Origin of the sequence: Paenibacillus sp. FSL P4-0081, from assembly GCF_000758565.1 — a bacterium.
GTDB classification, from domain to species: Bacteria; Bacillota; Bacilli; order Paenibacillales; family Paenibacillaceae; genus Paenibacillus_AQ; species Paenibacillus_AQ phytohabitans.
Map to the genome: position 1 here is coordinate 8325434 of NZ_CP009280.1, position 97621 is coordinate 8423054.

General features: G+C 48.2%; 90 protein-coding genes, 1 tRNA gene and 1 pseudogene (1 of these 92 only partly in view). 13 read left to right on the plus strand and 79 right to left on the minus strand.

The features are described 5' to 3' along the window. Both mqo and P40081_RS35610 read right to left on the minus strand, forming a co-directional pair. A protein-coding gene (gene mqo / locus P40081_RS35605) for a malate dehydrogenase (quinone) (protein WP_042140543.1) crosses the window boundary here: on the minus strand, positions 1–979 show its 5' portion. It extends 545 nt beyond the left edge of the window; the window shows 979 of its 1524 coding nt (coding positions 1–979); its start codon is at positions 977–979; its stop codon lies off the left edge, out of view. Between the two features lie 187 nt (positions 980–1166). After that, positions 1167–2312, minus strand: coding sequence for a hypothetical protein (locus tag P40081_RS35610; RefSeq protein ID WP_179093501.1), 1146 nt, complete (start codon positions 2310–2312; stop codon positions 1167–1169). A 211-nt stretch (positions 2313–2523) separates the two neighbouring features. On the opposite strand from P40081_RS35610, the gene P40081_RS35615 reads away from it, so the two are divergent. Together P40081_RS35615 and P40081_RS35620 are read left to right on the plus strand one after the other, a co-directional pair. After that, on the plus strand, positions 2524–3594 hold the full coding sequence (locus P40081_RS35615; RefSeq protein ID WP_197074313.1) for a bifunctional transcriptional activator/DNA repair enzyme AdaA: 1071 nt from the start codon (positions 2524–2526) through the stop codon (positions 3592–3594). Next, positions 3578–4354, plus strand: coding sequence for an isocitrate lyase/PEP mutase family protein (locus tag P40081_RS35620; RefSeq protein ID WP_042140545.1), 777 nt, complete (start codon positions 3578–3580; stop codon positions 4352–4354). The genes P40081_RS35615 and P40081_RS35620 overlap by 17 nt, the downstream gene beginning before the upstream one ends. Before the next feature lie 147 nt (positions 4355–4501). Here the strand turns inward: P40081_RS35620 and P40081_RS35625 are convergent, their stop codons facing one another. Next, positions 4502–5677, minus strand: coding sequence for a discoidin domain-containing protein (locus tag P40081_RS35625; protein WP_197074314.1), 1176 nt, complete (start codon positions 5675–5677; stop codon positions 4502–4504). A 292-nt stretch (positions 5678–5969) separates the two neighbouring features. Here P40081_RS35625 and P40081_RS35630 point away from each other — a divergent pair, with 292 nt between their 5' ends. Further along, positions 5970–6320, plus strand: coding sequence for an AbrB/MazE/SpoVT family DNA-binding domain-containing protein (locus P40081_RS35630; RefSeq protein ID WP_042140547.1), 351 nt, complete (start codon positions 5970–5972; stop codon positions 6318–6320). Then, positions 6317–8026 (plus strand): ABC1 kinase family protein, encoded by a 1710-nt coding sequence (locus tag P40081_RS35635; protein WP_042140548.1) that lies wholly within the window; start codon positions 6317–6319, stop codon positions 8024–8026. The genes P40081_RS35630 and P40081_RS35635 overlap by 4 nt, the downstream gene beginning before the upstream one ends. 108 nt (positions 8027–8134) lie before the next feature. Here P40081_RS35635 and P40081_RS35640 read toward each other — a convergent pair whose 3' ends face one another. The 5 genes from P40081_RS35640 to P40081_RS35660 all read right to left on the minus strand — a co-directional run bounded on the left by P40081_RS35640 (position 8135) and on the right by P40081_RS35660 (position 13040). Continuing rightward, the gene (locus P40081_RS35640; RefSeq protein WP_042140549.1) at positions 8135–8587 is read right to left on the minus strand and encodes a VOC family protein; all 453 of its coding nucleotides are present in this window, start codon (positions 8585–8587) and stop codon (positions 8135–8137) included. A gap of 113 nt (positions 8588–8700) precedes the next feature. Continuing rightward, positions 8701–9378 (minus strand): ABC transporter ATP-binding protein, encoded by a 678-nt coding sequence (locus tag P40081_RS35645; RefSeq protein ID WP_042140550.1) that lies wholly within the window; start codon positions 9376–9378, stop codon positions 8701–8703. Further along, complete coding sequence (locus P40081_RS35650; RefSeq protein WP_042140551.1) at positions 9378–10499, minus strand: ABC transporter permease; 1122 nt, start codon at positions 10497–10499, stop codon at positions 9378–9380. Before P40081_RS35650 ends, P40081_RS35645 begins: the two co-directional genes overlap by 1 nt. A 120-nt stretch (positions 10500–10619) precedes the next feature. Then, positions 10620–11186, minus strand: coding sequence for a TetR/AcrR family transcriptional regulator (locus P40081_RS35655; RefSeq protein WP_042140552.1), 567 nt, complete (start codon positions 11184–11186; stop codon positions 10620–10622). 573 nt (positions 11187–11759) lie between these two features. After that, on the minus strand, positions 11760–13040 hold the full coding sequence (locus P40081_RS35660; RefSeq protein WP_042140553.1) for an amidohydrolase family protein: 1281 nt from the start codon (positions 13038–13040) through the stop codon (positions 11760–11762). Positions 13041–13223: 183 nt separating this feature from the next. Here P40081_RS35660 and P40081_RS35665 point away from each other — a divergent pair, with 183 nt between their 5' ends. Further along, the gene (locus tag P40081_RS35665; protein WP_042140554.1) at positions 13224–13655 is read left to right on the plus strand and encodes a MarR family winged helix-turn-helix transcriptional regulator; all 432 of its coding nucleotides are present in this window, start codon (positions 13224–13226) and stop codon (positions 13653–13655) included. 276 nt (positions 13656–13931) lie between these two features. Here P40081_RS35665 and P40081_RS35670 read toward each other — a convergent pair whose 3' ends face one another. The 13 genes from P40081_RS35670 to P40081_RS35735 all read right to left on the minus strand — a co-directional run bounded on the left by P40081_RS35670 (position 13932) and on the right by P40081_RS35735 (position 32948). Then, the gene (locus tag P40081_RS35670; RefSeq protein WP_305954199.1) at positions 13932–14513 is read right to left on the minus strand and encodes a nitroreductase family protein; all 582 of its coding nucleotides are present in this window, start codon (positions 14511–14513) and stop codon (positions 13932–13934) included. Beyond that, on the minus strand, positions 14510–15517 hold the full coding sequence (locus P40081_RS35675; RefSeq protein ID WP_042140555.1) for an ABC transporter substrate-binding protein: 1008 nt from the start codon (positions 15515–15517) through the stop codon (positions 14510–14512). Before P40081_RS35675 ends, P40081_RS35670 begins: the two co-directional genes overlap by 4 nt. 85 nt (positions 15518–15602) lie before the next feature. After that, positions 15603–16805: an AraC family transcriptional regulator gene (locus tag P40081_RS35680; protein ID WP_042140556.1), complete on the minus strand. Its 1203-nt coding sequence runs from the start codon at positions 16803–16805 to the stop codon at positions 15603–15605. Positions 16806–17115: 310 nt separating this feature from the next. Further along, positions 17116–22671 (minus strand): S-layer homology domain-containing protein, encoded by a 5556-nt coding sequence (locus P40081_RS35685; protein ID WP_081970367.1) that lies wholly within the window; start codon positions 22669–22671, stop codon positions 17116–17118. Positions 22672–22993: 322 nt separating this feature from the next. Next, positions 22994–23662 (minus strand): type 1 glutamine amidotransferase family protein, encoded by a 669-nt coding sequence (locus P40081_RS35695; protein ID WP_042140559.1) that lies wholly within the window; start codon positions 23660–23662, stop codon positions 22994–22996. 39 nt (positions 23663–23701) lie between these two features. After that, a complete protein-coding gene (locus P40081_RS35700; protein ID WP_042140560.1) occupies positions 23702–24595 on the minus strand; it encodes a DUF2785 domain-containing protein in 894 nt (297 codons plus the stop codon). Positions 24596–24689: 94 nt separating this feature from the next. Continuing rightward, the gene (locus P40081_RS35705) at positions 24690–25610 is read right to left on the minus strand and encodes a helix-turn-helix transcriptional regulator (RefSeq protein ID WP_042140561.1); all 921 of its coding nucleotides are present in this window, start codon (positions 25608–25610) and stop codon (positions 24690–24692) included. Between the two features lie 51 nt (positions 25611–25661). Then, entirely contained in the window at positions 25662–28253 is a 2592-nt protein-coding gene (locus P40081_RS35710; RefSeq protein ID WP_042140562.1) for an FtsX-like permease family protein, read from the minus strand. Beyond that, a complete protein-coding gene (locus P40081_RS35715) occupies positions 28250–28933 on the minus strand; it encodes an ABC transporter ATP-binding protein (RefSeq protein WP_042140563.1) in 684 nt (227 codons plus the stop codon). Before P40081_RS35715 ends, P40081_RS35710 begins: the two co-directional genes overlap by 4 nt. A 23-nt stretch (positions 28934–28956) precedes the next feature. Continuing rightward, a complete protein-coding gene (locus P40081_RS35720; RefSeq protein ID WP_042140564.1) occupies positions 28957–29895 on the minus strand; it encodes a VanZ family protein in 939 nt (312 codons plus the stop codon). 101 nt (positions 29896–29996) lie between these two features. After that, entirely contained in the window at positions 29997–30998 is a 1002-nt protein-coding gene (locus tag P40081_RS35725; protein ID WP_042140565.1) for a sensor histidine kinase, read from the minus strand. After that, complete coding sequence (locus P40081_RS35730) at positions 30999–31682, minus strand: response regulator transcription factor (RefSeq protein ID WP_042141824.1); 684 nt, start codon at positions 31680–31682, stop codon at positions 30999–31001. It abuts the gene before it with no gap. A gap of 276 nt (positions 31683–31958) precedes the next feature. After that, positions 31959–32948: a zinc-binding dehydrogenase gene (locus P40081_RS35735; protein ID WP_042140566.1), complete on the minus strand. Its 990-nt coding sequence runs from the start codon at positions 32946–32948 to the stop codon at positions 31959–31961. Positions 32949–33076: 128 nt separating this feature from the next. Between P40081_RS35735 and P40081_RS35740 the strand changes: the two genes are divergently transcribed. Beyond that, the gene (locus P40081_RS35740) at positions 33077–33931 is read left to right on the plus strand and encodes a LysR family transcriptional regulator (protein ID WP_042141825.1); all 855 of its coding nucleotides are present in this window, start codon (positions 33077–33079) and stop codon (positions 33929–33931) included. 93 nt (positions 33932–34024) lie between these two features. Here P40081_RS35740 and P40081_RS35745 read toward each other — a convergent pair whose 3' ends face one another. After that, positions 34025–34969: an MBL fold metallo-hydrolase gene (locus tag P40081_RS35745; protein ID WP_042140567.1), complete on the minus strand. Its 945-nt coding sequence runs from the start codon at positions 34967–34969 to the stop codon at positions 34025–34027. Positions 34970–35107: 138 nt separating this feature from the next. On the opposite strand from P40081_RS35745, the gene P40081_RS35750 reads away from it, so the two are divergent. After that, entirely contained in the window at positions 35108–35521 is a 414-nt protein-coding gene (locus P40081_RS35750; RefSeq protein ID WP_042140568.1) for a MerR family transcriptional regulator, read from the plus strand. A gap of 99 nt (positions 35522–35620) precedes the next feature. Here the strand turns inward: P40081_RS35750 and P40081_RS35755 are convergent, their stop codons facing one another. The 9 genes and pseudogenes from P40081_RS35755 to P40081_RS35785 form a co-directional block, all read right to left on the minus strand. Continuing rightward, complete coding sequence (locus P40081_RS35755; RefSeq protein ID WP_042140569.1) at positions 35621–36025, minus strand: VOC family protein; 405 nt, start codon at positions 36023–36025, stop codon at positions 35621–35623. A gap of 73 nt (positions 36026–36098) precedes the next feature. Beyond that, on the minus strand, positions 36099–36194 hold the full coding sequence (locus P40081_RS40215; RefSeq protein WP_442950240.1) for a WCX domain-containing protein: 96 nt from the start codon (positions 36192–36194) through the stop codon (positions 36099–36101). A gap of 14 nt (positions 36195–36208) precedes the next feature. Beyond that, positions 36209–36371 (minus strand): annotated as a pseudogene (locus tag P40081_RS38100) (helix-turn-helix transcriptional regulator); the annotation flags it as partial. A gap of 84 nt (positions 36372–36455) precedes the next feature. Next, complete coding sequence (locus P40081_RS35760) at positions 36456–37373, minus strand: NAD(P)-dependent alcohol dehydrogenase (RefSeq protein WP_042140570.1); 918 nt, start codon at positions 37371–37373, stop codon at positions 36456–36458. 23 nt (positions 37374–37396) lie between these two features. Continuing rightward, a complete protein-coding gene (locus P40081_RS35765) occupies positions 37397–37624 on the minus strand; it encodes a helix-turn-helix transcriptional regulator (protein ID WP_042140571.1) in 228 nt (75 codons plus the stop codon). Position 37625: 1 nt separating this feature from the next. Then, on the minus strand, positions 37626–38072 hold the full coding sequence (locus P40081_RS35770; protein WP_042140572.1) for a hypothetical protein: 447 nt from the start codon (positions 38070–38072) through the stop codon (positions 37626–37628). Between the two features lie 214 nt (positions 38073–38286). Continuing rightward, entirely contained in the window at positions 38287–40530 is a 2244-nt protein-coding gene (locus P40081_RS35775) for a U32 family peptidase (RefSeq protein WP_042140573.1), read from the minus strand. Between the two features lie 162 nt (positions 40531–40692). After that, on the minus strand, positions 40693–41028 hold the full coding sequence (locus P40081_RS35780; protein ID WP_042140574.1) for a helix-turn-helix domain-containing protein: 336 nt from the start codon (positions 41026–41028) through the stop codon (positions 40693–40695). A gap of 5 nt (positions 41029–41033) precedes the next feature. Then, complete coding sequence (locus P40081_RS35785; RefSeq protein WP_042140575.1) at positions 41034–41831, minus strand: hypothetical protein; 798 nt, start codon at positions 41829–41831, stop codon at positions 41034–41036. Positions 41832–42049: 218 nt separating this feature from the next. On the opposite strand from P40081_RS35785, the gene P40081_RS35790 reads away from it, so the two are divergent. After that, entirely contained in the window at positions 42050–42307 is a 258-nt protein-coding gene (locus P40081_RS35790) for a helix-turn-helix domain-containing protein (RefSeq protein WP_231575258.1), read from the plus strand. A gap of 207 nt (positions 42308–42514) precedes the next feature. On the opposite strand, the gene rlmH is transcribed toward P40081_RS35790, so the two are convergent. Together rlmH and P40081_RS35800 are read right to left on the minus strand one after the other, a co-directional pair. Continuing rightward, positions 42515–42994, minus strand: a complete 480-nt coding sequence (gene rlmH, locus P40081_RS35795; RefSeq protein WP_039295905.1) for a 23S rRNA (pseudouridine(1915)-N(3))-methyltransferase RlmH — start codon at positions 42992–42994, stop codon at positions 42515–42517. Between the two features lie 280 nt (positions 42995–43274). Then, the gene (locus P40081_RS35800; protein ID WP_042140576.1) at positions 43275–43634 is read right to left on the minus strand and encodes an ArsR/SmtB family transcription factor; all 360 of its coding nucleotides are present in this window, start codon (positions 43632–43634) and stop codon (positions 43275–43277) included. A gap of 195 nt (positions 43635–43829) precedes the next feature. Between P40081_RS35800 and P40081_RS35805 the strand changes: the two genes are divergently transcribed. Beyond that, a complete protein-coding gene (locus tag P40081_RS35805; RefSeq protein WP_042140577.1) occupies positions 43830–45242 on the plus strand; it encodes an MFS transporter in 1413 nt (470 codons plus the stop codon). An 80-nt stretch (positions 45243–45322) separates the two neighbouring features. On the opposite strand, the gene P40081_RS37135 is transcribed toward P40081_RS35805, so the two are convergent. Beyond that, positions 45323–45490: a CxxH/CxxC protein gene (locus P40081_RS37135; protein ID WP_063776434.1), complete on the minus strand. Its 168-nt coding sequence runs from the start codon at positions 45488–45490 to the stop codon at positions 45323–45325. A gap of 103 nt (positions 45491–45593) precedes the next feature. Next, positions 45594–47378 carry a M3 family oligoendopeptidase gene (locus tag P40081_RS35810; protein ID WP_042140578.1) on the minus strand — a complete coding sequence of 595 codons (1785 nt, stop codon included), beginning with the start codon at positions 47376–47378 and terminating at the stop codon, positions 45594–45596. Between the two features lie 187 nt (positions 47379–47565). On the opposite strand from P40081_RS35810, the gene P40081_RS35815 reads away from it, so the two are divergent. After that, entirely contained in the window at positions 47566–48903 is a 1338-nt protein-coding gene (locus P40081_RS35815; RefSeq protein ID WP_042140579.1) for a DUF2252 domain-containing protein, read from the plus strand. A gap of 430 nt (positions 48904–49333) precedes the next feature. On the opposite strand, the gene cydC is transcribed toward P40081_RS35815, so the two are convergent. The 7 genes from cydC to P40081_RS35850 form a co-directional block, all read right to left on the minus strand. After that, positions 49334–51118, minus strand: coding sequence for a thiol reductant ABC exporter subunit CydC (gene cydC, locus P40081_RS35820; protein WP_042140580.1), 1785 nt, complete (start codon positions 51116–51118; stop codon positions 49334–49336). Then, entirely contained in the window at positions 51115–52878 is a 1764-nt protein-coding gene (cydD, locus tag P40081_RS35825; protein WP_042140581.1) for a thiol reductant ABC exporter subunit CydD, read from the minus strand. The genes cydC and cydD overlap by 4 nt, the downstream gene beginning before the upstream one ends. Beyond that, positions 52878–53891 carry a cytochrome d ubiquinol oxidase subunit II gene (gene cydB, locus P40081_RS35830; protein WP_039295886.1) on the minus strand — a complete coding sequence of 338 codons (1014 nt, stop codon included), beginning with the start codon at positions 53889–53891 and terminating at the stop codon, positions 52878–52880. Before cydB ends, cydD begins: the two co-directional genes overlap by 1 nt. Positions 53892–53894: 3 nt before the next feature. Continuing rightward, positions 53895–55283, minus strand: a complete 1389-nt coding sequence (locus P40081_RS35835; protein ID WP_042140582.1) for a cytochrome ubiquinol oxidase subunit I — start codon at positions 55281–55283, stop codon at positions 53895–53897. A 223-nt stretch (positions 55284–55506) separates the two neighbouring features. Next, positions 55507–55737 (minus strand): cold-shock protein, encoded by a 231-nt coding sequence (locus P40081_RS35840; RefSeq protein WP_039295880.1) that lies wholly within the window; start codon positions 55735–55737, stop codon positions 55507–55509. 92 nt (positions 55738–55829) lie between these two features. Beyond that, the gene (locus P40081_RS35845) at positions 55830–56030 is read right to left on the minus strand and encodes a cold-shock protein (RefSeq protein WP_019914582.1); all 201 of its coding nucleotides are present in this window, start codon (positions 56028–56030) and stop codon (positions 55830–55832) included. A gap of 394 nt (positions 56031–56424) precedes the next feature. Beyond that, complete coding sequence (locus P40081_RS35850) at positions 56425–57672, minus strand: S1C family serine protease (protein WP_039295871.1); 1248 nt, start codon at positions 57670–57672, stop codon at positions 56425–56427. A 383-nt stretch (positions 57673–58055) separates the two neighbouring features. Here P40081_RS35850 and P40081_RS35855 point away from each other — a divergent pair, with 383 nt between their 5' ends. Then, the gene (locus P40081_RS35855; protein ID WP_039295868.1) at positions 58056–58262 is read left to right on the plus strand and encodes a hypothetical protein; all 207 of its coding nucleotides are present in this window, start codon (positions 58056–58058) and stop codon (positions 58260–58262) included. On the opposite strand, the gene P40081_RS35860 is transcribed toward P40081_RS35855, so the two are convergent. From P40081_RS35860 to rpsF, 21 genes are all read right to left on the minus strand, one after another. Continuing rightward, the gene (locus P40081_RS35860) at positions 58231–59037 is read right to left on the minus strand and encodes an MBL fold metallo-hydrolase (RefSeq protein WP_042140583.1); all 807 of its coding nucleotides are present in this window, start codon (positions 59035–59037) and stop codon (positions 58231–58233) included. The two genes, P40081_RS35855 and P40081_RS35860, sit on opposite strands and share 32 nt — an antisense overlap. A gap of 16 nt (positions 59038–59053) precedes the next feature. Continuing rightward, the gene (yycI, locus tag P40081_RS35865) at positions 59054–59794 is read right to left on the minus strand and encodes a two-component system regulatory protein YycI (RefSeq protein WP_039295862.1); all 741 of its coding nucleotides are present in this window, start codon (positions 59792–59794) and stop codon (positions 59054–59056) included. Between the two features lie 213 nt (positions 59795–60007). Beyond that, the gene (locus P40081_RS35870; RefSeq protein ID WP_042140585.1) at positions 60008–61300 is read right to left on the minus strand and encodes a YycH family regulatory protein; all 1293 of its coding nucleotides are present in this window, start codon (positions 61298–61300) and stop codon (positions 60008–60010) included. Further along, positions 61297–63129: a cell wall metabolism sensor histidine kinase WalK gene (walK, locus tag P40081_RS35875; protein WP_042140586.1), complete on the minus strand. Its 1833-nt coding sequence runs from the start codon at positions 63127–63129 to the stop codon at positions 61297–61299. The genes P40081_RS35870 and walK overlap by 4 nt, the downstream gene beginning before the upstream one ends. Further along, positions 63129–63860, minus strand: a complete 732-nt coding sequence (gene yycF / locus P40081_RS35880; protein ID WP_039295853.1) for a response regulator YycF — start codon at positions 63858–63860, stop codon at positions 63129–63131. Before yycF ends, walK begins: the two co-directional genes overlap by 1 nt. A 149-nt stretch (positions 63861–64009) precedes the next feature. After that, positions 64010–65554, minus strand: a complete 1545-nt coding sequence (locus P40081_RS35885; RefSeq protein ID WP_042140587.1) for a M23 family metallopeptidase — start codon at positions 65552–65554, stop codon at positions 64010–64012. A gap of 297 nt (positions 65555–65851) precedes the next feature. Further along, entirely contained in the window at positions 65852–66526 is a 675-nt protein-coding gene (locus P40081_RS35890) for a hypothetical protein (protein ID WP_042140588.1), read from the minus strand. 201 nt (positions 66527–66727) lie between these two features. Continuing rightward, positions 66728–68014, minus strand: coding sequence for an adenylosuccinate synthase (locus tag P40081_RS35895; RefSeq protein WP_042140589.1), 1287 nt, complete (start codon positions 68012–68014; stop codon positions 66728–66730). A 332-nt stretch (positions 68015–68346) separates the two neighbouring features. After that, positions 68347–69708: a replicative DNA helicase gene (gene dnaB / locus P40081_RS35900; RefSeq protein WP_042140590.1), complete on the minus strand. Its 1362-nt coding sequence runs from the start codon at positions 69706–69708 to the stop codon at positions 68347–68349. Between the two features lies 1 nt (position 69709). Continuing rightward, positions 69710–70156: a 50S ribosomal protein L9 gene (gene rplI, locus P40081_RS35905; RefSeq protein ID WP_039295840.1), complete on the minus strand. Its 447-nt coding sequence runs from the start codon at positions 70154–70156 to the stop codon at positions 69710–69712. Beyond that, the gene (locus P40081_RS35910; RefSeq protein WP_042140591.1) at positions 70153–72156 is read right to left on the minus strand and encodes a DHH family phosphoesterase; all 2004 of its coding nucleotides are present in this window, start codon (positions 72154–72156) and stop codon (positions 70153–70155) included. The genes rplI and P40081_RS35910 overlap by 4 nt, the downstream gene beginning before the upstream one ends. Before the next feature lie 11 nt (positions 72157–72167). Further along, the gene (locus tag P40081_RS35915; protein WP_039295837.1) at positions 72168–73085 is read right to left on the minus strand and encodes a DUF2232 domain-containing protein; all 918 of its coding nucleotides are present in this window, start codon (positions 73083–73085) and stop codon (positions 72168–72170) included. Between the two features lie 6 nt (positions 73086–73091). Continuing rightward, on the minus strand, positions 73092–73394 hold the full coding sequence (locus tag P40081_RS35920) for a MazG-like family protein (protein WP_171717780.1): 303 nt from the start codon (positions 73392–73394) through the stop codon (positions 73092–73094). 248 nt (positions 73395–73642) lie between these two features. After that, on the minus strand, positions 73643–74068 hold the full coding sequence (locus tag P40081_RS35925; RefSeq protein WP_039295831.1) for a CBS domain-containing protein: 426 nt from the start codon (positions 74066–74068) through the stop codon (positions 73643–73645). A 188-nt stretch (positions 74069–74256) separates the two neighbouring features. Continuing rightward, on the minus strand, positions 74257–75303 hold the full coding sequence (locus tag P40081_RS35930; RefSeq protein ID WP_042140592.1) for an LCP family protein: 1047 nt from the start codon (positions 75301–75303) through the stop codon (positions 74257–74259). 394 nt (positions 75304–75697) lie between these two features. Then, the gene (opp4A, locus tag P40081_RS35935; RefSeq protein WP_042140593.1) at positions 75698–77419 is read right to left on the minus strand and encodes an oligopeptide ABC transporter substrate-binding protein; all 1722 of its coding nucleotides are present in this window, start codon (positions 77417–77419) and stop codon (positions 75698–75700) included. A 229-nt stretch (positions 77420–77648) separates the two neighbouring features. Further along, complete coding sequence (locus P40081_RS35940) at positions 77649–79622, minus strand: endonuclease MutS2 (RefSeq protein WP_042140594.1); 1974 nt, start codon at positions 79620–79622, stop codon at positions 77649–77651. 459 nt (positions 79623–80081) lie between these two features. Beyond that, complete coding sequence (locus P40081_RS35945; protein WP_042140595.1) at positions 80082–80456, minus strand: VOC family protein; 375 nt, start codon at positions 80454–80456, stop codon at positions 80082–80084. Positions 80457–80664: 208 nt separating this feature from the next. Further along, complete coding sequence (gene rpsR / locus P40081_RS35950) at positions 80665–80937, minus strand: 30S ribosomal protein S18 (RefSeq protein ID WP_036699837.1); 273 nt, start codon at positions 80935–80937, stop codon at positions 80665–80667. 21 nt (positions 80938–80958) lie between these two features. Continuing rightward, positions 80959–81468 (minus strand): single-stranded DNA-binding protein, encoded by a 510-nt coding sequence (ssb, locus tag P40081_RS35955; RefSeq protein ID WP_039295814.1) that lies wholly within the window; start codon positions 81466–81468, stop codon positions 80959–80961. A 48-nt stretch (positions 81469–81516) separates the two neighbouring features. Next, positions 81517–81801, minus strand: a complete 285-nt coding sequence (rpsF, locus tag P40081_RS35960; RefSeq protein WP_038598251.1) for a 30S ribosomal protein S6 — start codon at positions 81799–81801, stop codon at positions 81517–81519. Between the two features lie 291 nt (positions 81802–82092). On the opposite strand from rpsF, the gene P40081_RS35965 reads away from it, so the two are divergent. Continuing rightward, positions 82093–82290 (plus strand): YjzC family protein, encoded by a 198-nt coding sequence (locus tag P40081_RS35965; protein WP_039295806.1) that lies wholly within the window; start codon positions 82093–82095, stop codon positions 82288–82290. Positions 82291–82635: 345 nt separating this feature from the next. On the opposite strand, the gene P40081_RS35975 is transcribed toward P40081_RS35965, so the two are convergent. From P40081_RS35975 to P40081_RS35990, 4 genes are all read right to left on the minus strand, one after another. After that, positions 82636–82726: transfer RNA gene (locus P40081_RS35975), tRNA-Ser, on the minus strand. Between the two features lie 76 nt (positions 82727–82802). After that, positions 82803–83015, minus strand: a complete 213-nt coding sequence (locus P40081_RS35980) for a DUF951 domain-containing protein (RefSeq protein ID WP_039295799.1) — start codon at positions 83013–83015, stop codon at positions 82803–82805. Next, positions 83015–84055, minus strand: coding sequence for a mechanosensitive ion channel family protein (locus P40081_RS35985; RefSeq protein ID WP_042140597.1), 1041 nt, complete (start codon positions 84053–84055; stop codon positions 83015–83017). Before P40081_RS35985 ends, P40081_RS35980 begins: the two co-directional genes overlap by 1 nt. Then, positions 84048–84323: a putative Se/S carrier protein gene (locus P40081_RS35990; RefSeq protein WP_042140598.1), complete on the minus strand. Its 276-nt coding sequence runs from the start codon at positions 84321–84323 to the stop codon at positions 84048–84050. Before P40081_RS35990 ends, P40081_RS35985 begins: the two co-directional genes overlap by 8 nt. A 104-nt stretch (positions 84324–84427) precedes the next feature. On the opposite strand from P40081_RS35990, the gene yyaC reads away from it, so the two are divergent. Further along, positions 84428–85036 (plus strand): spore protease YyaC, encoded by a 609-nt coding sequence (gene yyaC, locus P40081_RS35995; protein ID WP_039295795.1) that lies wholly within the window; start codon positions 84428–84430, stop codon positions 85034–85036. Here the strand turns inward: yyaC and P40081_RS36000 are convergent. The 12 genes from P40081_RS36000 to rpmH form a co-directional block, all read right to left on the minus strand. Continuing rightward, positions 85008–85508: a DUF4446 family protein gene (locus P40081_RS36000; RefSeq protein ID WP_042140599.1), complete on the minus strand. Its 501-nt coding sequence runs from the start codon at positions 85506–85508 to the stop codon at positions 85008–85010. The two genes, yyaC and P40081_RS36000, sit on opposite strands and share 29 nt — an antisense overlap. A 119-nt stretch (positions 85509–85627) precedes the next feature. Then, a complete protein-coding gene (locus P40081_RS36005) occupies positions 85628–86791 on the minus strand; it encodes an aminotransferase class V-fold PLP-dependent enzyme (RefSeq protein ID WP_042140600.1) in 1164 nt (387 codons plus the stop codon). A 93-nt stretch (positions 86792–86884) separates the two neighbouring features. Next, positions 86885–87727 carry a ParB/RepB/Spo0J family partition protein gene (locus tag P40081_RS36010; RefSeq protein ID WP_042140601.1) on the minus strand — a complete coding sequence of 281 codons (843 nt, stop codon included), beginning with the start codon at positions 87725–87727 and terminating at the stop codon, positions 86885–86887. Next, complete coding sequence (locus P40081_RS36015) at positions 87720–88481, minus strand: ParA family protein (protein WP_042140602.1); 762 nt, start codon at positions 88479–88481, stop codon at positions 87720–87722. The genes P40081_RS36010 and P40081_RS36015 overlap by 8 nt, the downstream gene beginning before the upstream one ends. Positions 88482–88691: 210 nt before the next feature. Next, positions 88692–89507: a nucleoid occlusion protein gene (noc, locus tag P40081_RS36020; RefSeq protein WP_039295780.1), complete on the minus strand. Its 816-nt coding sequence runs from the start codon at positions 89505–89507 to the stop codon at positions 88692–88694. A gap of 504 nt (positions 89508–90011) precedes the next feature. Then, positions 90012–90734 (minus strand): 16S rRNA (guanine(527)-N(7))-methyltransferase RsmG, encoded by a 723-nt coding sequence (gene rsmG / locus P40081_RS36025; RefSeq protein ID WP_042140603.1) that lies wholly within the window; start codon positions 90732–90734, stop codon positions 90012–90014. A 3-nt stretch (positions 90735–90737) separates the two neighbouring features. After that, positions 90738–92624, minus strand: coding sequence for a tRNA uridine-5-carboxymethylaminomethyl(34) synthesis enzyme MnmG (gene mnmG, locus P40081_RS36030; RefSeq protein ID WP_042140604.1), 1887 nt, complete (start codon positions 92622–92624; stop codon positions 90738–90740). Positions 92625–92639: 15 nt separating this feature from the next. Further along, entirely contained in the window at positions 92640–94016 is a 1377-nt protein-coding gene (mnmE, locus tag P40081_RS36035) for a tRNA uridine-5-carboxymethylaminomethyl(34) synthesis GTPase MnmE (RefSeq protein ID WP_042140605.1), read from the minus strand. A gap of 195 nt (positions 94017–94211) precedes the next feature. Continuing rightward, positions 94212–94946 carry an RNA-binding cell elongation regulator Jag/EloR gene (jag, locus tag P40081_RS36040; RefSeq protein WP_039295766.1) on the minus strand — a complete coding sequence of 245 codons (735 nt, stop codon included), beginning with the start codon at positions 94944–94946 and terminating at the stop codon, positions 94212–94214. Further along, positions 94943–95890 (minus strand): YidC/Oxa1 family membrane protein insertase, encoded by a 948-nt coding sequence (locus P40081_RS36045; protein ID WP_042140606.1) that lies wholly within the window; start codon positions 95888–95890, stop codon positions 94943–94945. The genes jag and P40081_RS36045 overlap by 4 nt, the downstream gene beginning before the upstream one ends. A gap of 86 nt (positions 95891–95976) precedes the next feature. Continuing rightward, positions 95977–96327 carry a ribonuclease P protein component gene (rnpA, locus tag P40081_RS36050; RefSeq protein WP_042140607.1) on the minus strand — a complete coding sequence of 117 codons (351 nt, stop codon included), beginning with the start codon at positions 96325–96327 and terminating at the stop codon, positions 95977–95979. Positions 96328–96831: 504 nt separating this feature from the next. Further along, positions 96832–96966: a 50S ribosomal protein L34 gene (gene rpmH, locus P40081_RS36055; protein WP_039295761.1), complete on the minus strand. Its 135-nt coding sequence runs from the start codon at positions 96964–96966 to the stop codon at positions 96832–96834. Between the last annotated feature and the right edge of the window lie 655 nt (positions 96967–97621).

The following is a 97621-nucleotide window of genomic DNA, read 5'->3' on the forward strand; positions in this document are numbered from 1 at the left end:
GAAACTTGGGCGAGAAGCCGGCAAACGGTCCGAAAAACAACGATTCTTGCTTGTCGATCACCCTTGTATCCAGATGCGGAACAGACATTGGGGGCGCACCAACCGCTGCTTTACCATATACCTTGGCATGATGCTGCGCCACAACTTCCGGCTTCCGGCACACCATAAACAGTCCGCTTACCGGGAATCCGCCAATCCCTCTGCCTTCCGGGATACCGGATTTCTGCAGCAGATGCAGGCTTCCTCCCCCGCCCCCGATGAAGACGAATTTCGCCGTATGCCGCTCAGCAGCGCCGTTGCCGGCATTCCGCACCTTAAGCTCCCAAGAGCCGTCCTTCGTGCGCTTAAGGTCCTCAACCTGATGGTTGAACCGGATATCGACGTTGTTGCTCTGCAAGTGGCCGAACAGGATGCGTGTCAGCGCGCCGAAGTTAACATCCGTTCCCGACTCCATCCGGGTTGCCGCCACCGGCTGGCCGAGTGTCCGGTTCTTCATCATCAGCGGAATCCATTTCATCAGCTGCACCGGATCAGCGGAGAATTCCATGCCTTGAAACAGCGGATGTCCTGAAAGCGCTTCAAATCTTTTTTGTAAAAAGGTTACGTCTGTCTGTCCTTCGACAAAGCTCATATGTGGTACGGGTACGATAAATTCCTGCGGATCTTGTATGCGTCTGCTGTTCACCAGATAAGACCAAAATTGCTTCGAGAACTGAAACTCCTCATTCACCTTGATAGCCTTGCTAATGTCGATAGATCCATCCGGCTGCTCCGTGGTGTAGTTAAGCTCGCACAATGAAGAATGCCCTGTTCCCGCATTGTTCCATTCATTGGAGCTTTCCTCCCCGGCACCCGCACGCCGCTCAAACACAGTGATTCTCCAATCAGGCACTAATTCCTTAAGCAGTGAACCCAGTGTTGCACTCATGATTCCGGCACCAATTAAAATCACGTCTGTTTTGGTCTGTTGGTTGCTCATATTCTACCGTCCTTCTACCCTACGATTTGCAGGAAGGATGCAGGCACTCCTGCTCTGGCACGCATAACTTGGCCACACACCTGCTTGGGATCAATCCTGATCTTAGTGTATCACTATTGAATATAAATTTTAAGATTTATCTAATATTTTATGAAAACAATGTTTATGGAAAAGCTATGAAAACCGCTCAGTCTGCAATGAATTGTTGTGTTGAACGCATGCCTTCCCAAATCTTTCCGTTAGACAGATGGTATTCAGTCTCCACTGAACCGTCTGTTCTGGTGTAGCTGATCACAAAGACCTGGCCTGTCTCAATCAGCATTGGGTATTGATCGTAAGGAAGGACATTTTCCTCCAGTGGCAGGTCTTTGACATCTCCATACGCATCCTCCAACCGCCAAAACTCCCGATAGGCGTAATCCTTGAACCCGCTCAAGTCCTCCTTTCCAAAATACGATGCCGTATACTTCTTGCCCTGTAAGGTGATGGATTCTACTCTGGTAGGTTCAATATCTTTAGCAATCCAGCTGAGGTCCTCGGAATGAAGGTTGCCGCCATAGTGCTTCTGTAACTGATTGGCCATACAAGGGATGGATTGGGTACTATAGTCCACTCCATCAAGATTGGTATGTGCTGATCCGTAAATGCCCATGACGCTCTCACTGCCCAGCTTTTCAAATTCACGGATAAAGTTTGCCGTCATCATGTTTTCCCGGTATATGCCGTCCTCCTTGCTGTAGAATAACTGCCCTTGCTGGATCGCTTCTTTTGTTAAAGTATAGCTCTCCGATCCTGTCAGATCGTTTGCCTCAAGATAAGATAAGAACCGACTGCCGGTCGAATCATACTGATGCCCGATATCTGTGCCGTGGAAAATCGTCTCAGGACACTCGCTTTTTATTTTCTGAAAGAACGTCTTAGTATATGGAGTGTGACCCGCTGTCCCCTCCCAATCGTCATAGATTTCCTCCAGAAGTTCGTCATTATCAGATTGCATCCATAGGTTCAAGTATTCAGCGGTGAAATAGGACTGCTCGACAAACAAGTGTCTCATGCCCTCGTTATGATAATGTTCAGACCACAATTCATACTCCTTGTCCATAATCTTGGCATTGCCATGTGCTTCACCGTACAGATAGATGCTGCCGGAGGCTTGCGTCACCACAGGCGTTTTCTGAGTCGGCTGCGCAGACACGCTCGCTGTCTCACCTACGGTGGAATTGTTACAGGCTGCAAGGCTGCTGGCCACCATTGCAACGATCAAGGCAACCAGCAAAGAGCGTACAAGCCTTATTGTCGTTTGGGCTAAGCGGGTGATGTTGTTGTCATTCATAAGTAGGATCAACCTTTCATGTTTAAGAATTTCATAAATATCAATTTCAAATCATTACCATTAATCATAAAATAAGAGAGACATTAATGCTGCAGCAAAACGCACAAAGCCAGTGTCCCCATTCGAATACAAAATAAGTGCCTGATTTTCGGCTACGGCTATCGTTAGCAAGGGGTATACTAATCTCATCCTTAAATATGTAGGTGTGATCATGATCCATAATGAGGAACGTAAAGCCGAATATTATCAAGCTCTGCTCGAGAAAAAATCTGACTACGAAGGTGTCTTCTATGTGGGCGTCACTTCCACCGGGGTATTTTGCCGTCCGACTTGTCCAGCCAGGAAACCAAAGTATGATAACTGTGAGTTCTACGAGACCGCGCAGCAGGCACTGCTGGCCTCCTTCCGCCCCTGTCAGCGCTGCCGTCCCTTGTCGCATCCGAATCATGTCTCTGATATCGTCCGGCTGCTTGTCGAGGCCGTTGAGCAGAACCCGGAGAAGCGCTGGAAGGGACAAGACTTCAAAGAGCTATCCATTGATGAATCCACTGCCCGCCGTCAATTTAAAAAGCGCTTTGGTATGACCTTCGTTGAGTACGCCAGGTCCCGTCGAATGGGACTCGCTTTGAAGAGCATCCGGTCGGGAGGGAAGATTATCGATACACAATTAGCCTCCGGCTATGATTCCAGCAGCGGATTCCGGGATGCCTTCTCCCGCATTATGGGCGCAGCGCCTACTCGGTTAGAGGATAGCCTTATTCTTAGAGCATCGTGGCTGGACACGCCGCTCGGCCCCATGATGGCAGTAGCGGACGACAGTGGGCTGTATCTCCTGGAGTTCGTAGACCGCCGGGGTCTGGAACGCGAGGTTGAACGGTTAAGGACAAGATTGAAGGCGGCGATTATACCCGGACAGACACCCCATATTCAGTCGATTGAGAGAGAACTGAGTCAATTTTTTGAGGGAACGTTAACCGAATTTAAGACGCCTCTCCATCTGGTGGGATCGCCTTTTCAGAAGAGCGTGTGGGAACAGCTAAAGAAAATCCCACCGGGCGATACCCGTTCTTACGCAGATATCGCACTGGCGCTTGGCAAGCCCGCCGCCTATCGTGCGGTAGCACAAGCGAATGGAGCCAATCAAATAGCCATCGTCATTCCCTGTCATCGCGTAATTAACACCAGCGGCGAACTCGGCGGGTATGGCGGCGGAGTCGCACGCAAAGAATGGCTGCTAAATCATGAGAAAATCGGAGGTCAATACAATGAAAAGTCAACTTGAACAGGCACGGAAGCTTCACGAATTGCACAGAAGCGGCAGCCCGCTAGTCCTCGTCAATGCCTGGGATGCCGGAAGTGCACAAATTATTCAAGGAGCGGGGGGCCAGGTTATTGCTACCGGCAGTTGGTCTGTAGCTGCAGCGCATGGATACGATGATGGGGAGAAGCTTCCTTTCGAGCTCGTTCTATCCAATCTTCAGCGGATTAGCAATAGTGTAGATCTGCCCATTACCATTGATATAGAAGGCGGTTATGGACCTTCTCCGGAGATTATCAAGAACAATGTGTTGAAAATCATCGGGTGCGGAGCCGTAGGCGTCAATCTTGAAGATCGGAAGATCCATGAACCGGGACTACACTCCATAGAGGAGCAAGTCTTGCGTATCGCAGCTGTGCGGGAAGCCGCTGAGGAGGCATCGATTCCTCTTTTTATTAATGCTCGTACCGATATCTTCTTACAGACCGCCGCCCACGAGCATGATGAGACTCACCTGGAAGCTACCCTTCAAAGGGCACACGCCTATGCCGAAGCCGGCGCTCACGGATTCTTCGTGCCGGGCTTGTGTAATGAAATGCTGATCGAGAAATTATGCCAGGAGTCTTCACTACCTGTTAACGTTATGATCTCCCCGGATTCACCCCCTCTCCAGAAACTGGCATCGTTAGGCGTTGCCCGCATCAGCTACGGTCCGCGTCCCTATTTGATTTTGATGGATGCCTTAAAACAAGCTACTGTGAGAGCCCTGGATTTACAGGAATAGTCATCATCCTAACCTAGGAGATTCCAAAAAAAAACGGCTGGTCAGGTTTCCCTGAGCCAGCCGTTTTTTGATTATTTTAATAAATATTCTACAGATCAACAAGCGAACTATATTACTATCCTTCGCACGACTTCTCGAAAAAATCCCTTACGGTGAAATAGAACCTGGTCCGTATACCTCAAACTCAAAGATTCTGGCCGCAGGGTTCGTGGTTTGTGTAGGCGCCGTTACGTTCAGCTTAATATACCGGGCTGATACTACTGTTATATTGTCTACCGTAATACCAAGCGTATTATTGGTTACGTTGACCACCGTGCTCCAGTTCGTACCATCGGTGCTGACCTGAATATTGTAGGCCTTCGTATTATAGGAGGCGGTCTCTCCGCCTTCCGATGCATGCTTGATGACAAATTGATTGACTTGCTTCACGGAGCCGAGATCGATCTGCAGCCAGCGGTTGCCGGACTTGGAGCACCATTTGCTGTCATTGATGACGCTGCCTTCCACAGCTTTGTCCGCAGTTTGCGAGGCATTGCACGTACTGTCAACCGTCGCGGGTTTATTTAATGCCATATTTGGAGGCCCGTATACCTCAAACTCATAGATTCTTGCCGCAGGGTTCGTGGTTTGCGTAGGCGTTGTAACGTTTAACTTGATATATCTTGCTGATACTGAAGCGATATTATCTACTGTCACGCTTTTCAGATTATTGGTCACTTTGACTACTGTACTCCAGTTCGTACCATCGGTGCTGACCTGAATATTGTAAGCTTTCGTGTTATAGGAAGGGGTCTCCCCGCCTTCTGCTGCATGCTTGATGACGAATTGGTTCACTTGCTTCACGGAGCCAAGATCGATCTGCAGCCAGCGGTTGCCGGACTTGGAGCACCATTTGCTATCATTGATGACGCTGCCTTCCACGGCTTTGGCCGCAGTCTGCGAGGCGTTGCACGTACTGTCAACCGTCGCGGGTCTGTTCAATGCCAAATTCGGAGTCAATGTAGCCGCACTGCACAGCATATTTTCTCCCGTAGCCGCCCATTTTGCATACAGCGTTAGATTTCTGGTGATTAGATCTGATCCACTATAGGCTTGCGTCAGCGCACTGTCGTAGTACCAGCCTGCGAAGCTGTAGCACTCCTTCACCGGAGTATACTGAAACACCAATTTACCTCCGGACGCCGATACAAGTTGCGGGGCAATCGTTGAGCCTCCGTTCGTCTCATAAGTCACGACTAGTTGCGTGGGAGTCCCCCCTTGATCGCCTCCGGCAATTACAGGAGACCCTAACGTCATTAACGAAACGATGATAGCTACCACCATCAAGTAACCTCTTATTTTCGCCGTAATCCTTTTCTTTCCCTCACTAATTCCTGAGCCTTCCATCATTCGAGCCCCTTTCTCCTACCTTAATGATTACGGATTTTCGCACCATTCATAAGGGTATTCACAGTAACGCGGAAGAATGCTTGTTTATCGCCGAGCTAGAACAGTATTTTTAGACAAATTTCAGACAAATAACGGATTGTAGACTTTAGCAAACAACATTCATTGATGATATGATTAGTATGAAACATCATACTGGTGCAGATTCATCATCTAAGGAGAGATTAGAATGCAGCAAAAAAAAGAAAATAGTCACGGATTCGGGCATGGCAAAGTGCTGGGAACAACCTCAATGGGCGAGCGGGGACAAGTAGTTATTCCTAGAGAAGCAAGGGAAGAGCTTGATATCAAGCCAGGTGAGAAATTCATCGTTTTCGGAAATAAGCGCAAGGGCGCTGTCATTCTGGTCAAAGCCGAAATGTTCAACAAATTTGCCGATTTCTTCATGAGCGCTTCGAAAAAGTTTGAAAGCATGGCCCAAGCGATCTTTGATAAAAGCACTACGATTCCAGAAGATGAAGATGATGATCAGGAGCCGGCAGCCGCTGAAAAAAGACCTGAGGTAGATGAAAAAGAATGAGCGAATTCTTTAAATTAATGAAGGATGTCCGGTTCAGAAGAACCATGCGGATGATTTTTAAGTTCGCCTGGGATTTCTGGTGGCTGGGCAAGCAAAAGTATTTTATTCCGGGACGGCGCTTAGAGGCGAAAACAAAAGCCTTATATCGAAAACAGGCAGCGTATTTTACGAAGACCGCGATGGATATGGGTGGCTTAATTATCAAGCTTGGGCAGCATGTTAGTGCACAGGTGGATATTTTGCCGAAGGAAGTTATTGATGAACTGTCCAAGCTGCAGGATTCCGTAGAATTCGTAGATTATTCCGAGATTAAGCACAAGGTAGAGAGCGAACTCGGAGTATCTATTAGTGAGATTTTTGCTGAGTTTAATACAATTCCTATCGCAGCGGCTTCCTTAGGACAGGTACATCGGGCGACCTTACGAACAGGTGAAGAAGTCGCAGTGAAAGTGATGCGTCCCGGGGTCGAGGACATTATCGCCATTGATTGGAGATCCATACAGGTTGCTATTTCGTTATTGAAACGCCAGACGAAGATTGCAGACTTCATGGACCTGGATGCGGTGTATGATGAGTTTCACGACACCGTTATGGACGAGCTCGATTATGAGCAAGAGGGGCGAAATGCAGAAGAATTCCAGATGCAGTTTATCCATCGGGATGATATCGTGGTTCCAGGCATTCATTGGTCCTATACCACTTCGAAAGTTCTAACCATGGAGTTTTTGGAGGGTGTAAAAATCAATGATTTTGCCCAGCTGGATGCCTGGGGTGTGGACCGGACCCAATTAGCGACATCGCTGATAGAAATTTTCGTAGAGCAGATTCTATTAGAAGGCTTCTTTCACGCAGACCCGCACCCGGGCAATGTTCTCGTCCAGCCTGACGGCACCATAGCCTTAATTGATTATGGAATGGTCGGACGAATTGCCGAGGATATGAAGACGCAAATGGTAGCACTTCTGATGGCGGTGTATTTAAAAGATGCTCACGGCGCAATCGACGCCCTCACCCGTTTGAGATTTTTAAGACGGAATGTAGATTTAGAGGTATTCGCAAGGAACCTTACGTTACTATTTGAACAAATCAACGGGGATACGTTTGACCTTAGCTTCGTGACATCAGGCGATAATGCTGAAGAGTTACGTGATTTCCTCTATTCTCAGCCTTTTCAGTTACCGGCAAACACAACATTTTTGGGAAAAGCCATAGGCACGGTGTATGGACTTTGTACCGGACTGGACCCCGGACTTGATTTGATTGGGACCGTTAAGCCTTATGTCGAAGAGGTTGTGCGCAGGGATCTGCGGGGAAATGTCTTCTCTAACGTTGTAGATGAAGGCAAGAGCATTCTCAAAGGAATCCTTCCTACGACCAAGAAGTTCATATCTGCGGTAGATAAAATGGATAGCGGAAATTTACGGGTAAAGCTATCGAGCTCCTTCGAGCAAAAATTGATCGATACGCAAAATAAAAATACACAGCGGATTATTGCAACAATCATCGGGGCGGTATCCCTTCTGACTGCGGCAAACCTGTGGAATGAAGTGAGTCATCTTGTTTCTTATGGGTTGGGGGTTTTGGGGCTACTCATTATGCTTAGCCAACTCAAAACAAGAGGACGCCGCCGTGCCGAAAGACACGCCAGGCAGATGAACGCCATGCGTGAGCGTAGCAGATTGGAAACGCCGAAGTCTAAGCACTAGCAAAACGGGGGTTATTTTTCTTGAGCGAAGAGGATCTGGCGCATGAAAACGAGTGAACGTAAATAAGAGCGGGGCATAAAGCTGTTAGCTTATGCTCCGCTCTTATCTTTATTTATTACTTAGTTGTTCCGCCAAACCGACCAGAATTCCTTCGGTTCCACGAATGTAGCAGAGCTTATACGAGTCCTCGTACTGAACCACCTCGCCAACGAGCTGAGCACCATACTTAGTGAGTCTGGATACCATTTCGTCAATGTCTTCAACGGTGAACATGACACGTAGATAACCGAGAGCATTTACAGGAGCAGTCCGGTGATCTGATATAGCAGGCGGGTTGATAAATCGCGAAAGTTCAATTCGGCTGTGGCCATCCGGGGTAACCATCATAGCAATCTCTACGTATTGAGAACCCAGTCCGGTTACGCGGCCTGCCCATTCACCTTCGACGGTGGCTCGCCCCTCGAGCTTCAGGCCAATCTCCTCGAAAAAAGAAATTGCGTCGTCCAAAGACTCGACAACGATACCGACGTTGTCCATTCTTAGTAATTTATTTTCTGCCATAGTTTCATCTCCTTATGTGTACAAATTTATTAGCCGATCCTCTTAATAATTTATTCTATTTAATAATTACTGATTTCTCAACAAATAGTAGTAGCAGGATTGCCGGATATGCATTACTGCAAAGACAATTTTCCATCCTCCATCCGGTAGACCTTGTCGCAATATTCAAGCATACGCTCATCATGAGTAACCATAATCGCCGCTTTCTGTCCCGAATTCACTTCTTGCGCGATTAGACTGACCACTTCATGTGCACGTTTGGTATCCAGACTTGCTGTCGGCTCATCCGCCAAGATGATGCTGGGATTATTAATTAGGGCACGGGCAATCGCTGTCCGCTGCTTCTCCCCGCCTGAGAGCTCTTCCGGAAAGCTATTTAATTTCGAGCCCAGACCCAGCTCTGCCAGCAGTTTAGTGGCGAACTCCTTGTCCTCTCTTTTAACCTTTCCCGACATCTTTTTTATGATCAGCAATTGATCAAGAACATTTAGATAAGGAACCAAATTCGATGATTGCATAATGAATCCGATTTCTTGTAGTCTTATATTCGCCAGTTCTTGTGCAGTAAGCCTAGAAATAGGATGTCCATTCAGCTTTGCTTCTCCTTCTGAAGCTTTGAGCAGTGCTCCAGCAATAGACAAAAAGGTACTTTTACCTGAACCCGACGGTCCAACTACAGCAACAAACTCCCCCGGGTCCACTGAAATGGAAACATGGTCGAGTGCCGCGATCCGATTGCTTCCTTCGGCATAATACTTGGTAACTTCACTCATTTGTAATCCCTTATTCATTATTCAACCCTCCCGAGCGCCTTGAGCGGATCAATCTTTGTAATCTTTCGTACTGATACCAGCGAACTTAACATAGCGATAATAAGCAAGATAACAGAATACGAGACGACAAGACCAGGCTCCAGCTTAAATGGCATACCCTTCGGCATTATGGCAGCTGTTCCATAAGTCAGTAAGACTCCGACTACAATACTAGTCATCGAAAGCACAAACACTTGCGATACAATGGCTTTGCTCAAGAACCTGTTACTGGCACCTATAGCCTTCATAATGCCGAACTGGTTAGTTTTCTGCATCGTCATTACATAAAAGAATACCCCAAGCACGAATGCGGCGATTGCGAGCAGAAATGCCAGCATCATTAAGATAGTACCGTTCTCTTCCTTGTACCCTGGCATTCCTTGAACTGCGGCCGCCCGGGTAACCGTGTCCGTATTTGTCAGCTTGCTATTCATTACATCAGGATCGATATCTTTGCCTTGTAACATAATCGCATTAACGGGCCCTGCAACTCCTTTATCCGAACCCGGAGCCGCGAAGGTAATCTTCCGCCATTCCGCCATCGGAGTGAATACGGATGCAACGTGGTTATAGGTCTGGTTCTCGGCAAAGCCTATAATCGTCAGTGATTCCATCGTGCCATCTAATTGAAAAGTGTCACCAATGTTATAGCCCTCATCCTTCATGGTCGAATTCACTACAACACCGGTAGGGTTATCAGAAGATAGGCCTTCCCCTTCCACGACAGCCGGTTCCAAGAAGCTTCCCGGGTTGATTCCTATAATTGCGATATCCAGCTTATCTTCACTCTTGGTGCTTGGTTCCTTCAACGCCGTTGCCATCGTACTTCCCATAGGTGCGGCAGCACTAACATTGGGTAGTAGCTCCACCTCCGCCAGTAATTGATCAGACAGTAGTGACTTGCTCATGGAGGACTGCGATCCTTCTTCAAAAATGACATAATCCGCCTTCATCGTCTTAAAGGTTGACGCAGCTAACGTAGACAGGCCATTCCCTAACCCGGATAAGATAAATACCAGCCAGGCTAGCAGTACAAAAATAATGATGATCATCAAAAATCTCATTTTGCTGTGCATCAATTCTTTCATAGCTAAAAACATTCCTTTTCCAACTCCTCGACCTTTTTTCGACACAAGTGTCAATTTAGACTCGCCATCACGCCACAACATTAATTAAACAGTATAAATGACACCTGTGTCAAATTAAATCCAAGACTGAGGTTAGCTCTTGGCTCCTCCGGTCCACATCTGAAACAACAGCTTTCCCCAAGCGGGTACTGGGATTTCCAGCATATTAGGTGTATCAATTAAGTTAAAGAATACACCAATAAGTACAGGAAGTGGGATATCCTGCCGCAGGTCATTATTCTGTTGTGCGCGTTCAAATAAGCGTGATAATTGAACTTTCAGGGTCATATGTGCTTCCTCAATAAATTCAAGATCTCTGGCGGCTGCAGATGAATTAGCAGTATTAATTTTACTGGCATTTCCTAAAAGCTGATGTAGTGCAGACTCTTCTACATAAACGAGAAGCAGCTGTTCGAGGGCGTCCATAGGATCAGCCTCATCAATGGCTAATGCATTTTCTAATACCGTTGCCATTACGCGCTTCATACAAGCAGCCACGATCTCTTCCTTATTGGAGTAATATTGATAAATCGTGCTTCGGGCTCCTGACAGATGCTGGGAGAGCAGCTTGAGGTGAAAACCGTCATACCCATGCTCAAGCACTAATTTTTTTGTCATATCCAGCAGCTCTGTCTCCGTGAAAGACTGTTTTCTTCCCATTGAATCTCTTCCTGTCCTATCTCTGATTTTATTTATTATCAGTTTAGCATATGTTTATAAGCATTTCCCAAAAACAAGACCACTGCTCTCCACAAGGTGGAGATGATCCGAGTGAACTACATACCACCTATGAGGCGGGTGCTTCTTGTCCAATAGAGTTAACACTCCAAGTTTACCAAAGCTTACTGGCTATTCCTTTATCCAAAAGACAAAACCAAGGCGACTAGCGCGAAGGAGAACGTAATCCAGAAGGAATGACCAAATGCCCGCCCCACATCCTCTATGGTGTGCTGTACAGGTAAATTCCGGATCTGCCTAGTGAGGTAAGCAGTCGTTATCGTGATTCCGAATGATGACATAATTTGCTGCGCGGAGGCTGTAATCGGCGTTACACGACTGACAAGCTCCTTGGGCGACGACTTGAGAACATGGGTGTTAATCTGCATCATTGTCGTTCATCACCGTACTATCCAGGATAACCAGGAACATGCCTGCGGCGACAGTCAATAATATGGTAATATCTTTCGCAATGAACAATCTGCCTGTGCATTCTCAGATTGCGCCTTCATGATTTTAGGCCTTCGCCAATTTTTGAATACCGCGCTGCCATACTTCGCGGATCGATAACGTATCCGAAATATGGGTCGTCGGATCGCCGTCAACCCACACCAGGTCAGCTCTTGCCCCTTCCACAATACGACCGCGGTCATCCAAGCCGAAGCGGCGGGCCGTCTTCGAAGTTGCTGACTGAAGGGCTTCTACAGGTGTGAATCCCGCTTCCACCAATAGCTGCATTTCATGGTGTACGCTTACTCCATGGGCAAGTCCGCCAAGCGTTGGTACCGGTACAGAGACATCCGTACCCACCAGAATGTCAACACCTGCATGGTGAAGGTCCATTACGTTCCGATAGTTGTCTTCCATACTGCCTTGCGGGTAGGTATTGAAGCTGGCATTCAGAGTATCGATCCATTCCGGACTAAGCTTGGAACTCACACGCGGATCTTCCGCCATTTCCGAAGCGGGTTTACCGATAATTGAGGAGTTCAAGACGAGACATGGCGTAACAAAAGCACCTGCCTCCGCAATCATTCTCACCAGTTCCGGAGTCGTTTCAGGGCGGTCGATGAATAAGTGAGCGAGTCCCTCGACACCAACCTCTATCGCTTGCCGAGAGGATTCCGCAGTCAATACATGGGCAATCGCAATCTTGTGTTGCCGATGCGCTTCCTCTACAGCCGCTCTCAGAATATCCTGGCTTAAGACCGGCAGTCCAGGCGCTGCTAATACGGTTCCTTCTTCGATCATAATCTTGATATAGTCAGCTCCATCTCTAACTTGATCACCCACGAATGTTATAGCCTCGTCCGGGGTTGATAACGAAGGAGCCTCTCCATGATCATGTGCATGAGCAGCCAGCAGGGCATTCCGATCTTCTTCGCTCATCTTCTCCAATTCCTTCAGTACAAAATCTGGAATTTCTCCGTCTCCAGGCATGAGTTCATCCGGATGACCACCGGGAGGTGTGACCCCCATCCCTGCAGATCGTACATCGGCAATATCCTCGATCCCTTTCAATTGTGTTTCACGGCCATTTTTCGTGAATCCGCCCATCATTTCCAGTTCTGTCGTTACTCCGAATTGCAGAGCGTCCCTCAGACCTTCCACGGAAGTATGAACATGCGCATCGATCAGACCGGGAAGCAAAGTCCCTCCTTCAGCATCGATAATGGTCGCATCTTCGGGAATTTCACCGCCCACCGATATAATCTTCTCGCCTTCGATCAGGACCGTTTCAGCTCCAATCACTTTCTCGCCGTCAAAAATCCTTGCATTGGTAATTGCAGTAATCATTGCGTTTCCCTCCAGTAATGATATGAATGTACTGTTTATAGATAGAACTATAATAGTTAGAGTTCTAATTGTCACGTGTTATCTGTTAGAGTGGAAACATTGTGTAATTGACAGTTAGATGAAAGGACATTATGATTTTCTTAAAGTTAGAATTCTAAGTATAGAAGGGGAACTGTGTGTATTATGACAGAACATGTTTCACTTACCCCGTATTCGGATTTAATCCGATCCATTGGAATGAAGATTAGAAGCATGGCGAACGCCCGATTGTCGGAGCTGGGCCTGAACGCCCAGCAGGGGCAAATGATGGGCTATATTTTTGAACATCAAGACAAAGGGGTAATCCAGAAGGATTTGGCTGAACATTTCAACCGGAAGGGTGCCACCATCACTAGTATGCTTCAAGGGCTGGAGAAAAAGGGATACATCAAGCGGGTGATTCCGGAAGATAATGAGCGCCAGAAAAAAATATATTTATTGAAAAAAGGGAGCGACCTCGTTGAAGAATTCAATACAATATTCATGGAAGTCGAGAAGAGCATTATCCAAGGCCTTACCGAAGCAGAAAGTGAGTCCCTCAGGAAATTACTAATTAAAGTAAAGGTCACCATGTAGTAGCGGTCATGGATGGTAACGTTTGCCTCCATTCGCAACCTACCCTTTTGTAAGATGGCTCTACCGCGATATTAACTCTGTAGTACAATTAAACTCACAAACGCCCGTATACACAGCATTCCAATCGGAGCGTAACATACCCTGCTCCTATCGTTGGAATGCTGCAAATACAGGCTCCTGCGAGCTTTTCTCCAAAAAACTTGCCCTACTTATAATACGGTTCTCCGTGCTGTCTGTAATGGCAAGTTTTTATATTATGAAATTGGTTGGGACAACTTAGGAATCAATCAGCGTTAAGCATTGTTCAATTGCCTTACGCTTGCGGGGCTTAGGTGTCCGGTCAAAATAGCCGAGATGTAGAATACCAGCAATCCGTTCGTCCGGCTTAACTCCGACAGCACGGTGAAAGGCCGGGTTCCAATTGCATTCGTTGGTTTTCCACACAACCCCTATTTCCCGTTCCCAAGCGAGCAGCTGAATATTCTGAATGAGAGCAGCCGCAGCAGACAGCGCGTCCTCCCAATATTTCTGGCGGGGATCTGCATCGTAGGTAACGATAAGGTGGGCTGGTATGAGATTGCAATACTGGTTGCGCGCCCATTCTCCCCAGCGGTCCCTTACTTCATCTGAATAGGTAAGGCCCACCGCTTCAGCGAATTTCAGCCTGCCTTCTCCCATAAAGAGAATAAATCGCCACGGTTCTTTACGGGAATGATAGGGAGCCCATTGTGCATCGCGCAGAATGTCCATGAGGACATCTTTATCCAGCGGTTGACCGTTAAAATCACGTATCGTCCTTCGTTCCCTTATAACTCTAACCAATTCGCTAGATTTAGGGGTATTCCCATCTGTCATCATTTTGCATTCCCGCTAACGAGCATCGTTACTGCTTCCTTCATTGTCTCGCGAATAGTAACGATATCGGATCCGTAATACTTTTCCGTCTCTAGCTTGTGAACGCGTCCATGTTTGACTGCGGGGAGACCCTTCCATAGGCCCAGCTTTTCAATTTCCTCCATTGCCTGTTTGTCGTCTTCCTCATTACGAACGATAAGCAGCATATGATCCGCGGCATATTCATGAAGCTGCTCAAGCGATATTTCGATTGCTGAGCTAAACGGGTTTTTCGCTATTTCCGCCGTCACCGCCTCAGGGGCGTTCGCCTGCAATCCGCTGTGAAGCATATAGCCGCCGAAGTTTCGGTTCAGATATATGCGCAATCTTCCCTTTTCCACACGAACAATCGAGACAGTCTCCTTCCCCAGCGATTGTTTTAATTGCGTTCTTGCTGCATCGGCTTCCTCTTCATAGCCCTTAATCCATGCATCGGCTTCCGGCTCCTTGTTTACGAGGCTGGCTATTTTGGTGAAAATGTCGTAAATCGGGTCCTGATCAAAAGAAAGATAATAGACCGGCGCAATTTTACTGATTTGTTCCATTTGCTCTTTATAGATCTCATTAAAAACGGTTGGCGCCAAGATGAGGTCAGGCTCAAGCTCCAATATCTTTTCTACGTTCGGCGGGTCTCCAATCCGCTCTACACCCTTCATCTGATCGAGCGTATATACAATTTTATAACTATTGTCACCTGCACCAACGGGTATTACGCCAAGCTCCAGCAGTTCACTTGCAAAATCACCCGCAATGATTCGCTGCGGAGCAACAGGTATTTCTACTTCCCGTCCCAAATCATCCGTTACAACCTTTGTCGCTACTGAGCCTGTCTGTTGCGGCGTATCCGGCGCTGCATGGTTACTCATGTTTTCTTTCCCGGCATTGCCGCATGCCGAAATCATCAATAGCATGAACAATGCAACACCCGCAACTAGTATTGTCTTAGAGCCTCTAACTAACTGGACCATGGTTATCCTCCTGCTAAGTCTTTGATAGTGATAATGATTATCACTACAGATTTTACCCTAGTCCTTTTGCCGCCTCCATAGACCCTTATTGCATCCGGGATGGATAATTATGATGCCGGTGCCTCCTCATTAACTTCTCTGCAGCTTCATGCATTTGCATCGTGATCGAGACCGGATCATTGCTGAGCCATTTGCCCACATCCAGATGATGTATGTTCCCCCTGCGAACTGCGGGAAAATTACGCCAAGCTTCTGTCTGAGTAATCCCCTGCCACTGTTTATTCGCTCCGTCATCTGGCTGAACAACAACAAAGAGATGCTCCGCCTCAAAGAACGGCAATTCCTCGATCGTGATGACACTAGAATGAAAATGAACGTTGCATATGCATTGCATTGATATTTTTTCCGGTGGTGTTAATTGCAAAGAATGATATAGAGGATAACCCATATTAAGCATACCGTATACTTGCAGAAGCTGCTCTCTCACACGCAAAATCGCAACCCGCTCACCGCCCATGAATCCAAATAAGTGTGATCGCAGCTCCGTACATTGCGTTTCATAACTCCCCACCCAAGCGAGAGCCTCCAGCTCCCGGTCAAGACCTTCAGCTACTGCAAACAATTGCTTATAAATGGGGTCTTCGAGAACATCAATCTTAATCACAGGAGCTACCTTAACCAACTGCTGCTCCAATAGGGGATTCGAGGTCACGATTGCATAAGGGGATAAGGCTAGAAGCTGGTTGATATCCAATTTCGGGGTTATATCAGGGCTAATGTTCAGGATCTGACTGGATTCAGGCACACGCAGATACCCATTTGTATGTTCCAGATTAACAGCAACCGGATCAACACCGAGTGCTTGGCAATGACCTAACCCTTCCAGTGCGATTACTCTGGGCCAAGCCTGCTTCTTAAAATGAGTGGGTGCGGCACCATACAATTGTTTGAAGCGGCGGCTAAAGTGATACGGATCCGAGTAACCCACCCTTCGGGCAATCTCGGCAATTGAATACTGCGAATGCTTTATAAGCTCCATGGCTTTCTCCATTCGTAATCCTGTTAAATAGCTAATGGGGCTTACTCCTTTGTATTTGCTAAACATTCTGGAATAGTGCTCTGGATTAAGCCCGGCAATGACCGCAAGCTGTTCACGTGAAATGGCCTCTTCAAAATGTTCTTCCATATGAACCACTGTTCTATTTATTTTATTCCTGGAATCCTGCACATGATGCGGATGAATACGTGGTTGCCCATGGGGCTTATCTGTAGATTCTTGTCCCGGCATGTTGGACCCCTCTCATATTAACTGAGAATTATTATCACCAATAAATTATAGCATATTTGCTTGCAAGCATTATTACGGCCGATGGTATCGGTGAAAACCTGGGCTGGGTATGTGACGAGAAAAACGCCGAGATGATGACAAAGAGCCTGTGGAATGACGCTCATAAAGGGATCAGAAATGAGATTGACTTCATCAATAAGACGGCAAATTAAGTGATCTATGTGATAGAACAGTCAGCAAAAAAGGTTCATCGCAGCAGTCAGCCGCGATGAACCTTTTCATAAGAACCAACTAAATGATAACAACTACATTAGAACTTTATAAAACCCGTAAGGCCTGGGAATTGACTTCCCGGAAATCCCGGAAAACCTGGAAATCCCGGATTTTCACCCTCTCCACCTTCTCCGCTTCCTTCGTCAGGCAAGATAAGCTCATAAGTCACATTTTGTGCCGGTACTAAGTTCATAGCATACTCATCAATTTCCGGTGCCCCGTTTAACGCCTTCCATCCAATTCCAGTCACTCCTAATCCCCAGACAGATTTACTTGGAATCGTGAATTGTACGCCGAAACGATAGGTTTCCTCATTGATTAGCTTTTCTTCTTGTGTAAATGGATCAATGTAGATAAATTTCACTTTATATACATTTCTATCATAATATAGATGGAGCGTCGTACTGCCATCTTCATCAACCACTCCACTGCTTATGGTTGCATAATCGGTACCTGTTCCTTCTAGAGCATAGAACCCAGAGTAGGTTTTATGGGTTGCAGTTACCGTGTCCCCTACTATTCCTTCTAGCTCTTCTGTATCCACTAATTCAAATGGAGCATCAATACCCGTACCTCTTTGATAATGCTCCACCGTATACTTTTGACGTTCTGCAGCCTCCGTCCACTGTGCAGTGTAGGTCAGATTTTCCGCTGGCATTTCACGATTCTCTGACGGAATTGCTGGTGACCAGCCTGTAAATGTATAACCTTCACGCGTTGGGTCAGATGGTATTTGATAAGGCATTCCTGCACTTAAATAGCTTTTTCCAGAAACACCATCAGCAAAAGTTCCTTCATTCGAATCAAACGTTAGCTCATATTTACGCTGTAGGTATTGCCTCACTACAAGCTCATTTTTAGGACGTTCCGGATCTACTACAATTGTATAATCTGTTGGAAGACCCCAATCATCTGCTAACTCGTACTCATTGGGACTGTTATAATAGCCTGCCGCTTGGGTACGTGCATTGAACACTTTGTATGCAGTTGCCAGATAAATTTCACTGCCCACTTTCGAGAATTCTCCTTCGTAGCTGTCTCTTGAATAATATTCTACAAGTACCCTCATATCCTTCTTCAAATCGAAATAGGCCGTGTAGGTTTTCGGTGTAGCCGGAACAATATTATCCATTGATTCCCATCCAAGGAAAGTAAGACCTTTAATATTCGTCACATAGCTCGGAACATCCAAACTGGCCCCATACTTCATATATTCAATATATTGCGTTGCGGCAATTGGTACATCATCTGTTGCCTTCGAATAGTCAAGCTGGAAGGTTAGCTCGATCATTTCGCGTTTATATGAGTACTTGATTACAGTTGATCCGTCTGCCTTAATAACCACTTGAGTCTTTTGAGGCGTAATGAATCCTGGGATGTCTTTCGGACCTACTGAAGGTACAGCATTCGTTTTTCCTCTTAATTTTTCTGTATCAACTAATGTGTAGCCATCATCATATGAATTTTCAGTATAGGTTTCTACCAGATACGGCGTATCCGTAGCAGGTTGAAATGCAGCATAGAAATTAAGATCTTTGGCATCCATTACAGTTGGAAGCGGAACCTTCCAACCTATCGTTCCCAGGCTCTCATTATACCAGCCTATGAATGTATACCCTAGCTTGGTAGGATCCGGGATCTGAGGAATCGCCGACAAATATTTACCACTAATTTGCCGCATAATTCTCATATCAGAAATTGGTAATTTTTCATCAAGTTCCTTTAATGTCATCGTATAGCTGTCTTTAAGATTATCATATGAGACTGTATAGGTACGAGTCAGAGGATCAGAACCTAATGATGCGCTTGGCCCGTCATAAGTGATATATAATTCTGTATCATATCCGGTTTCATCATCACGATCAGGTGTGATAGTACGGTTGCGGGGATCATACCTGAAGTTGTCCCTGTTCGAGAAACTGATTCTAAAGTAAGAAACATCTTGTGGAGAAGAAGTCAGTTCACCATCGTGTAAATCCATCTTATCCATCATAAAGTATTCAAGTGGTAATTGATAAGACGTCTTCCCAAACTCACCATGCATCTCTATCGGCTCAACATCATCCTGTTCGTAAGAGAAATCCAGGATCGCGCTACGTGTACCCATTTCAAATAGAGGCTTCTCATAGGTCGTCGAGTAAGGTACGACTGAGAAGGTTCCCTTAAACGCCTGCGCAATAATTTTTATTTCTAAATACAGCCCGATCTCTGCATGATAAGCCCCTTTCATACTAGAAATCGCAGGTTTCCCTTCAGTCCTCTCATAATGATAATAGAAGAAGCCCCATAATTTTATATACCCTCCTAGCTCTGCTTGCACTCCTATACTATTAAGCTCCGTGGATAAGGCACCGACCTCTACCGTAAGACGAATCCCGGCTCTTAACCCTAATTCACCCATCGCATAGAAGGTAAAGTTATACTTTTCAGGTACAAGCGTAGTTTGAGAGTTACTAACCTCAGCTGCAATGATGCGCATATTGAAACCATAGCGTTGACCATTTTCATACGTATATATAATTCCAACCGAGATATTAACCTTTGCACTAACTACGAACTCTGCCTTAAATACAATCTCAAAAATACCATTAACGACTCGCACTTGGGTCCTAAATATTTCTTGTGTAACGATATCAACCCAATCAATATCTTCATTGTCCAGGAAATCTGCATATAGATCCGGTAAGCTGTCTGAGATCTCATCAATTTCCGTATCTGTGTACTTTTCAGACTCTTCCATAACCTTCTTAATTTGTCTTGCGACGTTAATAACATCATCACTCTTCCAATCAATATCTTCCTCTTTCTCGAATAGACCGAGATTGGCATCGAATCTTACGGCCGTATACGTATATACATCAAGATTGGCATATACTGAATAATCGACGGGTATTGAGAAAAACCAGAATTCTTCCCAGTAAATATTCCCACCGGCGCTAAGGTTAACTGAAAATTCTTGCTCAAATGTCCCTGTTAATTTAATTTTAATTTCGTGATTTGCACTAACCTCGATGGTTACCTCTGCTTCAATTTGTAAAGCGGCGCGGATACCTGTTTTTCCTTCGAAGTGGTTTAGGTTCGGTGAAATATCTACCTTTACTTGTTCAACAGATACTTCCACCTTTGAGCCGGCTATCTTCATCAAGCTAGTACCTGCAGCTGCATTTTCACTGAGATACTGAATATCGCTGTCACTGAACTGGTTATCTACATTAAGCTCCTTAAAGCTGTCTGTTTGCAGTGCCATTGACGCAAGATAGCCTGAAGCGCGCTGTGCAAATCCGCTATCCATTGCTTCACTAGTCATCTCTGCTTCCAGTTGGGCAATGCTATCATCACTAAGCAGCTTTTCATTCTCTACTTTTTGATCTTTTTTATAATAATCGAATGAGCTGCGCATTGCTTCTTCACTAATAGCCTCATAAGTAATCGTATACGTATTATTAGCATGATTAACTGCTCTGATCTGTGCATAGTTGAGAAGCTGAGAGGCCTCACTCAATTCCCCTGTATAGAATGCGATGAAATCTCCTGGCTCGACGGTAAGATCTTCTTTGAAATTAAAGCCCGCATACTTGGCATCCGAGAAATCCATCGTTGATTCAGATACCGTGATCGAATTATTGTTCGGATCACCATCCGTATCCTCAGCAGCATTTACGGGTAAAACATCTGGTACAAAAATAATATCCGCTACATCTGGCGCGCCGTAATGATACTCATTGCCATTTTTGATTGAAAAAATTTGGACGTAAGAAATGTTTCCTTCATCCTCTAACGGCGCGCTTCCATTATGCTCACTTGGATTAGCACCGTCATAAATGGCAACGGTATCTCCTACTTCGATCCCGCCACCCTCATGAATGAAGTAGCCATCCTGAAAGTCGTTTACGGTTGTTTCCGTAGTTCCCTTATTGATCTCATACGTATATAACGGGTTCGCAATGAACTTAGCCTGCTGACCATCTTGACTCATCAAAGACACTTCAGCTGCACTTATAAATTTCAGGTCCGGATTGAATTTAAGATTGTTGACTTCAGCCTTAGCTGTCGTAAAATCAACTTCCCTTGTGGATGAATCATATTCCGTATCGCCTTCTTTGAATACTAAAGCATCTTCAGTCAATACGAGCTTGAATGTACCTCCCTCAGGAAATTGCTTACTCTTGTTATTGGCAGTAATAATGTATTCATTATCCACCTTAGTTATGGAAATACCTGAATACTTCACAAAATCAAGATGCGTAGATGCACTAAACCTAATCGCATTCTTAATCATAGATTCTGTTAATTCTCCAGAGCTATCAACGACTTTAATTGAAAATGTGCTTGGTTGATCCAGCTTACTAATCACAGGTATACTTTGAACTTCGAGTGCTTGATCCGATAATCTTTCGAATTTGGCATATAGTGTCATGTCGCTGGTTACAATTGCATCTGAAGAAACCTCCGTAGTAAACTCACTATCCGTATACCAGCCTAGGAACGTGTAATTTTCTTTTTGCGTAGTTGGTAATTCGCCTAGTGAATGACCTGCAACAACGTACCTATTCGCTATAGCGGTTCCGCCATTTGTATTAAATGTAATGGTGAAGGTTCCGCTAGTTGATGTTGGAGATGGAGTTGGTGTTGGTGTAGATACCGGTGTGGATGTTGATGTAGATGCAGATGTTGATGTTAATGTCGGTGTTAATGTCGGTGTTGATGTCGGTGTTGGTGTCGATGTGGATGTTGGGATCGCTGTGGATGCCGGTGAAGTGTTTTTCTTAATCACCTCATTACTGCGCATGACAAACGAAGCCGCTTCAGCACGAGTTGCATTGGAGTCTGGATTGAAATTACCGCTTCGGTCTCCATTGATTAGACCAGCTCTCCATAATGCTAATACAGCATCCTTTGCCCAGCTTGAAACATTACCAATATCGCTTGGCTCTGTATTAATAGGATTTCCTGTTTGATAGTCGATGTTAAATTCCTCGAAATATCTAACCATAATAGTAGCCATTTGCTCTTTAGTCACCGTATTGTTTGGTGCAAACTTACGATTGCCTACCCCTGTTACAATACCGTTCTTATTTGCCCATTCTACGTACGGTGCATAATAAGAACCCGCGGACACATCCGTGAATGAAGAGGCTGAGGTGTATTGGGAAGAATCAATTCCTGCTGCACGTCCAAGAACAGTAACGAACATTGCACGTGTCATTGTGCCTTGTGGTGAGAAAGTGTGCTCCCCTGTACCTTGGAACAGGCCATTCTGATACACATAATTTGCTGCTTCGAAGAACCAATTGCCTTGCTTCACATCATTGAAAGAACTTGCTGTATTCCCATTCGTCAAATTCGGTGCGTCGGCAACCGGATTGATATTTTGCGCGATATTACTCCAGCCACTTGATAGCTCATTGGATGGAGGTAATTCCAACGATTCTGTTCTAGTCTCACTAGGATTGCTGGAATCACTAAAACTACTTGACCCGCTGAAACCATTCAGATCACTAGAGCTGCTCGTTTGCGCCGATGTCAAGCCTGGCGATACTAGGGAGACCAACAATAACACTGCAAACATTAAACTAATAATCCGTTTGTACAAAGACTATTCCCCCTAATAAATGAATTACATGAAAAAAAACGACTGACACCCTATGCAATGTCCAGCCTCTTGTGCATCCAATTGTTATATTCATTTATGTTAGCATAGCAATTTAACCCTCATCTGAAACTTAAAGAAAACTTTAACTTTAGCTTAAATAATGGAAGTAGAAATAGAGCGGAAATGATGTTCATCTAAAAAAAATAGCGGCAGAAGAGAGTTTATCTCTTCGCCGCTTACCGGGATACTCTGGATACAGGTCCATATTGAGAGGTGACTAATTATTATTTGAGCATTTCATTTCGGTAGCCCCTCTCCCTAATTAGAGCGTCTCAATCAATTTCTGAATCTTTGAGCGGGAAATTAAATATAAAGGACCCATTGTCTCGATTTTGCCGTCCTTTACACGTATAGCGCTCTCCTGTTCTGCCGCATAAACATCAATCTCTTCAGACAAGGGGAACAGGTAGCCTTGAACAAACGTGGCGTAGCCACGCTTAGAATGGGATTCATAGGCAAAATGATCAAAGCCAATCCCCTCATAAATCGTACTCGTTTCAACTTCATGACCAGTGTCATTCAAGCTTAACCATTGAGCAGACATGTTTAGCGCACCAGCGCTGGCACCCAGTATAACGGCATTGCTGTTCTTAATAACATCCGATAATTCATAATCCGCCAAAAAATCCTTCTGCAAAACAGGATACCCGCCGCATAATAAAATGACAGAAGCGTTGTGAATGAACCTCTGGGCATCCTCCTTCTGCATACGGTAATCAATGAAATGATATTCATCAAAAATAATGTTAGCCTGATTCAGCCATGTCCATTCAGAAAGTTCATCAAAGTTAATTGGCTCATCTGTGTAACCAGACGGGTCAGCGCTAATCATAACAAGCGATTGTCTGTCTTGTATATCCTCCTGCAAACAATGGACCAGCTTCTCTGGAAAAAAATGATTAAACCAACTGAAATAGTAGTGAGTACTCAAACTTAATTACCTCCATATGTATCATTTCTAGCGCACTTCTTAATTAGCCTCTTTAAAGCAGTTTAATTTAGCTTCAGCCGTCAGCATGGCACCGGTAAGAATAAGATTATTTCCGTCACTCCGGACCCTTGATCTGAAATACAGGCTACGCACAAAATTTTTCCCGTTTACTCTGGCGACTCTCTGTGCGCGCGTATCCGGCCATTCCGTACATTGCGACAAGCTATGAATCCAGTCGGCAATCTCCTGCTGCGGAAGCAGCGCTTCGCTAATCATCGTGTCCACAATGCTGGCCATGCGCTCGTCTTCCTCCTCGTCAAAAATCCGGACACCGTTATGCAGCATCCCTGTAATCGCCCCCAGCACCTCGCGTTGCACTGCATTATCGCTTTCCGGACAGCGGATCAGCTCCTCCAGGGCATCCGCCCCGTGGGCCGCGGAATGAGCCCAGCCTTCAACTGCCAGATAACCGCGCAGGTCCTTCTCCTCCTGGTAGTAGCGAAGCAGCGAATGCTTTAGATGCCGGAACTCATCCGGAGTCAAGAATGAATTATTCCTGTGCCGCTGTACAATAAGAACGACAGGCAGAACCGCAAACGCCCTGGTGAGTACGCTATGGTCACCCTCGCTTCCAATCCGATAGAACAAATGCCGGTCATCCATCAGGACAGCCAAAAGATGCCGCATTTCCGCACAGGAGAACTTATTATCGCGCTTTAGCCATATGTGAAAAGTGGAATAGATATGCTCGCGGAGCTCTGACTCCGGATCGCCAATATGCCGCAGCATCAGACAGGTAAAGTCTTGTAACCTTTCTCCCTCACGCAGGATATAGCGTTCCTCCTCCAATCTTTGCAGCTTCCGTATCAGTTCTATTCGTGTGTCCTCCGTATCCCATTCATTGCAATCATTGTGCACAATGCCGGCGTTCATTTCGTCGTTTCACTCCTAGCCTAGTTATAGCGGGCGTTATGTATTTCTCCCGCCGATATCCCTACTATAGAACACAATGACTGACACCAGGGCGTCAGTCATTGTAGGATAGAAGCATATTCTGCATATATTGCTGCAGCTCCGCCCGTAATTCACGAGGCTCCAGCAGCTCGCACTCCTTGCCGAAGCTTAGAATGAATTTCAGCAGACCCTCCTCATAAGGATAAGTATCCCTCACGAGATAGAAGCCGGCTTCACCCCGGCTAATCTTCTCTTTCTCAAAATACTCGGTAAGCTGCGCACCAATTCGCGAAGTGAATCTGAGTACAACCTGTATGTCCCGCTGCGAATAGCTTTGCTTAATAACCTCGGCGATCTGGTCTTCCGGCAGCTCTCTTTTTGCAAAAGGCGGCCCCTGTCTGAGTTGCTTAATCCGCACGAGCTTGAATCTGCGGTAGTCCTCTCTGACCCGGCAAAAACCTATCACATACCAATGGCCATGGCGAAAGTCAATCCAGCTTGGCTCTACCGTTCGCTCCAGATATTCCATATCCCTGTTGATATAGTCGAACACCAGCAGTCTGTTATCCGTGATGGCTTTGCTTATGATCCCCATGTATTCTTTAATTTCCTGCTCCATGCTGAAATGGGACATATCCAGAGTCAGCTTGTGCTTCTCGGGCTCCCGCTTATAGGTATGCTCAACCTTTAGCATGATGTCATTAAAAGCTTCGTTCCTGCCAAACAAGCCGTGTAAATTCTTCATTACAGCTACAAACGTATGAGCTTCATCCCGGTTTAAAAAGAGGCCGCTTATATTATAGCTGTCCATAATATAGTATCCTCCGCCCTTGCCGCTGGAGGAGGCAATTGGTATGCCGGCTTCGCTTATTTTTTCGATATCCCGGTAGATCGTCCGCAAGGATACCTCGAAATGCTCGGCAAGCTCCTTGCCCGTTACCGTACCTTTACCGGAGATAATCAGCAGCATGGAGAGCAATCGGTCGACTCGCATGATTGTGTGTGACGTCGGGTGACGTCTCCTCCTCTGGGTGAAGTAAGTGAATCATATATTCTCTTGCTTTAATGCATCAATAATATTCTCCTTTTTTACTTTAGCTCCGGAATAAACAACCGCAGAGCTGACAATGACAAATACACACACAATGACAGACAGAATGCTCATCCAGGGCAGGGTGAACCCATAGCTGAATTTGTTCGCAAATGCTTTATAGATCAGAACCATCACGGCGAAACTGACAGGAAGCCCATACAAGAGCGACTTGACCCCATAAAAAACACTCTCATAGTTCAGCATTTTTGCAAACCCCTTTGGCGTCGCGCCTACGGATTTCAGCATCGCAAATTCCCGTTTGCGAAGAGCCAGCCCTGTTGAGATCGTATTAAAGATGTTCGCAACGGAAATCGCAGAGATTAATACGATAAAACCGTAAGAAAAGACGTTCATCAGCAGAATCTGTTGTTCTTCTCTTATTCTGGATTGATATACATTGTAGACATTCAGATTGGTCTCATTCATCGCTTCAATTTCCTGCTGCGTTTTCACCGGTTCCGTGCTTTTCAAATGGAGGTACATCGAAGCGTTAGCCAGCTCCTCGCCGTCTGCCAGCCGATTCATGACGCGTTCCGACACGATCATATTTAACCCGCCTACGCCTACCGGGCTCATCCCCATCGGTGCCTTATCCGTCAATGCGGCAAATATCACTTTATTTGCCTTCGTTTCTTCCCCGCTCTCATTAAAAAAACTCGTTAGCTCGATATGTTGACCGATATTCGCATATATGGACTTCGTCTGAATATATTTACCCGTATCTATATCTTTGTAATGAATCGTATCCATCACGATTGCGGCGGGATGATCCAGATCCGTAAGCTGTTCGTAATCTGCGCCGACCGCTCTGGCATAGGCTTGCAGGCTCGAATCATTCAGTGCATAGAGCTTAATTTCGTAAGGGTATTTCCCGTCTTGCAGCATACTCTTATCCTGCTTAACCTTCTCTTGCAACTCGTCGGCGATGCTTGCTGCATCGACCCAAGCGTTCCTGACTAACTCATGACTGACGCTGTATTCCGTGACACCATCCAGAGATACAAGCGATTGCATCAACCGGTCATCTAGTCTTTCGCCATTACTGGACGACACTTCAATATCGTAATTGATGCCTTCCAGCGACAATGCCAGAGATTGTGTCAGGCCAGTCGTGAAAAACGATATCGTCAAAAACAAAACGATGCTGATGACCAGAGAAAAAAGAATAACATGATATCTTCGTTTGTTCCTTTTTAAGTTTTTCAGCCCGATTTCTGCTTCGATTCCAAAGAGCTTACGAATGATCTTCGACGTCTTCACTGCTTTGGCCGTAAGCTTTACGTCGGTGGTTTGGCGAATCGCGTCCATGGGAGATACCCTGGATGCTTTAATCGCCGGGAGATACGCCGAAACGAAAATCGTCAGCATCGAAACAAGACAAGTAATCAAGAGCAATAACGGCGTGACGATAAGCCTCAGCTTTTCACTAGTCCATAATGCTCCTTCAATCATTGTGTTCATGAACGAAAAGGTGATTCCGATTCCGGCAAGACCGCATAAGATGCCAATGGGAATGCTGATCAAACCAATGACGATACCTTCAAAAAATACGGAATTTCGCTTCTGCCTTTTCGTCGCCCCCACGCTCGCGAGCATCCCTAAATGGCGGGAACGTTCCGAGACGGATATCGCAAAAGCGTTATAGATGAGCCCAACCGAGCCAATTATAATGGCCCCCATAATGATTGCCGATAATGAGAACATCATGCTGGATGAGGCTCCGCTGCTGGACAAGCCATAATAACGAAGCAAATCGTTATTATATTGGACAGTGTCAATTTGGTTTTTCTCAGCCAGCTTCTCTGCATGTGCGAACAAGAACGGATTGACCTGCTGCAAGACCACCGACGCATCGACCCGATCGTCCCCCCCGATGATATGATCATCGACATAGCTAATGATCGTATAACCCGGGGCTCGAGCCGGTTCCGACACCGGAGGTTTAATGAAGCCTACCACCGTATAATCCTTAATTATGCTATGCTGTAATGTCTCGGTCAATGTGCCGTCTTCCCTGCGCAGCGGTTCCGTCTGATCCAGGGGATGATCGCCCCCTTGTTCGAATCGGTCGCCGACGCGAAGCGTTAGACGGTCGCCGATTTCGTACTTCACTTTGCCATTTGTTGCAACAGACTCGGAGATCACAACCTCCTTGTCCGTGTGCGGAAGACGCCCCTTGCTTATTTCAATCTGAAATTGTGTGAACCCTTGCACATCATATTCCTTAATGAACAAGTACGGCTTATTGGAATTTTGTCCCCCTTCTAATGGGGCATATCCAAGGTCTCTTGTGATTGCAACCGTTTTGGTTGCATCATCGCCCTGTATCGCCGCAAGCTGTTCCTTGGTTATATCTTGATACTGAATATGCCACTCCCCTGTATCTGTGATCGTTTGTCTGATCATTAAATCCGCAAAGGAAAAAATTAGCGTAATGACAGCGGTCATCATGGATACCGAAATAATTACGCCAAGAATAGTCACAAGTGTTCGTCTCTTGTTCTGCTTCAGATGCCGGATGGTTAATGTATTGACAATATTCATCGCCTTATCACCTCGTCTTTGGCAATCCTCCCATCTTCAATTGAAATGATTCTGTCGGCTTGCAGGGCGATCCGTTCGTCATGAGTGATTACGAGCAGGGTCTGATGATAGGTCTTATTCAGCATTTTCAATAAATCGACGATCTCGTTGCTATTCCTGCTGTCCAGATTCCCGGTGGGTTCGTCGGCCAGCATGATCGCAGGATTGCCGATGATCGCCCTGCCAATCGAGACACGCTGCTGCTGTCCGCCGGATAGCTGATTCGGCAGATGGTTTAATCGATGCTGCAAATTCAACGTATTCACAAGATCAGCCAATTGCTTTTGATCTACCTTTTGTTGATCCAGCAAGAGCGGCAGCGTAATATTCTCTTCCACCGTCAGGACGGGAAGCAGATTGAAAAACTGGTAGATCAGCCCGATTTGCCTGCGTCTGAAGATGGCCAGCTGCGTTTCGTCCAAGGTATACATATCCGTATCCTGAACATACACTTTCCCGCCAGTCGGTCGATCCACACCGCCCAGCATATGAAGGAGTGTCGATTTCCCCGATCCGGAAGGTCCGATAATTGCGACGAATTCACCTTTATGGACCGAAAAGGAAACATCATCAAGCGCCTTCACCGCCGATTCGCCTGTGCCGTATATTTTGGACAAATTTTCAATTGTTAAAATCTCCATTGTCATCCCACTTCCCTAGATGCTCAATTCCAGGTATATACCATCTCTTTATATCCAACATCCCAAAGGGTTTCATTCCCCTCAATGGTTATCTTAAGCTCATTAGCCCCGGTGAGATGAAGGATCCTATTATCCGGCTCATGGAGCTGATCTTCTGCAGATACAGACAGGAGCTCATGCCCGTCAACGGTAACCTTAATGCTGCCCTGGAAATCCTTATGATCAGGAATTCCATAATTCAAGCTAAGATACAGCTCTCCCTTATTGCCTAGCGAATACGTATATGTTTCCTTCTTTTTACCTTCAATGCCATACACATTATATTGGGGTGTCACGTCTTGACCGCCAATCTTAAGACTGTCCTGTTTGGTTCCCGTTACTCGATTTCCGTTACTATCTTTCCATTCGTTTATCGCTACAAAAGGGCCCACCTCTTTGGTGAACACTTGATCAACTACTCCGAAGACCCCCCACACGCCGATCATTAAGACAGCACTGGCAATTCCCGTAGCAGCGATATTTCTCCAGTAGTTTTTTGTACGGAAGCCAATCTTGTACGCCCCGAATCCAATAGCAGCGCCCAATGAGTTCTGTATGACGTCGTTCATGTCAAAGCTGCCGAGGAATGTTAGTGCCTGGATGGTCTCCACCACAAGAATGGACAGGATAAACCCTGTCATGAAGCGAACAAAGCTGGTGCGGTATAACAACGGAAACAGTATGCCAAAAGGTATGAAGGCTGCAAAGTTTCCAATACCCACCAAGTCCATCAGTGTCGGATGTAGAAGATCGGAAAGACCCGGCACCCTAAAAAAACCGTCCGGCAAAAAAATAAAGGTGTACTGACTGATTTGATCTACCTTATCCGCTCTGCCGAAAGCAAAAAGCATAAAATAAAGAATAATCAGGGCGTAGCCTATCGTGATAATAAAAGTAATCTTGCGCTGCTGCTTCATTTGCATGGTTGTACCTCCATTGTTCATCTGATGAATATCATTTTATCTGTCCAAAATGACTTTACAGTGACGTTGGAGGTGACAGTTCAGTCACTTACGGAGTGCTGTTAAATCACATGCTTATAAAATTTGATCCGAAACTCTGTACCCCTCCCGCTGTCGCTCGTTACATCAATCACGCCGTTCTGGCTTGCAATGATGCTGTGAGCCATCGCAAGCCCTATACCGATGCTTCCTTCATTAGCATTTTTTCCTTTATAAAAACGTTTGAAAATATAAGGCAAATCCTCTTTCGGAATGCCCTCTCCGTTGTCAGCAATAACGATTTCCGTAAATAGCACGTTGTCGGAAAATGTGATGGTAATCGCACCGCCCTCAGGTGTATGCTCCACTCCATTTTTCAAAATATTGATAACCGCTTCAGCAGTCCAACGGAAATCGCCGGCAAAAGAGACGTTGTCATCCCCTGTGATGGAAACGGTCTGTCCCTTAATATCCATCGGAATCATAACCGGCTCCAGTGCCTTTTCGATTAGGGTTCCCATGTGTATTCGATCTTTTTTGAACGGGATAGTTCCCGCTTCCATTTTCGCTAGCTTTAATAAGGATGAAACAAGCCAATCGATCCGTTCAAGCTGAATGCGAATATGATGGGTGAACTCCGTTCTTTTGAGTGAAGGCAGATCAGGGGCACTTAACAGATCTGCCATGACTGTCATAGAGGTGATCGGTGTTTTGAGCTGATGTGAAATATCGGAGATGGCATCGGTCAGTTGAAGCTTATCCCGCTGCAATAGCGAACGATGCTCGGAGAGCATGCGTGTCACCTTGTAAATATCATTCTTTAAGATGCTAAGCTCACCTTCTTGATTATCGCGAGGGTCAAGGGAGGCCTGGCCGCTGCTAATTTCCCGCAAATAGACGGACAGCTTCTCTAGCTCGTAATATCTCCGTTTTGTGAATAATAAAGCTGTGCCGGTAAGCAGCACGGATACAATAATAACCAGGGCTGCGGTGACAGACGAAATGAAAGCAGCAATGACGATCGCCGATAAGCTGATCGAACCCATGACGAGTAATAATATTTGATTTTCCCGATTGCGCAGCATCTAATCACCAACCTTATAGCCTAAACCGCGTACCGTTTTGATCAGAGCCGGCTGCTCTGGATTATCCTCCAGCTTTTCCCTTAGCCTTTTGATATAGACCGTTAACGTGTTGTCATTCACGAAGTCCCCGGCCACGTCCCAGATTTGCTCCAAGAGCTGATTCCTGGTGAGGACCTGTCCAACGTGGTTGCCAAAGATCAGCAATAAGCGGTATTCCAAGGCGGTTAGCGAAATTTCGGCACCGTTTTTATATACTTTGCCTTCCAGCGTATGGATGCGCACATTGTCAATGTCAATGACCGCTCCGGCATGGGACAGCTTCTGGTATCTCCGCAAGACGGACTTGATCCGGGAGAGAAGCTCGCGAACCCGAAAAGGTTTGGTAATGTAATCATCGGCTCCCATATCGAGTCCCATCACGACATTGACCTCATCATCAATCACTGTTAAGAAAATGACCGGGATATCGCGTCGTTCCTTCACCATCTTGCATAATTCATAGCCAGTTCCGTCTGGAAGCTGTAAATCGAACAGGCACAAAGTGAACTGATCGATGTCTTCGGCGAGCACCTTTCGGGCTGAAGCGGCATCATGGCAGAGAACGGTCCAATAACCCTCTTGCTGCAGCGAATATTCCAGTCCCGACGCGATCGTCTTATCATCTTCAACTAATAATATTTTCATCTGAAGGTCATCCTTATGATTGATTTTAGAACATTTAATGAATTCCACGACTACACAATCTCTTTGAGTCATTTAATTTACCTGATGCCATATTAATGACTTTCACAACTCTGAAGGGGCAAGATAGGGACAAAAAACACCCCACAACGCTAAAGATATTCTTTGCTCAGATTTATATCGCTTTTGTCGCGGACAGTCATAACCTGAACTTTATTATGGTCAGCATAACATTTAGCCTGAACCGCTTCTTACGACCTCATTTGCCCTGTTGTCTGTTCAATCTATTCTTATTCCAATATTACCGAACTGCTCCCCCTTCTGCATTCTGTGAAATGCCTGAACTGTATCTTGTAAAGGATATACTCGATCAATGATAGGACGAAGCAAGTGGCGTTCCATAAATTGAAGCATAGCAGCAAATTCTTCACTACTTCCCATGGAGGTACCAATGATACTAATTTGGGGAAAAAATATGGACCGCATCGGGATCTCCATTCGATCTCCCGAGCTTGCCCCAAACGTGACAATACGGCCACCCGGTTTAATAATGTCAAAGTAATGTGGGAACGTCGCAGGTCCGATGCTGTCGAGGATGAGATCGACGGTGTCTCCATCCATACTTTCCCTCCAATCGCTATGACTGTCAAATGCATGGTCGGCCCCATTAATGAGTGCAGCTTGTCTTTTCGTTTCACTACGTGATGTCACACTAACACGCGCACCCACCGCTGAAGCCATCTTCATGGCATAAGTCGCAACACCACCACCAATGCCAGGAATAAGGACGTGTTCACCTTGCTGTAAGCGGCCTCTCGTGAACAGAGCTCGATAGGCCGTCAAGGCGGACAGGGGTAGCACACCCGCTTCTTCCCAGGACAGGTAAGCTGGCTTGCTGATGACATTTTGCGCAGGAATGATGATAGACTCGGCGAATGTACCATCTGAAGGACCTCCTACAATGGCTGGAACATACGGAACATTATCGGCGGATTCCCATCCGATACATGGATTAATGATGACATCGGCACCTAATGGATGGCTGAATACGCCTTCACCTACTGCTTCTATCCTGCCCGCGCCATCAGAACCAATAACCAGAGGGACATCCTGTTCTGTTCGATCTGCCATGATGAACAAGTCCCTATGGTTCAGCCCTGCAGCCTCTATCCTTACTTTTACTTCGCCAACCCCCGGCTTTTGGTCCCTAATATCTTTATATTTCAAGCCCTTCAGGCCACTTTGTCCAGCATGTACAATTGCTTTCATCTTGATTACTCCCTTAAGTCGTTATTAATGAATCTATATTGAATTGTACATAAAGGATATAATCCAGTAAAATGATCAAAACTGAAGGCGACTATCATAAAGAATTATACCAGGCAGGTGACATGGAAATGGAAAGTGGAGATTTAAAAATATTTCAAGCTGTTGCTCGCGAGGGCACCATAACGAAGGCCGCGCAAGTCTTGAACTATGTGCAGTCCAATGTGACGAACCGGATTCAGTACCTTGAGGCTGAGTTGAAGCTCCCTCTTTTTCGTCGATCCAATCGGGGGATGACGTTAACGCCGGCAGGTGAGAACTTGCTGGAGTATACGGATAAAATACTGACTCTGATGGACGAGGCTGTGAAATCCACACAATACTCGGAGCATCCTGCGGGCCTTCTCCGCTTAGGTTCCATTGAAACGACAGCAGTTATTCATCTGACTCCTCTTCTGACCAAGTATCACTTACGATATCCCGATGTCAAACTATCGCTCATCACTGGCGAAACGCATGGTCTCTTACAAAAGGTGCTTGATTACGAACTAGATGGAGCCTTTGTCTATGGACCCATTGACCAGCTTGATATAGAACATGTTGTGGCTTTCAACGAGGAGTTGGTGCTGATCTCGGAACCGGGTAAGAGTGACATGCGCGAATTGCTTACGAAGCCGATGTTGTTCTTCGACGTTGGATGTACACATCGCGCAAAAGCTGAGAAATTCCTAGGAGAAAGCGGGATGAGCTCTTATCAGATTATGGAGTTTGGAACGTTAGAAGTAATTCTAAGTGGTGTAGCCGCTGGATTCGGCGTGTCTATGCTGCCACAATCGTCAATTACCAAGGCGGAAGAGGCGGGTCAAATATCTTCCCATCGTCTTCCTGAAGGGTACCGGGACTTGCATGTATGGTTTGTACATCGCCGGAATTCCATTTTCTCCAGTGCGTTGTCAAGATTATTCCAAATGATTCAACAGCCATAGACATGCCTAACCTACTGAATAAGAAGTGGTGGTAGACCAACATCAGCAACTTCCATTACTTCGTTTTTTTCAAGATCTCTATTTCATGTTGTCTCATCTGTTGTTTTGAACAAGCATACTGTTAAAGAGCCAGCGAAAGTTCCAGCTGAAATACTGGGGCAGATGCCAATCCTCATAGCCTTTTAATACCCCTTGTTCCAGCCAGTAAGACTCTGATTTCCCGCTTTTTACAGCTCCAGAAACATAAGTGATCGTTTTCTCCAAAAATTGTATGACATCCGTGATTCGATCTGAATTAGATACATCTCCATGTCCCGGAACGACAGTATTGACCTTGAGGTCTTTTTGAATGCGTTTAAGGATGCGTATCCAAGCGTATGGATTACCGTAGGGTATGACCGGAATGGTCTTAGTCGATATTAAATCACCAGCGATCAAGGTTTGCTCTTCTGGAACGTACACAACACCATCACTTAAAGAATGACCGCCTCCGTAAGATAAAACTTCGATTGATCGCTTTGTTCCTTGAATAACGAGTTTATCGTCAAAAGTTATCGTGGGGATCACCCTGCATAGGGAAGGGATGGCATCATAAAGGGCCCGCTGTACCGAAAGATCATAGTCGATTTCAGTTAGCATGTGGGGATCTCTTTGCTTTGAACGTACATGATTTAGGCTAGTCATTAACTTTTGAATGTTTTGCTGCATGAAATCAACATTCACTTCACCCATATCTGATAGCAAATCTCTTGTCCATACAGTAGATATAAATTCGCTTTTCATAAATTCCTGATTGCCGTTGACATGATCTCCATGAAAATGTGTATTCACTACATATTTAACCGGTTTGTTTGTTAGTTGTTCAGCAGCATGACGTAACAAAGCACCAGAATGCGGCAGGTTGGTTGTATCCACTACAACGGTTAAATCCCCAAGATCAATAATTGCTGCATTCCCCAGAGAACCGCTGCCTGGAACCGAAATAGCACCCCAGATCCCTTCCGCTGCTTGTTGAATCGTGAAATATTCGTTGTTCATTGTTACACCCCTTAGTGTTTGTTCCTGTATTTCAATTCGTAAAGTTAACTTACAAGTTAGAGTCAACTAGAAGTCAAGAGAGTTTTCAGGGTATAATATTTTTCAATACCAGCATTAAAAAGGAGGGAAAGAAATCGGATGCTTACGATAAGTCAGGTGTCAGTACAAACGGGATTAACTCCTTATACGATTCGTTATTATGAAAAAATCGGGGTACTACATGAACCCAAGCGTAGTAGTGGAGGGGCACGTGTCTACAAAGAAAGCGAGGTATCCTACATTCAATGTCTAAATAAACTAAAAAAATTGGGCTTATCGCTTGAGGAGATTACGGAGTTTACTCGTGAGGGCTGTGTAATGGATAAAATTCAACAAGGGGAGAATCCCTCTAATTATAATCCTACCTTAAAAAAGCGGATTGAAATCCTTGAGAAACATCTGATGGGACTGGAATCCAGGCGGCAAGAAATTGATTACATGATTTCTCTCGCCGAAGAGAAACTTACCCTATACCAGGAACTTACGAAAGAAGACATAGTAAATACTAGATAATAGCGGCGTAATCCTGCGTGAACACTGCAGGGTGTCTGATGTAGAAAATCAGACACCCTGTGCCAGTTACTCGACATGACCCTCATGAGGATCAGTTAATCAATGCCTGCCACTAAACCGTTTAATCGCTTCCTCGGTCACCGGCTCGAAGAGGTTTACCAGGTTGCCGTCGGGATCACGGAACAGCATAGAACGGTTTCCCCATGGCATCGTGGTCGGTTCTTTTACCCAATCATGGACAATTGGCTTCAAGCGTGCGTATTCGGCTTCGACATCGTCGACGCGGAACTCGATGATGACAGTGTGATTGCTCGCTGCCACTACGGAACCAGTGCCGAATAGCTGCGCCGTTTGGGAGTGGCCGATTGCCAGGGTACATGCCGGCATAACGAGTTCGGCAAAAACAGGCGCGGGGTGCACCGCCGAAACACCCAGGACTTTTTCATAGAACTCGGCGAGACGATTAACATCGTCGGTAATGATGCGTACAGAAGCAAAATTCACAAAACACCCTCCTTCCTATACTCCTTTATGTTTACATACCTGATAATAAAACAACGCTACTGACAGCGTTATGTCAGTAGCGTTCTGAAATTTTTAGGGCTTCCTCACGAATCTTATTCCGGAATGATTTAGGCTCCAATACGATTACACCCGCTCCCCAGCCGAGCACCCATTGCAGCGAAGCTCGATAAAATCCGTCCCTATGAGTAAGGTCACGGCTTCCTCTATAGTGAAGCTGATCGGCGGCAGTAAATATCCCTCCAATAAGGAATAGGCTGGTACCTGTAGTGCCTATAATCGGTACACCTGCTTCGCTGATCGCCTGAATATCCCGATAAACGGTCTGTTTTATTCATTGCTGCCCCCTCGAAACAGTATGCTGTGCAACAGAATCTTGCCCCTACTTATGATAAGCGTAACCGCACTTTCACTAACGGCAAGTTTCACTTACAGTAATAACGACATTCCCCTTCTTATGTTTTTGTTCGACATAACGATGGGCATCCGGAATTTGTTCCAGCGAATAGCATCTATCGATAACTGGCTTAAGGGTACCGGCCTCAAGTTGCTCTTGGAGGAAGATAAGATCTTCAACGCGAGGCTTGTGTGACATATCCACACTCACATATTTCCCGTTCGTTCGCAGTGCTTTTTTGAATGTCGATTTTTTGATTTTCGATATCGTTCTCCCAACGGCATCAAAGATTAAATCATAGCTTTCTTCAAGCGCCATGAAATCCTGTTTCGTATAATCTATGACCCGGTCGGCTCCTATAGATCTTACCATCTCAAGATTAGCAGTACTGCATACCCCTGTTACATCTGCCCCGTAATATTTGGCAAGCTGCACCGCATAAGTCCCCACACTTCCAGAGGCTCCATAAATAAGAACCTTCATTCCGCTCGCGATATTCCCCTTCCTTAGAAAGTTCAACGCGGTTATCCCCCCGATGGGAACAGCGGCAGCCTCCTCATAGCTCACATTGACCGGTTTCATGACCACCAATCCATCTTCAGGCAGACATTTGTACTCGGCATATGCACCGAAGCCAAAACCACAAGACGCAAATATTGGATCACCGTTCTTAAATCGTGTTACATCTTTGCCTGCGGCTTCAACTTCCCCAGCTAACTCAAACCCCAATATCGTTATTTTTTTAGGCCTTAAGAGACCATTGTACAATCTTGCAAGGAATGGGTCGGCCTTTCGCATACGCCAGTCCCCCGCTGTTACCGTTGCCGCATATATTCTGACAAGGACTTCATTATCCTTCGGTGTAGGTTTCTCTAGCTCCTTCAGATGAAGCACATCAGGCGTTCCGTATTTGGCATATACCATTGCTCTCATCCTTTACCCCCTATCTATTTCCCTCATGGCTCCTGTGAGTTTTCCCCGTAAAAGAATACCTCTTCAAGCGGCAGGTTAAAGGCGTGAGCAATACGAAAGGCCAACTCCAGTGAAGGAGAGTAATTTCCTTTTTCAAGAGCTACGATCGTTTGTCTGGTTACACCTACCTTGTCGGCCAGCTGCTGCTGGGTCATTTCATTAAGATTGAATCGTAATTTTCTGATGTAATTGCCAACAGGAACTTTACCCATCTTAGACTCCTCTCCTGTAGTAATACAGTCTCGATATTGAACCGGTTACGTCTGAAAGAAATCCAGCGACGATTAGGACGATGAACATCACCCTCAAAGGCTGGTCTGTAACCAATGAGCCCATAGCCAGAAGGAAGCCACTGACAAACATAGCAAATGAATTTCGAAAGGCCAACAAGTCGATGCGCTTATCCAGTTCGTCCGCGAATGTAGGTTCCTTTTCACCCGTAGTCATACGGAAGATGATGTTAAAAACAATGCTGATCACGATATGTGCCGCGATGGAAACCAAGGTCAATACAAGAATGAAGGATCCCCAGTAATGGAAGGTTACTTTTGAATCCAACACCTCATTGGGATACTGTGGGTATCTGTACAGCAAATACACTGTAAAAATGAGTATGGTGCTGATTAGCGATACGATGCTCTTCTTTTCTTGATAAGTCATGTATGACACCGCCTTTAGTAAAGTGTACTAAACACAATGTATACCAAACTATACATCAAGTCAACTCTGTTATACAAAATTAAATTAAACCAACCTTCTCCACACCTATATAGAACGAAATTGAAGGCCTCACTATTCCTTCATACCTTAACCCATTCGCTATTCACTCTGCACTCGTCCCGCCATCATATAGCCAGAACCATCCCTTGGCTACCTACACAATCTCTTTATTAAAATGTCCTCTTGTGTCTGTTTCCTGATTAAAGACAGCATTATTCATTGAGCCATTTAATTTGCCTGACGCCATATTAATGACTTTCACAACCTGCTCTTTGGATTCAACTGTGAAGTTTAATCTGAGCGCCTCGATTCCTTTGATGTTTGGTAGCTCATCCAACAGATTAAGCGTCTTCCCATTAAGGAGAGTCGTTGTACAATCATTATGGGAAATGATAGGGAACGTTCCGTGCTCATCTTTTAACTCATAGCTCTTCGTTTTGCAAATTCTGCATTGATTCATTTTTTTCATCGGACAATATTTCGTAAACATCAAAGGAGCCCTGCCATATACAATCATTTCCAGTGCAGGATAGCCGTCATTTTCTTTAACATAGGCATTCATTAAATCTTCAATTTGGCTCTTATTCAATTCATAAGATAAAGTGACTCGTTTTGCACCTAATTTATATAATTCATAGCAGCTAGTCGCATTAATAACATTTAGAGAATAGTCCGTAACAAACGGGTTTGTTTCTCTATAGTGATTAATCCCCCCATATCCTCCAATTAGTAGCTGTCCTTCTTGTTCCTTATAATCATTCTGATTTCTTCTAACCACATTTTCGTAATAGATTTCCTTAATTCCACAGCTCACGCAAGCATCGTACTGCTCCTTAGTCGTTACAGAGGCCGTAAGGTATGGTTTTCCAGGGGCAAAGCTTATTTTTTCTTTTGCCTCCAAAGCCTTGGTTCTTTTCTGCTGGCTGTTAAGCTTTAAGTCATACAAGCCCAGTACAATATCTCTTCTTGCTGCATTTAACAGTTTAGCTGGAATAAATGCATTGCATTCCTCATAATCGACATGATGAAGTTCGAATATCGTATCATTTAATCTTGAGAATTGCTTGGTTACCTGGTCTTTTGTTGTTGGATTATTAATGGCTTCGCCCAGTATTTCCTCGCTTTCATAGGAATAATTAAAGCCTAAGCCTTCCGCATCTATGACAAGCTTTGAATCTGGACATGCATATACTCTAATATTGAGGTTAAACCGCTTAAATTCTTTTTCCAGTGATGCTTCTAATTCTTTGTTATAGAAATAATCCTTCGTTTTATATACTAAATCTCCCTTAGACATCTTTTCTTTGATTCTGATATAGCAGACATCCTCTGCTTTGTTGATTAATTCGCCCTCTTTATCGTACAGTTTGGCAACCGTTAGATTAATATCTTCATTGTTGTGACTGATTCGAATGGTATCGTTCTGATTTAAAGGACGTGTAAGTGTTATTTCATACATGTCTTTAACAATCCCGCTGATTGTTCCAATTTCATAACCAAAGTTATTAGGTTTTAAGATGTTTGTAATATTTCTCCTGTCTTCGTGAAACAAATACCCTTTAGTAAATGTTCTATTGAATGTTTTTTTCAGATTTTCTTTGTCTTCTTCGGTTATTTTATGATCTAAGGCCTTGCGATATTTGGATACAACATTAGCAACATACGTAGGCGCCTTCATTCGGCCTTCTATTTTTAAAGAATCGATTTCTTTTAAATCATGGATATAATCGATGGTGTTCAAGTCCTTAGTAGATAGAATATAGCTTTTCCCTAAAGATGTATCTGTTGTCTTATCGATTAGTTCATACTCCTTACGGCATGAACCCACACATCTTCCGCGATTTGCGCACCGATTGCCGAGCAATCCTGACATTAGACAATTCCCCGAATAAGATACACATAAAGCACCGTGAACGAAAATTTCTAAAGGGATTTCAGCTATTCTTTTGATCTCTTTTACTTTTTCAACCTTGACCTCACGGGACAGAACAACTCTTTTCGCACCAAGTTCTTTAAATAATAAAGTTCCGTCTAGATCGTCGATTCCCATTTGAGTTGAACAATGTGCTTCCATATCAACAAAGTTTTTAACGATATAATCGAAAGCAGTCAGGTCCTGGACGATAATGCCATCAACACCGATTTCATTTAATTCGTGTATCTGCTCTTTCATCTCTTCCACTTCGTTTTCAAAAACGATGGTATTCATGGCAACATAGATTTTAACGTTCCTCAGGTGCGCATACGTAACAGCCTCTTTTAACGATTCTAGATCAAAATTAGATGAGTATGCGCGTGCACCAAATTTTTGCATTCCTAAGTATATGGCATCACAACCATTAGATATTGCAGCTTTTAAAGCCTCCATATTGCCTGCTGGAGCTAGTAATTCAGTCATAAATTATCCTTACCTCCTACTTCTTTAACCGCTGAAACTCAGCACCATTAATCATAAAATAAGAACTACTCTTAAGCTACGGCAAAAAGCACAAACCAATGGCTTGCGCTTTGTTTTTAATCAACCTCATTCCCTCTGATAAGCTTGCTTCATAATTATTTTTTATAATAATTCCTTGAGTACATTTTTAGCCACACGTACCTTCTCATCATTAGCGTCACGAAGCATACCTACAATATCCTGAATATCGCTCTCAGCTGAGGTAACCATAAACTCTTCATTCTGATACGCAAACAGCTGAACTAAATTAACTTCAAGCGATTCCGCTATCTTATGTAAATTCAATAAAGAAACGTTCTTCTCACCACGCTCAATCTGCCCTATATATGAAAAATGAAATCCGCCTTTCTCCCCCAGCGCCTCCTGAGACAAGCCCCGCTCTTTCCGAAGAGCACGAATCCGGGTTCCGACGAGCTTCAGTATTTCCTTATCCATCACGGTATTCACCCCTTAATTAACGCCTGAACCTCGTTCACCTGCTCCACCGTTGCCCAATCGCGTAACGATTCAAAGAGCGCCAGACTTCTAGTAGAATGACTGTCGTTCCCCGACCGATAGGCCAGCCTCACTGCTTGCAGTATCTGCTCCAGTGCTTCCACCATTCTTCCCGCCCGCTTATAGTACAGCGCCAATTGATAACTGAAGCGATAAAAGTGTACTAGATTGCCCTCATCCTCATATGTGCAGAATTCAGCCGCATGCTCCGCGAACATTATCAGCAACTCGTCCACATCCAGCCCATACCGCAGCGCAGCCTGCAGAATCACATCCAATCCGGGCAGTACTTCTTCTGGATTCTCTTGCAGAAAGGCAGTATAAGAAGTCAGAACCCCCACCCGTCCAGACATAAGTTCAAGTGCATATCCGTTTGCTTGTGCCAGAAATCTGAATTCCTCTACAACTTCCAGCCCGTCCTCACCTAGATCCTCCAACCATCCCAACTCGGCATACTTATCTATGTATACCTGTGCTTCCTCATAGTTCTCTTTCGTTTGATAAGCCATCCCCCGAGTCAGATAACTGAATCCGTAATAATAAACCAGTGGATGCTCTAGCCCGATTGTTATCAATGGCGAAGACTTAGCCTTCCGATACTGCTGTTCCTGATACAAGTACTGCACACATTCATACAAAATCTCCGATGTCTCAATGACTTTGTCCCACTTCTCCAAGCGGCAAGCCATCTCTATCATCTCCACAATAACATCAAGGTTGAGTGATTTTAGAAAGGATGAGCGCACGGGTAGGGCCTCCTTTAGACTATAAGAATAATTTTTATTTTATGAAGGTACATTATCTGTGCGGTATGTTTTGGGCTGAGCAAATTTGAATCATAGAGAAACTACAGGGAAGTGCAGAACAGGGTCGAAATATGTATATATTTTACTTTTTGTTGAATACTTTATCTGTCACGACCATTATATCAGATTGATAATGGACTTAAAAGGGGTTAATTTCCTTGAGCGATCCGTCCAACATCATTAAGCAGATAATCGGAAAAACCTTTAAAGCTATACGTATCAAACAAGGTTTAAGCCAAGAAGATCTGGCCCATGAATGCAATGTCGACCGATCCTACATTTCCATGATTGAGGTTGGCAGAAATGAGCCTTCCGTCACGAAAATATTTGATCTCTGCAAGGGACTGAAAATCAAACCATCTGATTTTTTCAAGCTGATTGAGATAGAGTATGAGAAAGTGCAAGAGAACGAGTGAACAAAAATAAGAGCGGTGCATGAAGCTGTTTAGCTTATGTTCCGCTCTTACTGTTATTAAGGGAATTAAAGAGGCTTCATAGATATTGGCGTCCTACTTGTTTTAACGGTAAATACACATCGTTCCTGCCAGAGTGTGACATACCCTGCCCCTTTTAGTGATGATGTAGATAGAGGCTCCTGCAGGTTTCTCTTCAAAAACTTCCCCCTACTTATGATACGGTTCCCCCCGATTGATCTTCACCGCCCGGTAAACCTGCTCCACCAGCACCAGCCGCATGAGCTGATGGGGCAGCGTCATTCGGCCGAAGCTCATGCGCTGCTGGGCGCGGCGCATCACCTCATCGGAGAGCCCGTGGCTCCCTCCGATGACGAAGACGACATGGCTCGTCCCGTAGGTGCCGAGCCGGTCGATCTCGGCGGCAAGCTCTTCCGAGCTCCAGAGCTTGCCGTCGATCGCGAGCGCAATAACATGCGCCTCGCTCTTGATATGCGCGAGGATACGCTCGCCCTCGCGCACCTTCACCTGAACAACCTCCGCATCGCTGAGGTTGTCAGGTGCTTTCTCATCCGCCACCTCAATCATCTGGAACTTGAGGTATGGCGTCAGCCGCTTGGCATATTCTGCGATGCCGCTGACCAAATACTTTTCCTTCAATTTGCCTACGCCGATAATCTGAATGAACATGTCTTCCTCCTGTGGGTTATGCTTCTATATACACCTGACCATTCGCTGAGGTTCCAGAAGCCCCCTGAGTTTGCCTTCGCCGATCAAGAGGGCTCCATAATAGTGTTCCTCGGCTCAATCACCGTTATCTCATTATATAAACAGCAAAAGGACGTATCCGCTACGTCCTTTCTGCTTAAGGTTATCCTCTATGTTCTACCACATTTCCGGGTAAAAATAAACCGGAATCCGCCTTTACTATTCCTGTCTCCTAGCTCTTTCAGCTATCTTACTGCTCGCGCTACCCCTGCTCTTCCGTCACTTGCTCCTGCTCCCCGAATCCCTCACCGGGCTCCGTCTTTTCATACGCCAGCAATATTGAATCCAGAAGCCCAGGGAACCGCTCCTCCAGATCCTCTGTCCGCAGTGACAGAATACGCTGCGTGCCCTGCACCCGCGTATTCACTATGCCGGCTTCGCGCAGTGTCCGGGAATGATGGGTCAGGGTGGACTTGGCAATCGGCACCTTGAAGCTGTTGCAGGCCTGTGCGCCATGTTTGCGGATTTCCGACACGACATATAAACGGACCGGATCGCTAAGCGCATACAGCACAGAGGCGAGCTGAATATCCTTGCGTTCCGGATGATGAAGCTGCTTCATAAGAAAGACTCCTTTGAAATACAAATAGTTGTCATTCATTTATATATTTTAAATCCAGATGATTTGTTTATTTCCTAATTGCATTTTACATCAGCCCATGCTATATTTCAATTGTTCGTAAGTAATCGAACTATAAAATAAAAATGTTTAGTTTTTTATTTTAAATAAGTCCAATAACAAAGGAGTGGCCCTTAAATGACCTCAATACATACATCTGAGGACAGTACAAACGATTCAACCGCTGCTCCGCAGGCAACTCTTCCACGCGAAGGACTGCTGACTCTGCTATTCAGCGTTGCTGTTGTTCTCGTCATTATGAATACAGCGATGTTCAATCTGGCATTGCCTGATGTGACCGAGACCTTCGGCATCACAGCAGCATCCGCCTCCTGGATTGTTACCGGGTATTCCATCATGTTCTCTATTGCCTCAATCACATACAGCCGGCTCTCTGACTTCCTGCCGATCCGCCGGCTGCTGGTTATCGGGCTGCTCACACTAGGGCTTGCCGCGGTGGCCGGCTTCTTCAGCACCAACTTTATCTTCCTGCTTATTGTGCGCATTCTGCAGGCGTCGGGAGCAGGCGCTGTCATGTCCTTGTCGCTCGTCCTATTCACCCGTTATGTCCCGCAGGCCCGCCGCGGCAAAGCAATGGCAACGATCATGTCGGCCGTCTCGCTGGGCCTGGGACTCGGGCCGGTAGCCGGGGGTTCCATTGTTGAGTATCTCGGCTGGACCTGGCTGTTCGCGGTCACGGCAGCTATTCTGCTCCTGGTGCCGCTGTTCCTGATCCTTCTGCCTAAGGAAGTTCCCACCCGGGGCTCCTTCGACATCCTGGGCGGAGTGTTCCTCGGTGTCGGCACCACCGGTCTACTGCTGTTCCTGACCAGCGGACTGTGGGTTGCCCTGATCGCCGGAATAGTAGCAATTATCTTGTTTGTCGGCCGCATCCGTACCACTCCTGATCCATTCGTGATGCCGGCGCTGTTCCGTAACCGGTCCTATCTCGTGCTGGCTCTGGTTGGTGTCGCCTCCTACCTGTGCAGCTTCGCCACCTTGTTCCTGCTGCCGCAGATTCTGGTTCACCGCTTCGGCTTCAGCGCCAGCCATGCCGGACTGGTAATCTTCCCCGGCTCGCTGCTGGCGATCTTCGTCTCCCGCACCGTGGGGCGGATCATTGACCGCTACGGCAATGCCGGAATTCTGCGCCTGGCACCGTTCCTGGTACTGGCCGCGACCGTACTGTTCGCCTTGTTCGCCGGGCGGTCGTGGGTTGCTGTCATGCTCGTCTATATGATTATGAGTCTCTCGTTCACCGTACTGTCCAGCAGCGTATCGAACGAAATCTCGCGCATTCTGCCTGCTTCGCAGATTGGCTCCGGAATGGGGCTGTTCCAGCTGCTGCAGTTCTTCAGCGGAGCCTTCAGCGTGGCGATGGCCGCAAGCGCCCTGGAATGGCAACGTGGTCTACCGCTCCAGACGGCTTACTCCAACATCTACTGGGGATTATCCATTGCGGCAATCGTCGCGATTGTATCAGCCTTTATATATGGGCGCAGCAGCCAGAGCAGCTCGCTGGCCGAAATGGCGGAAGCAGCAGACGCCTAACATTAAGTAATGTTTATGCCGGAAAGCCCAAACACCCCGCAGCCTTCACGGCTACAGGGTGTTTTTAATTACAGCAGTCCTCAGACCACCAGATATTCCGCATTCTGCTCGCATTCCGCACATTTCGCCGGCGGGTCCCAGTCCGAGAACTCCGTCTCCTTCAGATCCACTACATCGGGTGCATCCTCGTATTCGTCCACAAATTTGTCGATGGCCAGCTCTACGTGTTCCTTACACACTACATACATTCAATCAAGCATCCCTTTCTGTGCCGCTTCGGTGTATACTTCTACTACTGTTCTACCACATTTCCCGGCAAAAAGGAACCTTCCGCAGCGCAAAATCCCCGCCTTATTCCCGCCCTGTAAACTTATCAATATCTCCGGCAATCAGCCCGAGCGCATCCTGCCAGAATGCCAGTGAATGTACATCGATATCCATCAGCTTTGCGGCATCCGCAATACTCCGGGTACTGCTGGCTGAGAGGAACTGCTCATAGCGCTCTACGAAGGCTCCGCCCCGCTTCTTGTACTGCGCATACAGGCCTTTGGAAAATAATAATCCGAAGGAATACGGGAAGTTCAAGAACTCATTACCCGCCATATAATACCCGGCTTTGCTGATCCACTGGTAAGGATGAATCGAGTCCGGCAGCACACTTTCACCGTAAGCCGCATACATGGATTCCAGCATCAGCGAGTTCAGCTCCTCCACAGACAGAGCACCGGACTTCCTGCGGGCATATAACCCGCTCTCGAAGCCATACCGGGCATAGAAATCAACGATATAATACCCGGCATCCGAGAGACTCCGCTCCAGTATGGCAGCCGCTTCACCCGCAGGCAGAGACTGAAGCAGCTCCACATGAATCAGACTCTCACAAAAAATCGACGCCGTCTCGGCAATCGGAACCGGATATTCCGTGTTAACCATCGTTTCCCCAGCTAAGCGGCTGCTGTGGTACGCATGACCGATCTCGTGGGCCAGCACGCTCACATCTATATAATTGCCATTGAAGCTGGTAATGATCCGGCTCTCCCCAACCGGGAAAATATCAACGCACATCCCGAAGTTGCCTTTACCGCTCCGCGGCTCGGCATCGATCCAGCGCTGCTCAAACACCTTACGGGCGAACGCGCCAAGCTCCGGGCTGAACCTGCTGAAGCCGGCAATAATCATCGCCTGGGCCTCAGCATAAGTGATGCGTTCCGCAGCAGCTTCCGCCGTCCCGACAGGCGCAAAAACATCACAAAACGGCAGCCCTCCCGCATGCCCCAGCAATTCCGCCTTTTTGGCATAATAGCGCTGAAAGTCCGGCAGGCTCTCTTCGATGGCCTGAAGCATCACCTGAAGTGTCTCCTGATCCATCCGCGATGCTTCCAGCACTTTATGCAGTGGTGAAGCATATCCTCTCAGCTCATAGACGGCCGCAGCCTCCCCGGTTACGGCATTAATGCAGGCTGCACTCTGCTCAGCTACACTGCGGCAGGCCTCATGCTCCGCTTCTGCCGCCGCCCGGCGTACCGCAGGATCGGGATCATAGGCGAGATTGCGCAGCTCGGCAAGCGACACACTCCGGCTCATCCCGTCCAGCTCTGCATCGACCCGCAAGGTAGACAACGTCTGCATGTACAGCCGCTCCCAAGCCCTGGACCCCGTCGCCTGCATCCGGGCAATCACTGCTTCGCCTTCCTCGCTGAGTAAATGCTGCGATTGGCCCTGCAGCCTGCGCAAGTAGAAGCCGTGCTGCTCCAGATAAGCGCTCGACCCGATACTCCGCTCCAGTTCCTCTGCGCTTACCTTCGCCAGCCATTTACTGAAGCTGACTAAAGCTTCACCCGCACCGTAAGTAACCTCCTCCAGCTCATCCATCAGATTAACGGCTTCCGTATTACTGCTGTCTGCGCTGAATCTTAATTCCGCGTAGCTGAACAAGCGAAGATATATATGTTGATAAGCATTATATTGTCTAAGGAACTCTCCCATCACACTAGCAGCATCCTGAGCACTATTCATCTGCGAGGCTGACCATGTATTCAGCTCCCCGGCAAGTGTCTCCACCAGCCTGCGGTCCTGCTGAAATTGCTCCGACTGGAAGGAGGGATAGATTCGGTCCAGATCCCATGTTAATTGCATCTTCTAACATCCCCTTATCTATAGTCGCAGGAACAATTCATCCTCACATGCTTCCACCCCGTCCCGCCATAATCCTTGCTGCAAAATCCATTTCAGTATATCACGCCTGCCAAATTAGAAGTCCATGGAAATATTAGTTATAATCAACTATACCAAGCCATAACCGATTTCCGGAAAGGAGCACCGCATGGTTAACCAGTCTATTACCGAAGGAGTCATACGTACACGTTCAAAGCTGCGCAAGGATTTGCTGGTTTCTATTTTTGACGAGTTCGACGGCAGCATCATGGCCCTATCTCCTGACCGGAGAACGGAGAAATATACCAAAATGGCGCAAAATGCCTTTTCCTTCTACCGGGGCAGCGCCTATCTGTTTTATTTTGACACGACAAGGCAGTACTTCCCTTACCACAGCTCACCCGGGCGCCCTACATGGATTCAAGGGGACCTGCATTTCGAGAACTTCGGCGCTTTCCGCAGTGAAGACGGGGAGATTGTGTATGATGTGAATGATTTTGACGAGGGGTATGTCGGCTCTTATCTGTACGATCTGCTGCGGATGGCGGTCAGTATTGCGCTTGCCGGCAGGCAGCTCGGGCTGGGTCAGACAGAACAGCTTAAGCTGAGCCGGAGTTATGCGGAGGCGTATTACCGTCAAATTCACCGCTTTTGTGATGGTAAAGACAATCCCGGAAATTTCGTCCTGGATGAGGATACGGCCAAAGGCCCCGTCAAGAAGCTGCTCCGCAAGCTGGAGAAACGCCGGCAGAGTCATTTCCTGGAGAAGGTCACTGCCCAGATGCAGACTAGCCGGGTATTCCTCGAGACCTCGGAGCTGCTGATTCCCGGAGCTGCCGAGCAGGCACAGCTGGAGCTGGCCTGGAGCTTCTATACACAGACAGTGGTTACGCGCAGCCTGAACGAGGAGCATTTCCGGATCAAGGACATCGCGGTCAAACGCGGCTCGGGAACGGCTTCCATCGGACTGGACCGCTATTATATTCTCATTGAAGGCGGCATGGAGCAGGCCGGAACCGACGATACGGTACTTGAGGTCAAAGAAGTCCGTGTTCCCGTTCCCGCCTATTTTCTGCCCTACTCGGATTCGTTCTGGCAATCCTTTGCCCATCAGGGCAAACGTGTATCCGCGACCCAGCAGGCGATGCACCACAAGGCGGATCCCTACCTCGGCTTCTTAACGATGGACGGCCGGGAGTTCTATGTCAGAGAGCGTTCCCCGTACAAAAAAAGTCTGAAGCTGGAGAATATCGCTGACATGGACGAGCTGACCGCAGTTATCCAGCAGATGGGCAGCCTGACCGCCAAAATGCATGCCCGCGCCGACGCCGATGTCGACAAGGGTATTCTCGACTATCACAGTGAGCAGGAGATCGCCAAGGCCATGGGTCCCGATTCTGATGCCTTTGCCCGTTATATCGCAGAATGGGCTTACGGCTATGCCGGGCAGGTAGAGAAAGACTATGCCATGTTCGCGGATTGGGTGTCGGAGCGGTACGGTATATAACGGGCAGGTACTACCTCAGATTAATCGCAGTGAATTCTACTTTTGACAATCGCTTGTTGAAGCGCAGCAGAGATACAGCTATCCCGCTTTCTTTACATCTGTTGCGCTTTAACTGCACTTCGTACAACTAAAAAGTCTGTTTTCCGCCCCGGCATCCGTTTAATTGTATTCTGTACACTTAAGCGGCCTTATAATGACCGCATTAACGAATTCGGGCTAATTTAGTTGTATGAACTACAGTTATAGTCTGCAAGTAGACCTTATCGCTGTTTTTAATTGCATATTGTACAGCTATCCCGGAGATTCCGTTTGAATACCCTTCCTCCCAATGGAGGATTTACTTTAAAAAGATCAAAAAAGCTCTCTCTACCCGGCAACCGGGCGGAAAGAGCTTCTTGATCTATCCATATTTATTTGCCGTCCGCAACATTTATGAATTGAGTTGACTCGGCCGGTCCAGCTCATACAGCTTGCGGTAACGCGGTTCCCGCTCCATCAGCTCCGCATGGGTGCCGCGCATCTCCACCAGGCCATTCTCCATGAAAATAACCTCGTCCATCTGCTCCGCACCCACCAGATGATGGGTAACCCAGATCAGCGTCTTGCCCGCCATCGCCTCGAACATGGTGGCCAGCAGCTCGCGCTCCGTGCGCGGGTCAAGGCCTACCGTTGGCTCATCGAGCACAACAACCGGCGTATTCTGCAGCAGAATACGGGCCAGTGCGATCCGCTGGCGCTCTCCGCCGGAGAAGCGCTGCCCTGCTTCGCGTACCGGAGTGTTATAGCCCTCCGGCAGCGAAGAGATCAATGGATCCAGCTTCGCCAGGGCTGCCGCCTGCTTAACCGCTGCCTCCGAAGCACCCGGGTCCCCGAGCCGGATATTGTTCGCCACCGTGGTGTCGAACAGATGCGGGCTCTGGTTCAGCACGGCGATGAGCTGCGGAATCTGCTCACCGTAAGCCGCAGCGTCAATTCCGTTAATCGTGGCTGAGCCGATGGTTGGCGTGATTACGCCTTGTACCATCTTGAGCAGCGTCGATTTACCGGCTCCGCTGCGGCCAATCACGGCAACCTTCCGGCCCTGCGGCAGGTTCAGCACCATATTCTGCACTGACCAGTCGTCTCCCGCCGCATAGCGGTAGCCCGCCGACTTCAGTTCAATATGGGCCTGACCGCTGGCCTGAATCACCTGCACAGCGGCAGCCGCCTTCGCTTTGGTTTCTGCATTCTTGGCTGCTTCGGCCGCAAGCGGCACGGCTCCCTCCGCTGCCTCCACCCCATTCAAGCGCTCCATTGAATTCTGGTATTGCGGAATTTTCTCCACGGCCTCCGATACGGGCAGGAAGGCATCCGCTACCGGAAAGACGACGAGCACGAACGCGGCAATCAGCGTTCCGGCAATCGCTCCATCGGCATACTGTCCGCCTGCCCAGTAGAGCAGGGACAGCACGCCAAGCCCGACAACGGCTTGGCCGATGAACATGCGCAGCCGCGCCCAGCGCCGCAGCGCACCGTCCGTCCGGGCGACGGTCTGTTCGTCGGCCTCATAGGTGTCGACGAACTGGCTCTGCCGTCCGCTGATGACCCAGTCGCCCAGACCCAGCACGGCATCGGTCAGCTTCTGATACAGCCGGTTGCGCTCCTGCTTCACCTGACGCTGACGCTTCTGGGTGAACAGCAGGGAGATCAGCGGCAATACGGCCACCAGGATCAGCATGTACAGGCCCATAAGCAGGGCGAACGCCAGATCAAACGTGCCGAGCGAAATAACGGCTACCGCATAGATCAGGAGTGCGATGATGCTCGGAAAGACCGTGCGGAGATACACATTCTGCAGATATTCGATATCGTCGGCCAGCATGCCGAGAATATCCCCGGTCCGAAAGCGCGAGGACAGGAACAAAGCCTGTGGCTCCAGAATGTTGTAGAGCCGGATGCGCATCTTCGAGAGAATGCGCAGAATGGTATCATGTCCTACTAGCCGCTCCACATAGTGGATGACGGCCCGGCTGGTTCCGAACGTGCGCACGCCGACAATTGGTACATAGATCATCAGTATATTTTCCGGCGGAATCGATGCCTTCGAGATCAGGAAGCCTGAGGTATACATCAGGGAAGACGCCGAGAAGATCGTCAGTGCGCCTAATGCAATGATCAGCACGAACCGCCAGAAGTAGGCAGAGTAATAGGGAGCAAACCATCCTTCACGTTTCAATGGATTCCCTCCAATTGACTTTGAATAATCTCATAGTAAGCACCCTTACGGGCTGTCAGCTCGCTGTGTGTGCCTACTTCAGCTACCCGTCCCTGCTGCATGACGACAATCAGATCCATGTCGGTCATCCAGTGCAGGCGGTGCGTAGCCAGGAATACCAGCTTGCCTTCGAACAGCGGCAGCATCGTTTCCTTCAGCTCATATTCTGTCTCAATGTCTAAGTGAGCCGTCGGCTCATCCAGCAGCATAACCGGGCGGCTGCTCAAGAGAGCACGGGCCAGTGCCACACGCTGCTCTTGTCCGCCGCTGAGCGGACGTCCGCCGCCCCCAATCATTTCATCCAAGCCGCCAGGCAGCGAGGATATCAGCTTCGATAATCCGGCAGACTCCAGTGCAGCCGCAACAGCTTCCTGTGTAGCTTCCGGATAATAGAACCGCACATTGTCAGCCAGTGTGCCGCTGAAGATGTAAGGACGCTGCGGGATATAAGCAGTCTGCTTGCGCCACTCCTCATCCGTAAGTGCACTGACCACATTCCCGTTAATCGTGATATTGCCGGAGGTCGGATGAAGGAAGCCGCCCAGGATATCCACGAGTGTAGACTTACCTGCCCCGCTCTCCCCGATAATGCCGATCTTCGCATTTCCGTTCAATTCAAGCTGCACCTCCTCGAGCGAGGATGCACCTTCTTCTTCATATTTGACGCTAACTTCGTTAAGCCGTAAAGAGCTGTTATTGTTCCACGTGAAAAACGCTCCCGGAGCCTTCCCATCTTGTATAGCTTCCTCTTCCCCCGGCTCCAGCAGCTTCGCCTGCACGGTCTCGCGGTCAATAATGCTCTTCATCGCTTCTCCGGCTTCCTTGCCGTCGAGTGTGGCATGGAAGTCCGCGCCCACCAGCCGTACCGGCAGAAAATATTCCGGGGCCAGAATCAGGATTGTTAACCCCGTAACCAGTGTCATCTGCTCATTGACCAGACGCAGCCCAAGGCTTACCGCTACCGATGCCACCGACAGCATGGTGAAGAAGTCCATTGCGAATGAAGACAGGAACGCCACGCGCAGCGTACGCATCGTGGCCGAGCGGTAGCGGTCGCTGACCGCTGCAATACTCTCGCTATGGCTGCGGCTGCGTCCAAGGAATTTCAGGGTTTCCAGCCCGCGCAGCGAATCCACGAAATGATTGGAAAGTGTACGATAGGACTTCAGCTGACGGTCCATCTGCTTGCGGGCCGTCATACCGATCAGAATCATGAAGACAATGATGATCGGCATCGTTAAGGTAAGAATGACACCGCTGGACGTATCCTGGGTATATACATAGACAAGCAGCAGAGCCGGTGTTACTGCCATACCGACCATCCGCGGAATAATCAGTTCCAGGTAAGTGCGGAACTTGGTTACTCCTTCAAGCACAAGTGTGACCACGTTCCCGGTTCCCCGGTCACCTGCCAGCCTCGGTCCCAGCTGGAACAGCTTGTCCATCATTTGTCTCCGCATGCTGCTGCCGGTAGCTTCCGCGAAGCGGTAAGATGTGCGGCTCATCAGCATGGCACAGGCATGGCGCACGAGAAACGCAAGAAGGAACAAGAGCGATTTAGCCCCTTGTTCCTTCAGCGGTTCTCCCGCAAACAGCGCAGAGACAACTTCGGCCAGCGATTTCGCCAGCAGAAGAATGGACAGGCTTTGCACCAGGGTAAGGAAGCCGACAATCAGAAAGACAGGCTTTACTCCTTTGTACCCAAGCAAATTTTTATCCATTAGTATTCAAGATGCTCCTTCTCGTGAACCCGTTTGTGGAAGATGAAATAACTCCAGATCTGATAACCAAGCACGAATGGCAGCAAGGTCAGCGCCACGATCGTCATTACCTTCAGTGAATAGTGGCCGGAAGCCGCATTCGTAATCGTCAGGTTGAACGCCTGATCCAGCGAGCTGATCATCACCCGCGGGAACAGTCCGATGAAGATCGAAGCTACCGACAGCGCCATTACTGCCCCGGTCATTCCGAAGGCATAACCATCCTTCTTCTTGGTCATAAAGTATCCGGAGAGCAGATACGCAACTACGCCTAGAGCAACTACAATCCATAACAGGGTTCCGCGTTTGTCGAAGATATCTGTCATGTTGTACGTCATTATAACGAAGGCCACCAGCAGCACTGCCAGAGGAATCAGCAGTTTCTGGGCCAGCTTACGGGCCCGCTCCTGCAAGTCTCCCAGGGTGCGGAGCGTAGTGAACATCAGTCCATGTACCAGACACAGCAGGACTACTGTAATTCCCGCTACAACTGTATAGGCATTTACGATATCGAAGAAACCGGCATACATCTGCATATCCCCGTCAATCGGCAAGCCTTTGATGAAGCTGGCAAACACCACAGCCAGCAGGAACGGCGGCAGGAAGCTGCCGAAGAAGATGCAGACATCCCAGGTTTTCTGCCACGTCTTCGAATCGCGTTTACCTCTGAATTCAAAGGCAACACCTCGGGCAATCAGCGCCAGCAGAGCGAACACGAACGGGATATAGAATCCGCTGAACAGCGTCGCATACCAATGCGGGAAGGCGGCAAACATCGCGCCCGCTCCCGTAATCAGCCATACCTCATTCGCATCCCAGAACGGCCCGATGGAATTAATCAGTACCCGGCGCTCTGTATCATTCTTGGCCAGAATCTGCGTCTCCATCCCTACACCGAAGTCAAAGCCTTCAAGGAAGAAGAACCCGACAAACAGCACTGCAATCAGCAGAAACCATAATTCATTAAGTGACATGGGTTAGCCCTCCTTGTTATACGGATCGTGGGATTCACCGTGTTCGTTATCCATAGCATAAGGACCTTTTTTGATAACCTTGATGAACAGGCCGATCATTACCGCACCCAGTATGGCATAGATTGCGGTAAACGAAATCACCGAGAACAGCACCTGTCCGCTTGTAATATTAGGTGATACACTGTCTTCCGTAGTCATAAGTCCGAATACTGTCCATGGCTGACGCCCGATCTCCGTCATAATCCAGCCTGACGTGTTGGCAATCGGCGGAAGCAGCAGCCCCCAGAACATGAACCGCATGAACCAGGTATTGGGTTTGTTCATCTTCTTGCGCCACATGAGGTAGATGGCATACACGCCAAGTGCAATCATTAGCGAGCCTGCCGCAACCATGATCCGGAAGCTCCAGAAGGTTGTTTTGACAGGCGGGATATAATCTCCAGGTCCATACGCTAATTCGTACTCCTTCTGGAGCTCCAGCATACCCTTAACTTCACCGGAGAATTTACTGTAAGACAGGAAGCTGAGCAGATACGGAATCTGCACCTCTCCGCTGCTGGTCTGATTCTCTGTATCGATATTAGCAAAGACTGTCCAAGGTGCCGGGTCGCCGCTCTCACCCCATAGCCCTTCAGAAGCAGCCATCTTCATGGGCTGTGTTTCAACCAGATACTGCGCTTGGGCATGTCCGGCAACAGCTACGCCAAATGAAGAGATAATACCGACAATGGCCGCGATCTCGAACGATTTACGGAAAAAGGCCACGTCCTGCTTCTTAAGCAATTTATAAGCACTGATCCCCGTTACCAGGAATGCGCCTGTAGCGTATGCGGCAAGCACTGTATGCGGGAACTCCACCAGCAGCTGACCGTTTGTAATCAGTGCGAAGATATCATTCATTTCAGCCCGTCCGTTGTTGATCTGGAAACCTACCGGATGCTGCATGAACGAGTTGGCGGCCAGAATCCAGAATGCCGAGAGCATCGTTCCGAAGGCTACCAGCCAGATCGATAATAGATGAATACGCTTGGATACTTTATCCCAGCCGAAGATCCAGATTCCGATGAACGTGGACTCCAGGAAGAATGCCAACAAGGCTTCAATAGCTAGCGGGGCTCCAAAAACATCACCGACGAAGCGCGAATAGTCAGACCAGTTCATTCCGAACTGGAACTCCTGCAATATCCCTGTCACTACGCCTACTGCGAAGTTAATGAGGAACAGCTTTCCCCAGAATTGCGCCATTCTTTTGTACTCTTCATTGCCTTTTCTAACGTACATGGTCTCCATAATAGCAATTAAGAGCGCTAGTCCGATTGATACCGGCACAAAGAAATAATGAAAAATCGTCGTCGACGCAAATTGTATACGCGACAGCATTACTGTATCCATATTTCTCCCCTTCCTTCTCCCCATTCGATATGTCTATTCTGTCAAATTTTCAGGGCCTAAAGTGTGATAATTATCACATTATACACCCTGTTTGAGCATGAAATTCAATAAATTTGTGACAAATATCACAATATTACATAAAGAAAGCAAAAAAAATAAGACGGTTTCACCGTCTTGGATTTGTCCATCATTTATAGTTGTCTTGGTTCATAAAGGCATTGGTTTAGGTAATGGAAATACCTTTCTTAAGCGATTTGAGATCGCCATTCGAATTAAGCAATTGCGGCAGCATCTTCATGCTACGAACCATCGGGGAATGACAGAGACGGCAAGAAGGCGCATGCTCAAATGCGAAATTATCCCTCATCCATCCGTTACATCCATCGTTGGTACAGGCCCATATTGCGGTATTTTCTTCCGGTACTTCCTCCAAAGGCTTCTTCCGGTAGTTCATTGCCGTTCCTCCCTTCCTTTATGTTACAAGCTGAGTAACGATAAAAAAAGACCGTCCCAACTTTCACAAGCGGGGACGGTACCTTCTATTAATTACAGTTTTACAACGTTTTCGGCTTGTGGTCCGCGGTTGCCTTGAACAACGTTGAATTCAACGCGTTGGCCTTCGTCCAAAGTTTTGAAGCCGTCGCCAGTGATTGCGCTGAAGTGAACGAATACGTCGCTTCCGCCTTCAACTTCGATGAAACCGAATCCTTTTTCTGCGTTGAACCATTTAACTGTACCTGTTTGCATGTGTGTTACCTCCACAAATTTAAATTAATATGTTCTTTTTATCTTCAGACAAAGAAAAAATTCACACATTGAGAAAGGTTGTGATTCATTTGACAGCCCTTTTCAATGCGAGAATTAGGTATCAATTGTATGAATAATTTCATGTTACCACACCTTATTAACAAAGGCAAGCTGTCCTATCCGAATTTCTCCGTTTTTTCCCTTATAAGGTCTTCTTCCCAATGTAAGGGTTACCAGTTGGTCTAAATAGTAATATTTATAGCCGATATCATTGTTTACCCCATTAATTTGGACTTGAAACGGGCTCCGTCCTCTTAAATTTTGCATAAAAGGACGGCATGAACCGTTTCCGTTATCCTGACTGCCTTATTATTATATACGGCGGCTTCCGGTTTTATTCCTCGGGTTTCTCAAGAAGCTGTACCGTCACCTGCTTCACTTCACCATTGCGGTAAAATGTAATTTGCAGATCATCGCCGATCTTGGTATGGTCGTACAGATATTTGCGCAGGGACAAGGTGGAAGTAATCGATTTATCATCGAACTTGGTAATTACATCATTGAATTGCAGGCCTGCATCCTTTGCCGGACCCACCGCATCCAATACTACAACCCCGTCGGTTACCGTAGTTGGAAGGTTAAGCTCTTTGCGCTGGTCTTCAGCAAGCGGTACATACGGATTATTCAAATCTACAGAGTACACGCCCAGGTAGGAACGGGCAATTTTTCCGTTAGCCGCAAGCTCATCCGCTGTCTCCATTACATGGTTGGCAGGAATCGCGAATCCCAGCCCCTCCACACCCGTATCCGAAATCTTCATCGTGTTGATGCCGATCACTTTGCCGTCCAGGTCAACCAGTGCACCCCCGCTGTTGCCTTCATTAATGGCAGCATCGGTCTGGATAACCTCCTGCTCCCAGTCGTATACCCCATCCTGGTTCAGAGATACCGGGATCGTCCGCTCTGTATTGCTCACAATGCCAGAGGTCAGCGTATCGCCGAGGCCCAGCGGGTTGCCGATCGCAATGACCGTCTCACCCAGACGCAGTTTGGAGGAATCCCCGATCTGCGCAACCGTGTTGATACCTTTGGAATCAATAGAGAGCACTGCGATATCACTCACCTTGTCGGCACCGACCAGCTCTGCTTTGCGGGTAACACCATCCACGGTAACAACCTCCAGCTTGCTGGAGCCTTCAATCACATGATTATTGGTAATGATATATGCCTTATCTTCATCTTTTTTATAGATAACTCCCGATCCTAATGCAGACTCATCGAGAATATTAAGTTCCTTGTTGTCTTCCTTATGGTTAATGATGCTTACTGCCGCCGGGCGGACAAGCGCAGCAGCCTGAATAATCCGGTCAAACGGATCCGCACTGCTCACAGCCACCTTGTCAATGACTGCCGGGGCCTGTGCTTTCTCCTCGGTGAGCTGTCCCGTAACCAGACTGAACAGCAATACAGCCACAACCGCACTGCATACGGAGCTGATCAGCGATACCTGCCATGTTGCCAGCGAACGCCGTGACCTGCGGACAGACCATTTCCCTTCGGCGTATCCTTTGGAGGTACCCTGTTTGCCGGCTCTGCGCCGCGACACCTTGGTTGAATAGAAATCATCATCAAACAATCCCACGTTAAATCCTCTCCCCTCTATTGCCACCGCATTCAAGACCTGAACGCCAAGCAACCACGCCCGAGCTTAACCGCTATATCTCTTAGACTTCACAAAGTGCTAAAAGGTTTCACTTGATTCATTCACCACATTCCTGTGGGTTCTAAGCGCAAGGGGACTCTCCTATTCTTGCAACCTACTAAAAAGTTTATAAGCTTGTATCCGGAATATTTTGCAACCTAAAAGACTACACTAGAATTAGAAGCGGCAACAGCTCATAACTTAAAGGAACGTTCTATATGATTGTATCACAGGCAGCAGCACCGCCCACATTTTTTCTGTGTTAAAAAGATGCGAATTTTTTACATTCCCGCTACAATCCATTTCAAAAGGAGGGCCGGACTATGGAGTCATTCTCAACAAGTATGGACCTGGTACAGTTTATCGGCAAGCTGGGTGATCTTAAGGATGAACACTACCACCTGATTCTTGTCCAAAGTGCGATGATCGAGCTGCTGATTGACAAAGGGCTGTTCTCCCGCCAGGAGCTGGAGCACAAAATCACTGAAGTGGACCGCCTTATGACTGGCTCACCTTATCCCATGGCGTAGGCCGGTCATAATAGGTGTCACAGAGCCTGAACTCGCTGTCTTTGAAGAAGCAGCCCCGGTCCTCCATTGCCCCGCGTACGGACATTTTTGCCAGATCCATCATGTTGTGGTCCCTGCTCAAATGAGCCAGATAGGTGCGTTTGGTCCGCCCCGTCAGAATCTCGCTGAGCGCTGCTCCCGCTGCCTCATTGGACAGATGCCCCAGATCGCCAAGAATCCGCCGCTTCGTATTCCACGGGTAACGTCCCATCCGCAGCATCTCAATATCATGATTCGATTCCAGCACGAGCACATCGGCATCCGATATTGCCGTCCTTACCTTGTCGCTGACATACCCGAGGTCTGTGGCTACGCATAGCTTCTCTTTGCCGTCATAGAAATTGTAGGCTACCGGTTCCGCCGCATCATGGGAAATCGCGAACGACTCTACCCGCATACTGCCGAAATCCCGGTGCTGCCCGGTTTCCATAATGACCCGGTTATGCTCGGGAATCTTGCCGATCCCCTTCTCTATCGCTCCCCAGGTATTGGTATTCGCATAGATCGGAAGATCATATTTGCGCGCCATCGCCCCAAGCCCTTTAATATGATCGGAATGCTCATGGGTCACAAGAATCCCGTCTAACTCTGCTCCTGTCAGCTCACGCATCGCCAGCAGCTCATCTATCCGTTTGGCGCTAAGGCCCGCATCGATCATAAGCGTGGTCTCGCCGTTCCGCACCACCGTCACATTCCCGGTAGAACCGCTGGACAGTACTGTAAATGAAATCCCCATATCTCTCCTGCTCCTTCTACTCTGTTGTCTTGGGACTGATAATGTCCGCACTTATCGCATCCACGTAATAGGCACTGCCGTTCTCCAGCATAAACCGCCACATCGGCGAAGCCACCTGACTCTCGGAATTGAACAATTCGCCGTAATAGCCAAGCTCAATCTCTTTCACCGCAGAATCGGCCGGAAAATACTTCTCGATCAGGCTGCTGAGCGCCTGTGAGGCCGGAAGCACCTTTTGCAGATTATCACTCCGGCTTGCACCGATCTCAATCTGCGGCCAGCGGTACGCCACAATCTTCTGATCGCTGTTGATCAGCTCCAGCCTTACCCTGAACAGCGACCACTTATTGTCCACCAGCGGATGAAGCACGAACTTGCCCACCTCGCTCTCCTGTGAATCAAAGCGGTAATTCGCGATATCTGTTATCTGGCTCTCCAGCAGACTGCTCAGCTCGGAGAACGAGGAATACATCAGCTTGCTGTCGATCGGCTCATTAAGCTTCACCGGCACTTCATTCTGTTCTTCTCCGGAGTAGCGGTACGTGATATCCGGCAGCTGCGGAGTAGCAGCCGGAATCGGACACAGCAGCCGGATGCCCTTCTCCTCCATCACCGCCTGCGTTTCTGCGGACAGGGAAGTGAAATCAAGCCCCGCGCTGACCTGATCGCGCACGTCTATCCATAGCTGATAGCATAGCAGCAGATTCAGCACCAGAAAGGCGTAGATTAATACACTTTTGGCTCTTCCCCAGTCCATACCGTTTCCTCCTCAGATAACAACGTAAGGCTAAGACATCACTACGGTGAATATTTGGACTTCCGGCCGCTGCCCGTCTACAGATTTCTTTAATTCAACCGCTTTTCGCGGTGGGAATCCGCAGACAAAGGCGGTCGCTACCGCTCCTGCAGTTCCAAAATCCCCCTTTGATCCTCAACGCCTTTTGTTAAATCAGCTTTGCTTTCCTCTAATCTAATTCAGCGTCAGCACACTGCCGTCACTGAGCGTCACCCGCCAGACCGGACGAAGCTGTAGCTTCTCCTCAGTCAGCGTAGGCATATAGGCGGGCGTCAGATCGGTAACCCGCAAGGAGCTGCCGATCCGGGCCAGCCGCTGCTTCAGCGCTTCACCCCCGGACAGCTCAACGATTGTTTTCTCGGACTTCTCTTCATCCATATACATCAGGGAGCGCTCATAAGAGGATACGGTCCCCTGCTGCAGCTCCAGATGGATCACACCGTACTGGAGCTGAGGATTACTCATAATCGGATAGGAGCCAGATGGATAGGCACCGTAATATTGCTGAAAGGACACCTTGCGGTCCTGCCGGCCTTCTTCTGTCGCAGCCAGCCTGTAGGTTCCGTTCCAGCCGCCATGGTTATTGACGAATTCCACCGCCTCCAGCGCATCCTTCGCCGGTGTGCTGTCCCCGTCCGGAAGTGCTGCAGGATCACTATAGCTCATCCAGTTCTGCTCCTGGTCCACCTGCAGGCTGCGTTTGCTGTCGGTGTAGATTTTGGAGCCGTCCTTCTCAGGAATATATCTTGTGCTGCCTGCATCGAAGAACAGATTGCTCTGCATTTGCTCAATGGTATACATACCCGCAGGCATCACTACCTCAACCAGCGGAATTGCTGCTTCCGGGACATAATACTCGCCGTTCACAGCGGTATAAGGCGTCAGATTCTTGCCGAAATCCACATGCTGCTGCACATCCTGAACCGTCAGGTCTGCTTTGGCCGCCTCATATACAATATCACCGCGTGTGCTGAAGAAGATGGCATGCGCTTTGGAATCATTTTTGATATTGTAAATCCAGATCCGGTCGATGCTCTCTCCTTCAAACAGCGAATCCGGCGAGATCTGCATCACCCGCTGCAGCAGCGTTACCGGAATGCCTGCCCCGAAGGACAGCTCAATGCCGGAATTCTCACTGCGGATCTTATTCCAGTCGAAATCCTGCACGGAGCGGCGCTGGAAGCTCTCGAAGCTGCGCCCCTTCAGCCGGTTCAGAATCAGATTATAGAAGGTTGAGCTGGGATAGAAAAGCGTGTGCTTGTCCTCTCCCATATGAATGATCATTTTATCCGGGTAGAGCAGGTTCTCCACCTTCTCTTTAGGTCCCATAATATCGGTCTTCACATATTGGCTCTCCGACAATACCGCCGAATCACTGCCCGGCAGCCTGTAAATTAAGTAATAGCTCTCCACAAGGCTTCCGAGTATAAGCAGGAACAGCATCCATGACTTAATTTTCTCCTTCACGCCTCACTCCCCCTATGCTTCATCAAAGGCAGCGTGAACGTTACCAGAGAGCCTTCATTCAGCTCAGACTGCAGGGAAATGGAGCCGCCGTGCGCTTTGACAATTTCCCGGGCAATGGACAGCCCGAGACCCGTTCCGCCCATGTTCCGGGAGCGGGCTTTATCGACCCGGTAAAAGCGTTCGAAGATGCGTTCAATATCTTTCTTCGGAATTCCGATCCCGGAATCGCGTACAGAAACGGCCAGCATGCCGTCCTCAGTCTTATGGGCTTCAAGCCGGATCGTCCCGCCTTCAGGCGTATATTTCAAGGCATTGGAGACCAGGTTGCCCAGCACCTGATCAATCTGATCGCGGTCCAGCCAGGCAGCGGCTACCTCCTTATGCACTCTCGTGCTGATATGAATCCGCTTCTGGCGGATCTGGAAGGAGAAGCGGTCCGCCACATCCTCCAGCATCTCGGAGATATCTGTCTGCTGAATACGCAGACTGGACTCCTTCGAATCCAAGCGTGACAGATGCAGCAGATCGGTGACCAGGCGGATCATCCGCTCCGTTTCGTTGCGGATAACCCCGACGAACCGCACGGCAAGCTGCGGATCATCCAGCGCACCGTCATCCAGCGCCTCCGCATAGCTCTTAATGGTGGTGAGCGGCGTCCGCAGCTCATGCGATACATTCGCTACGAACTCACGGCGCGACTCCTCGAGATTCTCTTGCTCGGTGACATCCTGCAGCACCGCAATCGTCCCGGCGATCCGGCCGCCATCGCGCCGGTGGATCGGGGTGAAGGTGACCCGCACGATATTCGGGTCCTCTCCGCCCATCGGAGACAGATGAAGCATTGCCGACTGCGCATTGCCCTGGGCCAGCGAGCCGGACTGCTCATGGTCAAGGCCGAGCAGCTCATCGAGCGGCGCTCCCTCCGGAAGCGGCCCTTCCGCTCCAAGCATCAGAGCGGCGCGGGTGTTCATCAGAATGACTGCGCCGCTCTCATCTGTCGCTACCACGCCATCACTCATATTCGCGAGGATGGAGGACAGCTTCTCCTTCTCCTCTTCATTCTGCGACAGCGCTTCGCGCAGTCTGTCCGTCATATAGTTGAATGCCTGGCTTAGCTGGCCAATCTCATCGTTACCAAATACGGGAACCTTCCGGTTGAAGCGGCCTTCTGCCACCGCAGTGGCATGCTTGGTCATTTCTTTTATCGGATGGGTAATCGTATGCGCGAGTATAACCCCCAGCACCGCTGTCAGCGCGAGCGCCAGCAGCAGCCCCGAGAGGAAAACGCTGTTAATCCGGCTCATGGTGGCATATAGATCCTTCATATCTGCGGCGATATAGATTGCCCCTACGACCTTATCACCGGAAATCACCGGCTTGGCTACAACCTTCTTGCGCACGTTGTCATCCGCAATGATATATTCCTCGTTGTCACTGATACCCTGCAAGGCACGGCTGACAACCGTCTGCGTATTGCGCCGGCCCACATAATCATTCTGTGAAGGAACAGAGGTGGTAATAATCTTGCCGCTCGCATCCAGCACCTGGATTTCTGCGCCGTTAATATACAGATTGTTCACCATGCCCCGCAGGCTTTCCACAGCAGATTCTTCATCTGCCGTGCCCGTCTCACTCCCGAACTTGTCGGCGGTAAGGATCGAGAGCATCTCTGCACGCGCCTTCAGGTCCTTGGTGAAATTATCGGTCAGGGAATTCTTCATGGAGCTGACAAAGTATACGCCGATCAGCTGCATCGCAATCAGAATCAGCAGCACATAAATTACGATAAGCCTGGCCTGAATCGTCCGGAAAAAGGACAGTGCTTTCATCACAGCCCTCCGCTTTTGGGGCTATGCATCAAATAACCGAGTCCGCGCCGTGTGAATATATATTCCGGCTTGCTGGGATTCTCCTCAATTTTTTCTCTGAGCCGGCGGATCGTTACATCCACAGTCCGCACATCACCGAAATATTCGAAGCCCCAAACGGCCTGCAGCAGATGCTCCCGGGTCATTACTTTACCGGCATGGCGAATCATATAATATAGCAGCTCGTATTCACGGTGCGTCAGATCCAGCGGCTCGCCGTCTTTGTAGACCAAATACATATCCGTATCGATGAATAAGCCGAAATGATATACCCCCTGCTTGCTCTCCACGCTTTCGTTCGGCGTTTCGGATAAGGCCGGCTTATGCTGGCGGCGCATCTGGGCTTTGACTCTGGCCAGCAGCTCACGCGTACTGAACGGCTTAGTTACATAGTCATCGGCGCCCAGCTCCAGGCCCAGCACTTTATCAATTTCTCCGTCCTTGGCGGTCAGCATGATGATCGGAATATCCAGATGTGCAGAGCGCACCTCACGGCACACGTCCATCCCGTCCTTGCCGGGCAGCATCAGGTCTAGCAGCATCAGGTCGGGGCGTCTGGACAGGGCCAGCTCAACCGCACTGTTGCCGTCAAACGCACAGATAACCTCATAGCCCTCTTTTTCCAGATTGAATTTCAATATATCAGCAATAGGTTGTTCATCATCCACTACCAGAATCGTGCCCATTTGCATATGCTCAGCTTCACCTTTCTAACGATACTCAGGTCCTTGATTCCTTTATTTTAACATACCTGTACGGGCGTCACATCTAACTAAATAAAAACCGCCCGAAATTATCCGGACGGCTGGTCATTCTATAAGCGGAGCTTAAAATATATATATTATTTCAGATATTTCATAGGGTTGACCGCTGTTCCATTCTTGCGGATTTCGAAGTGCAGATGTGTTCCGGTTGAGCGGCCGGTGTTGCCCATAATGCCTATTTGGCTGCCCTGTCCAAGCTTCTGGCCGACGGAGACGGAGATTCTGCTTAAATGTCCGTAGTAAGTAACGTATCCATTGTTGTGATTGACGATAACCACATTACCGTATCCGCTCTGCACACCGGCAAAGCTTACCGTACCGGCATCAGCGGCTTTGATTGTACGGTTGCCGGATACAATATCCAGTCCCTTATGTGCACGTCCCCAACGCTCGCCGTAACTGCTGGATATCGTAGCTCCGGTAACCGGCCAGGCGAACATTCCCGTTCCTTCACCTACAACCTTTGTACCAGAATAGACCACTTCAGGCAGCGAAGCCTTCACAACCGTCTGTCCGAGCCATTCTTCTTTGACAACCAGTCCATTTTCTTTGGTCAGCCTGTATTGCATCGTCTTGAGTCCCGTCTGACCGGCACGGACCACCTTTCTCTTGCCTGCCGCCAGCTGATCGCTTTTGCGTACAATAACTTCAGGCTCTGTAACTACTTGTTCAGTTACCTGCTCCACAGTCACGACCGTAAGATCAGGCTGGGGAACCGTCAGTTGCAACTGATCCCCGATCTGCAGGCTAAGCTCCTTGACGGCAGGATTGTTGCGGAAGATATCGGCCTGGGTAATCTGGAATCTGGAAGCGATGGCAGAGACCGTGTCTCCTTCCTGAACCGAGTAGACCAGCGGCTCTTCCTTGCCTTCGGTCAGCACCTTCACGGCTTCCTCTACACTAAGCACCTTGTTGGGGTCTGCCTTGACCGGAACAATGCTGACTTCCTCGCGGATGGCCGCCGATTCCACTTGGTCTGCCTTAGCTGGTGCTGCTGCTGTCGTCTTGGCCGCCGTCTTCATCAGCTTCGCGCCAGCGGCTGCAGCCTGCGGAGTATAATGCGCCTTCACGGCCTCGAGTACCGCGGCTGCTGTCTCCTGATCCTTCACGATCCCGAGCGGTTTGCCATCAACCGTCAATTCCACGCCTACCGCATAGGCTTTGAGCATGCCGTCCAGCTTGTCCAGTGTAGCTTCGCTGTCGATCTCCGGTTTGTACGCCTCGGCGACCTCTGTCGTGATGCCGCTGGTTTGCAGCACCATGACGGAATCCGGATACTTAAGCTGATATTCCCGTCTCTTCGCTTCAAACAGCTTGTTAAGGTCCGAATCCTGACTTAAAGTTCCGATCTCTTCACCTTTCACCAGCACCTTGTAGTAGGTTACTGTATTCGCCGCAACATGTTTCTTCTCCGCTCCGACTAAGAAGGTAGTCAGAAGAACCAGACCGGCAGTGGCAACAATCCATGAACGCCGGAGTCTGCGCGGTTTGGTTTCCGGCTGAAAGACCCGGGTTTCGCTGGCAGTGCTATTGCCCTGTTGACCTGCTGCACCTGACCCCGCGGATGTTTCTTCGCTGTTCCGCAGTTTCCCCATCCGGCGCATAAACTTAAAACCTTTCATGAAACTCTCCCTTTCAGTCCGCCCATACGGTCCGCCTTAGCGGATAAACTTATTTTTAGAGCCCCTTTTATATGTTGTACGTCATCTATTTATCTGTTTGCATGAGTATGAATATTGCTGCTTTTTTGGGCCCGGAAAAGGTTACAAAATATTAACCCCTCATAGTCCTTTTTTACTGTACCATAGCCTGAAGAAAAATTTCAACTTTCTTCACACAACAAAACCCGCGAAAATCGCGGGTTTAATCCCAAAATATGCGTTTTAAACAGATATACCGTGTCCAAAAAGTGACATTTTTTAATTTTGCGTGGGGGGTGCAGAATCAGGTGTAAGCATTTTCATTAAGGACTCATATTCCTCCTCATCCACATACCTCGCAATGATCTCCTGCAGTTCCTTTACTTCACTCTCTGTCAACCCGCCTTCCATAGCCGAGGAAATCTTTAGCATTTCCTCCTGCGGGAGCTTATTCATCAGAATATTGAAAATATTGGATTTCTCATCGGCAGGAATATTCTCCTTCAAGTCGTTTAGTGCACCCGGCGTCATCACCAGCTCCTGATCCAGTGCACGGTCACTCTGTTCTTCTCCGGCCGCCGCTTGTCCCATTACAGGCAGCGCATCCTCAGGCAGCGCATCCTCAGGCACCGTTTCATCCACCGTATCCCCGGTTTCACTCGCGGGGGAATCCCCGCCAGTTCCTTTTTCTCCATCTACCTTGCTTGAGTCTGCCTCTTTAATTGTATCCTTAGTATCCTTAGTATCCGTAGACGAGGAACTGCTGCTTCCCATCCCCGTCAGACTCTTCACGAAGCCAAGCATACCCGGCTCAGGCCCGTCTACCTTAATATCAAAGCCCGCCAGCACCGACTGGATATACGTATTGACCACATACGCAGTCGTCAGCATGGACAACCCGCTGGCCAGTACAACAATCAGACATATGCCAAGTGTCCGTTTCATTAGTTTCATCGTCATCGCTCCCTTATGCCCTGCTCTATTCAACTCCGGAGAATCAGTCCTTGGTGATCCTATTCTCCCAGTATTGACTAGAACCCGGCCCGGGAAACCTCTGTTATCCCTAGAAAAGCCGCTTAACAGCTGCCAAAATACAAAAACAGGAGCCTCCTCCGAGGCCCCTGCTCCTGTTATTCATATTCCTTCTGCTTCAATCTAGATATAGATTGGCAGTACCTGATTCGTCTGTTCCCGGTTACGGCCTACGGAGAAGATAGAGATTGGAATACCTGTCAGCTCTGATACACGTTCCACATATTTGCGAGTGTTAGCAGGCAGATCGTCTAGAGTCTTCGCACTTGTAATATCCTCGCTCCAGCCTGGAAGCTCTTCATAGACAGCTTCGCATTCCGCGAGCATCTTGAGACTGGCCGGGTAATGCGTAATGATCTCTCCGCGGAACTTGTAGCCTGTGCAGATCTTGACGGTTTCGAGGCCGCTCAGCACGTCCAGCGAGTTCAGGGACAGACCCGTGATTCCGCTAACGCGGCGGGCATGACGTACAACTACACTGTCGAACCAGCCCACACGGCGTGCGCGGCCGGTTACAGTACCGTACTCGTGGCCTGTTTCACGGATATAATCACCAGTGGCATCGTTCAGTTCTGTAGGGAACGGACCATCGCCAACGCGGGTAGTGTAGGCTTTAGCCACACCAATAACCTGTTTGATCTTGGACGGGCCAACGCCTGAACCGATGCAGACACCGCCTGCGGAAGGATTGGATGAAGTAACGAACGGATAGGTACCCTGGTCAATATCAAGCATTACACCCTGTGCACCCTCGAACAATACTCTGGAATCTGCATCAATAGCATCATTCAGCACAACCGAAGTATCCGTCACGTAACCGCGCAGCACTTCTGCATACTCCAGATATTTCGTCAGAATTTCTTCTACATCCAGCGGCTCTGCACCGTATACCTGAGTGATAACCTGATTCTTCTCTTCCATCAACGGACGAAGTCTCAATTCGAATTCCTCGGCGTCCATCAGATCGGCAATCCGGATACCGTTGCGGGCTGCTTTATCCATGTAGCACGGGCCAATCCCCTTGCGTGTTGTTCCGATTTTGTTCGGACCCTTGCGGTCTTCTTCAAGCGCATCCAGCAGCATATGATAAGGCATAATGACATGGGCGCGGTCGCTGATCACCAGGTTCTTCGTATCAAAGCCATTCTCATGAATATAATTAATTTCTTGAATCAGGGCCTCTGGATTGATAACCATTCCGTTGCCGATAACACAAGTTTTTTCTTTATAAAATACACCTGATGGAATCAAGCTGAGCTTGAACTTCTTCCCGTCAATCAGAATCGTGTGACCGGCATTGTTACCCCCTTGATACCGAGCGACCACATCTGCACTCTCTGCCAGAAAATCCGTGATCTTTCCTTTGCCTTCGTCTCCCCATTGTGTTCCCACGACGACTACCGTTGACATGTTCATTCCTCCGTAGGTGCTAGCAAGCACCATTATTTTTCAAAATAGAAGAATTTATATGCTTACGCTATAAATTATCATGATTAAGCTATAAATTATCCTTCTATTTCCACGCTGAAACCCGCCGTCCCTTTATACGGACAGCGAAGCTGTTTCCACTTGTAATATGGGCTCGGTACGGACTTCTTATGTACGCAGCCCTCCGGACACCAGGGCGGGCTAGCCCGCCAAAGCACAATAATCAGTGTAACAGCGGCACTTTTTAAAGTCAAATAAAAACGAACGATCACAGTTGAAGATGTGCGATCGTTCGTGTATTGTGCGAAATTCGCCTAACCTGCGAACGGTTCCGCATGTGCCCGCTCGTAGTTGACGAACTTGTTAAAGTTCTTGAGGAATACCAGCTCTACCGTGCCTACCGGACCGTTACGCTGTTTGGCGATGATGATTTCAATAATATTCTTCTTCTCGGTATCCTGATTGTAGTAATCGTCACGGTACAGGAACGCTACGATATCGGCATCCTGCTCGATCGAACCCGATTCACGAAGGTCACTCATCATCGGCCGTTTGTCCTGACGCTGCTCCACACCACGGCTGAGCTGGGACAGGGCAATAACCGGAACATCGAGCTCACGGGCAATCTGCTTCAGGGTACGGGAGATTTCGGATACTTCCTGCTGGCGGTTCTCTCCGGCTTTGCCGCGGCCCTGGATCAGCTGCAGGTAGTCGATGACGATCATGCCGAGACCTTTTTCCTTCTTCAGCCGGCGGCATTTCGCGCGGATATCTGTAACGGTAACCCCGGGTGTATCATCGATATAAATTTCAGCCTCGGACAACGACTGGATCCCCATGGTCAGCTTGGACCAGTCATCATCGCTTTTGAAATCACCGGTACGCATAATATTGGCGTCCAGATTGGCTTCTGCGCAGATCATACGTTGTACCAGCTGGGGCGCCGACATTTCCAGACTGAAGATCGCTACGGTCTCTTTGGCTCGGACCGCAACATTCTGGGCGATATTCAGGGCGAATGCCGTCTTCCCTACGGATGGACGGGCAGCCACAATGATTAAGTCGTTACGCTGGAAACCGTTCGTCATATGGTCAAGATCGGCAAACCCTGAGGGAATCCCCGAAGTGCCGCCCTTGTTCTGATGGAGCAGCTCCACCCGGTCGAATACCTGCATCAGCACATCACGGATGGCAATGAACCCGCTGCCGCTGCGGCGGTTAGAGATCTCCAGGATCCGCCGCTCGGCATCACTCAGCATGATGCCTACATCTTCGCCGCCCGTATAACCTTCGCTGACAATCTGCGTTGCTGTACGGATCAGCCGCCGCAGCATCGCCTTCTCTTCTATAATCTGTGCATAATAGTCGACGTTGGCCGCAGTCGGTACTGCATGCGCCAGCTTAGCCAAATAGCTGACACCGCCGACATCCTCAAGCTCCCCCTTGTCCTGGAGCCGGGATGTCAATGTAATCAGGTCAATCGGCTGGCTCTCTTCTCCGAGTTGCACCATCGCCTCAAATATCATCTGATGCGGTTTGTCGTAGAAGTCTTCGGTATTCACCCGCTCCATCGCGGTAATAAGCGCTTCATCCGACAGCAGAACCGCACCTAGTACGGCCTGTTCTGCCTCTAGATTCTGCGGGGGAACCCGATCGAAAAAGAGATCTCCACCCATTCTACTCCTCCGTTACCTGCACCGTGAGGTTAGCCTTTACTTCAGTGTGCAGCTTCACTGTTACCTGGAACGTGCCTACATGGCGGATCGGATCGCTCAGTTCAATTTTGCGCTTGTCGATCACGATTCCCTGCGTAGCCGCCAGCGTTTCGCCGATCTGTTTGCTGGTGATTGCTCCGAACAGACGCCCGCCTTCGCCCGCTTTGGCCTTCAGCGTCAAGGTCAGCTCATCAATCTTCTTGCCGAGCTGAACAGCTTCCTCTTTCTCCTGGTCCTTACGGCGCTGTTCCGCTGCCGCCTGGTTCTCCAGCGTCTTCACATTGCCGTCGGTAGCCGGACGAACCAGTCCCCGCGGCAGCAGGAAGTTTGCTGCATAACCTTCCGACACCTCTTTAACCTGCCCCTTCTTGCCTTGACCCTTAACATCCTTGATGAAAATGACCTTCATTCGAATAGCCCCTCTTTCGATTCAATTTCGGCCAGTACTGCAAGCAGTCTGGCTTCTGCTTCCTTAGTGGTTCCTTCAAGCTGTACAGCCGCATTGGACAGATGTCCGCCGCCCCCCAGCTTCTCCATAACCACTTGTACGTTCATCCGCCCCAGTGACCGGGCACTGATGCCGATCAGGCCGTCAGGCCGCTCACTGATCACGAATGAGGCAACCACATTCGTCATCCCCAGCAGCGTATCCGCCGTCTGGGCAATCAGCAGCTGTGGGATTTTCATTCCCGGCGCAGTAACCACCAGCGCGATATGATCATATACCATCCGAGCATGCTTGATAATCTCCGCCTTGGAGATGTACTCCTGCAGATCCTCCTTCAGCATGCGCTGAATCAGAATCGTATCTGCCCCGACACGCCTCAGGAATCCGGCTGCCTCGAAGGTCCGCGACCCGGTATGCAGCGCGAAATGCTTCGTATCCACCGTGATGCCCGCCAGCAGCATGGTAGCCTCCAGCGGACTGAGCTTGATCTTGTCGTGAATATACTGCAGCAGCTCGGTCACCAGCTCACAGGTTGAAGATGCGTAAGGCTCCAGATACACGAGCACGGCATCATTGATGAACTCTTCTCCCCGGCGGTGATGGTCTACTACTACGATCCGGCTGGCGTATTGCACCAGCCGCGGCTCCATTGTCATGGAAGCCTTATGTGTATCTACAACAATCAGCAGCGTGTGCTCCGTCATGACCTGCAGCGCCTGCTCTGTCGTGATGAAGGTCTTGTATAACGCTTCATCCTTACGGATCTGCTCCATCATGCGGGTAATGGACGGATTCGGCGTCTCCATTACAATACTGGCTTCCACGTTGTACATCTGTGCAGCCTTGAGCAGGCCGATTGCCGCACCTACAGCGTCGATATCAGGCACCCTGTGCCCCATAATCAGCACCCGGTCGCTCTCCTGCATCAAATCGCGCAGGGCATGGGCGATCACCCGTGCCCGTACCCTCGTCCGTTTCTCTGCGGCATTGCTCTTGCCGCCGTAGAAGGAGAGCCGCTGGCCCGCCTTCACAGCCGCCTGGTCTCCGCCCCGGCCCAGTGCCATATCCAGACTCGACTGGGCAAGAGCTCCGAGCTCACTGGCCGATTCCGAGCCATAGGCAAGGCCTATGCTGAGCGTCATCGGCACCTTGAGATCAGCCGTCATCTCGCGGACCTCATCGAGTACAACGAACCGGCTCTCCTCCAGCGCCTGGAGACTGCGGTGATTCAGCAGCATCAGATACCGCTCTGAAGACAGGCGGCGCAGATAGACTTCAAACTGCTTGCTCCACTCCGTAATCTCGCTGGCTACCTTGGCGATCAGCGACGTGCGCTGCTGATCGTCCATTCCCTGGGCTGCTTCATCCAGATTGTCCATCATTACAATACCGATCGCCAGCTTTTCTTCCTCATACCGCTCACGCAAGACCACCAGCTCAGTGATATCGTAGAGATAGAGCAGACGTTCACTTGGAATCACCACCACCTGATAATAACGGTCATCGACCGTGATCTCCTGGCGGTGATCCTTCATTGCACCGTCTTTGGCGGGTTCGCGCTTCTGCGGTATATTCTTCAGAGAAGCAATGACATCGGGCATCAGCTCCTGCAAATCTTCACCCACAAGAGTCTTGCGGGAGAAGATATGGCTGGCATTGCGGTTATTCCACTCCACTGTACGGTCTTCACTGTACAGGATAATCCCTAAGGGAAGCATACTTACAGCCTCACCTTCCACCCGTTTAATGCGGAAGGAGAGGCCGTTAATATAATCTACAAGGTTGCGGCGGAACGACAGCTCGGCCTGCAGCATGGTGAAACACAATGTGCCGGCCAGGAAGAGGCTGGCAACACCGAGGACCCAGTTATAGATACTGACCACTATAATCAGGACCAGCAGCAGCAAGAACGCCCACACGGTATGATACCCGTGCCAGCGTCTTTGCAGAAATTTTGGCATGAGCTCTCACCCTATCGTTTCGATTTCTTCACAAGCTCCCGCAGCGGAAACGCCAGATCGACAACACCGATAATCCAGAATCCCGGCAGGACGATAACAGGTATCGCCAGCAGCAGCGCTACTATCTTGCTCCACTTCCGTTCATGTATGAGGAAGAAGAGGAAACCGATGGTTTGAATCTTGAATGCGATTTGCAGCAGCGGCAGCAGATTGGCCGAGACCATCAGCATGAAGCCGCTGTCCGCACCGCCGAAGAGCAGGCTGAGCACAACGCCAAGCAGATAATACCAGATGAAGGCTCTGGACAGTCTCCACTCCCGTGCAGGCTTCAGTCTTGGCACCGCGTATTCCATGCTGTTCAGAATCGGACGGACAATGGAATGCGTAATGACAGCTATGATAAATGCGCTGAGGATGAGCGTCATCGGAATAGCCTGGATGGTCATCCAGCTCATCATGCCAATCTGATCCGATGAAATGGTGATCTCGGAGAGCAGGGGATTGCTTGCCCCCATAGTGGCCAGCCAGTCCGTATAAGTCTGCAGAACATCGTATACATAATCGTACAAATTAAACTGCAGGAATGTAGTACTGATTAACAGAATCAGCAGGAATTCACCTAATACTGCGACCATACCGGCAATTAGCGTAGACATCGCTGATGCGCGTTTCTTATACCGGCGTCCCATTACAAGGGCCGGTATCAGGAAATAAATGGCTATCAATACGTAAAACGGTGTAATCAGGCCCACAATCAGCAGGACCGGCACTATATGCAGAATAAACTGCTTCGTGCTAAGCGTCGTAAAGAGCACAATGGCCGGGATAATCATAAACAGCGTCGTGATAAGCAGTAATGGGGTGGACAGGGATAACAGCAGCAGCAGATAAGCTATGCTCCAAGCCACAGATGTCCAGCGAAATTTCAACAGTATTCACCTCTTACGCATATGTTCTTCTAGTGCAGATATATCCTGGTACCATTCTTCCAGCTGATGGCCTTCCTGCCTGTGCTTTCTCAGCTTCTCCATCAGCAAGTCATCCAGTTCACGATAAGGGATACCAAGTCTGCGCCCCAATATATATGAGCTCATAATCAGGCTGGCCAGGCTGTCGCCTACACGGGCGGTACTGCCTTCCCACAACGCTTTGAATAACCGTGAGACTTGATCGATTACTTCGGTCTTTAACCACTCAATTACCTTGGCGCGTTTGGCCACGTCCAGGTCCTTCGGCACATTGGGCACGTCTCTCTACCTCCGGCAAAAAGCATTATTCTCCATTATAGCATAAATATTTCCGAGCCACACGGACGCCAGCCTCCCGGATCATCCGCATAGCGGAGCCTTAAATCCGGGCTTGATTCATGGACTTTACAGGCATACCGGAAGGTATCTACAGCCTGCCTTTCAAAAAAGGCCCGCATTCCGTTACGCCGGAAATACAGGCCTTGGTTCCTTAAGCATTTGTCGCCATATGGATGAGGTTATAACGATTCCTGGGATTGCCGCGAGACAACCTTTTCGCAATATTCGATGATCTGACTCCGGCGCACAATACCAATGAACCGTTTCATGTCGTCAACTACAGGTACAAAGTTCTGTACTTTGGCCAGGTTAATCAAGTCCTCCATATCCGCATCAATGGATACCGGCAGATTATTCATCCGCAGCGGTACATCCTTAAGCAGATATTTGGAAGCATTCTCAAAAGTAACGGCGCCGCCCGACTCCTTCATGTACCAGAGCAAATCACCTTCTGTGACTGTTCCGGCATATTCCCCGTTCCGGTTCAGAATCGGCACTGCGGTATAGCGGTGAAACTCCATCCGTTCCAAGGTCTGGCGCAGCGTCGAATCCAGTGTAACGCAAGCTACCTCCTGTTTCGGAAGTAAAAAAAACGCAATATTCATCTCTTGATCCTCCTCAAAGAGTTCCGAAGGAATGATGCTCTACCTTCCGTGCTGCAAGGCCCACCGTAGTTATACGCCTGAGACAGCAATTCGTTCCACTTCATTATACCATGAAGACAATAAACAGCAGCCATTAACCTTGCGAATGGCTGCTGTTTTTATGGGGGACAGAATGTACGTCTCCGCCCTTACTGGGCTGTAGCTGTAGCCGCAGGCTCCAGGGCATTCTCTGCTTTGCCTGGTTCAATTAGCTGGTCCACCGGTGTGCTGGCATTCATCCAGTTATCGATCATGGCCTTAGCTTCACTCAAGTCCTCTTCATCAACAATATCGTAATACACGCCATTGATGCGTTCGCCTTCGCCCATCACCGTGAAGCTGGAGATATCCATATCCTTGCCGCCCATGAATTTCTTGGCCAGACTGATAATCGTGGAAGGCTGTATGTCTGTTTTGAAATTATCGCCCATAATATCCAGCAGCTCCGGGATGTTGCCGATTTGGCTGATTGATAACATTTTATTCGCTACTACATCGATAAATACCTGCTGGCGTTTGGTCCGGTTGAAGTCGCTATCCTCGCGGTAACGGGTGTAGTTAAGCGCCTCTTCACCACTATAATTCGACTTATTGGCCTTAATGGTGAATTTCTCATGATCCGCACCTTTGTTGACAATATCCTTCTTGATCGGCAGCGGAACACCGCCAATAGCGTCAACCGCATCCTTCAGGCCCTGAAAATTAATTGTGGCATAATATTGAATATCATGGCCCAGCAGTGCTTCCAGGGTATCTTTAGCCATTTGCTGGCCGCCAAAAGCATAAGCATGCGTGATTTTGTCCTTCTTATTGTCACCATGCCCGATAATTTCCGTGTACGTGTCACGGGGGATTGAGATCAGCAGAATCTTATAATCCTCCGGACGGATGACGGCATAGATCATCGTATCGGACCGTGCCACTTCATTGCCCCGCTGGTCTGTACCCAGGAGCATTAAAGAGAACGGGTCGCTTTTGTATACTACCGGGGCAGGTTTAACCGTTGTGGTAGTTGTACCGTTATTCTCCAAAGGCTGGTAGGATTCTTCCGCCAGCTTGGTTTCCACCTGATCCGACAAAAAGAGGTCAAAGGCCAGCACCGCGAGCGGCTTCTGGAACAAAAATCCTCCGGCTACAATGACCAGGGCTACGATGAGTGCAATGTATCTTTTCTTCAGTTTTTTTATTTTTTTCATAATTATAATTCCTTCTTTATGGTGGATTGTACATATGATTGCCGTGCTCTATTTACAATGCCTGCCTGGACTTTCAGACAGTCATGACTGGGCTCTTCTTGCTGCTATGCGCTGCCCTGCTTAAGGATATGGTTCCCCCTTTCCGGGATTCGGGTCGTTCTAATTGTAGAATAAACCTGGAAAACTGCTTTGACACATAAACAATATTTCTATTGTAATCACTTCACACCTAAAAAGAAACAACAAATAACGACAGCATCGGCGCGATAGCCGCCTGTATTCCTTAAAGTATATGACGCAGGAAAGTCCGTTTTGATGCCCATTTCCAAAAAATAATTAAAAATGACGGCCCGCACTGCCTGCCTAGGCAACAGATCGGACCGTCATTATTTATCTAATCGATTTCCTTGATCCACCAGTTCTGCGGATCACGTATATTGCTGAGCGCGTTCGTAGATACACCCTGGAGGCGTTTATTAACCGCGGTAATATTAGAGCGTTCGGAGAAAAAGATCATCGGAACCTCGTCATTAATCAGCTTCTGCCATTCATAATATACCTCTTTGCGGAAATCCTGGTCGTAGGCTTTCAGGCTTACCCCGTCACGGATGAGTTCCTCGCTGCGCTTGGACGTCCACCGCGGATAATTCCACGAATCGGTTGCCCGCCATAGGCCCGAAGGATCGGGGTCGCTGGCCAGCCCCCATACACCGTTAAACAGCTCTACGGACGGATCATCGGACTCTACCGCTTCATAAAAGCTGTTCAGCTCCTTCAGGCTCCCGCCGTTTAACTGAACATTGAGCCCGACATCATGCCAGTTCTGCAGAATCGCTGCAGTACGCGCCTCTGCTGTTTTGCTGCCGGACATCGCGTCGTAATGAATCGTGAATTTCTTACCGCTTGGATCCTCGCGGAGCCCGTCTCCATCCGTATCGAGATATCCTGCCTCATCCAGCAGGGTCTCTGCCTTCTCCGGAAGATAGGCATAGGTATCTATTTCCTGGTCATCGATCTTAGCCCAGCTTGAGCTGGGAATAGGGGTCTCAATCAGTGTTCCCAGGCCATAGGAATATTTATCAATAATACCTTGCCGGTCAAGCGCATAATACATCGCTTTGCGGAGCCGCTTATCCTGGAATTTGGGATTATCCATCACCACCTGGCCGCTCTCATCATCCCAGTGTCCAAACTTGAACCCTATATATTCATAAGAAAGCCCCGGTGTCACTTTGATCTCCACATTGTTCAGCAGGCCTGCAGCCTGGTAAGCATCCCTCGGAAGGGTACCGATATCGATGCTTCCGGCTTCAAGCAGGGCCGTCATGTCCTTGCTGTCAATGACCTTGTAGGTTACACCGTCCAGCAGAGCTTCCCCTTTATAATAATCATCGAACCGTACCATCTCGACACTCTCACCCGGTACAATAGCCTTAATCATGAAAGGACCGGTACCAATAGGCTGCTTACGCACCTGATCACTGTCCAACATATCCTTTACTGCGACGCCCTCGAAATACCTCTTGTTCATCGGATAGGCCCACAGATTATCGATCATGTTTGCCCGCGCTGAATTCATCGTAATGCGCAGCGTATACGGGTCCATCACCTTGAGTCCGGTGATTTCCTTGGCCTCCCCCAGGTGGTAAGCTTCGGCTCCCTTAATCATTTCCACGCTATAATACCTGGAGCCCGGATAATCCGGGCTGGCGATGGTCTCCAGAGCAAACTTCCAGTCCTCCACGGTCAGCTCATCGCCGTTATGCCAGCGGACACCGGGTTTGATGGTGAACGTAAATACCGTATGATCCTCGGATTCCTGCCAAGTGGCAATGTTAGGAGCCGTAGACAGGTCATCGTTGACTTTGAACATGGCTTCCGTAGTGAATTCAAGCACATTTGCATCGTCTTCCCCTTCAATAAAGGCCGGTTCGAAATTGCCTTGAAACGCAGATGAATATCCATATGTTACTGTCCCGCCTGCTATAGGTTCATCGGCTGTTTTGCTTAAGCGCGTCATATAAGACTCGGCCCCTGGGCTTGGTCCGCTGCATGCAGACAACGCCACCGCAAGCATAAGCGGGAGCATTAGCCGGCCGATGATATGTTTTGACATATATTTCTTCCCTCCCGGGTTCCATCACGCTTTAATGTAAGCGGTTTCTACACTGAATTTTACTATAACTCTGATTGTTCAGCTCATGGACATTTGAATATGCCACATAATAGAGGATAACCAATATTCGCTCTAAAGTGAAGCCTTTAATTTCTATTCGGTCTGCAGAAGCCCCCGTGAAATGTGAAAAAAGCCTGCCCTGACGGGCAGACTTCTGGAGTATTCACACTTATTTTTCCTCATCGGGATGTATGATGCTAAGGCCCTCAACATGCCTCTTCTGCATCAGTTTGCGCTTCTTGCGGGTATCCTTGCTCTCGAAAATAATATCAAAATCATAATCCTCCGGGTATAGCTCCTCTTTGGAAAGATATGGCTTCAAGCGCTTATGGTTTACGGTTATTTTCTGTTTCTGGATCATCACTCCGACCATCCCCCGGCTGTCCTTCTTCATATATACAATTCCCGTGCGCCCCAGGGTAGTGACGTAAACAGCATCCCCCACTTCAAAATCGGGCTTCGCCGCCGGCACGCTGTGCCCCGCATCAGCTGCATCATCCCGGTTTTGATCCGGATCTCCGCTCTGAGACGCAGCATTCCTCTTCTCTGCATCAGCAGCTCTTGAACTCTGTTCCTGTCTGTAAGGGCTACTCCACGGCCTCTGGCTGCCTCTATGCTCCTGCTGCTCGGCTACAAGCTGTTTGGCACGCTCAATAACCGGTTTGTTTATGCCGAGCTGCTCGGCAATCTGCAAGGCATAGCTCTCGCCCGCCTCGCCAATCGTCAGCCGGTACAGCGGCTGCAGAGTCTCTTTATCGAACTCCATCCGTGCATTCTGAAATCCCGGTGTAGCTGCAGCAAATACCTTAAGTTCGTTGAAGTGGGTGGTTACCACAATATTAGCGCCTTTACGGTTCAGCTCCTCCAGAATAGCAATCGACAGTGCGAACCCTTCCCCGGGATCCGTACCTGCCGCCAGCTCATCAATCAGCAGCAGTACGCCTCTGCCGGCATCACTAAGCATTCCTTCTATACTCTTCATTTGTGCAGAGAAGGTACTGAGCGACTGCGTCAGACTCTGACCATCGCCAATTACGCTAATTACGTTGCTGAACACAGTAAAATCACTGTCTGGCGCAACCGGCACCAGCAGACCGGATTGCGCCATCAAAGACAGCAGTCCCAGCGTTTTGAGTACTACCGTTTTGCCGCCTGTATTGGGGCCGGTTACGATCAGCGATTTGTAGCCCTGACCAAACTCCAGACTGACCGGCACCATATCCTTGAGCAGAGGATGCCTGCCTCCATTCATCCGCAGGAAGCCGCGTTCATTCAGTGAGACCGTCCGGGCATTAAGAACCCTGGCATACTTTCCCTTGGCGAAGATGAAATCATAGGTGCCGGTTACTTCAATATTCAGCCGCAGAGCCGCCTGTTCCTGCTCTAGCAGCCCTGTCAGCATACTTAGGATGATTCCTTCCTCCCGGGCTTCATCAGCTGACAATAGCTCAATCTCCCCCTGAAGGGAAGCCACCTCGTCTGGCTCTACGAAGACGGTCTGCCCGCTGGTCGACTGATCCAGCACGGAACCCTTGATTTGCTTGTGATACTCCCGTTTCACCGGAATCACATACCGGCCGCCTCGCATGCTGATCAGACTCTCCTGAAGGATGGACTTATGGCGCGCCATAATACTCTCCAGCTTTCGGTGCAGTCGATCCTTGGCCACAGCCAGCCGTTTGCGTACCCGCTCCAGCCCTTTACTGGCCTGATCGTCAATAACACCCAGCCGGATACAACGTTCGATCTCATCCCTGACAGAACTCAGCTCCTGCAGAGAAGCTCCGTAAGCAGCAATACGCGGCGCACTCTGCTCCTTGGATGCCATATACTTGCGCAGCTGTCCGCAGCTGTGCAGGAACACGGATACTGCGGTAAAATCCTGCTCATTGTACAGATAACCCGTTCCAAGCAGTGACAGAACCCACTCAATGCCTTCCAGTGACGGAATGGGCACACTCGCCCCCCGCTCCAGTAGTTCTTTGGCTTCGTCCGCTTCATCCAGTGCGCGGTGTATAGCCGGCAGATAGGTCATCGGCGCAAGCTCGCTCACATATCTTCTCCCTTCATAGGATACGGCATGGCGCATTAATTCCTGTTTGATTGTCTCGTATTCCAAGGTGTTCATACTCTGTAGATTCACTCTGATTCCTCCTTGTATAGATGCCTGTATTTCAGGCCTGCTCCCTAACGCAAAAAGGGCGAAGACCCGCCACTGCGGCAGTCTTCGCCCTCTTTTGATTGCTATTCTCCTCTTCGGCTTCAGGTACTGGCCCCACCCGCTGGATGAAAAGCTCCTGAAAACAGAAAAAACCGTGCTGCAAAGAGCACGGTTAATCACAAAGAGAATAATAGCCGTAAAGAGGCCATCATGACGCTTCGCGTGTGTTCTTAACTAAATCATTCATTCTTACAGCCCGCGGCTAATCAGACATGTCACCTGGACATAGTCTAACAAGACATGCTCCTGGCAATGATTGGAGCACGCTGCGGCTTACTGCCGGAATGATATGAAGTTGCTTAGTTAAGAACGCTCACCAACATCAAAATTTCCCCTTTAGTTATAGGATACCTGTAATTTACTACATCTGGAATCCGGTTGTCAATTGCCGGCAAAGCAATTCATTACCCATGTAATTCCGTTTTTACCGTCGGTAACCTGTCCATGAAGTGCGCCGAAGAAGGTTTTTTGCAGCTCCACCTTGACCTGCCCGCCCTCTGAGCTCAGTTTCTCATAAATCGCCCGCATCTCATCTTCGTTGTCCAGCCCCAGAATAACACTTACATTCTCTGTCTTGGCACCTTTGCCGTAATCATCGGAGAAATGAATCAGTGTCTGCCCCAAATGCAGCTCAGCATGCAGCAGCTTGCCATTATGTTCATTCAGAACCTTGATCTCTCCGCCAAAAACGCTCTTGTAGTACTCCACAGACTCCTGCACGTGCTCAATAATGATGTAAGGACTTGCGCTGATCATTGTTCATTCCTCCAAGTTTTATTTAAATGGCCTATATAGATTGAACTTGTATTTTTTCTATTATGGGATTGCCGTGACTCCAGAGAATATTTTCAAGTTCAATCTATATAGCTAGTATTCTGCCCCTATTATACAGTTTTTGCCCGCGTATTTCTTTTGTATGCATGCAAAAAAGCAGCCGGCTTAGCCGGCTGCTTCATAAAACGTCCTATTCCGTTGTGTAAGGCAGCAGCGCGATTTGACGCGAGCGTTTTACAGCAATGGTCAGAGCGCGTTGGTATTTTGCACTTGTACCAGTTACACGACGCGGCAAAATCTTTCCGCGTTCGCTGATGAACTTCTTAAGAAGCTCAGTGTCTTTATAGTCAATGTGAGTAATCTTGTTCACAGTGAAGTAGCACACTTTTTTACGCTTGTTGCGTCCACCACGACGTGCCGGTCTTTTGTCGTTGTCCGCGCCTTCTCTTGGTTTAAAAGCCATGTTCAGTTCAGTCCTTCCTTATTAAAATGGCAAATCATCGTCCGATATATCGATCGGTTTTCCATCGCCTGAAAAAGGATCTTGAGTATTGTTGTTACGCGAGAAATTATTGTTATTTCCGCGTGCACTGTTACCGCCGTTACCGCCGCCACCAAAGGCAGGCTCTTCGGGAGTACTTCCACCACTTGGTGCATTTCCGCCTTCACGGTTCTGCGAGGATTCCAGGAATCGGACATTATCAGCAATAACTTCAGTGACGTATACACGTTTACCTTCATTATTCTCGTAATTCCGTACTTGGATGCGTCCTTCTACGGCTGCCAGTCGTCCTTTGCGCAAGTAATTGGCACAGGTCTCAGCCAGCTGTCTCCAGGTTACTACCGGGATAAAGTCCGCTTCGCGTTCACCGTTCTGGCCCGTAAAGTTGCGGTCTACGGCAAGCGTAAACTGCGTTACGGCAACACCAGCGGGAGTATAACGAAGTTCCGGGTCACGGGTCAACCGACCGATCAGAATGATACGGTTCAACAATTCAATCCCCTCCTTATAGCGCGATTCGTTACAAAGCTTGTCAATATCTTAGGCAACGTCGTTCGTAATGAGATAACGAATTACTTCGTCGGAAATCTTCATGAGACGTTCCAATTCGGTAACTACTGCAGGTTCTGCATTGAAGTTAACCAAAACATAAACGCCATCACGGAATTTCTTGATCTCATACGCAAGACGGCGTTTACCTTGCACATCGTGCTTTGTAATTTCTCCGCCGTTGGAGATGATGCCTTGGAATTTTTCGACTGCTGCTTGAACGGCTTCTTGTTCAATGTCAGGACGAATAATGTACATGACTTCATATTTGCGCATAATTTTCACCTCCTTATGGTCTGAGGCCCCTGATCACGTCAGGAGCAAGGAACGAGCACAAACATAGACTCGCACCAAATCAGTATACCAAATCCCACTGATGAATGCAAGCTTTATTCATACGCACCAGATCATGGGACCTGTTTTCATCTTTCGGGGTCCCCGCAAAGCACCTGACTACTCCCCGAAGCTAAGCCCCACTTTGTGGGGTTAATTTATGTACATGAAGATGTCTCTGCAAGGCCACAATATAACCGCTCCACCACTTTACAGAAGGAGGCTTATCATACTATGGGCGAGAAAACAGAGTACGAAAAGGGCGATAAAGCCCCCAATCCGGGGGTTTATACAGAAGTAGGCGAAGCGCGCAGCTTCCATACCGAGATCCAGAATCCCAAGCGGATTGAAATGGAGAAGGGCGACACGTTTCCTGAGACCTCCAACCAGAACCGCAAGTGGAAAAAAGTCGAGAAAGCACGCGTGCATTAATTAATCAATCGCATGTATAAAACCTGTCCGGCTGCACATACTATACTCAGGCAGTACAAAAGAGAGGTGTGGTTCCGTTGAACGTCGTAGACGAACACAATCACAGGGATTCTGAATCAGCAACTATTGTAACCCGGGGAGAGTAAAGGCCGCTCCTAAAAAAAGCAGCCTGGCACAACCTGTTTCACTTTAGCGGCTACAAACAGAGATTTCCAAACATCATTGATGTACTGCCTCTGGAGAGAGACCTGCAAAGGTCTCTCTTTTTGTATGTCTTCATGCAGAAATAAAAAAACCTTCGTCACCTGAACGAAGGGATAGTAGTTATTGTATATAATGCTGAAGTGGCGGAGAGGGTGGGATTCGAACCCACGCACGCTGTGACACGCCTAACTGATTTCGAGTCAGCCCCCTTGGGCCTCTTGGGTACCTCTCCGCAGCAAGAGTTATTGTATCATGGCAGCATTACAATTGCAAGCTTTTTGACTAACACTTTGCCTCCTGCTGCAAGCTTAATTGTTTTCGGCTCCGCTTTCAGCAGAATGAAGAACCTTCTTCATGTTTTTTTCGAATTTAGCGCGGGGGATCAGGACGCTATGCTGACAGCCGGTACATTTAATCCGGATATCCATTCCCATACGGATAATCTCCATCTCGTTCGTTCCGCAGGGATGCGGCTTCTTCATCTGTACAATATCACCCAGCCCGAATACTTTGCGTTCCATTATTCTTCTTCCCCTTCCTCTCCCTCTTGCGCAGCAGCTATCTGTCTTCTCGGACTTGCCTGCTGCTCCTCACGGGCTCTACGGGCGCTCTCAGAGAGTTCCTCCTCTTGAGCCGCTTCAGCCTCCCTTGCCTCCCTGTCTGCCTGCACACGAGCCTCCTGCTCTGCCTTGGCTGCTTCCAAAGCGCTCTGCTGCTCCAGGGCCTGCTTAATATCACTCTGAATCTGCCGCTCTGCGGAATCTCTGGCGTTAGGCATGCAATTAGCCGCCACCCGGATTACATACTCCGAAGTACTCATCGACTGAATACCCAGTACATTGGGATAGTCAATTACACTGGGGTTCCGTTCCTCTATCCCCTTAAGCGCTTCTCCAATCAGTGCAAGTGTTGCTTCTAAACCCCGCTCTATTTTGACAGGCACATCCACTACCGCCAGGGCATTAGCCAGCGAATAATTCGTAACGTTTACAATCGTGCCATTCGGTATAATATGCACTTCCCCTGTCGCACTCAGCAGCCGGGTCGTTCTCAGGCCAATCATTTCTACCGTACCTTTATAGGTTCCACTCTGGATGACATCGCCTACTGCAAATTGATCCTCGAAGATGATGAAGAAACCAGTAATTACATCTTTGACCAAACTTTGTGCGCCGAACCCTATCGCCAGCCCCACAACTCCGGCCCCGGCCAGCAGCGGTTTCAGATCGAATTGGAATACAGACAGAATCATCATAATCATGACAAAATTACAGATGAAGGCAACCACATTTTTCATAAGTCCGCCTACTGTTGAGAATCGGCGGTTATTCGCTAAGCGCCTTCCCCGCGTCTCCCTCTCCAGGGAACGGTCGATAACACCCGAGACTACTTTAATAATCACCCGGGTCACAAGAAAAAGCAGTAGAATCTGTACCCCGGAAAACAGCACGGTTGCCCACATATCTGCATTGGTTATCCATTCCCATATTCTATCCTTAAAGCGGACCGCTTCTTCGACTGCCTCGCTCGGTGTTGTCACTTCCAGCATCCAGTTATTCATCTAGCTCCTCCTTCTCCACAACCTCCACATATCCAATACCATCACTTGATTTGGCAAAGATCCCGCGTATCTCTACATTCTGCTCCGCCACAATGACCCGCACCTCTTCCAATGCATTCCGGTAGAATTGGATCGACATGGCGCAACCGGCTGTAATCTCCTTGGGTGTAGGAAATATATCAATTTCAATCTCCGCATATTCCAGCAGCATCTCAGCGCGCAGCGCCTGCTGGGTCGAATCAAAGGCTATTAGCAGTTCATCCTCCACACTCCGCGCCTCCTCTGGGCTATTCGTCCTATCTATTGCCGCCATAGTATAAAAAGCCACTTTCATCCATATACTAGGATCATCAGAACAGAAAGGAAGATCATATGAATTTCTCTTCTAAAGCTTCATCCCTGCAAGAACCATCCTGTTTAAAAATATCACATGCTGATCCCGATATCTATTCTGCGATTACCCACCGGCTTCTTTTCCACTTTTCACGCACACGTACAGATACACCAATCGTTATTGTCTGTGTAGGCACAGACCGCTCTACCGGTGATTCCCTTGGACCGCTGGTCGGCACTGCGCTTGCCCGCTTCCATAGCCCCTTATTCCATCTCTACGGAACGCTGGACGAGCCAGTTCATGCTGTTAACCTGGAGGAGACTCTCTCCCTCATTTATCAGAAGCACCCTAACCCGTTCATCATCGGAATTGATGCCTGTCTGGGCCAGTCAACAAGCGTTGGCTGTATCCAGGTCGTAGACGGCCCCCTCCGGCCGGGAGCAGGGGTCAACAAGCAACTCCCGCCAGTAGGCGATATCCATTTGACAGGCATTGTGAATGTCGGCGGCTTCATGGAATATTTTGTACTGCAGAATACGAGATTAAGCCTTGTAATGAGATTATCCGATATCATTGCTTCCAGCCTATACTCCGCACTTAAGCAATGGAACCTTCATGCTAGATCTGCTGCAGCGCGAGAGCAATAACTTCCTTCTCCTCTGGAGACAGAGGATACTGCGACACTCCCTTTTCAAGCGGCTTGGAGTATATATATGAGTTCTCGCGGTTGTGCAGGCTGCTCAGCACAATTCCGCTATGGTTGTCATCCAGAATGGCAAGCGAGAAGCTCAGATCATTGCCGCGCTCTCCAAAGGCATTATAGCGTTTCATGGCTACCTTGGACTTCATCCCCCGCATTTTGGCTTGTGCGGCTTCAATCATTGCCTTATGCTCACGCTGACCATCCTCCAGCATATCTCCCTGGTTCTTCAGGTTTACCAGCAGGCTCTCCAGATCCTCAATGCCGTTCCCGGTCATCATCGCTTCATATCTGCGCCGCATCTTGCGGATCTTGGCACCTTGAATAATTAGAACAATTGCCAGCAGAATAATTATCACTGCAAAACCCATAATGAACACCGACAGCTGTTCACTTATTACTTCATTTAATTCCGACATATATGGACCATCCTTTGTCTAAATATAAAAATTCATCAGGTTTCACATGATAGCTATCCTTCTATTTCCCGCCGAACGGTACCGTCCTTTAAAAAGGACGCCAACACCATGTCCACTTGTTATCTTGTTCGTGAAGCACCATACATTTCGGCCATGGCATCCAGCAATCTGTTAACATCCTCTTCTGTCGAGCTTACACCAACACTCGCCCTCACCGCACCACTCTCCAAAGTGTCTGCGGCTTTATGGGCCAGCGGCGTACAATGCATGCCTGCACGCACTGCAATGTTATATTCACGGTCCAGGCGATGGGCAATATCCGCTGACTCTTGTCCCTCCACTACAAACGCGACAATTCCGCTGCGCTGAATGCCCAGGCCAGGGCCGAGAATCCTAATCCCCGGGATGAAGGCCAAGCCTTCCATCAGCCTCTGCGTCAGCTCCCACTCCTGCATATGAATCCGTTCCGTTCCCATAGCCAGTATCTCCTTCACACCCGCCAGTAGCCCGGCTACACCAACAGCGTTCTGAGTGCCAGCTTCATAGCGGTCAGGCCGCACCATGGGCTGATCACTATTTTCCGACTGGCTGCCTGTTCCGCCGTGCATCAGAGGTTCCAGATCTAAGTGTGGCGATATATACAGTCCCCCGGTGCCTTGAGGTCCTAACAACCCTTTGTGCCCCGGAAAAGCCAGCAGATCGATATTCATTTCCGGCACATTTATATCTAGTGAGCCCGCACTCTGAGCAGCATCTACCAGAAACACAGCTCCGTGTGATTTGGCCATATCGCCAATAATTCCAAGAGGAAGTATACTCCCGAGCAGATTGGAGCTGTGATTACAAACCACCATTCTGGTATTGTGGCGGAACGATTTTTGAAGTTCTAGCAGATCAACCTGCCCCTCACCATCCACCTGTAAATAATCCACTTCAATACCTATTGTCCGGCGCAAATACTCTAAGGGTCTGCGTACAGAGTTATGTTCTGTCATCGTTGAAATTACATGATCCCCTGGTTGAAGTGTACCCTTAATAGCCATATTTAGCCCCATGGTTGTGTTATGGGTAAAGGCAATATTCTGAGCATTGGAGACAGCGAACAGTTGAGCCAGCAAAGCCCGTGCCCGCACCAGCACGCGCCCTGTACCTATCGCCAGCGAGTGGTTACCGCGTCCGGCATTTGCCCCTGAATGCTCCAGAGCATCCACCATTGCAGCAGCCACTGCAGGCGGCTTAGGCCACGAGGTTGCTGCATGATCCAGATAAACCAGTCTCTCCATCTCTTCACCTCACTATTTTCCGTTTAAAAAACATATCCCTCCATATCCGTTTTAGGGATATCTCAGGATATGTTTTCGGCACAAATATCCAAATCAGTTCCCGAGCAACTCCAGCAGTCTTTCCAGGTCTTGGGCACTGTAATAATTTAATTCTATTTTTCCTTTTTCCTTACCTTGCTTAATCTTAACGGTTGTTTTGAAGCGTTCCCGCAATACTTCCTCAACGTTATCAATATAAGGATCGCGTTTGACCACCTTAGCTTTGATCCCATTCGCAGGTTTGCGGTCGAGGTTTTTCACTACCTCTTCCAACTCTCTCACACTCCACTGCTGTTCCACACACTGTTCAGCTAATTGCTTTATCGTCTCCGGATCTTTCAGCGCTACAATTGCCCGGGCATGGCCCATAGAAATTGTTCCACGTGAAACATAATCCTTCACTTCCTCCGGCAGACTAAGCAGCCGCAGGAAGTTGGCAATATGGGATCTGGACTTCCCCACCTTCAGTGATAGCTCTTCTTGGGTAAGAGCAAATTGATCCATTAGCCCTTGATATGCAACCGCAATTTCCATTGCGTTTAGATTCTCACGCTGCAGGTTTTCAATCAGGGCAATCTCCATAACCTGCTGGTCGCTTAAGCTGCGGACTACCGCAGGGATCGTTGCTTTGCCGCAATACTGGGATGCACGGAACCGGCGTTCACCGGCAATGATCTCATAACCCTTCAATACACTGCGGACAATGATTGGTTGAATGACCCCGTGCTGTCTGATAGATTCAGCCAGCTCCTGAATAGCTTCTTCGTTGAAATCTTTACGCGGCTGATACGGATTGGCTCTTAACTGCGACAAGGGTATTTCTACAACCTTGTCATCCTCGTTAATGGATAAAGAAGGTATTAAAGCATCCAAGCCTTTGCCTAGGCGCTTACTCATAAGAAATCACTTCCTTTGCCAACTCTAAATACACTTCCGCTCCTTTGGAACGGGAATCATAAGTAATAATGGATTGTCCGTGTGAAGGAGCTTCACTCAGGCGGACATTACGCGGAATAATGGTTCTATATACCTTCTCCTGGAAGTACTTTTTCACTTCTTCAATCACCTGAATCCCCAGATTGGTCCGGGCATCAAGCATAGTGAGCAGTACCCCCTCTATCTTAAGGTGAGGGTTAAGATTCTTCTGCACCAGTCTTACCGTGTTAAGCAGTTGGCTTAGCCCTTCAAGCGCGTAGTATTCACATTGAATCGGTATAATGACTGAATCCGCTGCTGTCAGAGAATTAATGGTAAGAATGCCCAACGATGGAGGGCAATCGATGATGATGTAATCATAATTCGCCTTGACCGCATTTAGAGCCTTCTTCAGCTTTAGTTCTCTGGATATGGTAGAGACTAATTCAATTTCCGCACCCGCCAATTGAATAGTAGCCGGTATGATATGAAGGCCTTCGATTTGGGTCTCCAATATCGTTTCCTGCGGGTTTGCTTCATTAATAAGAATATCATAAATGCAATTTGCTACATCCGCTTTGTTGACGCCAACGCCGCTCGTAGTGTTGCCTTGCGGATCAATATCAACAAGCAGCACTCTTTTCCCTAAAGTAGCCATGCCGGCACCCAGGTTTACAGAGGTTGTTGTTTTACCGACCCCGCCTTTTTGATTTGCTATGGCAATAATCTTGGACACTTATTTCACCTCGAATTGTTAGAAAGAATCATCTTGTAAGGTCATGAGTTGTATTGGCATAATGATTTGTATACTACGGCATCACATGTGCGGGAAGTGTAGACAAATATACATTAACTTATCCATAAAGTGTATGTGTGATAACGTCTGGAGCTAGTCATAGAAAAGGCGGCCAATCACCTCAGGGCCGCCTTCAGCTTTTGAAACCATTTATCTTTTTGGGATTTGAATAACAATCTCATAATGATCGCCACGGTCATTCTCGGAGGTCTTGATTTCCATCCCCGAACCGGACACCATGTCTATGGATTGGCGAATGGTATTAAGAGCGAGACGAACATCTTTTGTATAGGATACCCGTTTTGATTTCTTAGTCTGTGTAACGGCTTTATAGAATGCAATACGTGCTTCTGTTTGCTTCACATTGAGCTCTTTGGAGATAATCTCAGCCAGCACCTTCATCTGCATCTCTTCACTGTCCAGAGACAAAAGCGAACGCGCATGACGCTCAGTGATCTTTCTTTCCATTAGTGCAACTTTGACTGCTTCCGGTAAATTCAGCAAGCGAATTTTGTTGGCAATCGTTGACTGACTTTTGCCAAGCCGTTGGGCCAGACTCTCTTGCGTCAATTGATGCAGATCAATCAGCTTCTGATAGGCGATTGCCTCTTCAATAGAAGTCAGACCCTCACGTTGCAAATTCTCTATCAGTGCAATTGAAGCTGCTTGTGAATCATTGAATTCGCGTACAAGAGCTGGAATAGTCTCCATGCCCAGCTTTTTGACCGCCCGCCAACGTCTTTCACCGGCAATGATTTCATACTGGGAATCACGCATACGCACAACGATCGGCTGGATAACTCCATGAGTTTTGATAGTCTGGCATAGCTCATCTATCTTGTCATCATCAAATATCGTCCGTGGTTGATATGGACTGCTGATAACCTCATGAACCGGGATTTGTTTGATCTCTTCTCCGCTGCTCCGCTCGGTAAATCCAAAAAGCTTGGTGAATTGTTCTTTCATTCCGTTCATAACCACCTAATTTCGTTATAGTACGATCCTTCTAACCTTTCTTGCGAAAAGCCTATCGTACAGCGTGAGAAAAGCATCTATCCTATTCATAGTCGCTTTCCCTACATTAAAGAATGAATCAGATCGCTGATCAGCTCTTTAATTCAAGAACAGCCTGGCCATATTTCTGACCTGCAGTTCTCTGCAACCAGGGTAGTAACAGAGTAGCTGAAGAGTCTTCTCTATAAAAAGTCTTACTATAGTATTCTATCACTTTTCTGCTCATAATCCTATTCTCCATATAGACCTATTTTTCCTGCCTAAAGGTCCCCCCGACTCCCCTTATTCACAAATAAACTCGATATGGTCCAGTCTTGAGGTTATATGTTATGGCACTGGTGAAAATGCCGTTGATGGGGGCATATACCACAAATCTCATAAAAAAAGATCAAGCCCATTCTGCATGAGCTTGATCTGGTTTCGTAAATATGATTTTGATTGTTTCACGTGAAACAATTATACAAGGGGCGACTTCGCTGGTACTCCTGGCTTACGCGGATACTTCGCTGGTGTTGCCCCGGTCTTACGTACGAGAATAATATGCCGGGCGGATTCTTCAATAGGCAAGCTGAAGGATTCCACCTTCTGCAGTTCAGCGCGAAGTTCCTTGAAACTGCGTCTGGCTTCTGCCAATTCCTCAGCCGGGTCGCTTCCCTTCATTGCGGCGAAGATTCCATCCTTACGTGTGAACGGAAGACAAAATTCATTCAAAAGAGATAGGCGGGCAACTGCACGGGCAGTCACCACATCATAAGCATCACGGTGGACAAACTGTCTGGCGACATCCTCGGCACGTCCGTGGATCAGTTGTACTCCCGTCAGGCCCAGGGTGTCACATACATGCTGCAAAAAAGAGATCCGTTTGCTGAGTGAGTCTACAATCGTCAGCTTCAGATGCGGGAAACAAATCTTCAGCGGGATTCCAGGAAACCCTGCACCCGATCCGATATCAGCAAGACTCTTGGTTTCATCCATATCCAGATAGAAAGCCAGAGATAGGGAGTCGTAGAAATGCTTCGTATACACCTGGCTTCTTTCCGTAATACCAGTAAGGTTCATCTTCTCATTCCAGGAAATCAACTCCTGGAAGTATAGTTCGAATTGTTCTAATTGCTTCGTTGAGAGCTGTAGTCCGCGCTCCTTGAGCAGAGCGGTGAACTGGGCTGCCGTATTATCCATAGATTATCCTTTCGCCGCTGTCACACGGTTATAATGCTCCAAGTGTACCAGCAAAATCGAGATATCCGCCGGTGTTACTCCTCCGATGCGTGAAGCCTGGCCAATGGAGATGGGGGCGATTTTGGTCAGCTTTTGCCGGGCTTCCATCGCAAGTCCATGAATCTCATTGTAGTTGATATCTTCAGGGATCTTCTTCTTCTCCATCTTCTGCAGCTTCTCAACATGCTGGAGCTGTTTCTCAATATATCCGGCATACTTTATCTGAATCTCAACCTGCTCCTTCATCTCTTCGTCCAGTTCTTCCGGGGCAGGCGATATCATATCTACGAAGCTGTAGGCAAGCTCCGGACGGCGCATTAAGGTCAGCAGATTGCTTCCGTCAACAATCGGTGCAGAGTCATATCCGGCAAGAGCTTCATTTACTTGAACAGGTTTAACCTTCGTTTCCTGCAGGCGGATGATTTCACGATCCACCCGTCCTTTTTTATCAAGGAATGCCTCATACCGTTGCTCTGGAATAAGTCCAATTTCATAACCGATTGGAGTCAGGCGCAGGTCCGCATTATCATGACGGAGCAGCAGGCGGTATTCCGCACGCGAAGTCAGCAGACGATAAGGTTCATTGGTTCCCTTGGTGACGAGATCATCAATCAGCACACCGATATAACCTTGGGACCGGTCAAGCACCACCGGCTCCTTCTCCTGTACTTTACGCGCTGCGTTAATGCCTGCAATTACACCCTGCCCTGCAGCTTCCTCATAACCGGAGGTACCGTTGATTTGCCCTGCTGTGAACAGTCCCGGCAACCGTTTGGTTTCAAGGGAAGGCCAGAGCTGTGTTGGAACCATCGCATCATATTCAATGGCATAGCCGTTACGCATCATTTCAACCTTTTCCATGCCGGGAATGGAACGCAGCACTGCCAGTTGTACATCCTCAGGGAGGCTTGTAGACAGACCTTGTACATAGTATTCCGATGTGTTTTTACCTTCAGGCTCAAGGAAGATTTGATGCTGTGATTTATCGCTGAACCGCACGACCTTATCTTCGATCGATGGACAATAGCGAGGACCTGTTCCTTCAATAATTCCGGTAAACATCGGTGCCCGGTGCAGGTTGTCATTAATAATCTGATGTGTGACCGGTGATGTGTAAGTCAGCCAGCAAGGCAGCTGTTCATTATCTGATGACTTGGTTTCAAAAGAGAAGAATTTCGGTTTATCATCGCCCGGCTGGATTTCTGTCTTGGAGAAATCAATCGTGTCCTTATGCACACGCGGTGGTGTTCCTGTCTTAAAGCGGACAAGATCGAATCCAAGCTCACGCAAATTCTCCGACAACCGTACGGACGGCTGCTGATTGTTCGGTCCGCTCTCATAAGTCAGTTCACCCATAATCACTTTGCCGCGCAGATAGGTTCCGGTCGTCAGGATAACAGTTTTGCTGTGATATATGGTTCCGGTCTTCGTAACAACCCCGGCACAGCGGCCGTCCTCAACAATCAGTTCTTCCACCATGCCCTGGCGCAGTGTCAGGTTTGGCGTCTTTTCCATCGTTTCCTTCATCGCATGCTGATAGAGGAACTTGTCTGCCTGTGCACGAAGTGCATGGACAGCAGGTCCTTTCCCGGTATTAAGCATCCGCAGCTGAATGAAAGTCTTATCTATATTGCGGCCCATTTCCCCGCCCAGCGCATCAATTTCACGCACTACATGGCCCTTGGCGGGTCCGCCAATGGATGGATTACATGGCATGAAGGCCACCATATCCAGGTTAATCGTGATCATCAGTGTGCGGCAGCCCATCCGTGCAGCAGCCAGAGCCGCTTCACAGCCGGCATGTCCGGCGCCAATGACGACAACATCATAGCTGCCTCCATCATAATTCATAACTGTTCCCTCCTTTTATTTGCCTAAGCAGAACTGCGAGAAAATCTGATCCAGCAGAGAATCCGCAGCCGTATCTCCAACGATCTCACCGAGCTGCTCCCAGGCCAGACGCACATCAATCTGTATCATATCTATAGGAATAAGCATCTCCGCAGCTTCGTAGGCATCCTGAAGTGATTTATGCGCCTTCTTCAGCAGGGCAATATGTCTTACATTACTTACGTAAGTCAAGTCACCCGACTCCAGCTTGCCTCCGAAAAAGAGTGCCGAGATCGCCTCTTCCAGTTTATCCAGTCCTTCCTCTTCCAGCACAGACATCGGTACAATGCTCGATTCGTCAAAAAAAGAGCGCAGCTTATCCGTATCCAGACGGGACGGTAAGTCCATTTTATTCATGATGACCAAGGCTTGTCTACCGTGGATTTGTTCCATAAGTGCCAGTTCATCCTCATGCAGCTCATCATTGGCATTCAGCACCAGCAGAATCAGATCCGCATCGCTAAAAGCCGCCTTCGAACGTTCCACACCGATTCTTTCTACCACATCCATCGTTTCACGGATACCGGCAGTGTCCAGCAGCTTCAGGGGAATATTATTAATCGTAACATACTCTTCTATTACATCACGCGTTGTTCCCGGAATATCGGTTACAATCGCCTTGTTGTCGCGGGCAAGCGCGTTAAGCAGGGAGGATTTGCCGACATTAGGCCGGCCTACAATTGCTGTTGTAATCCCTTCGCGCAGAATCTTTCCTTCATTAGCTGTACGAAGCAGCTTGTTAATGCCTTCCATAACCTCTTGGCTCTTGTCCTTGATGAAATCGGCAGTTAAGGATTCCACATCATGTTCCGGATAATCAATGTTCACTTCAATATGAGCCAGCATCTCAATAAGAGTGTGCCGAAGCTCATGAATCCGTGCGGATAGAGAACCGCTAACCTGCTTAAGCGCAACCGAGAAGGCACGGTCTGATTTGGAACGAATCAGGTCGATAACAGCCTCCGCCTGCGAAAGATCAATCCGTCCGCCCAGAAAAGCACGTTTGGTGAATTCCCCCGGCTCAGCCAGCCGGATATCCTGCTGCAGCAGCAGGTCCATCACTCTTCTTACAGAGATTACGCCGCCATGGGCACTGATCTCCACTACATCTTCCGTTGTAAAAGAACGCGGTCCCTTCATAACCGTAACCAGCACTTCTTCCATCCGCTCCCCATCCAGCGGACTTACAATATGTCCATAATGCACAGTATGGGATTCAGCTTCCGTAAGGGGGATACGGCTTTGGAACAATGGAGCAACCTGGCTGATAGCCTGCGGTCCGCTAACCCGGATGATGGCAATTCCGCCCTCCCCCAGAGCCGTCGATACAGCAGCAATAGTGTCACTAAGCATGTTGTTATTCACCTCTGACTTGATCTTTTCTTATTTGTATCTTCAAGTGGAAACGGTTAAGCCGTCCTCCAAAGGACGGCATACGTTTCAGCGGGAAATATAAGGGTAATATATTTCGCGAACCATATAAATTGTTATATTTCAAAAAAACAATGACTCCTCGCATAGGTCAAGGAGTCATTGCGGCATATAGATCTACTTCAATGTTATAACGACGCGGCGGTTCGGTTCTTCACCCTTGCTAAGCGTGTTAACCTGCCGGTGATCTTGTAATCTGGAATGAATAATCTTGCGTTCCTGCGGGGACATGGGTTCCAGGACGACCTCTTTACGGGTCCGGACTACACGTCCCGCGAGCCGGTCCGCCAATTCCTCAAGCGTCTTCTTGCGGCGTTCACGGAAGTTCTCCGCATCCAGCACAAGGCGGATGAAGCTGTCGGAATAGCGGTTGGCAACAATATTAGCCAAATACTGCAGAGCATCGAGAGTTTGTCCTCTTCTGCCGATCAGCAGCCCGAGATCCGGACCGGATATTTGCAGAACAGTTGATTCCTTGGTATGAACGATTTCAACTTCCACCTCGAGCCCCATGCTCTTGGCGACATCCACAATGAAATGAACGGCCTGTTGGTAAGCTTCCTCCACCGGTTGTCCGGAATCCTGGCGCGGTACGCCGCTGATCGCCTCTGGTTTGCTCTCTCTTGTTGACTGCTGAGACAGTAGCGGAGCACTCGCCGCTGATGCCGGTGCGGCTTCAGAGATCAAGGTCAATTCTACCTTGGCTCCCTTCGCACCGATCAATCCAAGGAATCCTTTTGACGGCTGTTCAAGTACGTTGACCGTTACCCGGTCCTTCTGAACTCCAAGCTGGTTAAGTCCCCGTTCTACAGCTTCTTCAATGGTTTTCCCTGTCGCGACGACTTTGCTCATTTTGACTTTTTGACCCCCTTCTTCCCTTTGCTGCTATTACCTTTTGCAGCAGGAGTAACATCTTTGCGGGCGTTATTGTTGCTGTTCTTGCTCTTCGTCAAATTCACTTCTTTGGCTTTGCCGTTACCCGCAGTAGCGTTAGCGGTGGCACTTGCAGCGGCAATAGCCGCTTTATGTTTATCGTTGTTGCGGTACAAGAAGTAGTTCTGAATAATGGTGTACAGATTGCTATAGAACCAGTACAGCGGAAGCGCAGACGGGAAGTTGTAGGACATGATGAAAATCAGAACCGGGTATACCATCATCATGAACTGCATTGGACCCTGCTGTTGTACCGGGTTCATTTTGGTCATCATACGGGTCTGAATGAATGTCGTAGCAGCGGCAAGAAGCGGCAGAATGAACAGGTGATCGGGCTTGCCGAGCTGCAGCCACAGGAAGTCATGCAATCTAAGATCCGGGTTGTAATAGATCGAGTTGTACAGGGCGATGAAGATCGGCATCTGCACGATCAGCGGCAGACAGCCTGCCATCGGATTTACCTTGTTCTCCTGGAACAGGCGCATCGTTTCCTGCTGTACCTTTTCGGGCTCATCTTTATATTTTTTCTTAATCTTCTCAAGTTCCGGTTGGATGGCCTGCATCGCACGTGAACTCTTAACCTGTTTCATGGTAAGCGGCAAAATTAACGTACGCACAATGATAACCATTACAAGTACGGCTAATCCGTACTGGCCATTAAACCACTTCGCGAAAGTATCCAGTGCAATGGCGAAATAATAGACGACATTACTCTGCCAGAAGCCTCCATTTTTCAAATCTTCCGTAGTGTGCGTCACTGATGCCGCCCCAGACGGAGAACACCCCGACAGAACAGCAATCATTAGAACCATTAACCCGAGGAGAAGAAACATTTTTCCTCGCTTAGTCTTCATTAGAGACACTTCAAAACCCCTCTCATAAACATTCCATTGCACCGTAAATCATAACATAATTATGGATACAAATAAACAAGCCCCCTGTGCCCCTCTTACTTGTGCAAAGCCTTGAGCAGCTTGGCTTTGCGAAGCACATGCAGCACGCTTTTCTCGAGCTCGCCGTAATCCTTGGAGAGAGCTCCTTTTCTTACGATGAACACGATGTCCAGACCCCCGATAATTTCCGGCTCATGGTGACGGACAATTTCCTTTACCAGCCGCCTCATACGGTTGCGTACCACGGCGTTTCCAACCTTCTTGCTGACAGATATACCTACGCGGAAACGCTCCACCTCTTTTCTGGGAAACCAGTACACCACATATTGATGATTCGCAAATGACTTCCCATGGCGGTATACGCGGCTGAAGTCGGCACGGTTTCGTAATCGTAGACTTTTGTGCACGGGACTCTCCTATTCAAATACCGGATTTCGCGTAAGCTCCGGAATTTCATCTTCTAATTAGTATAGTCATTCAGGTGATGCCATAAACGGCATCTGTTTCAGCGGAAAGATAAGGCTCCTTCATAATGCAAAGCGTATACATTTTCATCTTTCAAAAAAACCCCGCAGTAGCGCTATCATCCTCTGCAGAGCCAAACTTTTATTGTTGCAGCTGCAGAATAACAGTGGTCCTCCCGCTCTGAGGAGATGCATCCAATTCTGCGCTATATATAGAAGGGAAAAATGCCGGGCATCCTCTTCCTTCCTTATATAACAATCAAAAAAAGCCCCGCAAAGTGCGGCTCTGTAGTGAAGCGTGATCCGTAACTTTTGCGGGGATCCCATGTAAAATAACCCCACAAAGTGGGGCTTTGCTTCGATGATTACTCAGGTACTTTATGGGGACCCCATTGAATTCTCATCTTGTAAAAAAGGACCACCGCAGTGGTCCCTAAGTGGCCTAACTTACGCACTCAAAACTTTTCTGCCTTTCAAGCGGCGGGCTGCCAGCACTTTGCGGCCGTTTTTCGTGCTCATTCTTTTGCGGAAACCATGCACCTTTTTGCGTTTGCTCACATTCGGTCTGAACGTCGGTCTCATGTATTGCACCTCCCTTACAGGAACTTAATTACTGTCATATAAGCAGAAACGGACTAAGCCGTCCTTAGAGTAGGGACAGTATCTACAAGTATTATCAATTAAATTTGGAGACATATCCTCACAGAAAACACCTTTATATATTTAAACACATAATCAAGGCAAAAGTCAACCTTGTCCCCTTCCTCCCTCTTTTTTATTTCTCCACAGGTCTCTTCAACTGCTGCTGTCTATCTATCCCCAGATTGCTTCCGTCCCTCCAAAATTCGGCCTCCGCGTCTTATCCACAGCCCTTTTGTCTCAAAAAGTAATCCACAGGACATTATAGTTATCCACCTGTGATCAAAAAAAATAGTCGACTGCTCACAACTGAGCACAACCTGTGTATAAAAATATCGAAGCCATGACGGAAACTGTCGAACGGTAAACAATTTATCAACAATATGTAGTGGTGTTCCTAAAAATTATACACAAGTGATTGAATTTGTGGATAAAATAGCGTGGCTCATTGAAAAACAAGGGGGGTTTTGCTATGATGGTATTACTTTTGAATGTGAATAGATTTGTTTGTTCTCTATATTATCAACAAGCTGTGGATAAAGTTGTGAACAATTCAAATTTATCCATATTTTTTTGTCTCTTGATATTGCATATTGGG

Bases quoted from the DNA above. Each gene is read 5' to 3' on its own strand.
- cydB (WP_039295886.1), bottom strand. From the start codon at position 53,891: ATGTCACTTAATGAATTATGGTTTCTGCTGATTGCAGTGCTGTTTGTC.
- rsmG (WP_042140603.1), bottom strand. From the start codon at position 90,734: ATGGATAATACGGCAGCCCAGTTCACCGCTCTGCTCAAGGAGCGCGGA.
- P40081_RS35635 (WP_042140548.1), top strand. From the start codon at position 6,317: ATGAGCGAATTCTTTAAATTAATGAAGGATGTCCGGTTCAGAAGAACC.
- P40081_RS35610 (WP_179093501.1), bottom strand. From the start codon at position 2,312: ATGAATGACAACAACATCACCCGCTTAGCCCAAACGACAATAAGGCTT.
- P40081_RS35735 (WP_042140566.1), bottom strand. From the start codon at position 32,948: ATGAAAGCAATTGTACATGCTGGACAAAGTGGCCTGAAGGGCTTGAAA.
- rpsR (WP_036699837.1), bottom strand. From the start codon at position 80,937: ATGGCTTTTAAACCAAGAGAAGGCGCGGACAACGACAAAAGACCGGCA.
- P40081_RS35625 (WP_197074314.1), bottom strand. From the start codon at position 5,677: ATGGTGGTAGCTATCATCGTTTCGTTAATGACGTTAGGGTCTCCTGTA.
- cydD (WP_042140581.1), bottom strand. From the start codon at position 52,878: ATGGATAAAAATTTGCTTGGGTACAAAGGAGTAAAGCCTGTCTTTCTG.
- P40081_RS35650 (WP_042140551.1), bottom strand. From the start codon at position 10,499: ATGTTTTTAGCTATGAAAGAATTGATGCACAGCAAAATGAGATTTTTG.
- P40081_RS36005 (WP_042140600.1), bottom strand. From the start codon at position 86,791: ATGGAGAGACTGGTTTATCTGGATCATGCAGCAACCTCGTGGCCTAAG.
- noc (WP_039295780.1), bottom strand. From the start codon at position 89,507: ATGAAAGAACAATTCACCAAGCTTTTTGGATTTACCGAGCGGAGCAGC.
- P40081_RS35750 (WP_042140568.1), top strand. From the start codon at position 35,108: ATGCTTACGATAAGTCAGGTGTCAGTACAAACGGGATTAACTCCTTAT.
- P40081_RS35805 (WP_042140577.1), top strand. From the start codon at position 43,830: ATGACCTCAATACATACATCTGAGGACAGTACAAACGATTCAACCGCT.
- P40081_RS35730 (WP_042141824.1), bottom strand. From the start codon at position 31,682: ATGAAAATATTATTAGTTGAAGATGATAAGACGATCGCGTCGGGACTG.
- rplI (WP_039295840.1), bottom strand. From the start codon at position 70,156: ATGAAGGTCATTTTCATCAAGGATGTTAAGGGTCAAGGCAAGAAGGGG.
- P40081_RS35700 (WP_042140560.1), bottom strand. From the start codon at position 24,595: ATGAACGCCGGCATTGTGCACAATGATTGCAATGAATGGGATACGGAG.
- rpmH (WP_039295761.1), bottom strand. From the start codon at position 96,966: ATGAGACCGACGTTCAGACCGAATGTGAGCAAACGCAAAAAGGTGCAT.
- P40081_RS35670 (WP_305954199.1), bottom strand. From the start codon at position 14,513: ATGATGACAGATGGGAATACCCCTAAATCTAGCGAATTGGTTAGAGTT.
- mnmE (WP_042140605.1), bottom strand. From the start codon at position 94,016: ATGCTTAGTGACACTATTGCTGCTGTATCGACGGCTCTGGGGGAGGGC.
- P40081_RS35615 (WP_197074313.1), top strand. From the start codon at position 2,524: ATGATCCATAATGAGGAACGTAAAGCCGAATATTATCAAGCTCTGCTC.
- P40081_RS35895 (WP_042140589.1), bottom strand. From the start codon at position 68,014: ATGTCAACGGTAGTCGTCGTGGGAACACAATGGGGAGACGAAGGCAAA.
- P40081_RS35910 (WP_042140591.1), bottom strand. From the start codon at position 72,156: ATGCCAAAATTTCTGCAAAGACGCTGGCACGGGTATCATACCGTGTGG.
- P40081_RS35645 (WP_042140550.1), bottom strand. From the start codon at position 9,378: ATGAATAAGGGATTACAAATGAGTGAAGTTACCAAGTATTATGCCGAA.
- P40081_RS37135 (WP_063776434.1), bottom strand. From the start codon at position 45,490: ATGTATGTAGTGTGTAAGGAACACGTAGAGCTGGCCATCGACAAATTT.
- P40081_RS35630 (WP_042140547.1), top strand. From the start codon at position 5,970: ATGCAGCAAAAAAAAGAAAATAGTCACGGATTCGGGCATGGCAAAGTG.
- P40081_RS35660 (WP_042140553.1), bottom strand. From the start codon at position 13,040: ATGATTACTGCAATTACCAATGCAAGGATTTTTGACGGCGAGAAAGTG.
- yycF (WP_039295853.1), bottom strand. From the start codon at position 63,860: ATGCAAATGGGCACGATTCTGGTAGTGGATGATGAACAACCTATTGCT.
- P40081_RS35705 (WP_042140561.1), bottom strand. From the start codon at position 25,610: ATGCGAGTCGACCGATTGCTCTCCATGCTGCTGATTATCTCCGGTAAA.
- P40081_RS35945 (WP_042140595.1), bottom strand. From the start codon at position 80,456: ATGATCAGCGCAAGTCCTTACATCATTATTGAGCACGTGCAGGAGTCT.
- P40081_RS35890 (WP_042140588.1), bottom strand. From the start codon at position 66,526: ATGAAACTAATGAAACGGACACTTGGCATATGTCTGATTGTTGTACTG.
- P40081_RS35930 (WP_042140592.1), bottom strand. From the start codon at position 75,303: ATGAAAAAAATAAAAAAACTGAAGAAAAGATACATTGCACTCATCGTA.
- rlmH (WP_039295905.1), bottom strand. From the start codon at position 42,994: ATGTTCATTCAGATTATCGGCGTAGGCAAATTGAAGGAAAAGTATTTG.
- P40081_RS35855 (WP_039295868.1), top strand. From the start codon at position 58,056: ATGGAGTCATTCTCAACAAGTATGGACCTGGTACAGTTTATCGGCAAG.
- P40081_RS35760 (WP_042140570.1), bottom strand. From the start codon at position 37,373: ATGAGAGCAATGGTATATGCCAAATACGGAACGCCTGATGTGCTTCAT.
- P40081_RS35980 (WP_039295799.1), bottom strand. From the start codon at position 83,015: ATGGAACGCAAAGTATTCGGGCTGGGTGATATTGTACAGATGAAGAAG.
- P40081_RS35655 (WP_042140552.1), bottom strand. From the start codon at position 11,186: ATGGGAAGAAAACAGTCTTTCACGGAGACAGAGCTGCTGGATATGACA.
- P40081_RS35620 (WP_042140545.1), top strand. From the start codon at position 3,578: ATGAAAAGTCAACTTGAACAGGCACGGAAGCTTCACGAATTGCACAGA.
- yyaC (WP_039295795.1), top strand. From the start codon at position 84,428: ATGAATTTCTCTTCTAAAGCTTCATCCCTGCAAGAACCATCCTGTTTA.
- P40081_RS35925 (WP_039295831.1), bottom strand. From the start codon at position 74,068: ATGAATATTGCGTTTTTTTTACTTCCGAAACAGGAGGTAGCTTGCGTT.
- P40081_RS35845 (WP_019914582.1), bottom strand. From the start codon at position 56,030: ATGCAAACAGGTACAGTTAAATGGTTCAACGCAGAAAAAGGATTCGGT.
- P40081_RS35835 (WP_042140582.1), bottom strand. From the start codon at position 55,283: ATGGATACAGTAATGCTGTCGCGTATACAATTTGCGTCGACGACGATT.
- P40081_RS35965 (WP_039295806.1), top strand. From the start codon at position 82,093: ATGGGCGAGAAAACAGAGTACGAAAAGGGCGATAAAGCCCCCAATCCG.
- P40081_RS35745 (WP_042140567.1), bottom strand. From the start codon at position 34,969: ATGAACAACGAATATTTCACGATTCAACAAGCAGCGGAAGGGATCTGG.
- yycI (WP_039295862.1), bottom strand. From the start codon at position 59,794: ATGGACTGGGGAAGAGCCAAAAGTGTATTAATCTACGCCTTTCTGGTG.
- rpsF (WP_038598251.1), bottom strand. From the start codon at position 81,801: ATGCGCAAATATGAAGTCATGTACATTATTCGTCCTGACATTGAACAA.
- P40081_RS35740 (WP_042141825.1), top strand. From the start codon at position 33,077: ATGGAAAGTGGAGATTTAAAAATATTTCAAGCTGTTGCTCGCGAGGGC.
- P40081_RS35715 (WP_042140563.1), bottom strand. From the start codon at position 28,933: ATGGAGATTTTAACAATTGAAAATTTGTCCAAAATATACGGCACAGGC.
- P40081_RS35725 (WP_042140565.1), bottom strand. From the start codon at position 30,998: ATGCTGCGCAATCGGGAAAATCAAATATTATTACTCGTCATGGGTTCG.
- P40081_RS35885 (WP_042140587.1), bottom strand. From the start codon at position 65,554: ATGAAAGGTTTTAAGTTTATGCGCCGGATGGGGAAACTGCGGAACAGC.
- P40081_RS35680 (WP_042140556.1), bottom strand. From the start codon at position 16,805: ATGCCGGGACAAGAATCTACAGATAAGCCCCATGGGCAACCACGTATT.
- P40081_RS35775 (WP_042140573.1), bottom strand. From the start codon at position 40,530: ATGACTGAATTACTAGCTCCAGCAGGCAATATGGAGGCTTTAAAAGCT.
- P40081_RS35640 (WP_042140549.1), bottom strand. From the start codon at position 8,587: ATGGCAGAAAATAAATTACTAAGAATGGACAACGTCGGTATCGTTGTC.
- P40081_RS35675 (WP_042140555.1), bottom strand. From the start codon at position 15,517: ATGGTCCAGTTAGTTAGAGGCTCTAAGACAATACTAGTTGCGGGTGTT.
- P40081_RS35765 (WP_042140571.1), bottom strand. From the start codon at position 37,624: ATGGGTAAAGTTCCTGTTGGCAATTACATCAGAAAATTACGATTCAAT.
- P40081_RS35985 (WP_042140597.1), bottom strand. From the start codon at position 84,055: ATGAATAACTGGATGCTGGAAGTGACAACACCGAGCGAGGCAGTCGAA.
- P40081_RS35720 (WP_042140564.1), bottom strand. From the start codon at position 29,895: ATGCAAATGAAGCAGCAGCGCAAGATTACTTTTATTATCACGATAGGC.
- P40081_RS35770 (WP_042140572.1), bottom strand. From the start codon at position 38,072: ATGACTTATCAAGAAAAGAAGAGCATCGTATCGCTAATCAGCACCATA.
- P40081_RS36010 (WP_042140601.1), bottom strand. From the start codon at position 87,727: ATGAGTAAGCGCCTAGGCAAAGGCTTGGATGCTTTAATACCTTCTTTA.
- walK (WP_042140586.1), bottom strand. From the start codon at position 63,129: ATGAAAGCACTGTCCTTTTTCCGGACGATTCAGGCCAGGCTTATCGTA.
- P40081_RS35810 (WP_042140578.1), bottom strand. From the start codon at position 47,378: ATGCAATTAACATGGGATCTGGACCGAATCTATCCCTCCTTCCAGTCG.
- P40081_RS35665 (WP_042140554.1), top strand. From the start codon at position 13,224: ATGACAGAACATGTTTCACTTACCCCGTATTCGGATTTAATCCGATCC.
- P40081_RS35860 (WP_042140583.1), bottom strand. From the start codon at position 59,037: ATGGGGATTTCATTTACAGTACTGTCCAGCGGTTCTACCGGGAATGTG.
- dnaB (WP_042140590.1), bottom strand. From the start codon at position 69,708: ATGGGTGGAGATCTCTTTTTCGATCGGGTTCCCCCGCAGAATCTAGAG.
- jag (WP_039295766.1), bottom strand. From the start codon at position 94,946: ATGAGCAAAGTCGTCGCGACAGGGAAAACCATTGAAGAAGCTGTAGAA.
- P40081_RS35800 (WP_042140576.1), bottom strand. From the start codon at position 43,634: ATGAAGCAGCTTCATCATCCGGAACGCAAGGATATTCAGCTCGCCTCT.
- P40081_RS36000 (WP_042140599.1), bottom strand. From the start codon at position 85,508: ATGTCGGAATTAAATGAAGTAATAAGTGAACAGCTGTCGGTGTTCATT.
- P40081_RS35815 (WP_042140579.1), top strand. From the start codon at position 47,566: ATGGTTAACCAGTCTATTACCGAAGGAGTCATACGTACACGTTCAAAG.
- opp4A (WP_042140593.1), bottom strand. From the start codon at position 77,419: ATGTCAAAACATATCATCGGCCGGCTAATGCTCCCGCTTATGCTTGCG.
- P40081_RS35840 (WP_039295880.1), bottom strand. From the start codon at position 55,737: ATGAACTACCGGAAGAAGCCTTTGGAGGAAGTACCGGAAGAAAATACC.
- P40081_RS35710 (WP_042140562.1), bottom strand. From the start codon at position 28,253: ATGAATATTGTCAATACATTAACCATCCGGCATCTGAAGCAGAACAAG.
- mnmG (WP_042140604.1), bottom strand. From the start codon at position 92,624: ATGAATTATGATGGAGGCAGCTATGATGTTGTCGTCATTGGCGCCGGA.